This is a genomic window from Tabrizicola sp. TH137, assembly GCF_002855575.1.
Lineage (GTDB): Bacteria > Pseudomonadota > Alphaproteobacteria > Rhodobacterales > Rhodobacteraceae > Paragemmobacter.
In genome coordinates this window covers 325,867-441,209 of the sequence record NZ_PKRQ01000004.1, presented here as the reverse complement: position 1 = coordinate 441,209, position 115,343 = coordinate 325,867, and the positions used below count along the sequence as shown (strand labels likewise).

Below are 115,343 nucleotides of genomic sequence, written 5' to 3'. Positions count from 1 at the left end.
TTGCGTCTCTCGGCGTCACGCGCTTCCTGTCTGCCTCCGCCGCCAACACCGGCTACTTCCGCGCCGTCTATTTCGCCTTCAACGATACCGTGGTCTTCCGCAACAGTTCGACCTTCGCCGGCGTTACCCAGGGCGCCTTCCCCTATACCATCACGCCGGTCCCGGTTCCGGCCGCCATGCCCCTGATGCTGGCGGGCATGGGCCTCTTCGCAGCCGCCGCGCTGCGTCGCAAGCGCGCGACCGCCGCCGCCCTGCGGGCCTGACCATGTCAGCGCAAGGCCAGGCCGCGCCTGTCCCCTGATTCTCTCCCCCGGCGGCGCAGGCCGCGCCCCGGGGTAATCCTTCATTAAGAAATGGAAACGATTCCCCGTCCCCGCCGGGGACTGGTTTCGCCTCGGCTCCTATGACCCCACAGCGGCAAGATCGGGTCACGTTTCTGCCCGATTGGATGGCCAAACCTGTGGCTGCGCGACCGTTGAACCCCGTCTCCGCTCCACGCGGAAAGGCCCAGATGAGCGTGCGCCCTGGTGTCCCTCGGTGGAGTTTGAACGTGCCGACACAAGTCCTCGTTGCCGCGCATTATCCCGATGCGGCAGATGCGCTTTTCGACCGCGCCCGCAGCTTCGCCGATCTGATCGAGGCGACGCGCAAGATCTCCGATTATGAAGGCCTGCCCGAAACCGAAATGGAAGAGGGGGCCACCTACCGCACCAATATCCGCATCTTCGGTCTGGTCCGCTGCAACGACTATCAGATCAAGGTCAACAAGATCTGCCACGCCTCCCGTCGGGTCGAAACCGTCGAATCCAACAATGTCGTGCGCCTCTGGTCGCATCACATGCAGATCAAGCCGATGGAAAACGGCGCGATCTGGATCGACCGGGTCATCCTCGATGCCGGCGCCATGACGCCGATCGTCTCGCGCTATGCCCGCTTCATGTATCAGCACCGCCACCGCAGCCGGAAGGGCCAGGTGATCCACGCCACGCTCAGCAAATCCAGCCGCTCGGTCACCCCGCAGGTGCCGCTCTTCCACCCCGTGGATTGATCTCAGCCTGCCACGGGCCGCGCCGTCAGGATGATCGGCCCACCGGGCCGCATCGTGAAGGTCAGGTTCGGGGCAGGCACCGGATGCTCGGTCAGGGCAAAGCTCGCCCGGCGCAGCGCCGATCCGATCAGCACCATGATCTCCGTCTCGGCATATTGCGCGCCGATGCAGATGCGCGGCCCGTCGCCGAAGGGGATATACTGCCCGCGCGGATAGCGCCGGTTGATGAACCGGTCGGGGCGATAGCGATCCGCATCCTCCCACAGCAATTCGTTGCGATGCAGCGAATAGACCGGGAACATGATCACATCGCCCTTCTTGAAGGTGACGCCCCCCACCTCCGTCGTATCCGTCGCATCCCGTGCAAACAGCGCCCCCGCCGGATAAAGCCGCAGCGTCTCGCGCACATGGGCCTGCAACAGCGGCATCTTCTGCACCGCCTCCAGCGTCAGCGGGCCTTCCCCCGCAACCGCGCGGATCTCGGCCCGCACGCGATCCTGCACCTCCGGATACAGCGCCAGCAGATACAGCGCCCAGGCGATGGTATTGGCCGATGTCTCATATCCCGCCGCCACGAAGGTCAGCAGGTTGTCGATGGTCGTCTCGATATCCTCGCGATCCGTCTCCAGCGCCTCGATCAGCAGGTCCAGAAAATCCTCCGCCGTCTCGTGCCGCTTGGCCTGACGGCTCTGGATCACGTCCCGCGTCAGATTGCGCACATCGGTGATCACCTGCTTGGACCGCAGCCATTTCAGGCGCGGCACCCATTTCGGCAACCCCATCAGATCGAACAGCGACATATAGCTGATGTAATCGGTGAACCGCCGCATCCCTTCCCGGATGTCCCGCTTCGCCACCGCCTCATTGCCGGAAAACATCACGCGCGAGATATTGGTCAGCGTGGCCTCCTGCGCGGAATCCGCCACATCCACCTCGCCATTGGCCGAGGCATAGAAGGCGCCAAGCTCCTCGCCCGTCTGCGCGAAATGGCTGGTCAGCACCGGCAGGTTGCGCGCCGCGAAAAGCGGCGCATAGCGGTGCCGCTGCTCGCGCCATTTCTCGCCTTCCGACAGGATCATCCCGTTGCCCACCGCCGGCCCGATGACGTTCCGCGTGAAGCTCGACTTCGGAAAGGCCCGCCCGACCCCCGCCAGCAATTCCGTGATCATCTCCGGTTCGCAGACGTAATGGATATTGGCCGGGCCGCGCAGGTACTTCTGCGTCCGCGTGGCATCCGGGATGACCGAGAAGATGTTCTTCCCGGCCTTGCGGGCAAAGTCGATCAGGCTGATCTCGCCCACCGCCAGTTCGGCCGCCATCGGTATGCGGTCATCCGACATCGGGCGGAAGTCGCCCTTCACTTGCTCCATATGGCTCACGGTTCTGCCCTCGCGCAGGTTTGACACCTCGCCGTCGGCCTGCGGACCGGCGGCGTCGAATACCTCCAGTGAACTCTTGCCACTCGCAACAGCGGGACCGGACCAGCGGGAAATGGCAGCTTTCCCCGACCGGACCTTCCGGATCCCCTCACACCCCCGGACTCACGGGCTAAACCCTCCAACGATCCTGCGCATCCCGCAAGTATCAACCGCAGGTTAAGTGTCGGACATGGCATTTTCGCCATATTTTTGCCGGATTTTCTGGCGTACGCCCGATTCGGCCGCCCTCACCCCATACGCCGCTGCTGCCAGGCATGATGCATCTGGCGGAACATGATCCGGCGGCTGCGGGCGACGGTGGCATCATCCCCTGTCACCAGCCGCAGGATGATCTGCCCTCCCGCTTCGTTCCGCACCTCGGCAATGGCACCGAACGAAACCCAATGCGACCGGTTCACCTGCACCCCGACCTTGCCATCCTGAAGGTCTTTCAACTCCGAAAGCTTCGCCCGCAGCAGGCTCCGCCCCTTCGCGGTGACGACGTTCAGATAATGGTCCTCGGTCCGGATCCACAGGATTTCATCCAGCGCAAAACTCCGCTCCGCGATCCTGATCTCCCGGCTCGCGGGCCTTGTCGGCACCGTCTCTTCCGGCCCGTCCACGGCCTCCGCATCCCGTTCCGCCATCGGCTCGGGCAGGGCGTCGGGGACCGTCCGCGCCAGGGGATGCAACGGCACGACATACAGCACATGGATCACGTCAAGGATCAGGATGACCACCGCGCTTCGGGCGAAATCCGCCATCACCTCCGGCGTCGTCGGCCAGTCCCCCGCCCCAAGCATCACGACCAGCCCCGCCCGCACCGCCTCTCCCAGCGCGACCAGCGGCAGCAGGATCAGCGGGGTAAAGCGCCGCCGCCCCAGGATCCAGCGCGGCAACACCGACAGCAGTGCCATCATCGCCAGCCCGCCCAGCAATCCCGCCAGCGCCACTACCAGCCAGACCAGCGGCACCTGCCAGCCGACCAGCAGATCGACACCCCCGCCCTGGTCCAGCAAGGCAACCACCGCCAGACACAGCAAGGCGAATTGCAGGAAAACAGGATGCAGCAGGTAATCCGCCGCCGAATCGCCCCCCACCCAGAAGGTGGTTCCAAGGGTCGATCTGTATTCGAAATCGGAAACAGTCGAAAATTCACGCAATTCAGACACTTGTTACCCCATCGTACACAACCCAGGGTTCGCGTTTCCGCCCCAAATCCCCGGTCAGAACATCAAAAGCCCTCGGTCCATTCCCGCCAAGGCCCGTTTCATACACGCAGCCCGACCGTCACGATGAACAGTTCGCGCCACATCACCCTGCTACAGAACCGCAGATTTCGCAACAAAGCGTAAATTACGTATGCCGGAAACAATACTCAGCCGCCAGATACCGTTCGCTCGCGTCGCCATCTGCACTTCCCGCCACATGAACGGCACTTCCCGCAACTGACGACATTTTCGCCAGGTTTCCGCCGCGTTCGGTCCACGGGCGGCACAGAGAGCCGCATTCTTCGCTAATCATTCATTCACAAAGCGCCATCGGGCCATCCTCGACCGCGCAGCGTGTTCCGGCATCGGGGGCAGGTCGCAGCGCGGCCGATCCCGGCGAACCGGATGGGGGCACGCCGCTGCGACGCAAGGGAAGGGTTCCGCCCGGCGTGACAAGAACCGAAACCGGAAGGCTGCCGCCATGTCACCGACCCTGTCCCTAGCAAGGCTTGCCGCCGCGCCCTCGCGCGGTGCGGCCTGCTGCCGGGCCGGTCATGGCCAGGCCCGCCGGTCATCGGCAATTTCCCGTGCCAACCGGCCTTGCGGTGCCCCCGCAGTGTCGGCGGACGGAAATCTCCGGGCGCGTCCGGTGGGGGCTGGGCGCGGTCGGAAAGGCGGGGGCGGACTGCGCGCTCCGGCCTCCTGCGGGTGGGGTCTGCCGGTCCGGCAATGCCTCACGGTTTCGTATCGGTTTCAACGGTTGAGGCACTGCCATGTCCCATCTCAGACCCGCCATCCGGCCTAGCGGTCCACCGCTGCACGGGGCCTCTCCCGGCCCGTTCCGGCACAGCGCGCCTGTCGCCGCAGCGCCCTGACGCAACCCTTTTCCGAAACCACCGCGCGCGCCTCGTCCGGGCCGCGCGCCCTGTTGTTCCGTCCCCCTCCGGCCGGCCCAGCCGCCCCGTGCAAGTAACGAGTTTCCAGATGACCGACCCCCGCCGCGCCCGTTCCGTCCCCCTCGCCTCCCGGCTTCCGTCCAGGCCTCTCCGCGCCCAGACCGCATCCGCCCCCATCACCTTCCCCCAGTGACCTGAATCGCCCGGCTGCGGCCCGCGGCGCGAGATTGGAGTTTTCCCCATGTCCTTCCAGATCAACAACGTGGCGATCCAGCCGGTGGCGGCCCTCATCACGCTGAATTTCTCTTCGGCGACGACCCAGACCATCAACCTTACGCTGAACCTCGGCCAGCTCCTCACCCAGTCCGGCACGCTGACGGCCGACGATCCCAACAACAACGATCTCATCACCCGCGGCGAAACCGTCGATCACAACAATCCCGACGGGATCCTCGGCCTGCTCGACGCCGTGCCCGATCTCAACAACGCCACCGTCCTCGGCGTCGGCCAGATGAGTGCGCTGATCACCGGCGCCTTCGTCACCTATCCCGTGATCCTCGTCGAAAGCGGCGGCAGCCAGTATCTCCTCTATCCCGACGGCGGCCCCGACCTGCTGTCGATCGTCACCGGGACCATCAACACCAACATCACCTTCTTCCGCGACGGCGCCATCGACGGCAACGGCAACGTGGTCATCCCGCCCGATGCGAACCCCGACGGCGTGGTCAATGGCACGAGTGCCGGGCAGGTGATGAACCCCGGTTTCACCGATGCCCAGGGCGACCAGATCGACGGCGACGACGGCAATGACGACGTGATCGACGCCGCCGGTGGCAATGACACGGTCAATGCCGGCCTCGGCAACGACACCGTCGCCGCAGGCGCCGGAAACGACATCGTCGAGGGTGCCGCCGGTGCCGATGCCATCGGCGGCGGTGACGGCGATGACAGCCTGTCGGGCGGGTCAGGCCGCGACACGCTCACCGGCGATGAAGGCAGGGATACCGTCTCCGGCGGCGCCGGCAACGATGTCCTCGAAGGCAGCGGCGGCAACGACTCGCTCATCGGCGGGGCCGGGGCGGATTCCGTCTTCGGCGGCTCTGGCAACGATGTCCTTCTCGGCGACGGCGACGATCAGCAGAACCTGTTGGTGAACGGCAGTTTCGAAATCGGCCGGACCTCCAACAACACCAACAACCTCAACGCCCAGCTCACCGGCTGGAGCAGCAACACCCCCAACAATCTCATCGAATCCTGGGGCCAGGGCTTTGCCGGTACCAGCGCCTCCGATGGCTCCGGCTCTATCGAGCTTGACCGCGACGGTGCACGGGTTGACTCGGTCTTCCAGGACATCACCACCGAACCCGGCACGACCTACACGATCAGCGTCGATGCCCGCTCCCGCCCCTCGACCTCGGACAGCTTCCAGATCGTCATCGACGGCAATGTCGTCGGCACCTACAGCCCCGGCCAGTCCTTCGCCACCTACAGCCTGAACTACACCGCCACGAACAGCACGACCCGGATCGAATTCCGCGAACTCGCCAACCAGAACAATGGCGAAGGCGTCGTGCTCGACAATGTCCACGTGATCGAAGCCGTCCCCGATTTCGACGACACGCTCGACGGCGGCGAAGGCGATGACACCATCGACGGCGGGGCAGGGAACGATTCCCTTCTCGGCGGCTCCGGCAACGACTCGCTCATCGGCAGCATCGGCGATGACACGCTGTTCGGCGGTTCGGGCGATGACGTCCTGCTCGGCGAAGGCAGCGGGTCCCAGAACCTCGTCCAGAATGCCAGCTTCGAAACCAACCGCACCGCCGACGGGTTCAACAATCTCAACGCCACCCTTCCGGGCTGGAGTTCGAACACATCCGGCAACCTGATCGAATCCTGGGGTCAGGGCTTTCTCGGCACCTCCGCCTCGGATGGCCGGGGCTATGTCGAAATCGACCGCGATCCCGCCCGCGTCGATTCCATCTGGCAGGACATCGGCACCGAACCCGGCGGCACCTACACCGTAAGCGTCGATGCCCGCAGCCGCCCCTCCACCGCCGACAGCTTCGAGATCGTGATCGACGGCACCGTCGTCGGCACCTTCAGCCCGTCGCAAAGCTATGCGACCTACTCGATCTCCTTCACCGCAACCAGCAGCTCCACCCGCGTCGAATTCCGTGAACTCGCCAGCCAGAACAGCGGCGAAGGCGTGCTGATCGACAATGTCCGCGTTGTGCTCGGGAACCCGGAATTCGACGATGTCCTCGATGGCGGCGAAGGCAATGACACGCTCGATGGTGCAGGCGGCGACGACTCGCTCGATGGCGGCACCGGCACGGACAGCCTGATCGGCGGTTCCGGCAATGACACGCTCGACGGCGGGGCCGACAGCGACACGCTCGATGGCGGGGCTGGCGCGGATTCGCTCCGCGGCGGCACCGGCAACGATTCCCTCATCGGCGATACCGGCAACGACACCGTCGATGGCGGCGCGGGCAATGACACGCTCTTCGGCGGTCAGGGCAATGACAGCCTGACCGGCGGCACCGGCAATGACCGGATCTTCGGCGATGGCCCCACCGAAGGCAGCGCCACCGTCACGGAAACCCGCAGCGTCACCCCGGTCACCGGCGCAGACCACACGGTCCTCGTCTGGCAGCTCGGCCAGATCACGCTCAACAATGCCGCAGGCAACGACAACCCCTTCGAGAACGACACCGACGGCGACAGCGACGTCGCCGGCTCCACCTTCACCGTCAACCTCGGCGCCTCGCCCGTCTCCATCGGTCTCGACGACAATGACAGCGCCTTCAACGACGGCGACACCAGCCAGGTCCTCAGCCAGGACAGCACGATCAACGGCATCAGCGAAGATGCGGGCAAGCGGCTCACCCCGGAATACGCCTATTCCGTGCAATCCTCCACGGGCGAGGTCATCAACATCTATGCCGTCGAACTGGAGGGCAACCGCACCGTCGGCTTCGTCACCGACAAGCCGCTGACCGTGGGCGAGACCTACACCTTCCTCGGCCGCATCTCGACCGCTCCCTCGGTCAACTACAGCAACCTCGCCACCACCTGGACCACCACCACCACGACGACCGCCCCGATCGGCAATGACACGATCCTCGGCGCCTCCGGCGACACGATCTTCGGCGGTGGCGGCGCCGATACCATCGTGATCGACCCCACGGCCACCAATGCCGCCGGCACCACCCTGTCCGGCATCCAGGTCGATGGCGGCACCACCGGCACCGACAGCGACCGGCTCGATCTCACCGGCTATACCTTCTACCGCAACCTCGTGCAGACGACCGACGCCGATGGCGATTCCACCTCCGGCTCGGTCGTGGTGATCGACGCGAAAGGCCTCGCCCGCACCGTCACCTTCACCGAGATCGAAACCCTCCTCCTCCCGCCGCCCGAACCCACCAACAACGGTATCGTCGAGGGGCTGGAAACCGGCGAAACTATGGATCCCGGCTATACCGATGCCGATGGCGACCAGATCGACGGCACCGACGGGAATGACGACCGGATCGAAGGCCGCGGCGGCAACGACATCATCAATGCAGGCCTCGGCAATGACAGCGTCACCGGCGGCTCGGGCAATGATTCCATCTTCGGCGGTCTGGGCAATGACAGCCTCGATGGCGGCGAAGGGTCCGACAGCCTCGCGGGCGGCATCGGCAACGATTCCCTCTCCGGCGGTCTCGGCGATGACGACATCGCCGTCGGCGGCGCCGATACGGCCACCGGCGGCAGCGGCGATGATGTCTTCGTCATCGACGGCACCGACACCGGGTCTGATGTCAACATCACCCTCGACGGCGGCAGCGACGGCACCTCCGGTGCGCCGGACGATGCGGCCAACGGTGACGCGGGCGATCTTCTCGACCTCTCGGCAGGCACCAGTGGCCTGACCGTCAACCTCGGCGCGAATCCGGAAAACGGCACGGTCAACGGCCTCGATTCCGACGGCGGCATCGACCTGACCTTCACCGAAATCGAACGCCTCCTCACCGGCTCCGGCAATGACACGATCAATGGCGGCTCGTCCACCGGCCCCGTCTCCATCGACACCGGCTCGGGCAATGACACCATCGCCACCGGCTCCGGCAATGACAGCATCACGGGCGGGGCAGGGGATGACACCATTTCCTCCGGCTCCGGCAACGACCGCGTCATCGGCGGCAGCGGCAATGACTCCGTCGATGGCGGCGGCAGCGATGACACGCTGCAAGGCAATGACGGCGACGACACGCTGGCGGGCGGCGACGGCAATGACAGCCTCGACGGCGGCGACAATGACGACAGCCTGACCGGCGGCACCGGCAATGACACCCTCGTCGGCGGCGATGGCAGCGATACGCTGGATGGCGGCGACAACAACGACAGCCTCGAAGGCGGCTCGGGCGAGGATGACCTGACCGGCGGCCGTGGCGATGACACGCTCTCCGGCGACGGCGGCAATGACACGCTGGCCGGCGGCGACGGCGATGACAGCGTCTCGGGCGGGACCGGCAATGACAGCCTGACGGGCGGCGATGGCAATGACACGCTTTCCGGCGGCACCGGCACCGACACGCTGCAAGGCGGGGCCGGCAACGACTCCCTCATCGGCGGCGACGGCGATGACGACATCGTGGTCGGCGCAGGCGACATCGCGCAGGGCGGCGCGGGCGATGACGAATTCACCGTCGATCCCACGCTCTCGGGCAGCGCGCCCATCACCGTCATCGGCGGCGAGACGGTGGAAGAAGCCGTCATCGACCCGACCAACAACCCAGGCGGCCGCATCGGCGACGTGCTGGATCTGCGCGGCCTGTCCGATGTGGTGGTCACCTACACCAATCCCGACCCGATCTCCGGCACCTCCGAGAACGGCACAGCCACCTTCCGCAACACCTCGGGCAACCTCGTCACCCTCACCTTCTCGGAAATCGAGAATGTGCTGACCTCCGCCGATGGCATCGTCGATGGCACCGGCGCGGGCGATCTGATGACCCCCACCAGCGGCCCGGGCGGCACGCCCTTCCGCGATCCGCAGGGCGACCAGATCGACGGCACCGATGGCCTGAACGACCGCGTTGCCGCAGGCGCGGGCAATGACACCGTCGATGCCGGCCTGGGCAATGATACGGTCGATGGCGACATCGGCAATGACAGCATCGCAGGCGGTTCGGGCGATGACAGTCTGATCGGCGGCAGCGGCAACGACACGCTGTCGGGCGACGCTGGCAACGATCTCCTCGATGGCGGTGCCTCGGATGACAGCCTTTCGGGCGGCGCGGACAATGACACGCTCTTTGGCGATGCCGGGCGCGACACGCTCGCAGGTGGCAGCGGCAATGACCAACTCTTCGGTGGCGACGAGGCGGACGATCTTTCCGGCAACGACGGCAATGACACGCTCTCCGGCGATGGCGGCAACGACACGCTGGATGGCGGCGATGGGGCCGACCGGCTCGACGCTGGTCTGGGCGATGACCGCATCATCGGCGGCGAGGGCGCGGATACCATCGACGCCGGTCAGGGCGATGACAGCGTCTCGGCCGATGGCGGAAACGATTTCGTCGGGCTGGGCGACGGCAATGACAGCGCCGAAGGCGGCACCGGCAACGACACGATTGGCGGCGGTGAAGGCAATGACAGCATCTCCGGCGGCGGCGATGCCGACAGCCTGATCGGCGGCGCGGGCAATGACACGCTCGACGGCGGCGATGGGAACGACACTCTCGCGGGCGATGACGGGTCCGATCTGCTCACCGGCGGCGCGGGCAATGACTCGCTCCTCGGCGGGGCCAATGACGATGACCTCATCATCGGCGCAGGCGACCGGGCCGAAGGCGGCGACGGCGATGACGAATTCCGCGTCAACCCCGCCCTCTCGGGCAATGCGGGCATCACCGTCATCGGCGGCGAAACCGGCGAAAACCTGACCGATCCCACCAATGGCGGATCGGGCGACGTGCTCGACCTGCGCGGCCTGACCAATGTCGCCCTTTCCTTCACCGGCGCGGAAAGCGGCACCGCCACCTTCCAGAACAGCGGCGGCCAGACTGTCACCATCACCTTCGCGGAAATCGAACGGGTGCTGGTCGATACCAACGGCATCGTCGATGGCACGGCGGCGGGCGATCTGATGACCCCCACCTCCGGCGTCGCCGGCACGCCCTACACCGATACCCAGGGCGACCAGATCGACGGCAGCGATGGCCTCAACGATGTCGTCGCCGCAGGCCAGGGCAATGACACCGTCGATGCCGGGCTCGGCAATGACACGGTCGATGGCGGCGCGGGCGATGACAGCCTCAGCGGCAATGTCGGCAATGACAGCCTCACGGGCGGCGAAGGCGCCGATACGCTTTCCGGCGATGACGGGGCCGACCTGCTGGATGGCGGCGAAGGTTCCGACAGCCTCTCCGGCGGCGACGGCAATGACAGCCTCTTTGGCGCCGACGGCACCGATACCCTGCTCGGCGGCATCGGCGACGACCGTCTCGATGGTGGCGAAGGCAGCGACAGCCTCGCCGGCGGCACCGGCGCGGATACGCTGATCGGCGGGTCCGGCGCTGACACGCTGGAAGGCGGGGCCGGGGCCGATTCCGTCACCGGCGGCGCGGGCGATGACGACATCATCGTCGGCGGGGCCGATACGGCGGCGGGCGGCAGCGGCGACGACGTCTTCACCGCCGACGCCTCCGACAGCAACGTCAACGCGCAGATCGACGGCGGCAGCGATGCCACCTCGGGCAATGCGGATGACACGGCCAATGGCGATGCGGGCGACCAGCTCGACCTCTCCGCGCAGACCAGCAACATCACCATCGACTTCTCCCCGGCCAATGCCGAAAACGGCACGGTCAACGGGCTGGATGGTGATGGCCAGACCGACCTGACCTTCACCGAGATCGAACGTTTCGCCACCGGTTCCGGCAATGACACGATCGACGGCGCGGGCACCACGGGCGCAATCCTCATCGCGACCAATGCCGGCAACGACTCCATCGCCACCGGCGGCGGCAATGACGTGATCGACGCAGGGTCCGGCAACGACACCATCGCCGCCAACAGCGGCAATGACACTGTCAATGCCGGCTCCGGCGACGATGTGGTCAATGGTGGCGCCAACGACGACGTCCTCGACGGCGGTTCCGGCAATGACGATCTGACCGGCGGCGCGGGCGAAGACCTCCTCATCGGCGGCGACGGCAACGACACGCTCGACGGCGGGTCCGAGGATGACACGCTCACCGGCGGCATCGGCGACGACCGTCTCATCGGCGGCAACGGCGATGACAGCCTCTCGGGCAACGAGGGCCGCGACACGCTTCAGGGCGGGACCGGCAACGACACGCTCGATGGCGGCGACGAGGCCGACAGCCTGCAAGGCGGTTCCGGCAATGACCGGCTCTTCGCCGGGGCCGGGGCCGACATCGCCGAAGGCAACGAGGGCGACGACCTCATCGAAGGCGGCGACGGCGCGGACACGCTCTTCGGCAACGAAGGCAATGACACGCTCGATGGCGGCGACGGGGCCGACAGCCTTGTCGGCGGCGATGGCCGCGACTCGGTCACGGGGGGCGAGGGCGACGATGTCATCAACACCCGCAACACCCAGGCCACCCCGGACGAAGCAGGCGCCCTTTCCGACAGCGATCCGAACGATGACCGCGACACGGTCTTCGGCGGCGCGGGCAATGACACGATCCTGACAGGCGACGACGCCGATCTCATCCAGGGCGAAGGCGGCAACGATTCCATCGACGCCGGTCTCGACGATGACAGCGTCTTCGGCGGCGCGGGCGACGACACCATCATCGGCGAGGAAGGCGACGACCTCATCGAAGGGGCCGAAGGCAACGACCTGCTCTATGGCGGCAGCGCTGCCCTCACGCCCGGCGATCTGCCCAATGACGGCACCGACCCGCTCACCACCAACAACGAAGACACCGTCCTTGGCGGCGAAGGCAACGACACGATCTATGGCTTCGACGACAATGACAGCCTGTCGGGCGATGGCGGCAATGACGTCATCTTCGGCGGTCTGGATGATGACCGGATCGACGGCGGCGCGGGCAATGACTCGCTCTCGGGCGACGAAGGCAACGACTCCCTCACCGGCGGCGAAGGCAATGACACGCTGAATGGCGGGGTTGGCCGCGATACGCTGGTCGGCGGCATCGGGGCGGACCTTCTCGTCGGCGGGGCTGGTGCGGATCTCTTCACCGTGCAGGGCGCCGACACCATCACCGACTTCGACGCCACCACCGGCATCCAGGGCACTCCGGGTGCACCGACGAATGACAACGACTTCGTCGATCTCTCGGCCTTCTACAACGATGCGACCCTGGCCACCTTCCTCCAGAACAACCCCGGCGCGACCTTCTCCAACCCGCTGGCCTGGCTCAAGGCGGATCAGGCCGACGGGGTGCTTCAGGGGGCGGGCGACCTCCGCCTCCAGAATGGCGGCACGGCGGTCGATGGGGCGCTGCTCAACGTCGAAAACACGGCGGTGGTCTGCTTCACCCGTGGCACCCGCATCCTGACGGCCGAAGGCGAACGCGCGATCGAAGACCTCGCCCCCGGCGATCTCGTCTTCACGCTCGACCACGGCTATCAGCCGATCCGCTGGATCGGGTCCAGCACGGTCGCAGGCAAGGGCCGTTTCGCCCCCATCGTGATCGAGGCAGGGGCGCTCGGCAACACCCGCCGCCTCGCGGTCTCGCCCCAGCACCGGATGCTCCTGTCCGGCTGGCAGGCGGAGCTGCTCTTCGACGAACCCGAGGTTCTGGTCGCGGCCAAGCTTCTGGTCAATGACGGCAGCATCCGGGCCGAAGAGTGTGAGAAGGTGGAATATTTCCACATGCTCTTCGATGCGCATGAGGTGGTCATCGCCGAAGGCGCCCCGTCGGAAAGCTTCCATCCCGGCCATGTCGGCTGGGGGGCGCTGGCCGAGGCGGCGCGCGAGGAAATCCTCGCCCTCTTCCCGCAACTCGATGGCATGGACTTCTCCGCCTATGGCCCCAGCGCCCGCCGCAGCCTCACCGCAGCCGAGGCCCGCGTCGTCCGCGACGCGCTGCTGGCCGAAACCCCGATCCGCGCCGCCGAATAGGCCGCGCAGATCGGCTGAACCGGAAAGGGGGGCCGCCTCTGCGGCCCCCCTTCGCCTGATTCTTTCGCCCCTTTCAGACCTTCGTCCAACACTCTGCCGGACCAAGCGTAGGCCACAGCCGCGCCCCTCTCTGCCATCCTCTCCCCAAGCCCCGGCAAGTCGCTCCGGGGGAAGAGGGTCACGCCATGCAATCACCTGAAATCGCAGAGATTGTTTCCCAGCACGGCAAATCCGGCCTCCTTCTCCGCCTCGCCTCGCGCGGCACGCTGGTCTGGCTCTGCACCATCGCGATTCTCGTCCTCCAGGACACGCTCGCCGCGCATGGCGAAGCGGCGGGGACCATGCGCGAAATGACCGCCGCGCCCCGGCCCGTCAGCGTTGAAACCATCCGCCGCGCCGTGGTCGAGGAAAAGACCCATGTCTTCGCCCGAGTCACCGCCCGCGATCCCGTGGCGGTCACCGCTTCCTCTTCCGATGGTGTGCTATCCCATCTCCCCGCCGCCATCGGAGACTGGGTCGAGGCAGGCGAAATCATCGCCCGCCTCGACCCAGGCACGGCTGAACGCGCCCTGCGCGCCGCTGAACTGCGCATCGCCACCGCCCAGAGCACCGCGATCAGCGCCTCCGACAGGCTTCAGCTCGCCGAGGCCGCGCTGTCCCGCAACCGCGCCACCCTCGCCCGCGTGGCACAGCTTGCCGAAACCGGCGCCGCCGCCGAAACCCGGCGCGAAACCTCCGCGCTGGAAGTGGACCGCGCCGAAACCGACTACAGCCTCGCCGCCTCTGCCCTGCAACTGGCGCAGGATGAACTGGCGCTGGCCGAACTCGCCGCCGATCAGGCCCGCATCGCGCTGCAAGAGACCACGCTCACCGCCCCCGTTTCGGGCCGCATCCTCGACCTGCCGCTCGGCATCGGCGCCCGCCCGGCACCGGGAGCGCTGGTCGCCACCATCGCCGCCCATGGCCGCATCGCGCTCGAGGTCGATCTGCCCGTCGCCCATCTTTCCCGCCTGGTCATCGGCCAGGACATGCCGCTGATCCTTGCCGACGGCACCGTCCTGCGGCCCCGGCTTCTCGGCCTGCCCTTCGGCACCGAAGACGGCAGCGGCTTCGCCACGATCCGCCTCGATCTGGACGAAGACCCCACCCTTCGTCCCGGCATGGCCCTTTCCGCCGACCTCGTCCTCCACCGCCGCCTCGCCATCGAAGTGCCGCTCGCCGCCCTCACCCTCCAGGGGGACCGCACCACCGTCATGCGCGTCATCGACGGTCGCGCCGTCGCCACGCCGGTCGCGCTTGCCGCCCCCCGCCCCGATGGCAAGGTCGAGGTCATCTCCGGCCTCTCCGAAGGCGATGTCATCGTCGCCCGCGCCCCTGATCTCGTGCAGGATGGCGAGGCCGTCACCATTCCCGGCGATCCGGGCCGCCGTCGGCTGGCCTCCGCCTCCCTCACCCCGGACCGCCTGCCATGAGCCTTGCCCTCCGGGCGATCCGTCGCCCTGTCCTGCCGATGCTCGCCATCGGTCTCAGCAGCCTGCTCGGCCTCCTCGCGCTGGGCGATCTGCCGCTCCGCCACCTGCCCGATATCGGCGATGATCTTGTCGAAGCCCGGCTTGCCGCCCCCGGCCTGACGCTGGCCGACACCGACCTCCTCCTCGCCCGCCCGGCCGAGGACAGCGCAACCGCCATCTCCGGCATCACCTCTGTCTCCGTCACGGTCGCGCCGGGTGCCGTGACATTGTCCCTGCCGTTGGCCGATCCGTCGCAGGCCGATGCCGTCGCCTCCGACCTGCGCGACCGCCTCTCCGCGCTGAAGGGCAGCACCGACATAGCCTTCGATGTCGCGAGCCTCGGCCCCCGGTCCAGCCGCCAGATGCTGGCGGCCCGCATCGCCCTCTCGGCCCCCGATGCCGCCGGAATGGAGGCGATCCATGACCGCCTTCTTCCCGCCCTGCACCGCCTCCCCGGCGTGGACAGGGTTCAGGCGGATGGCCTTACCCGCCCGGAACTGGTCATCACGCCCCATCCCGAACGCCTGGCCGAACTGGGCCTCACCCAGGCCGACCTTGCCGCCACGCTGCAAGCCCGCCTCGCTCCCTCCACCGGCGGCAGGCTGGATCAGGCCGCGCAAGGTGCCCTCACCCTCTCCCTCGCCGGACCTGTGCCTGAGGCGGATCCCGCCGCCCTGGGCCGCCTGCCCGTCACCCTGCCCTCGGGCGCGACGCTCGCCTTGTCCGATCTGGCCTCGATCCACCTCGCCCATCGCCCCGATACCAGGCGCGCCCGGCTTGACGGTCATGCCGCCGTCCTGATCTCCGTCTATCCGCAACCCGGCGCCGACCTCCCCGACCTGCTCGACCGCATCGACGCCGCCGCCGCCGCCTTCACCCGCGACCATGGCATCGCCACCCGGCTGATCGACCGCCGCGCCGACAGCGTCATCGCCGAAGCCCGCGCCACCCTCTGGGCGCTGCTGGAAGGCGGGCTCCTGGTCCTCGCCGTCGTCTGGCTGACGCTGCGCAACCGGCGCTCCGTCGCGCTGGCCATGCTTGTCCTGCCGCTCTCGCTCCTGCCCACGCTGCTGGCGATGCAGGCGCTGGGCTTCTCCTTCAACATCATCACCCTGATGGCCCTGACGCTTGCCACCGGCATCGTCGTCGATGATGCCATCGTCGAGGTGGAGAACATCCACCGCCATCTCGCCACCGGCCAGAGCGCCTGGCAGGCGACCTTGACCGCCACCCGCCGCATCGGCCGCGCCGTCATCGCCACGACGCTTGCCATCGTGGCCGTCTTCCTGCCCGTCGCGGCCCTGCCCGGCATGGCCGGGCGCTATTTCCTCGAATTCGGTGGCACCATCGCCATTGCCGCCCTCGCCTCGCTCGCCGTCGTCCGCCTGGTCCTGCCGGCCCTAGCCGCGCGCTGGCTTGTTGCCGCCACGCCCCCCGCCACGCGCGCCGCGAACCTCACCACCCCGCCACCTCCGGCCCCGCCGCTCGCCCGGCTCCATGCCCGCGCCCTGACACTCTCCTTCCGCCACCCCCTTCTCATCGGTCTGGCAACCCTCGCCCTGATCGTCCTCTCCGTCATCGCCGTCTTCCGCGCCGAGGGCGATTTCATCCCCGCCGAAGACCGGGGCCGCCTCACCTTCGCGCTCGATCTTCCCCGCGCCGAAGATGCCGCAACCGCCGAAGCCCGCCTCGATGCCCTCACCCGCGATCTGCTGGCGCTTGACGGCATCCGCCACGCCGCCGCCCTCCGCCCCGAGGAAGACCCGACCCGCCTCCGCCTGATCCTCGACCTCGCGCCCCGCGCCGACCGTGACCCCGCCGCCGTGATCGCCGCCCGCGTGCAGGCCCTTCTCGACACGCAGCCCGACCTGCGCGCCCGGCACCTTGGCGAAACCGGCCGCCCGCAGGCCGAACTCCTGCTCACCGGCCCCGATCCCGCCACCCTCGACCGCATCGCCGCCGAAGCCGCCGCCAGCCTGCACCGCAGCGCCGCGCTGCCCAATGCCGCCCTCGACCGCGCCCTGATCCCTGAACAGCGGCTGATCCTCGATCCCCTGGCCGCCGATGCCCTTTCCCTCTCGCGCGACGAGGCGGCCCGCAGCCTCGCCCTCCTCACCCGCAGCGCCGATCCCATCGCCCGCCTGCCGCAGCCGGGCCGTGCCGGCCTGCCCGTGATCCTCGACCCCGGCCCCGCCCGCAGCCTGCTGCTCCAGTCCGGCGATGGCCCGCTCGTCCCGCTCGCCGCCGTCACGCGCCCCGAACTCACCCTCACCCCCGCCCGCCTGGAACGGCAGGATGGCCAGCCGGTCCTCCGCCTGATGGCCGACCGCGCCCCCGGTCAGGGCGCTGCCGAGGCGCGCGCCGCCCTGACCGCCGCCCTCGCCACGACCGAGGCCGCCGCCCTCGGCATCCACCCCCGCGCAACCGGCGATGCCGCGCAGCGCGCCGATCTGATGGCCGCGCTGAAAACCGCGCTCGCCTCCGCCCTCCTCCTTCTCGCCGCCGTGCTCTTCGCGCTCTACCGCTCCGTCGGGCAGGTGCTGGTGATCCTTCTCACCCTCCCGCTCGCGCTGGGCGGCGCGATGATGGGTCTGGCCGCCACCGGGCAGGGCCTCTCGCTTCCTGCGATCCTCGCCATGCTGCTCTTGCTGGGGATCGTCGCCAAGAACGCCATCCTGATCGTGGATGAAGGCCTCTCCCGCATCGCCCGCGGCCAGGACCCGGCTAACGCCCTCCTCACCGCGGCCCGCCTGCGCGCGCGCCCCGTCCTGATGACCTCCGCCGCCATCATCGGCGGCATGCTCCCCTCGCTCGCGGGCTGGGGCGAAGGGGCGGGCTTCCGCCAACCGCTCGCCATCGCGGTGATCTCCGGCACCGCCCTCTCCACCCTGCTCAGCCTGCTGATCGTCCCCGTCCTCTCGCTTCAGGCCCATCGGGCCGGCACGGCCCTCGCCGCCCGCCTGCGCCGCTACGCCCCCGCCTGACCCGCGAACAGCGCCGCCAGCCGCGCCCGGTCGATCCCCGGCACGATCCTGCCCGCAGGCTTCACCGCCACCACATCCTCGCCCGCCACGATGGCATTCACCACCGCCTCCTCCACCGCCTCCACGGCGGCCAGATAGACCGGGTCCAGCCCCTCGTCCCTAACCTCACGCACCGTCCGGAACGGCCCGGCAACCTCCCCCGGATCGGCCACCGAAAAGGCCAGGAACAGATCGCCCGAGGTCATCCCCCCCGGCGTCCCCCCGCGCCCGATCCCCAGCGACACCCGCCGCGCCACATGCCGCAGTGCCAGCGCCGACAGCGGCGTATCCGTCGCCACCACGGCGATGATCGACCCCTGCTCCTTCTCCAGCAGCCGCCCGCCCGGCATCCGTTCCCCCACCGGCACGCCCAGCACCCGCAACCAGGGCCGCAACCCGTGATTGGCCTGCACCAGGACCCCGACGGTAAAGACCTCGCCCCCCACGGCCACCCGTCGCGATGCCGTCCCCGTCCCGGCCTTGAACTCATAGGCAACCATCCCGTTGCCGCCGCCCACCGACCCTTCCGCAACCGGCCCGCCCTTCGCCGCCCGCAAGGCCTCCAGCGCATGGTCGGGCCGCACATGCAGCGCGGTGATGTCGTTCAGCACCCCGTCATAGGTTTCCGCCACCACCGGCATCGCCCAGGCATGGCCCTCGGCGAAATGGCGATCATAGGTCTCCATCATCCAGCGCACCGCGCCCTCATGCACCGCGCCCACGGAATGCGTATTGGTGATGCAGACCGGTCCGATGAAGGCCCCGGAATCCGCAATCCAATGCGTCCCCGTCATCTCGCCATTCCCGTTCAGCGCAAAGAATCCGGCCCGCACCGGCACCGGATGGCCTCTGTCCGCACGCGGCAGCACCGCAGTCACCCCCGTCCGCATCTTCCGCCCCGGATCAGTCAGCGTGCAGAACCCCACCCGCACCCCCGGCACATCGGTGATGGCGTTCAAAGGCCCCGTCACCCCCGGAAACGGCAGCCCAAGGTCTCTGGCGCGCGGCGTTCCCATCATCCCCTCCCCATCGGTCCCTGCCCAAAGGCTAGGCACCCTGCTTCCCCCTGTCCATCATGTCGGTTTCCAAAGGGTCCGTGGCGGAAACAGATGGTGTTTCCCGCGCCGCCCCCGCCATATTTGGCCCAAGAACAAGGCAGGGGAACTGACCATGCGCTATTCCGGCTTCCGCGTGATCGCCGAGGCTCTGACCGGCCACAAAGGGTGGAAACCCGCATGGCGCGACCCCGAACCGCAATCCTCCTATGATTACATCATCGTCGGCGGCGGCGGTCACGGTCTTGCCACGGCCTATTACCTTGCCAAGGAATTCAGACAAGCCCGCATCGCCGTGCTGGAAAAGGGCTATCTCGGCGGCGGCAATGTGGGGCGCAACACCACCATCATCCGCTCCAACTACCTCTTGGACGGCAACGAACCCTTCTACGAATTTTCCCTGAAACTCTGGGAAGGGCTGGAACAGGACTTCAACTACAACGCCATGGTCTCCCAGCGCGGGATCATCAACCTTTACCACACCGATGCCCAGCGTGACGCCTATACAAGGCGCGGCAATGCGATGATCCTGCACGGCGCCGATGCAGAGCTTCTGAACCGCGATCAGGTCCGCGCCATGTATCCTTTCCTCAACTTCGACAATGCCCGCTTCCCCATCAAGGGCGCACTGATGCAGCGGCGCGGCGGCACCGTCCGCCACGACGCCGTCGCCTGGGGCTATGCGCGCGGGGCCGACATGCGCGGTGTGGACCTGATCCAGAATTGCGAGGTGACGGGCATCCGGACTGAGGCCGGCCGCGTGACGGGCGTGGACACGACCCGCGGCTTCATTGGCGCGAAGAAGGTCGGCGTCGCCGTCGCGGGCTCCTCGTCCAAGGTCATGTCCCACGTGAACATGCGCCTGCCCATCGAATCCCACGTCCTTCAGGCCTTCGTCTCCGAAGGTCTGAAACCCCTGATCGACGGCGTCATGACCTATGGCGCAGGCCATTTCTACGTCAGCCAGTCCGACAAGGGTGGTCTCGTCTTCGGCGGCGATATCGACGGCTACAACTCCTACGCCCAGCGCGGCAACATGCCGGTGGTCGAGGATGTGGCCGAAGGCGGCATGTCCCTCATGCCCATGATCGGCCGCGCCCGCCTGCTGCGCTCATGGGGCGGCATCATGGACATGTCGATGGATGGCAGCCCGATCATTGATCGCACTGATATCGACGGCCTCTATTTCAACGGCGGCTGGTGTTATGGCGGCTTCAAGGCCACGCCCGCCTCCGGCTGGTGCTTCGCGCATCTCCTCGCCACCGATCAACCCCATCCCACCGCCACGGCCTATCGCTTCGATCGCTTCCGCAAGGGGCTGATGATCGACGAAAAAGGCCAGGGCGCGCAGCCCAACCTGCATTGAGAGGGCAACATGATCATCAACCACCCCCTCCTCGGCCCCCGCGACGCGCAGGAATTCACCTATCTCGGTGACGCCGCCCTGATCGACCGCCCCGATGGCATGGCCTTCCCGGACGCCACCGCCGCGCAGGACGCCTTCCACGATTACCTCTACCTGCGCGACAACCCCGCAGGCGAACACCGCGAACTCTGGTTCCACGAACAGGGTGACCGGTCCTGGCTCGTCGTCACCCGCAACACGGTGACGCACGAAATCACCAAGGTCGAATTCGCCCGCGATGTGGCCCGCGCAAGGGGGCGCAGCAAATGACGCAAGAGAACCGCATCAAGGGCGGCCAGATCGACCGGACCAGGACCCTCCGCTTCACCTTCGACGGCCACCCCTATACCGGCCATCCGGGTGACACGCTCGCCTCGGCCCTCCTCGCCAATGGCGTCCGCCTCATGGGGCGCAGCTTCAAGTACCACCGCCCGCGCGGCCCCATCTCCGCAGGCAGCGAAGAACCCAACGCCATCGTGGAACTCCGCTCCGGGGCGCGGCAGGAACCCAACACCCGCGCCACGGTGGCCGAGCTTTTCGACGGCCTCACCGCCAACAGCCAGAACCGCTTCCCCTCGCTCAAGTTCGATCTGATGGGGATCAACGACCGCCTCTCCCCCTTCTTCGCCGCAGGCTTCTACTACAAGACCTTCATGTGGCCCGCCGCCTTCTGGGAAAAGCTTTACGAACCCCTCATCCGCCGCGCCGCAGGCCTCGGGTCGCTGACCCGCGAGGAAGACCCCGATGCCTATGATAAGGGCTTCCTCCACTGCGACATCCTCATCATCGGCGCAGGCCCCGCAGGCCTCATGGCCGCCCTGACCGCAGGCCGCGCCGGTGCCCGCGTTATCCTCGCGGATGAAGATTTCCGAATGGGTGGTAGGTTAAACGCCGAAACCCTCACCATCGGCAACCATTCCGGGGCCGACTGGGCCGAAGATACCCTCCGCACCCTTGCCCAGATGCCGAATGTCCGCCTCATGCCCCGCACCACCGTTCTGGGCGCGATGGACCACGGCATCTATTCCGCCGTCGAACGCGTCTCCGACCACCTCCCCATCCCCGCCCCCGGCAAGCCGCGCCAGATCCTCTGGCGCATCTATTCCCGCCACGCGATCCTCGCCGCAGGCGCCACCGAACGCCCCATCGCCTTTGAAAACAATGATCGCCCCGGCATCCTGCTCGCCGGCGCGCTCCGCACCTATGCCAACCGCTATGCCGTGGCCGTCGGCGACCGCGTCGCCGTCTTCACCAACAATGATGACGGCCTCCGCACCGCCACCGATCTTCAGGCAAAGGGCATCGACATCGTAGCCGTCATCGACACGCGGCAGGAAGGCGACCTCCTCCCCGGCATCCGCCACCTGAAGGGCGCGCAAGTCATCGACACGAAGGGCAAACTCGACCTGAAATCCATCACCATCCGAAACGCGAACGGGCGTTCGGAAACCCTGTCGGTGAACGCGCTGGGCGTCTCCGGCGGCTGGAACCCCAACCTCAACATCGCCAGCCACCACCGCGGCCGCCCTGTCTGGAATGACGCCATCCAGGCCTTCACACCCCCCGGCGACGGCCCCAAGAACCTCATCGCCGCCGGGGCCGCCGCTGGCCACCTTTCCACCCATGCCGCCCTTCAGACAGGCGCAGCCCAGGCCAATGCCGCGCTCGAAGCCCTGGGTTTCAAACCCCACTCCCCCGACCTGCCAAAGGCCGAAGACGCCCCCCTCAACCTCACCCCCTTCTGGTATGTCCCCGAAGGCAAGGGGCGGGCCTGGATCGACCAGCAGAACGACGTCACCGTGAAGGACGTCAAACTGGCCAAACAGGAAAACTTCACCTCCGTCGAACACCTGAAACGCTACACCACCCTCGGCATGGCCACCGATCAGGGCAAGACGGGCAATATCCTCGGCCTGGCCATCATGGCCGAACTGACAGGCCGCTCCATCCCGCAGACCGGCACCACCATCTACCGCCCCCCCTATACCCCCGTCGCCTTGGGCGCGCTGGCGGGTCGCTCGCGCGGCCATGACTTCAAACCCACCCGCCTGACGCCCAGCCACAAATGGGCCTCCGAACAAGGCGCGATCTTCGTCGAGGTCGGCATGTGGCTCCGCGCCCAATGGTTCCCCAAACCGGGGGAAACCACATGGCGGCAATCGGTCGATCGCGAGGTCCTGCAAACCCGCGCCTCCGTCGGCATCTGCGACGTCACCACCCTGGGCAAGATCGACATTCAGGGTCGCGACGCCGGCGCCTTCCTCGACAAGGTCTATGCCAACACCTTCTCCACCCTCCCCATCGGCAAGGTCCGCTATGGCCTGATGCTGCGCGAAGACGGCATCGTCATGGATGACGGCACCACCGCCCGCATGGGCGAAAACGAATGGGTGATGACGACGACCACGGCCAATGCCGTCCCCGTCTTCCGCCACCTCGAATTTGTCCGCCAATGCCTCTTCCCCGATATGGACGTGCAGCTCATCTCCACGACGGAAGCCTGGGCCCAATTCTCCGTCGCCGGTCCCAACGCACGGAAACTGCTTCAAAAAATCGTCGATCAGGACATTTCCGATGCGGCCTTCCCCTATATGGCCTGCGGCAACATCACCGTCTGCGGCGGCCTGCGCGCCCGCCTCTTCCGCATCTCCTTCTCTGGCGAACTCGCCTATGAAATCGCCGTCCCCACCCGCTATGGCGATGCCCTGATCCGCGAGCTTATGAAACAGGGCCAGGACTTCGGCGCCGTCGCCTATGGCACGGAATCCCTCGGCGTCATGCGCGTCGAAAAGGGCCATGTCGCGGGCAATGAACTCAACGGCCAGACCACCGCCCTCAACATGGGCCTGGGCAAGATGGTGTCAAGGAAGAAGGACAGCATCGGCATGGTCCTGTCGCAACGCGAAGGGCTCACCGCTGACGATGGCCTCCGTCTCGTCGGCGTCAAACCCGTGGACCCGACAAAACCCCTCACCGCAGGCTCCCACTTCCTCGATATCGGCGCGGCCCCGGTGGCGTCCAATGATGGCGGCTGGCTCACCTCCGTCGTCTATTCGCCCCACCTGAAATCCTCCATCGCGCTCGGCTATCTCAAGAACGGCACCGCCCGCATCGGCCAGCGCATGCGCACCGTGAACCTGCTCGCCAAGACAGAGGTGGAGGTCGAAATCGTCTCGCCCCACTTCTTCGACCCGGAAGGAGACCGCCTCCGTGGCTGACCATCGCCTCAAACCGATCACCCCGCTTGGCCACGACACGCCCCACAGCGTGACCCTCGGCCCGGTGACGATCACCGAAGTCGTGGACACGGCCCTCGCCTCCCTCGCCGCCCGGATGGGCGAGGCAAAGGCCGTGGCTGATATCGCTGATAGCGCAGGCATCCCCCTTCCCGGCCCCGGCAAGGCAGCACAAGGCGCAACCTACGCCGCCTTCTGGCTCTCGCCCGACATGTGGATGATCGAGGCACCCTTCGCCACGCATGAGGATATCCTCGCCCATCTCAAACCTCATTTCGGCGAAACCGCCTCCCTCACCGAACAGACCGACGCATGGGCGCGCTTCGATGTGACGGGCGACGACCTTCCCGCGATGTTCGAACGCCTCTGCGCCTTCGACCTGCGCGCCCAAGCCCCCGGCGCGGCCACCCGCACGGTGATCGAACATCTGGGCTGCTACATCGTCATCCGCGCCTCCGGCCATCTGTCGGTTCTCGGCCCCCGGTCCTCGGCCGCCTCCCTCTTCCACGCGCTGGAAACCGCCGCGCGCTCGGCCTTCTGATCCGCAACCCCGCCCCGGGGCCTCACCATCGCCCTCGAAGTCCCGGGCCACGCCCGGAACAGGGTTTCTTGCTGAACAGTCACCCAACCGCCCGCTCTGTGGCCACAGTTTGCGGCACAATTTGCGGCACAACAGACGGCACAGCCGAGTCTGTCTGGTCCAGCCGACTTGTCCGGTGAAGATTATTCCCTATAGTAAAAAACAATTCGTATATGTTCACTATGGGGGAAATGGATGGACGATCTCGACAGCGCCGCCGACGCCACCGCCGATGCCGCCCTTCCCAAATCCAAACCCGTCTTCAGCCAGGATCCCCACCGCGTCCGCGAACTCGCCGAACGCAATCTGGAAATGGCCATCGGCCGCTCCGTCCGCGCCTTCCGCCGCCAGCAGGGCATGACCGTGGCCGATCTCGCCGCCGTCACCGGCCTCTCCATCGGGATGCTGTCCAAGATCGAGAACGGCATCACCTCGCCCTCGCTCACCACCCTGCAAATCCTCTCGCACGCCTTCTCCACCCCCATCACCTCCTTCTTCCGGGGCTATGAGGAACGCCGCGAATGTCAGCATGTGAAGGCAGGCGAGCATCTGGAAATCGAACGCCGCGGCACCCGCGCCGGGCATCAATACCACCTCCTCGGCCATATCGGATCAAACAGCTCCGGCGTGGTGGTCGAACCCTATGTCATTACCTTAACTGCGGAATCCGACACTTTCCCCGCCTTTCAGCATGACGGGATCGAACTTCTCTACATGCTGGAAGGCGAGGTCACCTATCGCCACGGCGACAGCCTCTATCACCTCGAACCCGGCGACAGCCTCTTCTTCGACGCCGACGCCCCCCACGGCCCCGAGGTGCTGGTGAAACTCCCCGCCCGCTACCTGTCGATCATCAGCTACCCGCAGGCCTGACCCTGTCATCCGCGCCGGTCGCGCCCCCTTGCGGGGCGCTTCCGGCTGCCCGCATCGCCTGCACAGGAATGCGGCACCCGAAAAGAAAACCTTGCCCAGCAGTTAAAAAAGTTTCTTCCCAGTTGAGCCTCGATTTCTTCGGTGCTAGCCTGCTCCCAACGAAGAACAGAGGAGTCGACGCCATGTGCGGAATCGTCGGTCTTTTCCTGAAAGACCCCAAGCTGGAACCGCAACTCGGTGCCCTGCTCACCGACATGCTCATCACCATGACCGACCGCGGCCCCGACAGCGCCGGGATCGCGATCTATGGCCGCCCCGAAAAGGGCAAGGCCAAGCTCACCGTCCAATCCCCCGCCCCCGAGGCCGACTTCGCAACCCTGGCCGAAGACCTCGGCCGCGCAATCGCGGCCAAGGTCACGGGCACCGTCAAGGACACCCACATGGTCCTCGACCTCCCCGAAGACCGGCTGGAGGCCGCGCGCCACGCCATGCGCGACCTGCGCCCCAAGGCGCGCGTCATGTCGGCCGGGGAAGGCATTGAAATATATAAGGAAGTCGGCCTTCCCAAGGACGTCGCCGCGCGCTTCGAAGTGGCCCGCATGTCCGGCACCCATGGCATCGGCCATACCCGCATGGCCACCGAATCCGCCGTCACCACCATGGGCGCCCACCCCTTCTCCACCGGGGCCGACCAGTGCCTTGTCCATAACGGCTCGCTCTCCAACCACAACTCCGTCCGCCGCGTGCTGCGTCAGGCGGGCATGACCTTCGAGACGGAAAACGACACCGAAGTCGCCGCCGCCTTCATCAGCCACAAGCTGCAAGAAGGCGCCAAACTGGGCGAGGCGATGGAGGCCACGCTGACCGACCTCGACGGTTTCTTCACCTTTGTCGTCGGCACCAAGAACGGCTTTGGCGTCGTCCGCGACCCCATCGCCTGCAAACCCGCCGTCATGGCCGAAACCGATCAATACGTCGCCTTCGGCTCCGAATACCGCGCGATGGTCAACCTGCCGGGCATCGACAATGCCCGTGTCTGGGAACCCGAACCCGCCACCGTCTACTTCTGGGAACGCTGATCCATGCAGACTTTCGACCTCGCCGCCCAAGGCCTGCGCGCGCTGAACTCGACGCTCCACGGCCTCAAGGGCCAGACGAACATGACCTCGTGGGAAGTCATCAACCCCAAGGGCGCCCATGCCATTGCCGTGGGCCTTGATGCCCCCGTCGATGTCACCGTGCGCGGCTCCACCGGGTACTATTGCGCCGGCATGAACAAGCAGGCCACCATCCGCGTCAAAGGCTCCGCCGGCCCCGGCGTGGCGGAAAACATGATGTCCGGTACCGTCATCATCGACGGCGACGCCAGCCAATATGCCGGCGCCACCGGGCGCGGCGGCCTTCTCGTCATAAAGGGCAACGCCTCCTCGCGTTGCGGCATCTCGATGAAGGGCATCGACATCGTGGTCCATGGCAATATCGGCCACATGTCCGCCTTCATGGCACAATCCGGCAACCTCGTGGTGCTGGGCGACGCGGGCGAAGCACTGGGCGACTCGCTCTACGAAGCCCGCCTCTTCGTGCGCGGCTCGGTCAAATCCCTCGGGGCCGACTGCATCGAAAAGGAAATGCGCCCCGAACACCTCGCCCTGCTGGCCGATCTGCTGAAGCGTGGCGAGGCTGACCATCTGGCCAAGCCCGAGGAATTCAAGCGCTACGGTTCCGCCCGCAAGCTTTACACCTTCAATATCGACAACGCGTCGTCCTACTGAGGCCGCAAGAAGAATGTCCGATTTCCCCCATACGCCGCCCAAGATGTCGTGGACCTTCTCCAACGACACCAATGCCGAAATCCGCCGCGCCGCCGCGACCGGCATCTATGATATCCGCGGCGGCGGCTCCAAACGCCGCCTGCCGCATTTCGACGACCTCCTGTTCCTCGGGGCCTCCATCTCGCGCTACCCGCTCGAAGGCTATCGCGAGAAATGCGCCACCGATGTCTGGCTCGGCACCCGCTTCGCCAAGAACCCGATCCACCTCGACATTCCCATCACCATCGCGGGCATGTCCTTCGGCGCGCTGTCCGGCCCGGCGAAGGAAGCCTTGGGTCGCGGGGCCTCTGCCGCCGGAACCTCCACCACCACCGGCGATGGCGGCATGACGGAAGAGGAGAGGGGTCATTCGAAAACCCTTGTCTATCAATATCTTCCCTCCCGCTATGGGATGAACCCCGATGACCTGCGCCGCGCCGACGCGATCGAGGTCGTGGTGGGGCAGGGGGCCAAGCCCGGCGGCGGCGGCATGCTGCTGGGGCAAAAGATTTCCGACCGTGTCGCAATGATGCGCAACCTGCCCAAGGGCATCGACCAGCGCTCCGCCTGCCGCCATCCGGATTGGACGGGGCCGGACGATCTGGAAATCAAGATCCTCGAACTGCGCGAAATCACGAACTGGGAAAAGCCGATCTACATCAAGGTCGGCGGCGCGCGCCCCTATTACGACACGGCCCTAGCCGTGAAGGCGGGTGCGGATGTCGTGGTGCTCGATGGCATGCAGGGCGGCACCGCGGCCACGCAGGACGTCTTCATCGAAAACGTCGGCATGCCCATCCTCGCCTGCATCCCGCAGGCGGTGAAGGCGCTGCAAGACCTCGGCATGCACCGCAAGGTGCAACTCATCGTATCGGGCGGCATCCGTTCCGGCGCGGATGTGGCCAAGGCCATGGCGCTCGGCGCAGATGCCGTCGCCATCGGCACGGCGGCCCTCATCGCGCTGGGCGACAATGACCCGGCGCTTGAGGCGGAATACAAGAAACTCGGCACCACCGCAGGCGCCTATGACGACTGGCACGAAGGCAAGGACCCGGCCGGCATCACCACCCAGGACCCCGAGCTTTACAAGCGTTTCGACCCCATCCTCGGCGGTCGCCGCCTGAAGAACTACCTCAAGGTGATGACGCTGGAAGCGCAGACCATCGCCCGCGCCTGCGGCAAGAACCACCTCCACAACCTCGAACCCGAGGATCTCTGCGCCCTCACCATCGAATCCGCCGCCATGGCGGGCGTTCCGCTGGCGGGCACGAACTGGATACCGGGCCGCAACGGCGGTTTCTGAACACACACGGCGCAAAGCCGGAAAACGACAGGACAGGGAGTTAGCAATGGCCAAAGATCTTGCCAAATGGGCCAAGGAAAAGGGCGTCAAATACTTCATGATCTCCTACACCGACCTCTTCGGTGGTCAGCGCGCGAAACTCGTGCCGACACAGGCGATCAACGACATGGCCGAGGAAGGCGCAGGTTTCGCCGGGTTCGCCACCTGGCTTGACCTGACCCCCGCCCATCCCGACCTGATGGCCGTCCCCGATCCCTCCTCCGTCATCCAGCTTCCCTGGAAAAAGGACGTGGCCTGGGTCGCCGCCCGCGCCACGATGGAAGGCGCGCTGGTCGATCAGGCCCCGCGCAACGTGCTGGAAAAGCTGGTGGCCGAAGCGGCAAAGGAAGGTCTGCGCGTCAAGACCGGCGTGGAACCCGAATTCTTCATCCTCAACGCCGAAGGCACCGCCGCCTCCGACATCTACGACACCGCGGAAAAGCCCTGCTATGACCAGCAGGCCGTGATGCGCCGCTACGACGTCATCTCGGAAATCTGCGATTACATGCTGGAAATGGGCTGGGAGCCCTACCAGAACGACCATGAAGACGCGATCGGCCAGTTCGAGATGAACTGGAAATATGACGACGCCCTGCAAACCGCCGACAAACACAGCTTCTTCAAGTTCATGGTAAAGTCGGTCTCGGAAAAGCACGGCTTCCGCGCCACCTTCATGCCCAAACCCTTCAAGGGCCTCACCGGATCGGGCTGCCATGCCCATATCTCGGTCTGGTCGCTGGATGGCAAGAAAAACGCCTTCTCCGACCCGTCGAAAGAGCTTTCGCTTTCGGATCAGGGCCGCAATTTCCTTGGCGGGATCATGAAACACGCCTCGGCGCTGGCGGCGATCTGCAACCCGACGGTGAACAGCTACAAGCGCATCAACGCGCCCCGCACCTCGTCAGGCGCGACCTGGGCACCCAACACGGTGACATGGACGGGCAACAACCGCACCCATATGGTCCGCGTCCCCGGCCCCGGCCGGTTCGAACTGCGCCTCCCCGATGGCGCGGCCAATCCCTACCTCCTGCAAGCCGTCATCATCGCCGCCGGCCTTGATGGCCTGCGCACAGAGGCCGATCCGGGCCGCCGCTACGACATCGACATGTATCAGCAGGGCCATACCGTGAAGGGCGCGCCGAAACTGCCGCTCAACCTGCTCGATGCGCTGCGCGAATACGACAAGGACAAGACGCTGAAATCCATGATGGGCGAGGAATTCTCCGCCGCCTACCTGAAGCTCAAGCATCAGGAATGGAACAGCTACGTCTCCCATTTCTCGCGCTGGGAGCATGAGAACACGCTCGACATCTGATCCGCCTTCCCCCTGAGGGCGCAACTCCACCCGCCGGGGCCTCCCGGCGGGTTTTCTGTTGCAGGGGGCGGGATGAAGCTTTAATTATACAACGTATAAATATTGCGGTGCCCGATCGAAGCGACACATTCCATCCCGAACGGAATGGTCCGGAACCGCACCACCCCACCGGTTCCAAACCGAACCGCAAAGCTACGGAACCGAACCATGACCCGCGGCCATGTCTTCATCGCCACCAGCCTTGACGGCTTCATCGCCCGCCCGGACGGCAGTCTCGATTGGCTGCTGTCCCGCGACACCCCGGATGAAGACCACGGCTACGACGCCTTCATCGCCGGGATGGACTGCATCATCATGGGCCGCGGCAGCTATGACGCCGTCCGCACCTTCCCCGACTGGCCATATACCCTGCCCGTTCTGGTGCTCTCCGCGCAACTTGCCCCGCACCCCGTGCCGCCAGACCTGATGGGCAAGGTCACCTTCGCCGCCCACGACCCCGAAACGGCGATGCAGCACCTCGCCGCCCAAGGCCACCGCAACGCCTATGTCGATGGTGGCCGGATCGTGCAGTCCTTCCTGCGCGCAGGCCTGATCGACAGCCTCACCATCACCACCGCCCCGGTCCTCATCGGCGCGGGCCGCCCCCTCTTCGGCGCGCTGCCGCAGGATATCGCACTGCGGCATCAGGCAACCCGCGCCTTCCCCTCCGGTCTCGTCCAATCCACCTGGCAGGTCGCATGACGCGCGGCCGCCCCAGCCAGCCCCGCCTGACCCGCGACTCCATCGTGACCACGGCCCTCGCCCTCGCCGCCGACCCTGACGAACCGCTCAGCCTCCGCCACCTCGCCAGACGGATGCAGGTCACGCCCATGGCCATCCTGCACCATCTGGGCAGCCATGACGGCCTGATCCACGCCCTGACCGATACCTTGCTCGCCCCGATAGCCGAAACCGGGGCAGGGGACCCGCAACAGCGCCTCGCCACGCTTCTTCTGGCCTATGCCGATGCCATCCACCGCCATCCCGCGCTGACGCTGGCGCTTTTCCGCATCCCCGGCCCGCTGCCCCAACAGGCGCAACGCCTCACCGATGCGGTGGAAACCCTGCTCCACGAAACCGGCCTCCCGCCACAGGATGCCCGCCTGCGCCGCGACATCCTCATCGACTGGGTGCATGGCCGGGCGCTCGCCCGCTCGCCGGATGATCCCGCCCCTGCCTTGCTTGCCCTGCTTCAGGCCCTCACGCCCGCACGTAGTGCAGCCCCGTGAACCGCGCCCGCATCTCGCGCACCCGCGCCGCCACTGCGCCCGGATCGTTCCCCCGCAGCCCCTCGGCGATCAACGCGGCCAGCGCGGGCGCATCCGCCACCGTCACGCCCCGCCGCACCAGTTCCGGCGTCCCGATCCGCAGCCCGTTCAGGTCGCCCTCCACCGCCGCAATCGGCAGACCGATCCCGCAGGCAAGGAACCCCGCCTTCCGCAGCGTCTTCGACGCCGCCTGTCCCCCGCCAAAGCCCGCCGCCTCCACCGCGAACTGATGGCTTTCCGTCATGCCCCGCCCGGCCGCAAAGACCGGCAGGCCCAGCCCGAGCAACTCCCGCGCCAGCGCCTGCGACAGGTCCACCATCGCCTGCGCATAGGCCCGCCCCTCTGCCCGCCAATCCAGAAGCGTGATCGCCAGCGCCGCCGATTTCGCCGCATCGAAATTCGCCGTCATGCCGGGAAAAGCGATATGATCCAATCGCTTGGCAATCTCCGCCTCGCGCGTGACGATCAACCCGCCCGCCGGCCCGCCCAGCGATTTGTAGGTGCTCATCGTCATCAGATGCGCCCCCTCGTCCAACGGGTTCGCCCAGACACCCCCCGCGATGATCCCGCATTGATGCGCCGCATCGAACAGGACGAAGGCCCCCACCTCATCGGCAATCGCCCGCACCTCGCGCACCGGATGCGCGAACAGGTTCAACGACCCCCCTATGGTGATCACCTTCGGCCTCACCCGATGCGCCAGCGCCCTCAGACCCTCAAGATCCACCGTATAGCCATCCGCATTCACCGGTGCGTCATGCGTGACCAGCCCGTAAAGCCCCGCACAGCCCGCCTTGTGATGCGTCACATGCCCGCCCACCGCAGGCGGCGGCGCGATGATCGCATCGCCCGGCCGGGCCAGCGCCATGAACCCATAAAGGTTCGCCATCGCGCCGGATGCACAGCGGATCTCGGCATAGGATGCATCGAACACCTCCGCCGCCAGTTCCGCCGCGATGACCTCGATCTCCTCGATCGCCTCCAGCCCCATCTCGTACTTGTCGCCCGGATAGCCCAGCGACGGCCGCGACCCCAGACCCCGCGCCAGTGCCGCCTCCGCCCGTGGGTTCATCACATTCGTCGCCGGATTCAGGTTGAAACACTCCCGGTCATGGATCTCGCCGTTCCAGACCATCAGCGCCTCCAGCCGCGCCTCCACCTCGGCATCGCGTCCTGTCGCGGCGCGGGCGGCCAGGGTCATCACATGGTCCTCGCAGGCGGCAGGCACCCAGTCGCGGCGGTCAAGGCGGGTCATCTCAGGTCACTCCGTGTTTCCGTTTCCCCAAGCAAACCACTCGCGCCCCCTTGCCCGCAAATCAGTTTTGCGGAAATCTAGGGTCAGAAAAATTAAGGCTGCCATGCCCGTCGCCCCACCCCGCCCCAAGGACCTGCCGCTCACCGCCCTCCGCGCCTTCGAGGCGGCGGCGCGTCTTGGCGGCTTTGCTGCCGCCGCGCAGGAACTCGGCGTTACCCCCGGCGCGATCACCGCCCATATCAAGCAGCTCGAACACTCGCTCGGCGCGCCGCTCTTCGCCCGCACCCCGCGCGGCGTCCGGCTCACGACCCTCGGCCAGCAGGCGCTTCCCAACTTCACCCATGCCTTCGACGCGCTCGGCACCGCCATCGGCGACCTGCGCGCCGCCGCCGCCCCCCGCACCGTCCATATCGCCACGCTTCCGGCCATCGCCCAGCTCTGGCTGTCCCCCCGCCTCCCCGCCCTCCGGGTTGCCGCGCCAGACATCACCATCTCCATCACCGCGCTGGAACAGCCCCCGAACCTCAAGCGCAGCCCCTATGATCTGTCGCTCTTCTTCGACGACACTCCGCAGGGGCGCCTAGCCCCCGACGTCATCTTTCCCGTCTGCGCCCCCGCCCTCGCCGCCCGGCTGAACGGGCCGCAGGACATCTCCCGTTTCCCCTGCCTCTCCGATGCCACATGGTCCGAAGATTGGGCGCTCTGGGCGCAAAGCCTGCCCGACCCGCCCGCCATAGCCCGTGGCCCAACCTTCTCGCTCTACGCGCTGGCGGTCGAGGAAACGGTGAACGGAGCAGGCCTCCTGATCGGCCATGAAAGCCTCGTCTCCGGCCACCTCGCCGATGGCCGCCTCGTCGCCCCCTTCGCATCGCGGGTGACCCTGCCGCGCGGCCTTCGCCTCTGGTCGGACCGCCCGCTCCGCCCCGGCAGCGCGGCCCGCCTCATCGCCGACTGGCTCCGCCGCGCCCCCTTGGCTTCCCCGTCCCCGCCCGTTACCCAAGGCGCATGCAAGCCGCCGCCCCCCACCGCCCCCGCCCCCTGATCGGCGTGGCCCTCATGCTGGGCGCGATGGCGGTCCTGCCCTTCCTCGATGTGGTGGCCAAGTTCCTCGGCAATCAGGGGATGCCCATCCTCCAGATCGTCTGGGCCCGCATGGCCTTCGGCGCGCTGCTTACCCTGCCTTTCACCCTGCGGCACGGCGGTGTGGCGGCGATCCGGCCCGACCGCCCCGCCTATCACGCCCTGCGCGCAGCGCTGCTGATCGCCGCGACCTTCCTCTTCTTCTCGGCGCTGCAATACCTTCCCATCGCCGATGCGCTGGCCATCTTCTTCGTCCAGCCCCTGATCCTGACGGCCATTTCGCCCTTCCTTCTGAACGAGCGTGTCGGCCCCCGCCGCTGGGCCGCCGTCGCCATCGGCTTCATCGGCACGCTCATCATCATCCGCCCCGGCTTCGCCGAACTGAACCCCGGCACCTTTCTCGCCTTGGGGGCAGGGGCCTCGCTCGCCGTCTATTTCGCCATGTCCCGCCGCATCGCCGGTCAGTCCCCGGCCATGGTCACGACCTTCCACACCAGCCTGATCGGCGCCGCACTCCTCTCCCTCGCGATGATCCCGCTCTGGCAGGCACCCACGCCCGCGCAATGGGGGCTGCTCTTCCTCATCGGCCTCATCGCCACGGTCGGCCACTATCTCATCCTGCGCGCCTATGACCATGCCGAGGCATCGCTCCTCGCGCCGCTCGCCTATACGGAAATGGTAATGGCCACCGCCGTCGGCTGGTGGTTCTTCGGGGATTTCCCCGATGGCTGGACCTTCCTCGGCACCGCCATCCTCATCGCCTGCGCGACCTACATCTCGCTGCGTGAACGGAAAGCGGCACAACAGGCAACCCCGCCCCGGGCCTGACCCGTGGCCTCGTCGCCCCCCATCAGGTCCCGGGTCAAGCCCGGGACAGGGTCACGCCAGGGCTCAGATCAACCCCAGATCCCGCGCCACGATCACCGCCTGCGTCCGGTTCGACGCCGCCAGCTTCTTGCAGATGCTGGTCACATGCATCTTGATCGTCGGCTCCGCCAGCTTCAGGTCGTTGGCGATTTCCTTGTTCTGCTTGCCCTCGGCCAGATAGGACAGGACCATCATCTCCTTGTCCGAAAGCCGCCCGTTCTTGGTCTGCCGCCCGGCATTGTGCCGCTCGCGCACCAGTTCCAGCGGCATGTAATGCTCGCCCGCATGCATGAAGCGGATGGCATTGGCCAGCGACCGCACCCCCGTCGTCTTCAGAACGATCCCCGAAGACCCGGCATTCATGATCTCGTCCAGCATGCGCGGCGTCGGGTTCCCGGTGATGATCGCCACGGGCTTGCCGCCATTCGACTTGATCGCCTTGCGCAGCCCCGCCACGCCGTTCATCCCCGGCATGTTCAAATCCAGCAGCACCACGTCATAGGGACCGTCCGAATTGATATAGTCCACGGCCTCGTCCAGCGTCTTCGCCGTCGTCACCTCCATGTCGGGGGCCGAAGACAGATACATCGCGAACACATCCAGCACCATTTCGTGATCGTCCGCTATCAGGATGCGGACCTTCCCGCTTCCTGCACCGCCAAGCATAGCCATCTGCCTCTGCCCTCCAATTCCTTCTGTGCGCCTATGGGCGACATTCGGGCGTATCCAACCCCCGCTGCCCGCCTTCCGCAGCGGCACATACCTGCAAGAATACGTCCTACACGTTTTAAAACAAATAGATCGGCTACCAATCCCGACTAAGTTGAAAGATTACCATACTTTTGTATGGGAAGGCATCCGGAATTGGAATGGAGAAAACCCCCTGTTTTGCTATCGTCCGCGCCGACCGACCCTCTAGCGGAGCTTCCGATGCCCCAGATTTCCGTCCTTGCCGGCCGCCTCGCGGCGGCTTTCGCATTCGTGCTTGCCGGCCTTGGCGCCAGCCAGGCCGAAATTGCCGCCCCCACCGGCGAAGTGATCCTCACGATTGACGGCAACATCGCCAACACCAATGCCGATGGCAGCGCCCAGTTCGATCTCGACATGCTGATGGCCATGCCCGCCGCCGGCTTCGAAACCAGCACCACCTGGACCGATGGGATGCACCGCTTCGACGGCGTGCCGCTCAAGGCCCTGCTGGATGCCGTCGGCGCCGAGGGTGGCAAGATCACCGCCACCGCGCTGAACAACTATGCCGTGGACATCCCGATTGATGCCATCGAAGACGCCGCGCCCATCGTCGCCTATCATATCGACGGCGAAACCTTCTCGCGCCGCGACAAGGGCCCGCTCTGGATCCTCTTTCCCTATGATTCCGACACGAAGTACCAAACCGAACTGGTTTATGGCTGGAGCATCTGGCAATTATCCAAGCTGACGATCGCCGAATAATCCCGGCCCCGGCATCCTGCCCGGGTGCCGGACGCCACCACCCGGGCCCGAGCCATGACGAAGTTCTTCGACGAAGCGCTAGAGGAAGGCCGCCTGCACCGCGCCGCGGTGCGGGTTCGGCATCTCACCCTCGCCTTCACCTTCGTCGTGACGCTGGCCGCCATGGGCTATGTCTTCCTCCAGATCGACGGCGAGCTTGACCGCTCCTCCTCGGTCAATTCCGACAATGTCACCTGGACCATGGCCCAGGTCGAGGTGGACACGCTAAAGCTTCAGCGCGCCGTGATCCTTGCGGCCCAGCGACCCGAGGACCCAAAGGCGCTGGATGACCTCCGCCTCGCCTTCGACATCTTCTACAGCCGCTTCAGCGTTCTTGCGAAATCCGACCAGCTCAACCACCTCCCGATCAACGAAACCCTGCGCGAGTCGCTCTGGACGCAGGGCGCCTTCTTCGACCGCGTGACCCCGATCATCGACGCCGATGATGCCACGCTCGCCGCGGCCATTCCCGCGCTTCAGGAAGAAATGGTCACGGTGGCCGAAACCGTGCGCGCCCAGGTCGTCTCTTCGCTCCAGACGCTCATGGCCAACGGCGATGCGCGGCGCAACGAACTGCGCCGCTCGCTCCAGGTCTTTGCCGCCGCCGCGCTGGGCCTGCTCGGCCTCATGGCGGCGCTCTCTCTGGTCATCATCCTCCAGAACCGCGCCCAAAGTCGCCGCTCGGAAACCACGGAACGCGCCGTCCACAACCTCCGCGCGGTGATCGAAAGCTCGCTCGACGCGCTCATCATCGCCGATGCCCAGGGCGCCGTGACCGATTGCAACGGCGCCGCCGAACAGCTTTTCGGCATCTCGCGCGATGACCTGCGCGGCGTCCCCGTCGATCGGCTCCTGCATCACGCCGGCACCGACGACCCGCTCACCCTCCTGCGCAGCCTCTACCGGTCCGGATCGCCGGAACTTCAGGATGGCCGCCTCCTGATGCAAGGCCGCCGTGCCGATGCAAGCGAAACCCCCGTCGAAGTCGCCTTGGCCGAGGCGCAGGGTGCCGGTGGCGAACCCATGTTCATCGCCTTCATCCGCGACGTCTCGGAACGCATCGAACGCGAGGAAAGCCTCCGCAAGGCCCGAAACGACGCGCTCAAGGGCGAAGAGGCGAAGTCCCGCTTCCTCGCCGTCATGTCGCACGAGATGCGCACCCCCCTCAACGGCCTCATTGCCGCGACGGAACTGCTGCAAACCTCCACCGACCTTGACCAGCGGCAAAGCTGGCTGTCGGAAATTGTCCTCTCCTGCGGCTGGGCGGCGCTCGATCAGGTCAACAACGTTCTGGAACTCACCCGCCTCGGCTCCGATCAGTCGGCCAGCTATCAGGTCTCCGACTTCTCGCCGGTGCAGGTGGTGCGCGACCTCATGCTCCAGAACCAGCCGCAGGCGGGCAAGCGCGGCAACCTGCTGCATTTCGAGGAACCGGCCGAACCGCTGCCCCGCGTCTCGGCCCCGCGCCAGCTTTTCCTGCGCGTCCTCTACAACCTCATCGGCAACGCCATCAAGTTCACCGATGCAGGCTCCGTCACCGTCCGCATCAACCCCCGTCTGGAAGAGGATGGCCGCCGCCTCGCGCTCTCGATCTCGGTCATCGACACCGGCATCGGCATCGCCGAACAAGATCTCGAACGGATATTCCACAATTTCGAAACCCTGGATGCCTCCTACGCCCGGATGCGCGAAGGCACAGGTCTCGGCCTCGGCATCGCCAAACTGTCGGCCGAGGCGATGGGGGGCACCATCCACGTCGCCTCCGAACTCGGCAAGGGCAGCACCTTCACCTTCGACGTCACCCTTCCCGTCGCCGCCGAAACCCGCGCCGGCGCCACCGCCGAAGAGACGACCCCCGAGGAAGAGCAACCCGCCCTCAACATCCTCGTGGTCGAGGACAACCCGATCAACAGCCTGCTGCTTACGGAAATGCTGCGCCTGCGCGGCCACACCGTCACCACCGCCATGGACGGGATCGAGGCCGTCGAAAAGGCCACCACAACCGCCTTCGACATGATCCTGACCGATATTTCCATGCCCCGCATGGACGGGCTGGAAGCCACGCGCCTCATCCGCCGCGACGGTGCCTCGCGCAATGTGCCCATCATCGGCGTCACCGCCAATGCCAGCCCCGACAAGATGCCCGAATTCCTCGGCGCGGGCATGACCGACGTGCTGGTGAAGCCCATCACCCGCGCCGCCCTCATGGGCATCCTCACCACCTATTCCCGCGGTATTTCGCGCAACCGCCTGCGCAGCACCCTTCCAGCCGTGGCGACCCCCGCCGATCCCCCCGTCCTGAACGGCGAGGTCTTCCGCGAAACGCTGGATGAAATGGGCCGCGATTTTGTCGAACGCCTTGCAGACAAGCTGATCGGCGAAACCGAAACCGTCGCCGCCCAGCTTTCCGACCTCTCCGCCGCCGGCCGGCATGACGAGGCCGCGAAGGTCGCCCACAAGACGGCAGGTGCCGCTGCCGCCATCGGCCTCTCCGGCCTGCATGGCGCGCTGGTGGCCTTTGAACGGGCAGCCCAGGCCGCCGATGCGGCAGGCGAGGCTGCCGCCCTTGTCACCCTGCGCGGCGTCATCCCCCGCACCGTCAGCGCCCTGCGCGACAACGGCCTCTCGCTTTCCGTGCCCCGCGCCGCGGCGGAATAGGCCTAACCCGCCTTTTTCCCGTCCTCATTCCCCGACATGGCGGCAAATTGCGCCGACAGGTCGATGGCCAGAGGCTTGGGCTTGCCTGCCACCGGTGCCGCCGCCCGCGCATCCGCGTCCTCTGCCGCCTCCAGCGCCGCAAAGGCCGCTGCCGGGTCTGCCATCATCCCCTTGCCGGGTGCCTTGGCCGCAGGCGGTGCCGGGCTCTCGGCGGCATCCATCGCAGCAAAGGCCGCGCCGGGGTCCACCATCTGCGCCATCGCCGCCTTCACCGGGGGCGGCTCCTCCGCCTCCATCGCCGCAAAGGCCGCTGCCGGATCGGCCATCATCCCCTTGCCGGGGGTCTTGGCCGCAGGCGGTGCCGGGCTTTCGGCGGCATCCATCGCGGCAAAGGCCGCGCCGGGGTCCACCATCTGCGCCACTGCCGCCTTTGCGGGGGGCGGCTCCTTCGCCTCCATCTCGGCAAAAGCCGCCGCCGGGTCGATGCTCAGGATCGGCGTCACGGGCTCCAGAACCGGCTCGAACCCTTCAAGGGCGCGCAGCTCTTCATCCAGTTCGGCGGGCAATGCATCCGCCTTCGGCCCGGTCGGCAGGTTGGTCAGCGCCTCCAGCCCGTCACCCGACATGGCCGCGAACTGCGCCGAAAGGTCGGGTATCGCCGCCTTGGCCGCTGTCCCGCCCTTCTTCTTCGCCTTGGCAGGGGTCTCCCCCTCCGGATCGGACGTCGGCCCGCCCTGCGCCGTCGCGTCATCCGTCTGCCCGGCAACCGGCGCGGCGGCCGGGGCCACCATCAGGATCGGCAGGTCCGCCACCGCAACCTCCGCCTCCTCCGGCAGGTCCAGCGCTGCCAGCCCCGCTGCCGCCGCCGCCCAATCCATCGGCTGGAATTCCGGGCTGGCCTCCGCCGCCTCGGGTTCCGCCTGCTCCGCTTCCGCCGGGGCAGGGGCGGGCGCCGCCGCCACTTCGGGCTCCGGCGCAATCATCAACAGCTTTGCCGCCTCTTCGAGGTTCATCGAAAGCAGCTTCCCCTTCGGTGCAGGCTTCGGCGGCGGCGGCGGTTCCGTCGCCACCTCCGGCACCGGTTCCGGCTCCACCACCGGCTCGGGCAGGCTCACCACCGGCGGCGGGGCGTCCAGCGCCTTGCGCATCAGGCTGATCCGCACCGCCCGGATCGCGCGCCGCCGCGTCGCGTTCCGCTCCCGCGCATAGAACGGGGCCAGCGCCTCCAGCGCCGCATCCGGATGCAGGTCCGCCACCGCCTTCAACAGCGCCTTGGCCACCACCTGATGCGCCCTTTTCTTCCGCGCCGCCGCCATCTCCCGCTCCTGCACAGCCCCGCGCGCCGCCACTTGGCACGCCCCTTGCACATCTCTCCCCGATCAAGGGGCCAGTCCGTCCAGAAAACCGGATCGGCACCCATCGCCGGAGGACAGACTCTAATGACGGTTGGATTCGCTGAATCGATAGGCCTGCACGCCCAAGCCCTCGTCCTGCGCGAAAAGCGGGGCGAAATCCTCGCCTCCAACATCGCCAATGCCGCGACCCCCAACTTCAAGGCACGCGATTTCGACTTCGAGGCCGAACTTGCCCGCGCCCGCGGCACCACCGGCCCGGCCCGCACCGCGCCCGGCCACCTCGCCGGCACGCTGGCCGATGGCAATCTCGGCTACCGCGTCCCGGTCACCGCCTCGCTCGATGGCAACACGGTCGAACTGGGCGTCGAACAGATGGAATTCGCGGAAAACACCGTCCGCTACCAGTCCAGCCTCACCTTCCTCAATCGCCGCATTTCCGGCCTGATGTCCGCCATCAAGGGAGAATAAGGATGACCGAGATCCGCAACGTCTTCGACGTCGGCGCCCGCGCCCTTTCGGCGCAGATGGTCCGCATGAATACCGTGGCCTCCAACCTCGCCAATGCGGGCTCCGTTGCCGCCACCCCCGAAGATGCCTACAAGGCGATGCGCCCGGTCTTCGAAACGGAATATGCCCGCGCCGAAGAGGGCCTTTCCACCGCGACCGTGGCCGATGTGGTGATGCTCGACCGCGAACCGCAAAAGATCTTCCGCCCCGATCACCCCGACGCCGATCCCGAAGGGTTTGTCTATGCCGCCGCGGTGAACACGGAAGAAGAGATGGTCGAAATGGTCGAAGCCAGCCGCCAGTACCAGAACACGCTTGAAACCATGTCCACGCTGCGCGCCCTGATGGCACGAACCATGCAGATGGGCCAGTGACACATCCCCCAGTGACACGTCCCCCCATGACCCACCGACCCGTGACCCCGTAGCCCGTGCCCGGACCCCGAAAGGATCACCATGATCAGCATCGACGCCACCACCGGTAACGTCAATCTCAACGGCTCGGCCCGCACCACGGCCACGGGGGCCACCACGGCAACCGCCTCCAGCCTCGCCGGAACGGATTTCAGCGGCGCGCTGGGCCAGCAGGACTTCCTCACCCTTATGCTCGCCCAGCTCCGCAACCAGGACCCGCTGCAACCGATGGAGAATGGCGAATTCCTCGCCCAGCTCGCGCAATTCTCCACCGTCTCGGGGATCGAGAAGGTCAACGAAACCCTCTCCGGCTTTACCGAAGGGATGGGCGACTTCCGCATCGCCACCGCCGCCAACCTTCTGGGGCATGAGGTGCTGGTCCCCGGCAACATCGCCCGCCCCGGCCCCGATGGCAGCGTGAACGGCGTGGTGGACCTTCCCGCCGATGCAAGCTCTGTGGTCGTCAGCTATTCCGACGCCACGACCGGCGCGCTCCTGCATACCCAGACCTATGCCGATCAACCCGCCGGGCTGATGGGCTTCTCCTGGTCCGACCTGCCGCCCGGCATGGCCGAGGCGCGCAGCCCCCTGCGCGTCTCCGTCTCCGCAACCACTTCCGAGGGTACCGCCCAGGTCGGTCCCTCCGTCTTCGCCCGCGTGCTCTCCGCCACCACCGGAAGCAGCGGCGCAGACATGACCCTACAGGTCGAAGACTACGGCGCGCTCAACGCGCTGGAAGTCGAGGCCGTCCGTTAAGGCAGCAAAAAACACGAAACGTAAGGATACCCCCCATGTCCATGAGCACCGCCCTCTCCGGCCTGATGGCCGCGCAAAGCGACATCTCCGCCACCTCGCACAACATCGCCAACGTCGGCACCATGGGCTTCCGCTCCAGCCGGGTGGAATTCGCGGATGTCTTCTCCTCCTCGCCCTTCGCCAACCAGCGCACCGCCATCGGCTCCGGCGTGCAGGTGCAGCGCGTCGCGCAGGATTTCACCCAGGGCAACGTGGTGACGACCGGCAACCTGCTCGACATCGCCATCGAAGGGCAGGGCTTCTTCGCCATCCAGTCCTTCGGCGACCCGAACACCGCCGCGGGCGAGATGCGCTACACCCGCGCCGGGGCCTTCACCATGGATGTGGACGGGAATGTCGTGAACTCGGCCGGCAGTGCGCTGCTTTCCTGGCCCGTCGGCCTTGACGGCCGCCCGCTGACCTTCGACATGGCGCAGGCCCGCCCGCTGACCATTCCGCTGGAAATGGGCACGCCCGTCGCCTCGACCGAGATCAACCTCGAACTCAACTTCCCCTCCGACAACGCCATGCTGGGCCAGCAGGCCGCCGTCCCGCCCACCGTCGCCTTCAACCCGGCCGATCCCACCACCTACGCCACCCGCACGCCCATCCCGCTCTTCGGCCCCTCCGGCACGCCGGTCGAGGCAGAGGCCTATCTCATCAAGATCGCCTCGCCCGATGCCGTCTCCACCGACACGATCTTCGAAGTGCGCCTCCTCGTGCAGGGAACCGAGGTCGCCCCCACCGCCCCGGCCACGCAGAACCGCATCACCTTCGACGCCAATGGTGACATCACCGCCGGCCAGACCCTGCCCTTCGGCACCGACGGCCTCATCATCGACCTCGGTGGGTCCAGCCTCTCGGACGATCCCTTCGCCGTGCAGACCGCCACGCATAACGGCGCCTCGGCTGGCCGTCTGACCAACCTCGAACTCGATGGAACCGGCGGCGTCTGGGCCACCTATGGCAACAACGGCCGGATGCCGATGGGCCAGATCGTGCTGGCCAACTTCACCAATCCCGGCGGGCTCAAGATCAACGGCAACGCCACCTATTCCGCAACCGCCGAATCCGGCCTTCCCATCACCGGCACGCCCGGCACCTCGGGCTTCGGCCTGCTGCGCTCGGGCGCGCTCGAACGCTCCAATGTCGAACTGACCGAGGAACTGGTGAACCTGATCTCGGCGCAGCGCAACTATCAGGCCTCTGCCAAGGCGATGGAAACCTCCACCTCGCTGATGCAGACGATCATGAACATCCGGACCTGAGGCCGCTGAATGGATCGCCTGATCTACACGGCGCTGAACAGCCTTGCCAATCTGCGCGGCGCGCATATCGCCACCGCGCAGAACCTTGCCAACCAGAACGTCCCGGGTTTCCGCCGCGACTATCTGCCGGAAGGGCAGGCCTTCGTGCTGGAAGAAGAGGGCGATCTCCAGGCCCGCGCCTTCCAGGTGCCGGAAGAGAATGCAGCCTTCTCGCGGCAATCGGGCTTTCTCAACCAGACCGACCAGCCCCTCGACATCGCGCTTGCCGATAAGGGCTGGTTCTACATCCGCCCCGAAACCGGCGGCGCCCCCGCCCTCACCCGGCGCGGCGACCTTCAGGTCGCCTCCGATGGCATCCTGCGCACCGGCGCAGGCGATGCGATCCTCGATCAGGCGCTGCAACCCATCGCCGTGCCGCCCTTCCGCAGCCTCACGGTCAACGAGATCGGCACCATCTCCATCGAACCGCTCGACGGAGCGCCCGGCGAAAGGGTGGATATCGCGACCATCGCCACCACCCTTGCCACCGGGGCGAACCTGACAAAGGGCCTTGACGGCCAGATCCGCCCCGCCAATGGCGGCCCTGTGCCCGCCCCCGATCAGGGCGGCAAGGTGCTGCAAGGCGTCCTCGAAGGATCGAACGTGAATTCGACCGAGGAACTCATCACCTCCATCGACATCCAGCGCAGCTTCGAACTCAACCTGCGCCTCATCACCTCGGCCAAGGAACTGGACGAGGCCGGAACCCGCCTCCTGCGGATGCCGGAGTCCTGATCCCGGCCAAGGCCCTGATTTCGCGCGCATCGCAACCGGGGATGGCACGACCCTTGCACCAGATCGGATGACGAACACATCCCGAGGTGCCCCCGATGACAACCGATGCGATGCACGTGGCCAAGACCGGGCTGGATGCCCAGCAGACCCGGATGCAGGTCATCGCCAACAACCTGGCGAACGTGAACACCACGGGTTTCAAGCGCGACCGCGCCAATTTCGAAACCCTTCTCTACCAGAACATCCGCCCGGCCGGCGCCCCCACCTCTGAAGGCACGCAGCTCACCACGCCGCTCGCCGTCGGCACCGGGGTCCGCGTCGTGAACACGGAAAAGCTCTACACCCAGGGCAGCCTCGTCACCACCGACAACGCCTTCGACGTGGCGATCGACGGTCAGGGCTTCTTCCAGGTCCTGCTCCCCGACGGCCGCATCGGCTATACCCGCGACGGCACCCTCTCGCGCGATGCCGACGGCACGCTCACCACCGCCTCGGGCTATGTCGTGCAGCCCGAAATCCAGATCCCCGACGGCGCCGCCGCCGTCTCCATCTCTGGCGATGGCATCGTGACTGTGCAGCTTCCGGGCGACGTGGAACCGCAGGAGATCGGGCAGATCACGCTGGCCACCTTCTCCAACCCGCGCGGCCTCGAACCCATCGGCGAGAACTTCCTCGTCGAAACCGCCGCCTCCGGCCCCGCCATCGTCGGCAACCCCTATGCCGACGGCATGGGCAAGCTGGTGCAGGGCGCGCTCGAATCCTCCAACGTCAATGTCGTTCAGGAACTGGTCGACATGATCGAGACGCAGCGCGCCTACGAGGTGAACTCCAAGACCATTTCCGCATCGGACGAAATGATGCGCTTCCTGTCCAACAATCTCTGAGGCTGACCGATGAAATCTGCCAACCGCGCCCCGCTCGCCTTCGCCCTGATCCTCGCCACGGCGGCCTGCACGCCGACCTATATCGAGGAGAAGGAAAGCGAGGCCTACGCCCCGATCTTCCCGGAAACCGCCTATATGGACAGCGATGCCGTGCCGACGGGCGGCATCTACACCGCCTCCTCCGCAGGCCTCTTCGCATCGGACCGCCGCGCCGCCCGGGTGGGCGACATCCTCACCGTCCAGTTCGTGGAACGCTTCCAGGCCTCCAAGACGCAATCCGCCTCGGGTTCGCGCTCCAACGACTATTCGCTCGACATGCCCGATGCCCTGACCCTCGGCCTTGATGACGGCCTCCTCGACAACGGCACCGACCAGTCCTTCGCCGGTCGCGGCCAGGCGCAGCAGTCGAACTCGCTCACCGGCCGCCTCTCGGTGCAGGTCGTCCGCGTCCTGCCCGGCGGCCAGCTCGAAGTGATGGGGCAAAAGCGCCTCACCCTGAACAACGGCAACGAATATGTCCGCCTGACCGGCGTCGTCCGGCCCGAAGACATCAACGCGCAGAACGTCGTCCCCTCCGACCGCATCGCCCATGCCTCGATCAAATATGTCGGCGCAGGCACGGTGCATGATACCTCGCGCCCCGGCTGGCTGCGGCGCGGTCTCGACGTGGTGTCGCCGCTGTGATCCGCACCCTGTTCCTGACCCTCCTCCTCGCCGTCGCGCTGGCCCCTCCGGCCAGCGCCGACCGGCTGAAGGACATCGCCTCGGTGGCCGGGGTCCGGTCCAACCCGCTGGTGGGCTATGGCGTCGTCGTGGGCCTTTCCGGCACCGGCGACGGCAATTCCGGCCTCACCCTGCAATCCCTGCAATCCCTGATCTCCCGCCTCGGCCTCACGGTCGAAGCCTCCGATCTGAACGCCCGCAACGCCGCCGCCGTCATGGTCACCGCCGAACTCCCCCCCTTCATGAAAGAGGGGCAGGTGCTTGACGTCACCGTCTCCACCGTCGGCTCGGCCAAGTCGCTCAAGGGCGGCACCCTGCTGATGACGCCGCTCATGGGCGCGGATGGCGAGATCTACGCCATCGCCCAGGGCAATCTCATCGTCGGCGGCCTCGGCGTCGAAGGGCAGGACGGTTCCTCCCTCACCGTCAACGTCCCGACCGTGGGCCGCATCCCGCGCGGCGGCACCGTCGAACGCATCGTCGAAGCCCCCTTCCTCGATACCGAATCCCTCGTCCTGAACCTCAACCGCCCCGATTTCTCCACCGCCGCCGCCGTGGCCAAGGCGATAAACGAGGTGTTCGGCCCCGACATCGCCACCGCCCTGGACGGCACCTCCGTCGCGGTCCGCGCCCCCTATGACGCCAACCAGCGCGTCACCTTCATGGGGATGCTGGAAAACATCGAAGTCACCCCCGACGCCCCCGCCGCCAAGGTCGTGGTCAATTCCCGCACCGGCACCGTCGTCATCGGCGGCCATGTCCGCGTGACCCCGGCCGCCGTCACCCATGGCTCGCTCACCGTCTCCATCTCCGAAGACCCGCAGGTGAACCAGAGCGCGACAGTCGTCAACGGCGACGGCACCGTCGTCGTGCCGGGCGAAACCACCGTCACCCCCGACAGCACCATCACCGCCACCGAAGAGGCCAACCGCGCCTTCGTCTTCGATCCCGGCGTGTCCCTTGCCTCGCTGGTCGATGCGATCAACGCCGTCGGCGCCTCGCCCTCCGACCTTGTCGCCATCCTCGAAGCCCTGCGCGAGGCAGGTGCCCTTCGGGCCGAACTCGTGGTGATTTGACATGGATTTCAAGGCCATCTCCCCTCCCGTTTCGCTGACCCCGCCGCTGCGCGACCAGCAGGCCGAACTGCGCAAGGCCGCCGAAGGGTTCGAGGAACTCTTCCTCGGCCTCTTCCTCAAATCCGCCCGCGCGGGCTCCCTCGGCGAAGATATCCTCGGCAGCAGCGCGGTGGACAAGACGCGCGACCTCTTCGATGCCGAGATCGCCCGCGCCTCCGCCGGCCGCACCGGCTTCGGCATCGCCGACGCCGTCGAACGGCAATTCTCGCGCTTCGTCCCTCCCTCGGCCGCAACGAACGCTTACAAGGCTGACTGATGTCGAACATCATGGACATCGCGCGCTCGGCGATCGGTGCCTATCGCACCGCGCTGGGAGTCACGGGCGAAAACATCGCCAACGTGAACACCGAAGGCTACCGCCGTCGCGATGTCACCACCGAACAGATCGGCGGGGCGCGCACCACCGTCACCACCCTCGCCACCGGCGGCCAGGGGGTGGAGATCGACCAGATCCGCCGCGCCTTCGACGAACTCCTCGCACAGCGCCTCCGCACCGCCTCTGCCGATCTCTCCTCCGCCGAAGTCCACCATGACGCGGCCCTCGCGGTGGAAACCGTCCTCCTCCCCCGCACGGGCGGCATTGACGCCGCGCTCGAGGATTTCTTCGCCGCCATCGGCAGCCTCGCCGCCTCGCCCGCCGACACATCCCTCCGCCGCGTCACGCTCGAGGCGGGCAACACCCTCGCCTCCGCCTTCCAGGGCATCGCCGCAGGGCTGATCCGCCTGCGCGAAGACACGTTCAACGCCGCCGAGGCCGCCGCCGCCCAGGCCAGCCGCGACCTGGCCGACCTGCATGAACTGCAACTCCGCTTCACCTCGAACACCGGCAATGTCGGGGCGCTGAACCCGCTGCATGACGAACGCGACCGGCTGCTCGGCAGCCTCGCCGAAAACATCGGCATCTCCGTCGCGCTCGATCCCGAGGGCCGCGCCACCGTCACGCTCGGGGTGGATGGCGGCGGGCCCCTCCTGCTTGGTCCCGGCGGCCCGGCCACCCTCTCCGTCTCCGGCACCACCGACCTCACCCTCACCATCGACCGGGAAGGCACCACCCGCGACACGCGCATGATCGGGACGGGCGCGCTCGGCGGCTATGTCACCGCGCTGGGCGCCATCGAAACCGCCCTGCAAGAGGTGAACGCCCTCGCCCGCAAGATGGCCGGAGAGATGAACGCCGTCCATTCCATCGGCCTCGATCTGACCGGCGCGCCGGGCGGCGACATGTTCTCGCTCGAAGGCTGGGAAATGACCCGCGCGGCGGGCAACCAGGGCTATGCCCGTGCTGAAATCACCCCCACCGGCCCGAACACCACCGGTCCCATCACCCTCATCCGCGACCAGACCCTGGGCGTCTGGCGCGCCGAAGATGCGCTGGGCAATGTCCTGGGCAGCGCCGACCGCCTCCTCGTTCTGCCCGGCGTCACGATCGAGATCGACGGCGAACCCGCCGAAGGCGACCGCCTCACCTTCACGCCCACCACCGGCCTCGCCATCAACATGCGCTTCCTGCCCGAAGTGCCCGAACGCCTTGCCGCCGCCGTCGCAACCCTCGTTGCGCCCGCTGCGGGCAATACCGGCTCCGGCGCCGTCGCGATGGCGGCGACGACCGTCGCCCCTCCGACCGTGCCGCAACTCTCCACCATCCTCGCCGGGGCAAACACCGCGGCAGGGGCCGTCACGCTCCTCTCCTCCGGCGTCGTGGGCTACATCCCCGCCGGCACCACCGCCGCCAGCTTTGCCAGCCTCGGCGCGCAATCCACCGCCGATTTCGCCCTTGCCGATGCCGCCGTCGATGGCACGGGCAGCCTGACCGTCACGCTGGACGGCACGCCCCATACCTTCAACCTCACCACCCTTGCCGGGGGCGGCCCCCGTCCCGCAGGCTGGACGGTCGCGCAGCTTGCCGCCGCCCTCACCTCGGGCCAGTTCGAAACCGCCGCGGGCGAAACCTTCGCCTCGCTCGGCCTTGCCGCCGCAGGCACCGACGGCGCGCTGACCCTGTCGCGCAACACCGGCAACATCACCTCTGCCACGCTCGACGCGCAGGGGGCCACCGTCACCCCCGGCGCGGCCCAGGGCGGCACGCTGCAAATCTTCACCCGCGAAGGCCGCCAGATCGCGGGCACCCCGATGTCCGCCGCCGATATCGCGCTCCTCTTCACCGAAGCGAACGGCTTCCTCCCCGGCGCCGAATACGTCACCGATTATCTCGAAGCGCCGGGCGGCGTCGGCTATCGCGGCCTGACCCTCGACAGCGATCAGGCCTCCGGCCTGCAATCCGTCACGCTCTCGCCCCATGCCCCCGTCACCTGGTCCGGCACGGTCGAGGCCGTAGCCTCGCCTGCCCGCAACATCCTGCTCGAAGAACCCGGCGCCTCGCCCATCGCCCTGACCCTGCCGCCCGGCAGCAGCGCGCAGCGCCTCGCGCAGATGATGAACGACGTCTATCCGGGTCTGGAGGCGACCGCCTCCACCTCCGCCCTGCTCACCGTCGCAGGCGACGGGCGCGTCGCCTTCCAGATCGAAGGGACGAATGGCACACCGCTGGTTGTCGGCGGCGATGTGGCGGGCGGTCGGCTTGACTCGCTCCTTCTGTCCGTCAACGCGCTCACCGGTTCCACCGGCATCAGCGCGCAGCTTTCCCCCGATGGCACCCGCCTTCTGCTCACCCACCCCAGCGGGGCCGATCTCCGCATCACCAACCTCTCCCATGATGGTGGCGGCACCGTCAGCCTGACGCCCGCCACCGACCAGGGGCAGGTCGCCGGGGCGTCTGTCACGCTCGGGGCCGGGGCCTCGGCCGCCCGCATCTCCGGCCAGGTCCGGCTGACGCAATCGCAGGGCTTCACCGTGACACTCGATGCCACCCGCATCGATTCCACTGCCGACGCGCTGCAAGGCGGGCTCGTCACCTCCACCTCCTCGGCGGCTGGGGCCAGCCGCACCCTGACCTTCGACTTCGATCCCGCCATCGACGGCTCCACCGCCGCCGCCACAGGCGCGCTTGCAGGCCCCACGAATTACGGCCTCACCCTGGGCGGGCGCAGCGTCACGCTCAACACCGCCACTGCTGCCGCCGCCTCCTCCGCCGATGTCGCTGCGGGCCTCGCCGCCCTCCTGCGCGAAGACATGCCGCAGTCCGGGCTCACCGGCGCGGCCGTCGGCACGCTGCCGGCCAACGGCACCTCCACTGTCGTCCGCCTCGACGGGCAGGATTACGTCCTGCGCATGCAGGGCGGCACGGTGCAGGTCAGCGGCCCGGAAACCGGCCGCCTCTCGGCCAGCTTCGATGCGTCCAACCGCCTGCAACTCACCGTCAACGGCGGCAGCACCGAGGCGGGGTTCCTCTCCATCCCCAACACCTCCTCCGCCGCCGCCTTCGGCCTCGCCCCCGCGCAGCTCCCGCAATCGCGCCTGACGGGCCAGCCCGCCACCGGCCCCTTCCCCGTCCCGATGCAGGTCGAGGTGGGCAGCACCCTCTACACCCTCACCGTGAATGGCGGCCCCACCGTCACCCTTCCCCCCGGTTTCCCCGGCACGGCCTCTGTCGATGGCACCGGCGCGATCACCCTGTCCCTGCCGGCCACCTCGGCCAGCGCCCGCATCCTGCCGGGGGCCCAGGCGGCGGGCTTCGCCTCCCTCGGCGCCGCCATCTCGGTCAATGGCGGCAGCCTCACCGCGCTTTCCGCCAATGGCAGCGCGCTCGACATCCCGGTCACCACCTCCTCCCTCGCCGGTCAGCGGCTGAACCTCACCAACCTGCCGCCCGAAGACCTCATCGTCGTGATGACCGGCGCCAGCAACCTGCGCCTTGCCGGGTCCATCACCGCAGGCCCGCCGCCCAGCCTCCTGCCATCGGTCGAACTCCGCGTGCTCGATGCCGAAACCAACCGCGTCGGCCTCTTCGACATCGCCACCGGCCATTCCATCGGCACCCGCGTCCTCGATTCCACCGGCGGCACCGTCATCGACGGCCTCTCCATCTCCGTCACCGGCAATCCGGCCACGGGCGACAGTTTCCGCCTCACCCCCAACACCGATGGCCGCAACGATGGCCGCGCGCTGGACGCGATCCTCGGCCTGCGCTTCGCCGATGTCACCACCGGCAGGGGCGGCTTCGCTTCGATCCTGTCCAACCTGCAATCCGAAGTCGGCACCCGCGCCGCCGCCGCCGAACAGCGCGTTTCGGCCCGCACCGCCGTCCACGACACCATCCGCCGCGCCGATGCCGAACAGGGGGCCGTCGATCTGGATGCCGAAGCGGCCCGCCTTCTGGAACTGCAACAGAACTACAACGCCGCCGCCCAGATCATGCGGGTGGCGCAGGAACTCTTCGACACGCTCCTGTCCTCGCTCTGACCCAAGACTGAAAGGCCCCGCCCATGACCGCCAGCATCGGCAACGCCCTGTTCGGCAAGATCACGATGGAGAATTTCAACCGCCTCTCGGGCGAAATCTCCGATCTTCAGGCGCAGATATCGTCCGGCAAGAACGATCCCCGCCCCTCGGCCGATCCGATGCGCGCGGCCAAGCTTTCCGCCGTCACCGAACAGCGCGGCGCCATCGAACGCTTCACCGACAATGCCGAACTCGCCGCCGACCGGCTCGACCAGGCCGATCTCCAGATGGCAGAGCTTGGCAACATCGTCCGCGCCTTCCAGCAGATCTCGCTTCAGGCCGCCAATGACACGCTGACGGAGGCAGGCTTCGCCGGCCTAAGGGCCGAAGCGGTGTCGCTCCGCACCTCGCTCCTCACTGTCGCCAATGCGCGCGATACCTTCGGCCTGCCGCTCTTCGCAGGTTTCGGCAGTGGCGAACCCTTCGCGGATGGCCCGGATGGCGTCGAATATCGGGGCGATGGCGGCCGCCCGACGCTGCGGCTGACGGAAACCGCCACCCTCGCCACCGGCCTGAACGGGTCCGAGGTCTTCATGTCCGTCCCCACCGATGACGGCGGCGCGAAAAGCCTCTTCGCCATGGTCGATGATCTCATCGCCTCGCTCACCATTCCGCTCCAGACCGCCCGCCCCTTCAGCGAGGTCAACGAACGCGGCCTGTTCACCCCGATGACCACCCGCACCCCGGCCAACATGGCCTTCGATCTCACCGGCCCCACCGGAACCGCCCGCATCTCCGCCGAGGTGATGACCGGCGCCCCTGACGAGATGCTCGCCGCGATCAACGCCGCCACCCCCACCACAGGCGTCACCGCCACCCTCTCCGCCGACGGGCGCGGCTTCGTGCTCACCGGCCTGGGCGACATCCGCATCGGCAATTTCGATCAGCCCGGCAATCCTCGCACCCCGGTCGCCAGCTTCGTCGCGCTGGATGAAAGCCTGCAACCGCGCGGCACCGGCACGCTCCTGCGCAACGATGCCATCTCTGCCACCCGCCTTGTGGGGCTCTTCGGCGATGCCATCACCCATGCCGCCGCCCAGCGGGCCGAAGTGGGCGCCCTCGGCCGCCTTGCCGAAGACCACGCCGCCGTCCTGGCCGATCGCAAGCTCCGCATCGACAAGGCCGTCGCAGGGCTCGAGGATCTCGACGTCGCCGCCGCCATCACGCGGGTCCAGCAGCTTCTGCTCACCGAACAGGCGTCGCAGCAGACCTTCGTCAAGATCAACGGTTCCTCCCTCTTCGACTATATCCGCTGATCCCGCGCATCTGGCCCGCCCCTTGCAACAGGGCGGGCATGATCCGCCGCGCCCTCCTTCTGTCCCTCGCGCTCCTTGCCCCCGGCCTTGCCGCCGCGCAGGATTGCGCCCGCCTTGCGCATGAGGCCGGGGTCGAGGCGGGTCTTCCCGACGGTCTCCTCCCCGCCATCTCGCTGGTCGAGGCCGGGCGCGGCACCGGCAATGGCGGCATCGCCCCCTGGCCTTGGACGCTGAACGAAGGCGGCAAGGGCATGTATTTCGACACCCGCGAAGAGGCGCTCGCCTATCTGGCCGAAGCCCTCGCCCGCGGCGTCACCAATATCGACATCGGCTGCATGCAGTTGAACTGGAAATGGCACTCCGCCGGCTTCGCCTCGCCGGAAGAGATGATCGACCCTGTCCGCAACACCCGCTACGCCGCCCGCTTCATGACGGAACTGCACGCCCGCCTCGGCTCCTGGGAAGTGGCGGCCTCCGCCTATCATTCCACCGATCCCGAACGTGGCCGCCGCTATCTGGAAAAGGTCATCGCGGCCCGCTCCTCCTTCCGCTTCACCCCCGAAGAGGGCGGCGGTGCGTTGCCCGAAGGCGGCACCCTCCTGACCGCCATCCCGACCGAACTCGACGGCATCCTCGCCCATGCCGGATCGCCGCTCATCGCGCTCGCCTCCGCCCCGCCTGCCGATGGCTGGGAAGGCGAAACCCCCTTCGACAGCCTGGAGGCCGATGCCCCCGCCGATGCGCCCCCGCCCGAAGCGCTGGCCGAGGCACCGCCGCCCCCGTCCGATCTGCCCGAACCCCGTGCCGATCGCGCCCCGCCGCCCCGCCCGGATCGCGCGCCCGCCATCCCGCCCCGCCGCGCCGCGCCCGATCTGCCGCAGGTCGTCGCCGCCGCCACCGTGACGCTCGCCTTGCCCGAGAACCTGCCCCCGCGCCTGCGTCACCGCTGGTCCGAAGTGTCAGCGATGCGTGAACTGCTGGCAGATACGCCGTAAACCATTGGTGTAGTCCGGGTTAACGCATTGTAGTTTATACAGAAATTTTGCATCCGAAAGTATGGGGCGCACCTGTCCGACCGTCCGCCCCCCATCCCTTTCCAAATCCGCCTTCCCCCGCGGCGTCATTGAATCGTCCCAATTGCCGCTATGAATCCATCCTCGTGAACCGTAGGGGATTTCTTATGACGACGCACTGGATTGACCGTGATGTTTCCGCCCAAGCACTGCCCGTTCCCGTGACCATGGTCGATCGCATCATCGTCGGCGAAACCGCCCCGATGCGTCAGTTGAAGCGGATGATCGCCGCCGTCGCCGTGTCCGACGCCGCCGTCCTCGTCCGGGGTCCCACCGGGGCCGGCAAGGAACTGGTGGCCGAAGCGCTGCATCGCGCCTCCGGCCGCAAGGGCGCGCTGATCGCCGTCAACTGCGCCGCCATCCCGGCCGAGCTTCTGGAAAGCGAACTCTTCGGCCATGAGAAGGGCGCCTTCACCGGCGCCGAACGCGCCCGCCCGGGCCGCATCGAACAGGCCGCCGGCGGCACCCTCTTTCTCGACGAAATCGGCGACATGCCCCTCGCCCTCCAGGCCAAACTCCTGCGTGTCCTCGAAACCCGCCGCATCCAGCGCCTGGGGGCTACCGGCGAACAGACCGTCGATTTCCGCCTCGTCACCGCCACGCATCGCGACCTGAACGCCGCCGTGGCCGCAGGCACCTTCCGTGCCGACCTCTTCTTCCGCATCTCGGTCTTCCCGCTGACCGTCCCCAGCCTTGCGGAACGCACCGCCGACATCCCCCTCATCCTCGCCCGCCTGATCGAGGAATACAGCGCCGCCAACCCGGCCGCCGAACCCCCGCATTTCGATCTGGGCGCGATCCGCGCGCTGGCGGCCCATGCCTGGCCCGGCAATATCCGCGAATTGAAGAACGTCCTGATGCGCGCCTTCGTGATGCTTCCGGGCCGCATGGTCACCGCGCGCCATGTCCGCGACAACCTCCTCGGCATGGAAATGCCCGATCCCGAAACCGCCGATATCGCGATGCCCGAACCGCCCGCCCCGCAGGCCAAGGGCGACCTGCCCGATCCCTCGCAATTCCACGATGCGCTTCAGCGTCTGGGTGACATCGACCTGCGCGGCTACATCCGCGACATCGAGGTCGCGCTGATCGAGGCCGCGCTGGACAAGCGGCAAGGCAATGTCGCCCAGGCCGCCGATGCGCTGCGCCTGCGCCGCACCACCCTGATCGAAAAGATGAAGAAATTCGGCATCCGCCGCGGCCTCGCCGCCTGACAGACCTTCCTTTTCCCGCGTCTTCCCCTGCGCGACGGAAAAGGACTCGGGCCGCCCTCAGAGTTTTCTCTGACGGCGGCCCTTCTTCAATCCGACTTGTTCCACTGCGCCACGAGGTTATCCAGATAGCTGCCCGTGCTGCGCAGCCCGGCAATCGCCGTCTCCATCGCCGTGAAGCGTGACAGATACCGCTTCTCCAGCAGCTCCGCCCGCGCATCCAGAAACTCCAGCCGCTCGGTCGCCTCGGTCACCCGGCTGGTCAACTGGGTCTCCCGCTCGGTGATGCTGTTGGCCCCCGAAGACAGCGCCGTGTCCAGCATCGTCTCCAGCGCGGTCAGGAAGCTCTTGCCATAGCGCACATCGGTCTCCGTCAGATCCGATGGCACCGTGATGTTCAGCCCCGCCAGCCGGCCGCCGAACATGAAGTACTGATCCTGCCCGTCGGCCTGCGGCACCCGGAACAACTGCTCGTCATTCAGCGTGGCCACCCCCGTCACTGCATCGCGGCGGAAGGCAAAGGTCCCCCCCTGCGTGGCGGATCCCAGAACCCCGCCCACCGTCACCCGCGCATCCGACGCCGAGAACCGGTCGGTAAAGATCATGTCAAAGGCTGCCGGATCGGCCGCGAAGGCCTCCTCGAACCGCAGATTGTCCAGCCGCAGCGACCCGTCCCGGTTCGTCACCACCCCGAAATCCGACAACTGCTTCGCGCTGCTGCCAAACCCTGCAATCGGCGCCGAGATCAGCGATGCCAGATCGGCCTTCAGCTTCTCGATCAGCCGGTCCCCGGCCAGCGCCCCCGCCTCCACATCCCCCACGGACTTGGCCGAAAGGTCGTTCAGCAGCTTGCGCGTATTGTTCACCTGCTCGACCAGCGCCTGCATGTTCAGCTTGGCCGTCTCTTCATCGCGGGCGAATTCCACCGTGGTCGTGGTGCCGGCCGGGGCCGTGATGTCCAGCGTCGCGCCAGGGATCAGGTCGTCGATCAGGTTCGTCCGCCGCGACACGGCAATCCCGTCCACCGAAATCACCGCATCCTGCGCCGACTGGATCTGCACCGTCTCGATCGTGGTATTGGTGTCAAAGGCGGCCAGCCCGGCCGCCGTCTCCGTCACCGAGAAATTCAACGAAGACGCCGCGCCCGTCTCGGACACGACACCCAGCGAGAAGGTGCCATCCCCCTTGTCCAGCACCCGCGCCGACAGCCCCGGCAGCACATCTAGCGTCTCGGCCAGCATGGACAGCGTCGCACCCGCCGGAATGTTCAGCGTCCTCACCGTCGTTGACGGGTCCACCGCGAAGGCCGGGTCGCCATTGTCATCCTCGAACCAGACCCCGATGGCCACCTGCAACGCCCCGGCCCCCACCGTCTGGTCGGGCGAGGTAAAGCCCTTGAATTCCAGCACCTGCCGCCGCGCCACCTGCTCCACGCCGATCGACATGGTCTGGTTGGAAATCTTCGACGGATCGGTGATCGTCACCCCCACGCCGCTATTGCCCGACGTCGCCCGCAGCACCGGGTTTTCCCGCAGCACCGAAACCGCACTGTTCAAGGCGGCGAATTGCGACCGGATCTGTCCAAAGGCCGAGATCTGCGTATTCGCCGTCTCGACACGCGCCGTCTGCCGCGCCTTCAGCGGATCAATCTCCGCCGACACAAGCGAAGCCGTCAGCTCCCGCAGGTTCAACCCCGAGCCGTTCTTGTTCAGCGACGAAAGGATATCCACCGTCATGGGTCAGACCTCTCCTTGCGCATCCATCAACGGCACAACCGCCGCCTGTGTTAGTGTCCCGCCCGACGGGCAGGGATCACTCCGCCGCCGTGCCGTCATAATCAATCTCGATCTCGACCCGTCGGTTCTTCGCCCGGCCCTCTTCCGTCGCGTTGTCGGCCACCGGTTCCGTCTCGCCCTTCGACACCACGCTGATCTGATCGGGCTGCACCAGCCCGCTGCGCACCATCTCCTGCGCCACGGCAGAGGCCCGCGCTGCGCCCAGGCCGAAATTGTCGCCGAAGGGCGAATTGCCAAGCGGCACATTGTCGGTATGGCCCGTCACCGTGATCCGCGCGCCGGGCGCCAGCCCGTTCTGCGTGATCTGGTCCAGAATCTCCCGCGCCTCTTCGGTCAGCTCTGCCGATCCGGGCGTGAAGGACCCGCCCGCTCCCACCGTGACAAAGACCGATCCGTCCCGCCGCTCCACCTCGACAAGGCCCTGCGCATTCTGGTCGCGCAGCGCCACGCCCAGCTTCGCCTCGGCAAAGCCGGGGCTGGTGCCGCGCCCGGCCTCGCCCGTGCCGCCCGCGCCACCGGTTCCGGGCGCAGCCTCGCCCGTGCCTTCCTCGGCGGGCTGATCCGGCGGGGTCGTGGCTTCGGCCACCTGCTCGGCACTGTCATTCGTGGCGCCCGATGTCGGTTCCTCGACAGGCTGGGGGTCGGTCTTCGCCAGACGTGCCAGCGCATCCGCCACCTCTTCGGCGCTCGGCTGGTTCTCGCCCTCCGGCAGGCGGATCGTCACCTGCGACTTGCCCTGCTCCACCTTCACCTCGCCGGATGCCAGCGCATCCATCAATGCCTTCGCGGCGGCCTGCGCCACCTTCTCCTGCAACTGCTCCGCCGGGCTGCGGCTGTCGCTCTCGCCGTCCCGGTCCTGCCACGGCCCCTCATCCCCTTTCGGCGGCTCCTCGCCCTGCACGGAATCCGGCGGCAGGCCCTGCGGCTGAAAGCTCATTTCAAGGACCGTGCCACCTTCCGGATTCTCCAGCAGCGGCGCGACAAGTTCGGTGCCAAAGGTCTCGCGCATCGACCCGGCCATCTTCTTGAAACTCACTTCGTCGAATTTCGCAAAGCCAAGGATCAGCACGAAGAAGGCCATCAGGTTCGTCGCGATATCGGCAAAAGTGGCAAGCCAGGCCGGTGCGCCGACCGGCGGGCAGGCCTTCTGCTCTTCATCCTCCTCCTCGGGGACGACGGGCACGGCCTTCAGGGCGACGATCTTCGCGGCTGCCATGATCCTGTCCTCAGGCGGCCATCAGCCGCGCCTGCTCCTTGGGCGGCAGGGCCGTCACCATCTGGTCCTGCACGCTGCGCGGGCTGTCGCCCCGGGCGATGCCGCGCAGCCCCTCGATCACCAGTTCCCGATAGGCCACCTCATCAGCGGTATAGCCTTCCAGCTTGGAAAGGATCGGCCCATAGATGACGTTGGCGATCAGCGCGCCGTAAAGCGTCGTCAGCAGCGCCACCGCCATGGCCGGGCCGATGGATTTCGGGTCCGACATGTTCCCCAGCATCAGCACAAGGCCGATCAGCGTTCCCACCATCCCCATCGCCGGGCCATAGTCGATCCAGGCCTTCAGCGCGCTGTGATTGCCCTCATGGCGCGACTTCATCGCCTTGATCTCCTGCTTCATCGCCTTGACGAGCTTCGCCTCGTCCGCCCCGTCGATCAGCATCTGCAACCCGCGCTCAAAGAACCGGTCCGGCACCTGCTGGCCTTCCAGCGCCATCATCCCGTCCTTGCGCGCCACGGTGGCCAGTTCCACCATCCGCTCCACCACGGCCGGCATGTCAAAGGTCGAAGGCTTGAACGCCTTCCCCATCGCCTTGAAATGCCCGATGAACACGCCCATCGGCATCTTCATCATCACGATGAAGAAGGTCCCGCCGAACACGATGACGACCGAAGCGATATCGACAAAGGGCGAAACACCGCCCGCATAGATCATCGACCCGATGATCATGGCGACCGCGCCCAGAAGGCCGACAAGGGTAGCGATATCCATCGCGCCGCTCCAGTGACTGTGGTTCAGCCCCTAGGAACGGCAGCCAGCGCGGCACCTATATATGCCGCAGTGCAAAAACTCCGGCATCGCGCGAATTCCTGCCCATCACCCGCATCTGTTCGCCCGCCCCCCGCCCACGGACTCCGCGCGCGACCCGCGCGCCCGCGTGCGTATCAGCACCGGGATGCCAGGCCCCCGCCCGCCCCCCCAAAACTCCGGAAAAACTGGCCTTCCCGTCGAATTTTTTACCTGTCGCTAAACATCTGCGTAACAGGCCGTTGTCATTGCCGAGCGCAATTGGGGCGCGAAAGGGTATCAGGAGGCTGAAACCATGACGACGATCAATACGAATATCGGTGCCATCTCGGCACAGGCCAACATGAACAAGGTCAACAACGACTTCAACACGGCGATGACCCGCCTGTCTTCCGGTCTGCGCATCAACGGCGCCAAGGACGACGCGGCCGGCATGGCCATCGCGGAAAAGATGACCTCGCAGGTCATGGGCATCAACCAGGCCATCCGCAACGCCGCTGACGGCAAGAACCTGCTGGACACCACGGAAAGCGCGCATGTCGAAGTCTCGAACATGCTCCAGCGCGTTCGGGAACTGGCCGTGCAGTCCGCTTCGGACACCAACACCGGCTCTGACCGCGGCAACATCACGGCAGAAGCCCGCCAGCTCGTCGCGGAAATCAACCGCGTCGCCGAAAACACCACCTTCAACGGCATGAAGGTCATGGATGGCTCCTTCCAGGGCAAGCAGTTCCAGATCGGTGCCGATGCCGGCCAGACGCTGAACATCTCCATCGACTCCACCGCCGCCACCGAAATCGGCGCCTTCAAGATGAAGTCGGACGTCTCCATCGCTTCCGGTACGACCGGCGTGCGTGGTGCGCAGACCCTCGCCATCTCGGGCTTCGCAGGCTCCGCGACGGTCAGCGCGACGGCCACCGACTCGGCACGTCAGCTTGCGGCCAAGGTCAACGCGGAATCGGCGGCCACCGGCGTCGAAGCCACCGCTGTCACCAAGGCCAAGCTGTCGAACATGAGCGCCGAAGGCATGGTCTCCTTCGCCGTGAACGGCACCAACATCGGCACCGTCGCCATCGGCGATGTGGATGACCTCCGCTCGCTGCGTGACGCGATCAACTCCAAGACCAGCGCCACCGGCGTGACGGCGTCGATGGGCGAGGACAACTCCGAGATCATCCTCACCAACTCCACCGGCGAAAACATCGAGATCACGGCCTACGACGCCAGCAACTCGACCACGCCGGCCAACGAACCCAACCTCGAAGTGATCGCCCTCGACGGCTCGGGTGCCGAAGTCGGGACCGCGACCACGCTGACCGACGACAACACCCCGGTCACCGCGGCGACGATCACCGGTGAAGTGACCTTCACCTCGACGCAGGCCTTCTCGGTCAACTCGTCGGATCCGGGCGCCCCGGGCGGCACCGAAGTTGGCTTCTTCGCCAACCGTGCCGAAAACGCCGAACTCTCTGCGGTGGCCGATATCGACCTGTCCACCGCCGAGTCCGCCGCCGAAGCCATCGGCGTCCTGGACGTCGCGCTGCAAAAGATCAGCCAGGCGCGCGGTAACCTCGGTGCGCAGTCGAACCGCCTCGACTCGACGATCTCGAACCTGACCAACATCTCGGTCTCGGTTCAGACCGCCCGCTCGCAGGTCACGGATGCGGACTTCGCCAAGGAATCGACGAACCTCGCCCGCGGCCAGATCCTCTCGCAGGCCGCCACCGCGATGCTCGCCCAGGCGAACTCGTCCAAGCAGAACGTGCTGAGTCTCCTCCGCGGCTGACGAAAGCCCGACAGACGAAAGGATGCCCCCGGTCCATACGGACCGGGGGTTTCTTTTATTTTCAATGTCTTAAGGCGTCAGAAACCCGCATAAACCTGCGGTATAAGGCCATTTTAGGGGTGTCAAACCAAAATTTTGCAGCCCCCCGCGGACCCGAGTCATCTTCGCTGCAAGGAGACATTGACCATGCAGCTTTTCACGTCCCAGTCCATCGGCCAGCGCCAGTCCGTCGTCGTGACCGCCCAGCTTCAGCAGGCGATCCAGCTTCTTCAGATGGGCAATACCGACCTCGCCTCCTTCATCGAATCCCAGGCCGAGGAAAATCCCTTCCTCGAACTCGGCGCCCGCGCCGCCCAACCCAAGGGCGCCAGCACGGCCCGCGACCTGACCCTTCCCTCCCAGCTCCGCTCCGGCGAAGATGACTGGGACAAGCTCGGTCAACTCGCCGCCGATCCCGGCCCTTCGCTCTATGCCCATGCCGCCGCCGAAGTGGCCCGTCTCGGCCTCTCCCCGCGGGAATCGATGATGGCCGAGGCCTTCCTCGACGCGCTGGAACCCTCGGGCTGGCTCGGCCAATCCCTCTCCGCCATCGCCGACCGCCTGCTGGTGGACGAGTCCGAGGTGGAAGCGCTCCTTCACCGCCTGCATCAGGTGGAACCCGCCGGTCTCTTCGCCCGCAACCTCGCCGAATGCCTGCGCCTTCAGGCCCGCGACCAGGGCCTTCTGACCCCGGCCTTCGCAACGCTCCTCGACAATCTGCCGATGCTGGCCCAGGCCGATCTGCGCGGTCTCTGCCGCGTCTGCGGCGTCTCGATGGATGACCTCAAGGCGATGCTCCGCCACCTGCGCAGCTTCAACCCCAAACCCGGCGCCACCTTCGACGCCGCGCCGATGCCGCAGCGCGCCCCCGATCTTCTGGTCACCCGCGGCCCCGATGGCTGGCGCGTGGACCTCAACCGCTCCACCCTGCCCACCGTCGTCGTCCGCGAAGGCGAGGCGCGCCGCCTCTCCCTCCGCCGGATCGAGGCAAACGCCTATGTCTCCGAACGCCTCTCGGTCGCCCGCTGGCTCTCGCGTGCGGTGGAACACCGCAACCAGACCACGCTGAAGGTCGGCGCCGAAGTCGTCCGCCGCCAGACCGAATTCCTGGAACACGGCCCCTCGCGCCTGCGCCCCATGGTCCTGCGCGAAGTGGCCGAGGCGATCGGCGTGCACGAAAGCACCGTCTCCCGCGTCTGCTCGGGCATCCTCATCGCCACGCCGCAGGGCACCTTCCCGCTGAAAAGCTTTTTCAGCGCCGCCCTCGCCGCCCGCGAAGGCGAAGGTGGCGAGGCAGGCTCCGCCGCCGCGATCCGCCACCGCATCCAGAAGCTCATCGCCGCCGAGAACCCCGAAGAGCCCCTGTCGGATGATATCATTGCCCGCGTCATCGGGCAGGAGGATGGCATCCAGCTTGCAAGACGGACGGTGGCAAAGTATCGCGACCAGCTTCGCATCGCCTCCTCGGTCGATCGCCGCCGCCGCGCCATGATGACCAAGGTCTGAACGGGCCTCCAAGGGCAACTTCCGCCATGGCGGCCTAACATTCCGGCCGGTTCCGGTCGATATCGTCAAAGACTCCAGTGAAAGGGAAGTCAGGTCTCCCGCTCACAACAGGAAAAGGCCCGCCGGTCAGGCGGGCCTTTTTCATGCGCCCATTGGGGCCAGCCATTCAGGCCGTCTGTGCCACCCCTTCCCGTGCCGGGCAGAAGATGCAGCGCGCGCCCGGCGACCGGGCCTGATGCGTCGCATGGGCCTCCGCCTCGTTCCGCGCCGCCACCACACCCGCAAAGGACAGGCCCCGCGCCATCCGGTCCGCCCGCAACAAGGGCAAGGCCGCCCGCCGGATCCAGAGCGAGGCCGACAGCCACACCGCCAGCGAAAGCCAGGGCGTCACGATGGCCGCCGCCGCCAGCGCCGCCAGCAGCGTCGCCCCCGCCGACCAGACGCGCATCTGGAACAGCCACAGGGGCGGCGCTATCATCGCAAGCACCGGGACGGTGACGCCATAAAGGTCATATTGCCCCGCCGCATCGCGCATCACCTCGAAATTCCGCAATCCGTCCGGGTCGATGCGCGCCGCCTCGCCCTCGGGCCCAGGCACCGCCGGCACCGCCTCCCAGCGACCCAGCGCCGTCGTCGTCGCAAGAACCAGCAGCGTGCCGCCCTCGCGCCCGAAGGTCAGCGCCAGCGGTTTGCCCCGCCGCATCGCCAGCCGCGCGGCCAGCGCCGTCTCCTTGCCCTCGAAGGCCAGGCCATTCACCGCCAGCAGAACCTCGCCCCCGACAAGGCCCAGCCGCCGCCCCTCGGGCGAAACCGATCCCTCGCGCAGGCGCAGGGTCATCGGGCCGGTCGGCGCCTCCGTCGGCCCGGTCGCTGCATCAAGGCCCGTCTGGCTCATGGCCCGGTCACGGATAGACGAAGGGGTTGGGTTCCGGCGCGCTTGCCGCCCGCGCCGCCGGGCGCGTGTTGCGCGCCGCGCCCGTCTGTGCCGCAGGGGCAGGGGCCGCCGCCGGTCGCGCCGTGGCACCGGCTGCCTCGGCCGCCGCTGCCGTGCCGCGCGCCTTCATCTCGGCGATCAGCGCGCGCAACTCGTCCATGTTGGCGCCGATCCCGTCCACCTTGATCTCGGCCAGCGCCTCCATCACCTCGGCATGGCGCGTGTCCAGTTCCGTCTTGAGGCCCGCCTGCACCGTTTCGGCAATCGCGGCCGGGTCCACAGGCTCTGTCTCGGGCAGTTTCAACGCCTCGGCCCCGGCGATGCGGATCTCGTCCTTCACCTGCTCCAGCAGGGCCAGAAGGTCGCCTGCCATCTTCGCCTGCTGTTCGTCCACCCGGTCGCCGATCCCGTCGATCTGCTTGACCTCTTCCACCAGCAGCGCCGCCGCCTCCGACTGCACCGCCGCCGCCAGCCGCAGATCGGCGACCGACCGGAAATAGACCAGCCCGCCCAGCGCCACCGCAATCACAGACCCGGCCAGCGCCCCCGACGCGATCATCGTGTTGCGCCGCTGGCCCGCGATCACGGCTTCCGCAAACTTGCGATGCGCCGCCGAAAGGTCAGACAGATCCTGCGCCGCATCATTGGCCACCGCCGCGGCCTCCAGCGCACGGCGGATGCCGTCGCTCACATCATCGCCGGCGGCTTTCCCGGCTTCCGTCTCCGGCGTCTCGGTGCTGCTCATGGCCATCTCCTTCTTCTTGCCTGGCATCACAGCAAGTCCCGTGCCATCACCGCCACCGCGCCCAGAGCGCGGCGATCAGGAACCGCCCCGCCGCCGCGAACCCGCCCAGCGCGCCAAAGCCAAGCGCCAGCCGCTCGCCCACCGTCAGGCTTTCGTCCAGCGCGCCCAGCATCAGGAAGAACCCCGCCCCGGCAAAGACGATCGTCGAAATCATCTCCCCGGTCGTCTTCTGGCTGCGTTTCGTCATCCATACCTCCGTGCCTCGGGCTGCCCGAATTCGCTGAACCGCAGCTCGGGCGGCAGCTCGATGTCGGGCAGCACCGACCCTTCGCCGCGATCAAGCCGATAGACATGCGCCAGCACCGCCGCCACCGCGGCGTAAAGCTGCTCGTTGATCTCCATCCCGATATCCCCGGTGAAATACAAAGCCCGCGCCAGCACCGGGATCTGCACCGGTGCCAGCCCCGCCTTCCGCCCCCGCTCCATGATCTCAAGCGCCATCGGCCCCTTGCCCATGGCCAGGATCAGCGGCGCCCGCGTCTCGCCCGGCACATAGCGGATCGCCACGGCAAAGTGGGTGGGGTTCGTCACGATCGCCGTCGCCCGCGGCACGTCATCCAGCGCCTTCCTGCGGCGCGAGGCATTGCGGCTCACCTCCATCTGCAACTGCCGCAGACGGCCCTTCACCTCGGGCGACCCGTTCTGCTCCTTGTTCTCGTCCTTCACCTCCTGCAAGGACATCATCATCTGCTGACGCCGATGATACCATTGCCAGGCCACGTCCAGCACCGCCACCGCCGCCAGGCCCAGCACCAGCCCCCACATCATCCGCAGCGTCACATCGCCCAGGATCGCCGCCGCCGCCGCAGGCCCCACCTGCCACAGCCGCTCCAGCACCGGCAGCGCCGCCGACAGCATCGCCCAGCCCACCGTGCCCAGCACCACCACCTTGGCCACCGCCTTGCCCAGTTCCGCCAGCGCCGTCGAAGACACCATCCGCTTGATCCCCGCCATCGGGTCGATCCGGCTCCACTTCATCCCCGCCGCCTTCGACGACCAGTGCATCCCCCCCATCGCCACCTGCACCGCGATCACCGCCAGCACGACAGGCACCGCCACCACCACCGCCAGGCCCAGGATCTGCCAGAAGGCCGTCGCGATCCGCGCCGCAACCACCCCGTCCAGATCGGCCCCGACCTCCAGCAGGAAATAGGACTGGAACTTCGGCAGCAGCGCCGGCATCGCCTGCACCGACATCGCCAGAACCCCGGTCCCCACCGCCATCCCGGCAAAGACCATCGCCTCTTTCGAGGTCAGGACATTCCCTTCCTCCTTCGCGTCATCCAGCCGTTTCTGCGTCGGCTCATGTGACTTTTCGGCGCCGTCATTCTCCTCAGCCACCGCCACCTCCCAGAAGAAGGTCGCTGATCATCGACAGCCCCGCCCGAACCACCTCTTCCATCGAGGCGGCCGTCCCCGGCGCCGTCAGGTAAAGCAGAAGCAAGGTCACCGTCATCGTCAGCGGAAAGCCGAAGGAAAAGATGTTCAGCGTGGGCGCAGACCGCGTCACCACCCCCACCGCGATGTTCAGCAGCAGCAGCACCGCGATCACCGGCATCATCACCGCAAGGCCCAGAGCGAACATCTGCGACCCCGCCGTAAGCCCCGCCAGAACCATCCGGTCAAACCCGATGGGCGTTCCGGGCGGCACGGCCTGATAGCTTTCCAGAACGATCCGGATCGCCACCAGATGGCCGTCCACCGAAAAGAAGATCACCGTCATGAACAGCCCGAAAAGCTGCGCCACCACCGGCGTCTGCCCGCCTGCCGCCGCATCGAACTGCGCCGCGAAGCCAAGCCCCGCCGTCGCCGCGATCCGGTCCCCCGCCAGCGCCGCCGCGCTGAAGAGGATGGTCAGCACAAGCCCCGCCACCAGCCCCAGCGCCAATTCGTTCAGGATCATTGGCACCGCCGACAGCCCCGCCAGATCGGCGGGCGCGGGCAGCGCCACACCCCCCGCCATCACCGGCAGGGCCAGCACCGCCGTCGCCATGATCCGCACCGGCAGCGGCACGAAGCGCCCGCCGAAAAAGGGCGCCGCCAGAAGGAAGGCCCCGATCCGCAGCATGGCAAAGACATATTGCGCCAGCCATCCCGTGATGGCCGAAAGCCCCATGCCCGGCAGCGGAAACTCGCCCCCCATCAGCGCGCCCTCACCGGATCGCCCGGATGGTTTCGAAGACATAGTTGAAATAGTCGGTCATCACCGTCAGCATGAACCCCGACGCCAGCGCCATGGTCAGCATGGAAATCGCCAGCTTCGGCACAAAGCTCAGGGTCTGTTCGTTGATCGACGTCGCCGCCTGCACGATCCCGATCACCAGGCCGGTGATCAGCGCCACCGTCAGCACCGGCCCCGCCACCAGCAGGATGTTCCAGTAGGCCAGCCGAAGCTGTTCGATATTGCTGTCGAAATCCATCTATCCCCCCACGCCATAGGTCGCGGCCAGCGACCCCACGGTCAAAGCCCAGCCATCCACCAGCACGAACAGCAAAAGCTTGATCGGCAGCGACACCAGCATCGGCGACAGCATCATCATCCCCAGCGCCATCAGGATCGACGCCACCACCATGTCGATCACCAGAAAGGGCAGAAAGATCAGGAACCCGATCTGGAACGCGGTCTTGAGTTCCGAGGTGATGAAGGCCGGCAGCAGCACCGACATCGGCACATCGTCCTGCGTGGCATAGGGGCCATCTCCCGCCAGTTGCTGGAACATCAAAAGATCGTTCTGCCGCGTGTTCTCGATCAGGAAGGCGCGCAGGATGCCGCTGCCGATCTCGATCGCCTGGTCGGCGGGCATCTGCCCGTCCAGATAGGGCGACAGCGCCTGTTCATAGAAGGCGGTCATCGTCGGCTGCATCACGAAGAATGTCAGGAACAGCGCCAGCGCGATCAGCACCTGGTTCGGCGGCGTCTGCTGCGTGCCCAGCGCCTGCCGCAGGATCGACAGCACGATGATGATCCGCGTGAAGGCGGTCATCCCCAGCACGATCGACGGCAGCACCGTCAGCGCCGTCATCAGCGCCACGATCTGCAAGGACAGCGAATAGGTCGTCCCGCCCTCTGTCTCGGTCATGGTCAGCGCGGGCAGGCCCTGCGCCAGCGCGCCCTCGGGCAGCGACACCAGAATGAGGGGCAGAAGAAAGGGCAGAAGCCGCATCATGCCGCGCCCTCCGTCCCGGCCGCAGGGGCTGCCACAGGGGTCGCCGTGGCGGCGGGCTCCAGCGCCGTCACCACCGGCGCCTCGCCCCGGCAGCGCAGGATCAGGAATTCGCGCGCATCCACCTTCAGGATCATCGCCCGGTCCGTGGGCGACAGCGCCGCCACCTCCACCAGCCGCATCCGCCGGTCCCCCGCAAGCCGCCGCGCAAGGCCGCCGCGATTCATCTTCACCGCCAGCCAGCCAAGGCAAAGCACGGCCATGAACAGCACAAGGGTCAGGATCTGGTCAGGTCGGATCACGTCCAAGGCGGGGCTCCGTCAGAAGGGCGACACATGCCCATTCCCTGCAAAGCCCGTGCCGCGCCCGGCCCGGATGGAACGAAATCGCACCATTTTTCGCGCAGCAGGGGAATGCCGGGCCGCCGCCCATCCCGACGTCAGCCGCAGCCAGACCTTCGTCTGTCTGATCCCCGCGCCGCGCGGCGGCTAGGCTTGCCCCGCGTCACCCGCTTCCTCCCCGAGGGTCAATTGTCCGACACCTTCCGCGACTGGATCGCCTCCCACCGCATCGACGGCCTGCCCAGCAGCCGCGCCCTCGAACATCCCTTCTTCGACCTGGCCCTCTCAGAGGCCCGCGCCATGCCGCGCCGCCACTTGATCCGCGAATTGCGCCTCTTGCCCAAGATCGGCGACAAGTCCTCGCGCATCATCCTCGATGCGCTCGGCCCTGCCTGATCCTTTCCGGGCCCTCAAACCCCCGCCCGCTCCGTGGCCACAGTTTGCTGCACAGAATGCGGCACAAGATACGGCACAGCCGTTACAGGCTTTCCGCCCGCTTTTCCGGGTCGATGATCTGGCCAAAGCGAATGCCGAACCGTTCGCCCACCATCACCACCTCGCCCTTGGCGATCAGGGTGCCATTCACCAGAACATCCAGCGGATCGCCCGCCAGCCGGTCCAGTTCGATCACCGAACCCTCTGAAAGTCTTAGAAGATCCCGGATGGTCAGCTCTGCCCGGCCAACCTCGACCGTCAGCTTCACCCCGATATTCTCCAGCAGGCGCAACCCGTCGCCGCCCGCCGCTGCCGCCGCTTCGCTCATCTTTTCTTATCCTCTCACACGTTTGCTGATGCTCAATGCCGACTTCCCCCCCAACTCCCCCGGCACCGCCTCGAAAAAGATCTTCCCGTCGATCAGAACCTGCACCACATCCGTCACCTTGGCGGGGACGATGTCCCCCTCCTTCAGCGACGCCAGCTTCTTCAGCGGGATCTCCGGCTCGCAAAGCCGCGTCCGCACCTCCAGCGGAATGGACATGACTGCCCGTTCCAGCCGCTCGCGCCAGCTTGCATCATCCTCAAGCGAGTCCGACTGGGTCCGCGAACGCAACTGGCTGGAGATCGGCTTAAGTGTCTGAAGCGGATAGAGAATATCAAAACTGGCCGGCTCCGCATCGGGCAGCTGAACCATGAAGGAACAGTTAACGATCATGTCATCGCCGTCCACGAAGGCGGCGAATTGCATGTTCTCTTCCCGGGTCTGGACGGTGAAGGTCAATTGCATCAGGTCGCGCCAGGCCAGTTGCAGCGCGCTGTTCAGCCGGTCGGTGACAATCTCGATCACCCGCTGCTCGGTCGCCGTGAACTCGTTCCGCCCGTTCTTCACATAGCGGATCGCCCCCCCGTAATAGGCATCCGTCAGCAGGCTGATGAAGGGCGGCGGGATCACGATCAGATGGCTTCCCCGCAACTCCTCGATCCGCGTATTCGTCAGCGAAACGAAATTGTCCTGGCTGTTGCGATAGTCGTCGAAACTCCGCATCTCGGCCGGAAAGGCCGAAATCCGCGGCTGGATGCGCAGCATCGGCAGAAAGACCGACCGCGCGATCCGGCAAAACCTTTCGTTGATCATCCGCAGGGCGTGGTAATCGCCCATCAGGGAAAGATCATTGGAACCAAAGGTATAAGGCCGAACCTCGACGCCATCCGCCGACTGGCCGAAGCTCGTCGTGTCCATCAGGCCGCCGACAAGGGCGGCCACCTCATTGGCGGAAAGCTTGCGCGGGGTCATCGCCATCGCGCGTCCCCTTACTGCATCATGAAGGACGGAAAGAACACGTCCTCGATACCGCCAAAGCCTTCCATCCGCTCCAGCCGCGCATTCACCGCATCCTTCAGCGCATCCGCCAGCCGCGCCCGCCCGTTCGGCCCCGCGATATCCTCTTCCGTGAAAGTCGCGATCACCGCCAGCATGTCGGATTGCAGGGCAAGCTTGTGGGTCTCCACATTCTTGATGACCTGCTCGTCATATTGCGTCGAAACCCCGATCTGCACCTGGAGAAAAGACCGCGAGTCCTTGAGGTTGGACGTGATCGGCTCCGGGAAGGTGAAATACAGCGTCGCGAACAGCGTCTCGTCCGGCGTTTCTTTCGGCACCTTCTCGCGCCCCTCCGCCTCCGCCTCGGCCTGGGCCGCCGCTTCCGGCTCGATCAGGCGCAGCATATCCTGCGTGGGCGAAAAGGGATTGGCGAAATAGACATAGCCGCCGCCAAACCCCGCCCCCAGCAGGATGACCGCCCCGAAAAGCTTTCCCAGAAGGCCCAGGATGCGCCCCTTCTTGCGCGGCGCGACGACATCTACGGTTTCGCTGCTCATGGTTCAGTTCCCTCAGGCAATCAGATTAACCAGCCCGCGCGGCGTGCGCCCGGCCAGTTCGGCCAAGGCACCCGTGCCCTGACGGTCGAAATGCATCTCCATGCCGCGCGGACGGCCGCCCCGGTCAGCCGGGCCCTGGCCCTGGCCGTTCTGGCCCTGCGCGTTGCCGCTCTGCGCGTCCCGGCTCATCGTGTCCTGCCCGCCAAGGCTCAGCCCCGCCCGCGACAGGTTTTCCGACAGCCGGTGTTCGTTCTGCTGGAACAGCCGCGCCGCTTCCGGCGTTTCCGTCACGATGCGCACCTGCGCCAGCCCATCCACCACTTCCAGCCGGATCTTCAGATGGCCCAGCTTTTCTGGAGCCAGTTCCAGCTCGATCTCCTTGCCATCCCCCGAAAGCTCCGCCGCGATCCGGTCGGCCAGCGCCGCTTCCCAGCCCGGGCGTCCGGTCTGGATCGGCCCGCCCGCGACCAGCGGCATCGTCTGGGCTCCCGCCTGCGTCGTCGCAGTCGTGCTGGTCGAGGTCGTGCTTCCCGAAACCTCCGCCGTCTCGCCGCTCACTGCAGCGACGATCTCCGTCACCGCCTCGCGCCGCGCCTCGGCAGGGCTGCGCGCATCCGCCGCCACCGGGGTCGGCGTCACCGGGGCAGGGCGCAGGTCATTGGACGCCGGGGCCTTGGTCGGCACCACCTCCGCCTCTTCGGCGGTCTCCGTCGGCGCCTCGCTGAAGGGCTCCGGCATCTCCGGCGCCTCCAGCGGCCCTTTCGCCGGCTTGTCCAGCCTGGCCAGACCCGGCAGGGCGATCGCTGCGGCCATCGCGCGCTGCGCGGCCTCCACGGCTGCATCCTGCGTGGCCACCGGCGGCGCCTCACCCGTCGTATCCGACCCGGGCGGCAAGGCAACGGCAAGCAGCGTCGCCAGGGACAGGTCGATCGGCACCTCCTCCGGCGGGGGCGTCTCACCATCCGGCGTCCCGTCCTCCTCCCCGCTCGGCGGGGTCTCGCCGGGCAGGTCAAAGATGGGAAGGTCCGGCGTCGCCGCCTCTTCCGCCACGACATCCTCGGTGACCAGCGGCCCCGGAATCGTTTCCGACGTCGGCACTACAGCCGCGCCCTCCAGGGCCGGTTCCGGCGATGGAACAAGGGTCGCGGCCTCCGGGGCCATCTCGGTCGGCGTCACAACGGCTTCGGCCGGAACAGCCGCAACCGATGCCTCTGCGCTGACCGCCATCCCGGCCCCCGGCAGCAACGGGCTCAGCGTCGCACCCTTGCCTTCCACCGCAATCGCGCGCTGGCCCAGATCGGCAAGCATCGCCTCGGCATCCGGCGCAACAACCGCAGGCGCGGCCTCGCTTCCCACCGCCTTGCTCGGCGCCACCGCACCGGCTGCGGCAGGCCCCATCGCCCCGGCAAGCGTCTCGGCAAAGGCGGTGCCGCCCTCGCTGGTGCCAGGGGCCACGGTCGCGGTCTCCGCCACACGGGGCAGGGCAGGGGTCTCGGCAAGGCTGACAGGCAGGGTCATCGCGCTCTCGATCCTGAAAGGGGCCATCTGCGCCCCGCTTGCAAAAGCAATGCCAACCTCAGCGGCGGCGCGGCGGTTGCGTCGCCTCGCGCAGCGCCAGCCGCTCCTCGGCCTCGCTGCGCTTCGCGGCCTTGGCCTTGTCGGCAAGGGTCTGGTGGCGATGTTCCTGCCGGGCCAGCTTCGCCTGTTCCTCGGCCATACGGGCGGCAAAGGCCTCCTGACGCGCCCGATGCCGCTCTGTCTCCGTCAGGATCTGCGCCGCCATGGCCCGCTCGGCCATCACCTCGGCGGCCAGCCGCACGCCTTCGCCCTTGCCCTGCCGTGCCAGCGCCTCCTGCAAGCGGGCCACCATCCGCTCCGCCTCGTCCTTCTGCCGCGCCGCCTCGCGCAAGTCCGAAAGGGTGCCCGCGATCTTCGCCTTTTCCTGCAAGGCCATCAGGCCCAGAACCCGGCTCTTCCCGCTCATGCGCCACCCGTCCCGGCCAGCGCGATCAGCGCCTCACGGCTCGCCGCGAAATCCGAAGGCTCATGCGGCTTCTGCCGCACAAGGTCGAGGATACGCGGCCACAGCCGGATCGCCTCGTCCAGATCGGGGTCCTGCCCGGGCACATAGCCGCCCATCAGCATCAGGTCGCGGTTGTCCATATAGAGCGTGATCATCCGCCGCAGCTTCTGCGCGGCGGCCTGATGCGCGGCATCGGTGATGTCCATCATCACCCGGCTGGCCGATTGCGGCAGGTCCACCGCCGGATAGATGCCCATCTGCGTCTGCCGCCGCGACAGCACGATATGCCCGTCCAGAATGGCCCGCGCCGTATCCACCACGGGGTCATTCGTCGTATCGTCGCCATCGGCCAGAACGGTATAGATCGCCGTGATCGCGCCTTCCCCCGGCAGCCCCGGCCCCGTCCGCTCGATCAGCCCGGGGATCAGCGACACGACAGATGGCGGATAGCCCTTCGCCGTCGGCTGCTCGCCCAGTGCCAGCCCGATCTCGCGCTGGGCATGGGCCACCCGCGTCAGGCTGTCCATGATCAGCAGCACCTGCTTGCCCTGTGCCCGGAAATGTTCGGCAATCGCCGTTGCCCGCCGCGCCGCCCGCAGCCGCAGCAGCGGGGACCGGTCCGCAGGCACCGCCACCATCGCGATGCGCTTGGCCGCCTCGCCCTGCATCACGCTCCGCGCAAAGGCCCCCACCTCCCGCGCCCGCTCGCCGATCAGGCCCACCACGATGACATCGGCCTCGGTATAGCGCGCCATCATCTCCATCAGCACCGATTTCCCGACGCCCGATCCCGCGATGATGCCCACGCGCTGCCCCCGCCCCACCGTCAGCGCGGCGTTCAGGATGCGCACGCCCACATCCAGCGGCCGGTCCACCCCCGTCCGCGCCAGCGGGTTCATCAACCGCCCCGCCAAGGGCCAGACCGCATCGCAGCGGGGCGCGGGCAACCCGTCCAGCGGATGCCCCTCGGCATCCACCACCCGACCCAGCAGCGCCTCGCCCACCTCGGCCATCTGGCCGCCGTCGATCACCTTCACCCGCGCGCCCGCCATGATCGCCGCGCCCGGCTGGTTGAGGAACATCAGAACATGCCCGCGGGCAAAGCCGATCACCTCCCCCTGCACCGGATCGCCGGTTTCCGTGGCGATTTCGCACAGGCTGCCCGGGCTGGCGGGGAACCCCGTCGCCTCCAGGATCAGCCCGTCATAGCGCAGCACCCGCCCTTCGACCTGCGGTGCCAGCGATACCGTCTGCCGCGCCACTTCTGCGCCGATCCGCGCCAGCAGGCTCATCCCCGCACCTCCAGCAGATCGGCCAGGCGGATGCCCTCGGCCCGCACCTCCACATCCCCCCGCGCCAGCCGCGCATCGGCGGCCAGCATCGCGCCGTCCAGCACCTCGCAGCCTGCCAGATGCGGGCGGATCGCCTCCAGATCATCCGGGTTCAGCCGCACGGAGACCGCCCGCACCCCCTGCGCCACGCGGTCGGCCATCGCCTCCACCCGCGCGGCAAAAGCTTCGGGAAGCGCCTCGATCATCTGCCCCGCCCGTTCCGCCGCCAGCTTGCGCACCGCCGCACCCAGCAGGTCGGCCAGACCGTCGGCCAGCTCCGTGCCCTCTTCCAGCCGCGCCACGGCGGCAAGGAAGGCCGTCCGCGCCGGGGCAATCGCCGCCTCCGTTTCGGCCCGCCCGGCCGCCAACCCTTCGGCATGTCCTGCCGCATGGCCCGCCTCGGCCCCGTCCGCGCGGCCCTGCGCATATCCCTCGGCCCGCGCCTCGGCCAGGCGCTGCGCCATCTCCTCCACCGAAACCGCGGCAGGGACGGGCGACTGGCGCGCGGGCGACATCACCTCGCCCGCCGCGACGGTGATCCCGCCATCCTCCGTCGCCACCACCGCCTCGACCATGGCCGAGGCCTCGGGTTCGATCCGCCGCACCGCGTCCATGCGCGCCGGGCGAAACACGGCATCCGCCTCCCCACTCGGAAGCTTTGCCGCAAATCCCCTCTGGGCCGAGGCGCGGATCATCGCCATCACCTCGGCATGTCCCATGCGCGGGCTTTCTCCCTCGGCCATGGCTTACACCATCTGCTCGCCGCCGCGCCCGGCAAGCACGATGGCCCCTTCGTCCGACAGCTTCCGCGCCGTCGCCACGATGCCCTTCTGCGCCTCCTGCACGTCGGTCAGCCGGACCGGACCCAGCGCTTCCATCTCGTCGCGCAGGTTCGCCGCCGCCCGCGTGGACATGCAGCCCAGCAGCTTGTCGCGCAACGGCTCGCTCGCCCCCTTCAGCGCAAGCACCAGTTGCTCGTTGTCCACGCTGCGCAGCAGGGTCTGCAACGACCGCTCGTCGGACTGCTCCAGATTGTCGAAGACGAACATGTTATCCATGATGGCCTGCATCAGATCGCGATCCTCCTTCTTCACTTCGCGCAGGATGCGCTGTTCCATCGCCGTCCGGGTGAAGTTCATGATCCGCGCCGCCGCCTTCACGCCGCCGATCTGGCTGGCTCGCGAGGTGGACGAGGCCTTGAATTTCCGCTGCATCACCTGTTCCAGATCGCGCAGCGCCTCCGGCTGGATCGACGACAGATCCGCGATCCGGCGGATGATGTCCGGCTGCGCGTCTTCCGGCAGCAGCATCAGGACATCGGCCGCCAGGCTGTAGTCGAGGCAGGCGATCACCAGCGCGATGATCTGCGGATGCTCGTCGATGATCAGCTCCGCGATGGATCGCGCATCCATCCAGTCCAGGATCTCGATCGGCCGCTCGGCCGATGACGGGTTGATCCGGCTGATGATCGACTGCGCCTTGTCCTCGCCCAGCGCCTCGGTCATCACCGAACGGATATAGACCGGCGCGCCATGGTTCAGCCCCGTCTCGCGGTTCAGCCCGATCAGGAACTCTTCCACCACATGCTCCAGCGTAAGCTGGTCCACGTCGCTCACCGAATACATCGCCGCCCCAAGGTTCTGCACCTCGCCCGGGCTCAGGTTGCGCAGCACGGCCGCGGCGGCGCGCTCGCCGAACAGCATCATCAGCACGGCCGCGCGCTGCAACGGGGTCAGCCGTTCAAGCGGCGCGGTATTGCTCTGGACGGGGGCAGGGCGGGGGGCGGGCATGGCGCGTCTCCTTTCCTCAGGCTTTCGGGGTGGACGGATCGTCCTTCATCATCTTCTGGAGAACCGAGGCGATGCGGGCCGGGTCCTCGGCCACGATCTGGCGCAGCACCGCGAACTTCTCCTCGCGGCTGACATTCGCGCCCAGGGCCGCATTGGTCAGCTTCGCCCGCCGCGCCTCAAGCCGCGCCTGCACATCGTCCAGACTGTCGCCAGCGGCCACTTCCACCCCGGCCACGCCGCCGATCTGCATCCCGCCACCGCCCGCCGATCCGTCGCCCGCCAGCGCGGCCCGCGTCAGCAGCGGCCGGATGATCCCCAGCGCCACGATGGCCACCAGCGCGATCATCCCCAACTGGCGCAGCACTTCGGGAAGCCAGGACAGGTCGGTCGGGGTTTCCAGCACCATCTCGTCCATGAAGGGCTGCGCCGCGATGGTGATGGTGTCGCCGCGCTCGGCATCAAAGCCGATGGCCGTCTGCGCCAGCCGCTCCAGATCGGCCTTCAACGCCTCGGGCAGCAGCGGGGGCGGCTCCGCCCCTTCTTCCGCCGGGGCCTGCGGCGTGGCGCGCAGCAGGATCGCCGCGCTGATCTTCATCACCCGCGCGCTGGCCGGCTGCGTGGTCTCCACCGTGCGGCTCACCTCGTAATTCTTCGTCGTCCCGGTGGACCGGTTGGTGATCGCCCCCGCCAGAGGCTGCAACCCGCCCTGTGCGGGCACCTGACCCGCCTCCTCCAGTTCCGCCTGGTTCGGCGGCTGGTTCGCCACCGCCCCCGGCACGCCCCGCGCGGGCGGCTCGCTCGACTCCACCAGTTCCGACTGTTCCGACCGCAGCGCCGTGCCGTTGGGATCGACCCGCTCCTCGGTGATCTGGCTCTGGGTGAAATCCATGTCCACCGTCACCTGCACCGACAGGTTGCCCGGCCCCGCGATGGGCGTCAGCAGCGCCTCGATCCGCTCGCGGTACAACTGCTCCACCTCAAGACGGTGCTGCAACTGCCGGTCCGACACCACCGCCGCCGGATCATCCGACCCGCGCGACAAGAGCCGCCCCATCTGATCCACCACCGTCACATCGCCCCGTGCCATGCCCGGAACCGAAGTGGAGACAAGGTTCACGATCGCCTCCACCTGCGAGGCTTCCAGCATCCGCCCCGGCGCAAGCTGAAGGAAGACCGACGCCCGCGGCGGCTGCGTGTCGCGCAGGAAGGCCGATTTCTCCGGCAGCGCCAGATGCACCCGCGCCTGCGACACGGCCGAGATTTCGGTGATCGACCGCGCCAGTTCCAACTCCTGCGCCTGCCGCAGCCGCGCCCCTTCCACCGACCGGCTCGCCCCCATCGGCAGATCGGTCAGCACGGCATTGGCATCCGGCATCGACGTCGGCAGCCCCTGCGAGGCAAGCTGCATCCGCGCGCGGTGATAGTCCGCCGTCGGCACCTCGATCTGGCCCGTCAGGCTGTCCACGGCCGCATTGATCCCCGCCGCGTTCAGCGCCTCCATCACCTGCGCCTTGTCCGCCTCTGCCATGCCGGGGAACAGAACCATCCGCGACGGTTCCCGCAGCATCATCCAGCCGCCCACCGCCAGCACCGCCACCGACAGGATCAGGATCGCAGGCATGGCCCGGCGCAGCGCAGGCTGGTTGCCCATGCGCATCACATTGCTGACCGCGCCCTTCACCTGCGCCACGATCGGGTTGCCGCTGCCGACCGGAATGGGGGTCATCGCCATCTTGCGTCAATCCTCTCGCCGGGTCAGACCGGCATGTTGATGATGTCGCGGTAGGCGCCCAGCGCCTTGTTCCGCACGTTCAACGCGAACTGGAACCCGAGGGACGAGATCTGCTGGTCGATCATCACCGAGGCGAGGTCCGTCTCCAGCCCCATCTCGAAATCCCGCGCCCGCTGCGATGCCGTGTTCTGCGCCTGGGCCAGGTCGTTCACCGCGCCGGAAACCCGGTCACCGAAACTCGGCCCGCCGCTGTCACCGATTCCCGGCGCGCCCTGCGGCGCAAAGGGCGTCTGGATGCCCCCGGTCTGCTGGCTTGCCTGCTGGCCGCCCTGCGGCCCTTCCGGCCGGATCAATCCGGCTCCGAAGGGCGAAAACCCGTTCACCGATCCGATGCTCATCGCGCCTGCCTCAGACCGCGCGTGCCATCAGCCGCGTCACCGTCGGCGTCGCCGCCTGGATCAGCAGATCATTGGGCGTGATCCGCCCGCCCTCCTGCATCACCAGCGCGCGCTGGATGACATTCTCCAACTCGCGCACATTGCCCGGCCAGTCATGCGCCACCAGCGCCGCAATCGCATCCGGCGTCAGCATCGGCAGCGGCTGCCCCGCAGCCGCATGCCGCCGCACCATCGCGCAGGCCAGAACCGGAATGTCCTCCGGCCGCTCGCACAGCGCGCGGGTGGCCAGCGGGAAGACGTTCAGGCGATAGAACAGATCCTCGCGGAAGCGGCGCTCGCGCACTTCCTCTTCCATGTCGCGGTTCGACGTGGCGATCACGCGGATATCCACCGCCACCTCGGCCTGCGCCCCGATCGGGGTCAGCGCCCGCTCCTGCAACACCCGCAAAAGCTTCGATTGCAGGCCCATCGGCATTTCCGAAATCTCGTCCAGCATCAGCGTGCCGCCCTCGGCCGCCCGGATGATGCCCTTGTTGGCATTCGACGCACCGGTGAAGGCGCCCTTCTCATGGCCGAAGAGAATGGCCTCCAGCATGTTTTCCGGGATCGCCGCGCAGTTGATCGCCACGAAAGGCGCCGCCGCCCGGCGGCTTGCCGCATGCACCGTCCGCGCCAGCACTTCCTTGCCCGAACCCGTCGGCCCGTTGATGAACACCGTCACATCCGTCCGCGCCACCCGATGCGCCAGGTCGATCAACTCGCCCGTCGCCGCATCGGCGGCCACCATCCCCTGCACCTGCCCGCCGATCATGTCCACCAGCGTCATCAGCCCGGCATCGCGCAGCGCGGGCTGGCCGCTGCGGGGCAGGGCCACGCGCAGCATCCGCCCGCCCATCTCTTCCGCCACCGCAAAGGACGCCGCCCCTTCCGACACCACCACGATCGACTTCGCACCCGCGCCCCGCGCCAGATCGGTCAGACCGCGCGCCCCGCCCAGCCCCGCCTCCGCCGCAGCCGAGGCGACAAGGACCTGCGTCCCCGCCGCGGGCTTCGCACCCCGCTCCGCCGCGATCCGGCGGCGGGACAGAAGCTGCGCCACGGCGGCACCGGCTTCGAAAGCGTCGTCAAGGATGTGGATCAGGGCCATGGTCTTGCTCCGGGTGATGGAAAACACACTCGGGAAAGGAAGAGGCAGGAACCGTGCCACCTGCCCCCGCCTGACGGAAATTCTTCGCAAGCCCCCGCTAAAACGCCTCTGCACCCCGTCGTTTCCGATGCTGTGGCGCGGCATTGTCGGCGCTTCCGACACCCTGCCGCGCCCGGCGCATCGGGGCTTCGGAATCCCGACACGACCATCGCCGGGGTCCGACCCATCCGAAAGGTCGGGGTCCATCCGGCAGGGTGTTTTCCCGGCCCCCGGACAGCGTTTTTCCCGCCGGAAAAGCCGCCAAAGCCCGAACCCATCCGAAAGTATGTATCACATTCTGCGCCAAAGGGTCGTTCCAGTTCCCGCAAGACCGACCAACCCGGGGCAGAGTCCATGCTATCAAAGACTTATCATCTGAAGTTTCCCAGCCTTGACGCCGCGCAGATTGCTGCGCCCTTCGTGATCGAGGCGCTGGGCAACGCAATCCCAAGTTGCAACCTGACAGGCCTCAACGTCCTGATTTCCAAGGAAGGCGACGTGTCCATCAACGTCTTCTTCCCCGCCGTCAGCGAGCTGAAGAACTTCGAGAAGAACCACGGCGGGTTCCTCGACACGATGAAGAAGACCTTCCTCTTCAAGTCCACCGGATTTGACGGGGTTTGCATCTTCAACTTCGACCGCAACTCCGAGGCGGCCTGATCTGGCCCTGCTCCCGCAGGCGCCGGATGTGGCCCACCACTTGCAGATGATAGCGGCGATCTCGCCGACAGACGCTGAAGAAAAGGACGAACACATGATGTCTCGGCTTCGGGACAGCGCGGGATGCGCCCTTGCCAGGGCAGGGGGCAAGCCATGAGCGGCGCCGTGGAAACCACGCCCGCCGATGGCGGCTTGATGCGCGTCTCGTCTGACAAGATCAGCCGCCTCATGGATCTGGTGGGCGAACTCTCGCTCTCCGTCTCCGAAACCGTGCAGTCGCCCGATCTTTCGGGTCTGCAACTCACCAATTTCGACGCAGCGGTCCATCGCCTCAACATGATCGTCCGCGAGGTGCAGGATGCCGCGACCGAGCTTCGCCTCGTCCCGGTGGATGATGTGTTCCGCCGCCTGCGCCGCATGGTCCGCGAACTGGAACGCCAGACCGGCAAGCAGATCGAGATGGATATCGAAGGCGGCGACACTGCCATCGACAAGCTCGTCGCCGACCGTCTCTATGACCCGCTACTCCACGTGGTCCGCAACTCCGCCGACCATGGCCTCGAAGGCCCCGATGACCGCCGCGCCGCGGGCAAGCCCGAACAGGGCCGCATCGTCCTCTCCGCCGCTCAGGTGGGATCCGAAGTCCGCATCACCGTCGCCGATGACGGGCGCGGCCTGTCGCGCGAAAAGATCCTCAAGAAGGCGCGCGAAAAGGGCTTCTTCGGCCCGGACGAGGAACCGGAACCCTCCGCCCTCTGGAAGGTCATCTTCGAACCCGGCTTCTCCACCGCCGAAGTCGTGTCGAACCTGTCGGGGCGCGGCGTCGGCATGGATGTTCTCAATGCCACGATGAAGGCGCTGCGCGGCCGCATCGCGGTGGAAAGCACGGCAGGGCAGGGCACCCGCGTCGCGCTGCACATCCCCGTCTCGCTCGCCTTCCTCGACTGCATCATCCTGCGCCTGCGCCATCAGCTTTTCGCCGTCCCGATCGACGTCGTCTCGGAAATCGCCAAGCCGAAATCCGAAGATCTGGTCGGCATCTCCGCCGATACCGGGTCCGAGATGTTCCGCCTGCGCGGTGCCTTCATCCCGGTCTGCCGTCTGGATCAGTTCTACGGGATGCCGCTCGACCGCGCCGACGATCCGCCGACGCAGGTTCTGGTGGTCTTCAACACCTCCTCCGGCCCCATCGCCGTGCCCGTCGATGAAATCCTCGACCGCCAGCAGGTGGTGATGAAGCCCCTCGTCGGCCGCCTCGCGCAGGTCCGCGCCTCCTGGGGCTGCGCGCTCCTCGGCACGGGCGAGGTGGCGCTGGTGCTGGATTGCGAACGCCTCGCCGCAGGCCCTGCCGGAGGTCCGCAATGACCACGACAGACCGTCAGGGTGCCGAGGCGATCCGCGGCTGGCTGTCCCAGCGCTGCGGCATCCACTTCCCCGAACACAAGATCGAACAGCTCCGCCAGCGTCTGGCCCGCGTCCAGCGCGACTTCGCCATGCGCGACCTGTCCGATATTGCGGGGCGGTTGAACTCCGGCACCTCGATGGAACTGCAACTGGCCGTGATGCATGCGGCCTCGACCAACCACACCTATTTCTTCCGCGAAGTCGATGTCCTCGACAGCTTCCGCACCCGCATCCTGCCGCAGCTTGCCCAGCGCGATGAAATCCGCATCTGGTCCGCCGCCTGCGCCGCCGGGGACGAAGCCTATACACTTGCCATCCTTATCGCCGAAACGCTCGGTCCTGCCGCGCTGCGCCGCACCGCGATCCTCGGCACCGACATTTCCGCCCCGGTGATCGCCGAGGCAGAGGCCGCCACCTATCCGGAAAACCGTCTCGACCGCGTGCCGCCCGACCACCTCGCCCGCTGGTTCGAACCCGCCGAGGGTGGCCGCCTGCGCGTGCGCAAGGAGCTGCGCGATGTCTGCACCTTCCGGCAGATGAACCTCAAGACGCAGCCCTATCCCTTCCGCAAGACGTTCCAGGCCGTCTTCTGCCGCAACGTCCTCTACTATTTCGAACGCGACGACCAGATCGCCACCCTCCGCGCCCTGCATGAGGTGACGGAACCCGGCGGCTGGCTGATCACCTCCGTCACCGAAAACGTGCGCGAAGTCTGCGCCCCCTGGACGCCCCATGCCAATGGCATCTTCCGCAAGGAGGGCGCGTGATGCAGACCCGCAGCACCCGCGTCCTGATCGTGGATGACAGCGCGATGATCCGTCGCGTCCTCTCCCTCGGCCTCGCCGCAGATCCCCAGATCGAGGTGATCGGCACCGCCAGCAGCGCCGAAGCAGCCTGGGAAGTCATGCATCGCGACCGCCCCGATGTCGTCACGCTGGATGTCGAAATGCCGGGCGTCGATGGCCTCACCTTCCTGCGCCATTACCTGCCCTCCATGCCCATCCCCACGGTGATGATCTCCTCGCTCACCCGCGACGGGGCGGAGATCAGCATGAAGGCGCTCGAAGCCGGGGCCGTTGACGTGATCTCCAAGCCCAGCCTCGGCGTTGCCGCGGGCCTGCCCGCCATCATGGCCGATATCTGCGCCCGCGTCCGCGCCGCCGCCGGCGCCCGTGTCGCCACCGGCCGCACGCGCCACGCCCTGCCCGTGACCCCGGCCAGCCTTTCCGCCGATCCGCCCGCCGCGGCCCCCGCCCCCCATGTGTCGCGCCACGCCCGGCCAGGCGCCCGCGCCGCCAGCACCGGCGAAACCGCACCCAAGGTTCCCCCGCTCGCCGCACCCGCGCCCCGCCGCGGCAGCGGCCCGACGCTGCTCTGCATCGGCTCCTCCACCGGGGGTGTCCAGGCGCTGACCACGATCCTGCCCTGTTTCCCGACCGAAACCCCGCCCATCCTCATCGTCCAGCACATGCCCGAAGGCTTCACCGGCCCCTTCGCCAATCGACTGGACGCGATCTGCCCAATGTCCGTGCGCGAGGCGCAGGATGGCGATGTCCTCCAGCCGGGCCAGATCCTCGTGGCACCGGGCGGCGCCCGCCACATGGTCGTGCAACGCCATGGCCGCGGCTATAGCGTCTCCCTGCGCGATGGCGATCCGGTCTGCTTTTCCCGCCCCTCCGTCGATGTCCTCTTTCAAAGCGTCGCCGAAGTCGCGGGAACCCAGGCCGTGGGCGCGATCCTCACCGGCATGGGGCGCGACGGTGCGACGGGCCTGCTTGCCATCCGCAACGCGGGCGGCGCGACCCTCGCTCAAGATGAAGAAAGTTCGGTCGTTTATGGAATGCCGATGGCAGCACGCGAACTGGGCGCCGCCCAGTCGATCCTGCCGCTTGAACAGATCCCGGCCCGGATGTTGCAGGCCGTGTCCGCCCCCCACGCGGCACGAGTCTGAACCGGACCAAGAAACGAGATACGGAAGGAGAGAGCGTCATGGCCCAAGAGACTGCCGAAGCCACCAAGACCCGCCCGGACGGGCTCCCGCTGCGCGAGGCTGACAACATCGACGAGATGTATCTGACCTTCGCCCTCGGGTCCGAAGAATATGGCGTCGGCATCGCCGGCGTGACCGAGATCGTCGGGATGCAGCGCATCATGTCCGTGCCGGACGTGCCGCATTACATCAAGGGCGTGATCAACCTGCGCGGCAAGGTCATCCCGCTGATGGATGTCCGCCTCCGCTTCGGGATGCCGGAACGCGCCTATGACGAACGCACCGTCGTCATCGTCATGGATGTGGGCGAGGCCCCCATCGGCCTGATCGTCGATGGCGTGTCGGAAGTGCTGGAGATCCCGCCCTCGCAGGTGGACCGCCACACCCAGTTCGGCCGCGCCGCCAGCCGTCCCGTCATCGCGGGCATCGGCCGCATCGGCGAACGCGTCGCCGTGCTGCTGGATACCGAGGTGCTGGTCGCAGATGGCGATATCGCCCTTCCCGCCGAATTGGCGGCCTGATCCGGAGTAGGACGATGCCCGATCCCGTCAATCGCAAGCGACCGGCCCGCGCAGCCTCTGGCCGCGCCGCTGCGCGGCCGGACCCGCGTCCCGATCCGCTCGACCTGATCGACGACGGGCCCGAACTGACCTCGCCCGACCCGGCCCTGCCCGAACCCATCCTTGCCGAGACCGACCTGCCCGCGGCCACCAACGCCGCCCCAGAACCCGAGAGGACCGAACCCATGACCGCCGCGCCAGCGCAACAGCCGAAGCCCCTGCTCTGGGACTCGCCGTCCTGTCTGGCCGCCTATGACGAACTGGCCACGCCCATCGTCATCTCGGATGCCGACATGACGATCCGCTTCGTCAACAAGGCCGCCTATGCGATGTTCCGCCCCTACGAGGCCGACATCCGCCGCGACCTGCCCGCCTTCACGCTCGACGACCTGATCGGCAAGTCGGTCGATCTCTTCCACCGCAACCCGTCGCATCAGCGCGCGATCGTGGCCGGAATGTCCGACCGGATGCATGGCAACCTCACCACCGGGGGCCGCAACTACGCCTTCTCCGCCTCGCCGCTCTTCTCGGTGGAAGGCGCGCTGAACGGCGCGATCATCGAATGGCGCGATGAAACCATCGAATACCGCGCGCGGGCCGAGGCTGACCGCTTCATCGCCGCCGTCTCGGAAATGGCCGCCGCCCATCAGAAAGGCGACATCGACCATTTCGTCGATGCCCATGGCTATGCTGCGGGCAATGCTGACGTGCTCAACAACGTCAACCGCATGGTCCAGGGCCATATCGACACCAAGCGCAAGATCATCGCCTGCATCGCCGAATTCGCGGCAGGCAATTTCGATGCGCCGCTCGAAACCTTCCCCGGCAAGTCCGCCTTCATCAACGAGGCGATGGAAGGCGTCCGCGCCAACTTCAAATCCGTCTTCCGCGACATCGAAGCCATGTCCGAGGCCCTCGTCGAAGGCCGCTTCGACGGCAAGGTCGATATGTCCGGCTATCGCGGCCAGTTCCATCACCTGATGACCACGCTCGACCGTATCCGCGGCAACTTCCGCGACGTGACGTCGGAAATCGAACGCCTCTCCAACGCCATCGTCTCGGGCGAATTGGACACCTCGATCGACTCCTCGCGTCACAACGGGGCCTACCGCCGGATCATCGAGGCTTTTGAGGCCGCCTTCGAAAGCCTGAACGGTGCCTTCTCCGCCCTCGACACGCAGGTCCAGCAGGTCTCCGTCTCGGTCCGCCAGATGGCGCAATCCTCGCAGTCGCTGGCCTCCAACGCCCAGGTGCAGTCCTCTTCCGTGGACGAGGTTTCGGCCACCGCCGAGGAAACCGACATCCAGGTGAAGTCGAACGCCGCAGCCGCCACCTCGGCCAGCCAGCTTGTCACCGGCGCCTCCGAAGTGGCCGAAAGCGGCAAGGAAAAGATCGCCGAGATGGTCTCCTCGATGGAAGGCATCCGCGCCTCCAGCCAGGACATCGCCAAGATCATCAAGGTCATCGACGAGATCGCCTTCCAGACCAACCTCCTCGCCCTCAACGCGGCGGTCGAGGCGGCGCGCGCCGGCCAGCATGGCCGCGGTTTCGCGGTGGTCGCGCAGGAAGTCCGCAACCTCGCCGGCCGCTCCGCCCGCGCGGCGCGCGAAACCTCGGACCTGATCGAGGACGCCGCCACCCGCGTTCAGGCCGGGGTCCGCATCGCCGATGAAACCAGCCGCGCCTTCGTCTCCATCGCCGATGACATCGCCAAGGTGAAATCGCTGGTGCGCGACATCGCCTCTGCGTCCGACGAACAGTCGCGCGGCGTGGCCCAGATCAACGGCTCCATCGGCGAGATCGCGAAATCCGCCCTCTCGACCTCGCAGCAGGCCGAAGAACTCGCCTCTGCCGTGGCCGAGATGCAATCCGCGACCGAAGGCATGCGGGGCGAACTGGCCCGCTTCCGCCTCCGCCGCGTGGCGCAGCTCAAGGGCAGCGCCATCAATCTCGACCAGATCCCCGCCGATCTCATGGCGCAGATCCAGTCGATGATCGCCCAGACCTCGCGCGGGGCGGCCCCGGCCCGCGTGCAACTCAACAGCGACCGCGATCAGCGGGGCTATGCAAATTTCTGACGGCGGGACCACACCCCCGCCCCATTTTCGACCGGAGAGAACCTGATGCCCTACAATGTCATGATCGTCGATGACGCCGCCATGATGCGGCTCTACATCGCCTCCTTCATCAAGACCCTGCCCGACTTCAAGGTCGTGGCGCAGGCCGCCAACGGACAGGAGGCGCTGGACAAGCTCTCCACCGTCCAGGACGTGGATCTGATCCTGCTCGATATCGAGATGCCGGTGATGGACGGGCTGGAATTCCTGCGCCATGCCAAGCTCAAGACCCGGGCAAAGATCTGCATGCTGTCCTCGGTCGCCGTCTCGGGCTCCGCCCATGCGGCCAAGGCGCGTGAACTCGGCGCCGATGGTGTGGTGGCCAAGCCTTCCGGCACGGTCTCCCACGATCTGGAGGAAAAGACCGGCGACGAACTGGCGCGCACGATGCGCTCGCTCTGCGCCGCCTGATCCGCACCGGTCTATCCGCGACGACCTTCCCTGACGGCGGGGCCTGCCCCGCCCGGTACAGCACGAGGCTGACATGTCTGATGAAATGGACGAAATCTGGGCCCTTTACGCCGATGACGGCGCACAGTCCCTGGATGCGATGGAATCCGCCCTGATCGCGCTGGGCAACGGCGGCTCCGCCGATGCCGATGCGCATGTCTCGGCGCTCTTCCGCGCTGTTCATACCTTCAAGGGCAATTCCCGCGTGCTGGGTCTCGCCGTGGTGGAAAGCCGCGCGCATTATGCCGAAGACCTGATCGGTCTGGTCCGCGATCAGGGCGTCCCGTGGGATGCCGAGATCAAGGATATCCTCCTCCTTGGCGCCGATACCCTGCGCGGCATGCTGGAAGAGACGGCCTCTTCGCGCGCCGACGTGGACCCCGGCCCCTCCGAGGATCTGCTCCACCGCCTGAAGGACAAGATCGCCCGCGCCAGCGGCACCCCCGCCCCTGCGGACCCCGTCGAACAGGCCCCGGCCCAGGCAGCGGACCCGGTCTCCGCCGCCCCCGACCCTGTCGCCGAACCGGAACCGGCCCCCTCGCCGGAACCGGAACCCGAGGCCGCCCCCGAACCGCCTGCCGCCGCGCCCGTGGCGGCAGAGCCCGAAACGCAGCCGGAACCGCAGCCGGAACCCGCGCCGAAGAAACGCGCCCGCAAGGCCGCCGATCCCGCGCCCGAACCGGCCCCCGAACCGGCCGTCACGCCCGAACCGGTTGCCGCCGCGCCCGAACCGGTGCCCGAACAGCCCGCGCCCGAACCGGCCCGCGCGCCCAAATCCTCTGCCCCCGCGCGCCCGGAAAAGCGCCTCGCCGACGATCCCGCCTACCGCGAGATCTTCCGCGGCATGGCCGCCGACGCGACCCGCAAGCTCACCGACCATCTCGCCAATTTCGCAAGCGATCCTGACGAGATTCGCCCCCGCGCCCGGCGCGAGGCCGACAACCTCGCCCATGCGGCAGGCCAGATGGGGCTGGACGACTGGTCCGATGTGCTCAAGGCCTATCTCGCGGCGCCGGAACAGGGCTCCGAACCCCTTGCCGCCCTCCTTCTCGCGCTTTCGGAACTGACCGAGGCCACCTTCGGCGCCCCGCCCGCGGCGGAAGTCGCGCCCGAGATCGGCTTCTTCGACCAGATCCGCGAAGCACTCTCCGACATCGCCGCCTATGGCACCGGCTTCTTCTGCGGCGAAACGCCCGATCCCGCCGCCATCGCCGACCGCGTCTCGACCATCCGCAGCGCGGCCCAGGGCTCCGGCTATGTCCGCGTGGACGAAGCCGCCGCCCGCATCCCCGCCGCGACCAACGCGCAGGATTTCCACGCCGCCGAACTGCGCCTCTACGAGGAACTGGCCGGGGTCGAGGCCGTCATGCCCGAAGCCGCCCGCGCCTCGGGCGTCAGCCCGCGCGAGATGCTGCAAAGCTGGTGCGCCGAACATGTCTTCTCCACGCTCAGCGAACTCGAAGCCGTGCTCGAACGGCTGAAGGACGCCGTCGACCTCGATTCCGACTATATCCGCCTCGACCGGCTGATGCGCCTCGTGCATCACGCCTGCGGCCATCACCGGATCGAAACCGCCGGTCAGCTTGCCATGTCGCTGATCGACCTCTTCTCGCGTCTGCACACCCGCGGCGTGATCCCCGATCCCATCCTGTCGCATGTCGCCCGCGGCTTTATCGACACGGTCGAACTCGTCTTCGACGCCATCACCCAGGGCCAGACGCCCGACACCGCCTCGCTCGAAAAACTCTTCGAAGAGGCCTCCAACCTCTGCTTCGTGCAGGATGGCGTGATGACGGCCTCCGCCGTGGAACGCCGCCTTGGCCTGCCAAAGGAATTCCACCGCGTCCTCTCGCCCGAAAGCGTCCGCTCCGCCTCCGAGGCGATCGAACAGGGCCTGCGCTTCTTCATCGTCCGCGCCGACATCAACAACGACGAGAAACTCGCCGAGGCCTTCATCGGCTGGCTGTCGTCGGATTCCGTGCGCTCCATCACCAACGTCACCATCTTCGACGGCGACAACACCCTCTTCGACTTCCTCCTCGCCTCCGCGCTCGATGAGGCGGGGATGGGCGAGGCGCTCGCCTCCATCGACAGCACCGCCCGCTATCTGAAACTCACCCGGATGCTGGTGCCCACCACCGCCGATGTGCCGGAAACGGCGCCAGCCGATCCCGAAGCGGCCCTCGCGCAGATCCCCCAGGCGGGCATCAGCGCCGAGATGGTGGAACAGATCGGCGAAATCGCGGCCAGCCAGTCGATGATCAGCCACATGCTCACCGAACTGTCCGAAGATGATCTCTTCGATAGCGTCGAAGCCGTGATGCGCAGCATGGGCAATGACTGGCGCCGCGCCCGCACCCCGCTGCGCGCGCTGCTGACCGGCTTCACCACCCGGCTTCAGGAACTGGCCCAACTGGAAACCCAGCTTGTCGGCCAGATCACCCGCCTTCAGGAGGAAACCGTCGAAATCCGCTCGCGGCGGATCGAAACGATCTTCCGCCCGCTCGAGGCATTCGTGCAGACCTATTCCCGCCGCAACCGCCGCGAGGCGACCACCTCCTTCGCGGGCGGCGAACTCACGCTTGATCTGACCATCCTCGAAAACCTCCGCCGCATCCTGCGCAACCTTGCCGTGGCGCGGCTGGAACTGGGCGCCGACGCCCCGCGCAGCCTGCACATCTCCTTCCACCGGGATGAGGAACGGGTGCTCGCTATCTTCCAGGATGACGGTGCCGCCGCCGAAGTCTCTCCTGCGCTCGAAGACCTGCGCGCCACGGTCACCCGCCTGGGCGGCGACCTCCGCGAGGTGGCGCTGCCCGGCATGGGGATGCGCTTCCACATCTCGCTGCCGCTCGCCATGGTCGTGCTGGAAGGCATGGTCGTGGGGGTGGAAGGCGTCCGCTATGTCGTCCCGGTCGATTCGATCCGCATGATCCTTCAGCCCGAGGCCGACCGCCGCCTGCGCGTCTCTGCCGCCGAAGGCCGCGAGATGCTGCGCATCGGCGAGGATGAGATCGTCGCCGTCCACTCGCTCCCCGGCCCGCGCGGCGGGGCGCCCAGCAAGGGCAGCCGCCGCAACGTCTATGTCGTGGTGGGTGCCCAGGGCCGCTCCGTGGCCGTCCCCGTGGACGAGCTGATCGGTCAGCAACTGGTCCTACTGCGGCCGCTCAAGGGCGTGCTTTCCGGCCTCCAGAACATGACGGGAATCGCCCTTCTCGCGGGTGGCGATGTCGGCATGGTCGTCTCTGCCAACATGCTCTGCGCCGCCCAGGCGCCCACGCATGCGGTTTCCACATCCCTTCGGATGTAAGCCCGACATACCCGGATGCCGCACCTCGCGGCATCCGTATCGGACCCCCGGTCCAGCGTTGAAAACCCAAGAAAACAAGGCAATTCTAGCATCAAGACGAAAACCTGAGTCGCTCGCCAACGAAAGGCGCAAGGCTCCCAACTCTTAGTCGTACCGGGGTACTCCCATGATGATGCATCGCGCCGTTCTTCCTGCTGAAACCGCTCCCCTCCTGCCCGAGGCCGCCGTCTGGCGCCGCCCGGTCCACGCCGCGATCCTCTCGCCCCGCGCGCCCCGCATCATGGCCGCCCTCGCTGCCCGCGAAATCTCCTCCGTCGATGCCACCGACTGCGATCTGGCCCTGCTGCGCCGCGACGCACCGGACATGCTGATCCTCGACCTGGAACCCGGCACCTTCTCCCCCCGCCGCATCGCCCTTCTGGTGGCGCAGCTCGGCTGGGCGCGCCGCGACATGGTCATCGCCGCCTCGCGCGGCTCGGCCGCCCTCGCGCAGGGCTTCGCCGTGGACCTGATCTTCGACGCCGATGCCGATGCCGAAACCCTGGCCGAAACGCTGGCCGAAGGCCGCCAGGTCCTCGCCCATTCGCGCCTGCGCCACGTCGCACCGGAACCGGCCCGCACCGCGCTCCTGCGCCGCCCCGATGCCCCCCGCCGGGCCTCGCTCTTCAACTGACCTCTGCGCCCTTCCGCGCCCTTGGGGCGGGCCTGCTGAAACATGCGGCCCGCCCCTTCCATTTGTTGCCCCGACCGGTGCCTCGACAGCTAAATATCTGGGAAAAAAGGTCGTTTCTCTTTTCAACAACAGGCAGTTCCAAGCAGCCCAGAAAGGATGCACGCAATGACCTTCCTCGATGCCCGTGCCCAGTATCGTCGCACCGACACCGGCGAGGCGCTCTCCGTCGAAAGCCCCCATGGCATCATCCTCGTCACCCTGCGCGAACTGGAACGCTCGCTGCGCGTCCTCGCCGCCGCCGAACCGGATCGCAGCTATCCGACGCCCCATATCAACCGCGCCTTCACCGCCATCTACATCCTGCAATCCAGCCTGGATTTCGAAAAGGGCGGCGAGATTTCCGAACATCTGTTCCGCGTCTATGAATACTGCCGCCTCCGCGTGGCCGAAACCTTCCGCCGCGAACCCTCGCCCCGACTGTCGGAATGCGCCGACCATATCGGCAGCCTGCTCGCCGCCTGGCAGCAGATCGGCAACCGCGTGACGGGCAACGCGGCATGACCGCCCTTCCGCGCATCCCCTTCGCCGATGCCACCGAGGTGGAATTCGCCCTGATCGCCGGCCGCGTCGAAGATGCCGCCCGGCGCGAGGATATTGTGCAGACCCTGATCTCCACCGCCGATCTCGATCGCATGGCCCGCAATCTCGGCCCGCAGCACGCCGCGGCTGCCCGCCATGCCCAGGATGTCGTCGCCCGCGCCATCGCTGCGCTGGAACAGGCCATCGCGCGGGGCGAAGCCGGGATCCGCCGCGACGACCATCTCCGCGCCGCCTATGCCGTCACCGGCGATCGGTCGCGCTAGGGGCAGGGGGCGACCGATGGCCTGCCGCCGCTGCCTGAACATCCGCTGGTTTCTGCTTTCGGCCGCGCCGCTTCTGGGCATGGGCCTGCTGGACCCGGTCCTGACCGACCGTCTCCTGTCGAACCTGCCGGACCTGCGCCAGCTTGTCCTGTGGTTCCCGGCGGTGATCGCCGGGACCTTCCTCTACCGCTATCTCAACTGGCGTCGCGCAGACCGTCGCGAAGGGCAGGGCTGACCAGCCCTCCCAGCGGCGCCAGCAGCCCCGCCAGCGGCATCAGCCGCCGCCCCGCAGGCCGCTCCGCCCCGTCGAAATGCACGCATTCCACGGCCACGGATTGCAAGGCCACGGCCAGAGCCGTTTCACTGCTCTCGGTCATGCTGCGGTCTGTCATCGTCATTCCTGCCTCCTCGGGCGTTTTCTCGCCCGGATGCTGCAAGAACCGTGCCGCCTCAGCCCTGCATCGCCAGGCCCAGGATCAGCACTTCCGTCACCGGGGCGGGAAAGGCCTCGCTCCCCAGCATGCCGTTGATCGTCGCCCTTGCCCGGTCCGGCAGGGCGGCATGAACCTGCCTGCTGTCCGCCCCCTCCATCACCAGACCCTGCGCCTCGCTCACGATCGCCGCCTTCACGCGGGAAAGCTCGTTATCCACCGTGGCGTTCAGTTCCAGAAGCTGCGCGCTGGTTCCCTCAACCGAAACGGCCAGATCCAGCTTCATCTTCGGACCCTCGCCCAGCGAGATGAAGATCGGCTCGCGGATCGTGATGTAAAGCTGGGCCACACCGGGCGGCCGCGCGTCCTCCACCGGGGATTCGGGCAGCGGCGGATAGGCCAGGAACAAGGTCGCCGCCACGGCAAAGGCCAGACCCGCCGGAACGGCGAACCCCAGTATGGCAGGTGTCTGGCCTGGCAAGGCCACGATCATGGCAATCCCCGTTCTCTCCGCATATAGCCAGAACGGCAGGTCAGACCTCCATTTGAGGGCATCCCCCTAAACAAATCGCGAAACCTGCCGTTTTCACCCTAGGATTGAACAGACTTCGAAGGGCTGCCCCGCGATGAAAGAGAGGATGTCCAGGGCGCTTGTGCCCGTCATCTCTCGTCTGCCCACGCTGACGCGCCTGCGCGATGCCGTGCGCCATGCCTATGGCGTGCCCGCCGCCGCCGAACCGGGCAGCCAGCCGCGCGCCCGCGACTATGACCTCGTCCGCCATCAGACCCGCCTGCGCAACCGCGAACAGGTGGAACGCTATCTGCCCGATATCCTTGGCCGCGCCCTCGCCCGCATCTGGATCGACCCCGGCTTCCGCGACCGCTTCGCCGCCGATCCCGTGGCGGTGCTCGAATACTACGACGTCTTCCTTCCCGAAACGATCGAGATCGAATTCGTGGCTGAGGCGAACAGCCGCCCGCAGGTCGTGGTCTATGAACGGCCCATCCGTCACATGCCGCGCCGCCGCCTGCTCTACCTGCAACTCGTGCTTACGGCGGCCCGATGATCGCCCGCGCGCTTCTCCTTCTTCCGGCCTGGCTGCTGCCCCTTCCGGCGCTTGCCGCGCCCGATCTCGCCTCGGCCATCGCCACGCTGCGCGATGGCCGCGCGCCCGAAGCGGCGCAGATGCTGCTCGATCTCGCCCGCGCGGGCGGGGCCGAGGCGCAGTTCAATCTCGGCCTCCTCTATGCCGAAGGCATCGGCGTCCCGCAGAACGACCGCGAGGCGCTTTACTGGGGATGGCGCGCCCGCCTCGCGGGCCTGCCCGCCGCCCGCGCCCTGATCGACAAGCTCGCCGAAAAGGCCACGCCTGACCTGCGCGAAGAACTGGTCGCCCGGATCGAGGCCGATCTCGCCCCCCGCATCCAGGCGGGCGACGGGCGGGCCATGCTGGAACGCTCGGTGCTTCTGCTGGATCTTGCGCCCAAGCCCGATCTGACCGGCGGCTATGTCTGGCAGGCCCTCTCCGCCGCACTGGCCACGCCCAATGCGGCCGCCGCCCGCGATTCCACGCTCGCCCTGATCGACCCGAAGGACCGGCTCGCCGCGCAGGATGCCGCCCTGGCCGCCCTGCGCGATCTCTGCGCCGGCGGCATGGCAGGCCATGCCCTCTGCGCCACGCTCCCCTGATCCGCTGCCCTGATCCGCTGCCCGGCCAAAACGAACGGGGCCGGACGCTCCCGTCCGGCCCCGCAACCCATCCCTCACGCCGATCAGTGACGCCGGAACATCCGGATCGTCTCGGCCGTCTCGCGGGTCAGACCCAGCTCGCGCCCGATCTCATCCGCCTCCAGCCCCGTCTGCGCCAGGGTGATCGCCTGCTCGATCATCCGTTCGCCCGCCAGCCATTCCACATCCGATTTCAGATGCTGGATATCCGATTTCAGCCCCGCCAGCGCATCGCTCAGCGCCTCCGACTGCCGCTGCGTCTGCTCGGCCAGAATAGCCTCCAGCCGCGCCGCGAAGGCCCCGCTCATGTCCGCGGTCAGCTCGGGCATCTGCGCCCCTTCAAGGAAACCCGTCTGCGGCCCCTCTTCCACGGCGCGCGCGCGGTTGCGCATCAGACCGAAGGTGACAAGGGAAACCCCTGCCAGAAGGATAGCCACAAGAAGGGCAGACGTGCCGAGTGTCATGTCGGAAGGCTCCGGGTCGTCGTTAGGTCAGGAAGATCGGGCGTGGGATCACTGGGTCAGTTCGAGATAGTTCTCGAACAGACTGTCGGTGATCTTCTCCAGATCAATGGGATATCTCCCTTCCGCGATCGCTTCCTTGATCTTGGCCACGATGGTCAGATCAATGGGGGGTCCACCCTTGAGCTCCGCAGGCAGGGATTGCGCCGCAGGGCTCAGCGAGACGCTGTCCCCTGCGGCCGGTCCGACAGCCGTTGCAGAGCCGTTCGCGGTGGAACCCTGAACCGGCCCAGCGACATCTTCGCCCGGACGGGCGATCCGAGGACGCGCAGCTGATGTTGAAATTGGGTCTACCATGAGAGCCTCCGTTTAGCTGTCATTACGGACGGATTTCAGCGCATGTTAGTCTGCGCCATCACGGAATTTCTTCCGGTGACGACAGCCTTCACCTCGCGCCCGCTCGACTTGTTCAGGACACGGATCACATCGCCCAGTGCCCCGTCATCCAGCGCCTCCGCCGGGGCCGAGACGGCAAGCCCCCCGGCCGAGGCCGCAAGAACCACGGGATTGCCCCGCGCCACCATCCAGACCGGCTCCAATTGGCGCAGCAGGACGGGCTTGCCCAGCCCCAGCGCCGTCTTGGTGCGCCGCCCGATCACCTCTGCGGGATCGGTGAAGATGCCGTCGGGGCCGCGTGTGCCCACCGGGGCCAGCGTGACATCCTCTGCCGTCAGCACCGCCCCCCGCGCCACGCTGCGCGCCAGGACCACGGCCATCGGCCCTTCGCCCGCATCATCCGTCGGCTCGGCCATCGCCGCCCCACCGGTCACCGCCCCTGTCCGCACCGCGCGGCTCCAGACCGGCCCATCACAGCGCACCTCGGCGGTGGACCAGCTTCCCTGTCGCGGCAGAACCTCCGGCACGCTGCCGCAGGGCGGGAAGGCCCGCGCGGGATCGGCGAAATCCGGCACCGCCTGGCCCGCCTCCTCCATCGCCGCGCGGATCAACCGCCCGACCTCATCGCCCGGCACGCCGGCGCCGTAGTCCATCGCCGCTGCCGGTGTTGCGGCCATCATCAGCGCCATCACGATCCGCCTCACAGCCCTGCCTCCACGAAACGCACCGGGCGTCCGGCAAAGGCCTTCGCCCCCCGGCCGGGGTCCAGCGGCCGCAGCACGGCCCGGTTCGCCGCCAGTTCCACCACTTCCAGCATCTCGGTCGAAAAATCGGCATCGGCGGTAAAGGCGATGCTGCCCCGCGTCAGCCCCTGCTGGCGACCCACCGGCGCCACGATCTTGCCGCCCGCCACATCCAGCCGCGCCGTCACCGGCTTGCAGGTCTCGATGTCCAGCAGCCGGTCCATCTCCCGCTCCAGCCCCTCGGTCAGTTGCGCGGCCAGTTGCCGCCGGTCGGGCTCGATGGCGATGGCCAGCCGTCCCAGGGGCGATACGCCGGGCAGCTTCACGCTGCGCTCCGCCGCCTGCCGCGATTCCTCGCCCGACCCGGCGATCAGCACCATCTCGATCCGCATCCGCAGATCGGGCTTCATGCCCATGCCGCCGACCTCCACCTCCACCACCGGGATGAAGGCATGTTCCCCTTCGCCCAGCCGCACCGACCCGCGCGTCAGCGTCTCGTAATCCGTGGCCTCGCGCTTCTTCGACAGGCGGGGGAAGGCGCGGTCCGTCACCCGCACCAGCTCCGTCGCCGGATGCGCCTCCAGCCGCCGCACCATCTGCTTGGCCACTTCCATGGCCAGCGGCTCGGTCCAGGCCGGGGCCTGCGGCTCCACCGCCACCACCGGCGCATAGACGATCAGCGACAGGTTCCGCCGCCGCGTGCATTCGCCCGAAACCCCGGCGCCCACCACCGCCTCGATCGTCGCGCTCCAGGTCGCGCCGTTCTGCGAAAGCTCCACGATCTGATGCCGCAACACCCGCCCCACGGGCCGCACGATCAACAGGTCGCTGGTGATCACGCTCTTGTCCATCACCGTGTGCCCGGTGACCGAGGCCCCGCCCGACAGCGCCGCCTGCAACAGCGCATCCGCCACCGCGCGCCGCTTGGCACTGGCCGCATCCTCGGCACCCGACTGGATGGCAAAGCCCGTCGCCCGCACCACCAGCCCCTCCGCCGCCCGCAGAGGCAGCGCCGCCAGCATCAGGCCCAGGACCAGAAGCGTCAGCCGCATCACACCCGCCCCTTCAGAGCGCGCACGATATAGGCGACCGTCTCGCGGTCCAGCACCATCTCCACCTCATAGCTGTCGGTCCCCTTCGGCGTCACCCGCACCGTCCGCGCGCCGCGCAACGTGCCCTGCACCACCGCCGACAGGCTGTCATCCCGCACCACGGCCTGGCTGATCGTGGTCTGGGCATTGATCCGGATGCCATGCACCTGCTCGGTCAGATCCCGCAGCGCATCCATCCGCGCCGCCCGGATCGCCATCAGGCGCTTTTCATTCGTCGTCTTGCCCGGCTGCCCGGCGATCTGGGCAAAGCCCATCCCCTTCAACGGCTGCACGCCCGAAGCCACCGCCGCAGCCGCAGGCGGGGGCGGCGCGTTCATCCGGTCGGCGGCATCCAGATTGTCCTTCACCTCCGCAAGCTGCCGCGTCGTCTCCGTCGCGCTCAGGGGCAGGGCCTGCGTCGCCGTCTGCGGCGTGGACACGCAGCCCGCAAGAAGCGGCACGATCAGGAAAAGGGCAGGGGCGGCGCGGTGCATCGCAGGGCTCCAGTCAAGGGTCCGTCAGTCGGCCCTTTCCCTGCAATCCCCATGCCACCCGTCCAGCCGATCACGCCCCCGTTAACACCCCCGCCACCACCCGGCCCCTCGCGCGCGCGTGCCTCTTCCCGCCATCGCCCCTTCCGCCAACCCATCCGCAGGTCTGCCCCCCTCTGGCACAGGCTTTGCAAGTCTCGCCCCGAAGACAGGAACGACCACCGGGGATGACGGACCTATGACACCCGCCGCCACCACCAGAACAGGGAAGCAGACTGCATGAGCAGCGCCGCCGCAAAAACCGGCTTCGCCACCGCGATGGGCGGCATCGCCCTGCCGCTCGGCATCCTCGCCATCATCGCGATGATGGTGCTGCCGCTGCCCGTCGTCCTCCTGGACATCTTTTTCGTCGCCAATATCCTTCTGTCGCTCGTGATCCTGATGGTGGCGCTCTATTGCTACCGCCCGCTGGATTTCTCCAGCTTTCCCAACCTCTTGCTTATCGCCACCATCTTCCGCCTCGCGCTGAACGTGGCCTCCACCCGCGTCGTGCTCGCCGAAGGCCATACCGGCCACGATGCCGCCGGCAAGGTGATCCAGGCCTTCGGGGAATTCGTCATCGCGGGCAACCTGATCGTCGGCATCCTCGTCTTCACCATCCTCGTCATCATCAACCTCGTCGTCATCACCAAGGGTGCAAGCCGCGTGTCCGAGGTCTCGGCCCGCTTCACCCTCGATGCCATGCCGGGCAAGCAGATGGCGATCGACGCCGACCTGAATGCCGGACTTCTGACACCTGATCAGGCCCGCGCCCGCCGGGCCGAGGTCGCCGCCGAGGCCGATTTCTACGGGTCCATGGACGGTGCCGGGAAATTCGTGAAGGGCGATGCCATGGCGGGCATCCTGATCCTCGCCATCAACATCATCGGCGGCATCCTGATCGGCACGCTCCAGCACGGGCTGTCGCTGTCGGATGCCTCGCATACCTATGTCCTGCTCTCCATCGGCGACGGTCTCGTCGCGCAGATCCCGGCGCTGCTCCTTTCCATCGCCACCGCGATCATCGTCACCCGCGTCTCCTCCTCGCATGACATGTCGGGCCTCATCGCCAAGCAGATCCACCTGCGCCAGGCCTGGCTTCCGGTGGCGGGCGTCATGGCCATCATCGGCCTCGTCCCCGGCATGCCGAATGTCATGTTCCTCGTCGGTGCCGCCGCCGCCGGCGTCCTCGCCTGGTTCGGCCGCCCCGACAGCGCCCCGGATGCCGAGGAAGAGGCATCCCCCGCAGGCGGCGCCGCCGCGCCGGGGGCCGAGGCCGCCCGTCCCGGTACCGAGGCGATCACCGCCGAAGATGTCACCGATCACGCCCCCGTCTCGCTCCAGATCGGCTATGCGCTGATCCCGCTGGCGGGCGAAGGCGGCGGCGCGCTGGTCCAGCGCATCACCGCCATCCGCCGCGAAGTGTCCAAGGCGATGGGCTTCGTCGTCCCCGGTGTCCGCATCCGCGATGACCTGACGCTGACCCCGAACCAGTATCGCATCCGCATCGGCCAGGTCATCCGGGGCGAGGACGTGGTCTATCCCGACCGCAAGCTCGCCATCCCCGGCGCCTCCTCCACCCGCAAGCTCAAGGGGATCGACGTCAAGGATCCCTCCTTCGGCCTCGATGCCGTCTGGATCCTGCCCCATCAGCTCCCCGAGGCAGAGGCCGACGATCACGTGGTGGTGGAACCCGAATCCGTCATCGCCACGCACCTCTCGCAACTCCTTTACAAACACGCTGCCGACCTGATCGGTCCCGATGACGTGCAGACGCTCCTCGACACGCTCGCCCGCGTCTCGCCCACCCTCGTCAATGCCGTGGTGCCCAAGGTCGTGCCGCTGCACACCGTGACCGCCGTGCTGCGCGGGCTGCTGGCCGAACGTATCCCGATCGGCGACCTGCGCCGCATCCTCGAAGGCGTGGCCGATCTCGCCCCCCGCAACCTTTCCGCCGCCGACATGGCCGAAGCGCTGCGCCCGGTGCTGATCCCGCTCCTGCTGCAACAGATGGTGCCGATCAACACGCCGCTCCCGCTGGTCACGCTCGATCCGGAACTGGAACAGCTTCTGATCCGCGCCCGCCGCCAGGGCGAAGAGGGGCTCGTCCTCGACAACGGCCTCGCCGCCACCCTGGTCAAGTCGATCTCCGAGGCGCTCGACAATGCCCAGGGGCAGGGCAAGCAGGCCGTGCTCATCGTCGCAGGCCAGTTGCGCCGCAGCTTCGCGCAATTCCTGCGCCCGCACCTGCCCGATGCCATCGTCATGGGCATCAACGAACTGCCCGACAACCGCCGCGTGGAAGTCGTGGCCGCCATCGGCGGACAGCAGCAACTGCCCCGCATGGCCACCCCTCAACCGCAACCTCAGATGACTCCGATGGGGGCTGACAGATGACCGCAATCACCGTCCGCGCCACAGACAGCCAAAAGGCGATGGAGGAACTCCTCCGCCGTCTCGGCCCCGATGCGCTGATCCTTTCCACCACACGCGTCGGCGGCATGGTCGAAGTCACGGCCATCGCGCCCGATGCCGAGATCGGCACCGCGCCGCCCGCGCCCCAGCCCGCCGCGCCCGCCGCTTGGGCCCCCGCTTCGGCGCCCGACGCGACCCCGGCCATGCCTCCCGTCATGCCGGCGACCCCGGCCCCCGGAACGGCCCCTGCAATGGCCCCCGCAACGGCTCCCTCCGTGGCCGCCACCCCGCCCGCCACCCCGGCCCCCCGGATGGACGCCGTCTTCCGCCCCGTCCTCCACCGCTCCATCGCGGCGGATGCCGTGCCGCGCCCGCAACCCACCCCGCCGGACCCGCCGCCCTACGATTTCGCCCAGGCCCTCCGGGCCGAGGCCGCGCGGGCCGTCCCGAACGATCCCTTCACCCGCCTGACCCGCAGCCTGCTGCCGCCCGAAGGCCTGGCCGAAGAGATCCCGTCCCGGCTTCTCATCGTCGGCCCCCCCGGCGCGGGCAAATCCATGCTGGCCGCCCGCCTTGCCGCCCATTGGATGCTGGCGCTTCCCGACCTGCGCCCGCAGCTCATCGCCCCCGTCCCCGGCAATCTGCTGGTCGAGGATCGGCTGCGCGGCTGGGCCCGCCTGATGGGCCTGACGCTGGACCGCCCCACCATCGCCGGTGCCATGGCGCTGCCCGATCCGCAGCCCCATGCGCCGCAGATCATCGACCTCTCCGACACCCCGGCCGAGGCCCCGGCCCTCGTCGCCCGGCTCATCGAAATCGACGGGGCAGAGCTGGTGCTCTGCCTCCCTGCGGGCCTTCACCCGGCCCGCATCTCGCGGCTCTGCTACGACTGGCAGGCCTTCGCCCCCACGGTCACCCTCACCGGGCTCGATCAGTGGTGGCCCGAACAGGGTGAACTGGCCGCCATCGCCGATGTCGGCCTCAGGCTCACGCGGACCGCCGCAGGCACCGGGCTTGTCAACGCCCTCTCCCGCCCCGGTCTCGCCGACCTGCGCAACTGGGCCGACGGATGGTCCCCCGCCTATGCCGGAGCCGCCGAATGACCCGTTTTCCCGAACCCTCACCGAAAGGGCGCGAATGATGCTCGCCAAACGCTATGCCGAACAGGACGGCCCCTCGCCCGAAAAGCTGGTCCGCTCGCACATGGACCTTGTCCGCAAGATCGCCTGGCACATGCATGGCCGCGTCGGCCGCATGGCCGAGGTGGAAGACATGCTCCAGGTCGGCTACATGGGTCTCGTCGATGCCGCCCAGCGCTATACCCCGCGCCAGGGTGCGAGTTTCGCCGCCTATGCCGCCATCCGCATCCGCGGCTCCATCATCGACTATCTCCGCGCCTCCTCTTCGCTCTGCCGCGCCACCATCGTGATGCAGCAGCGCATGCGCGCATCGACGCAAAAGCTGGAACAGACCCTTCTCCGCACCCCCGAAAAGCACGAGATCGCCGCCGACATGGGCATCACCGTGGGCGAGCTTGAGGATTGGGAAGCCCAGTTCGGCGCCTCCCAGATCAAGTCGCTGGACGAGGTCTATACCGATCACTCCATGCTCTTCTCCGACGCGGGCCGGTCCGTCGAAGACAAGATGCAGCACGATCAGATGCGCCAGATGCTGCGCCGCGCCCTGGGCGACCTGCCGGAACGCGAGGCGCTGGTCCTGCAACTCTATTTCGTCGAAGAACTGAACGTCTATGAAATCGCCGAAATCCTCGGCGTCACCACGGGCCGCGTCAGCCAGATCAAGAAGGCCGCCGTCGGCCGCCTGCGCGAAAGCATCGTCAAAATGGAAGGGGACGCGGCCTGACCCGCGCCCCCCGGATGGCCGTCCCCGCGGCCCTCCCCATTCCGTCCGGCGTCTCAGTTGAAGACGGGCGTGATCTCCGATCCGGCGGCAATCCGCTTGGACCATTCATGCACATCCCCCCCGATCCTGGCCTCAAGGTCGGGGATCGCCGCAAAGGCCGCCAGCGCCGAAAAGTCGCGCGGATTGTCCGGCGAGGCGCTGCTCGCATCGAAGGACCGCCAGGTCCCGTCCTCACCGCGTGCCTCCGCCGCCTCCGGCGTGCCGCGCACCGCCCATTCGATGCCATAAAGATCGTAGAGATATTCCCCCGACGGCATCGGCGCATCGCGGCGATGGATCATGTGCATCCGCACATAGTCAAAGGTCGCGTTCCGCGTCCGCTTGATGATCTCGGCCGCCATTTCCGGCCAGCCCTGCTCCAGCCCGTTGTCCAGCAGCACCCAGTCGGCACCGCTTCCGGTGATGCGGAAGGCGAACTTGTCGGTCTCATCGTCGCGGGCGATGTCGTGATGGACTTCCCCGATCCGCAGCCGCGCCATCGCCTGGAATTCCTTCGATGCCTGGACTTCGGCCACCTCTTCCGCCTCGGGCGCATCCTCCAGCACATCCGATGTCGCCAGCCGGAAGCCATGGGTGAACAGGATCGACGTCGCCGTCTCCGTCAGCAGCAGATGCCCGTCCGACATTTCGGCCAGCCCGGCGATCCGCATTGCCATCGCCTCGGCATTGCTGGGCATCCGCCCCGCCGCATAGCGCATCAGCCCGGTCAGGGCCGGCGAGGCCGCACCCTCCTCGACCTCGGCCACATCCTCGATCACGCCCAGCGTCTGCCGCGCCAGAACCCGGATCACCGATGCGGCCATCCCGATCCCCAGCGACAGGATGCCCGACAACTGCACCAGTTGCTGCATCGTCGCATCGCTCATCTCGCGCGGCGCGCTGTCCATCAGGCCCAGCACCCCCAGCACGCGCCCGCCCTGCGATTTCAGCGCAAAACCCGCCCAGAAGCCCAGGTCCGGCAGGCCGGCCGCCGCAATGTCACGGCCCATCGGCGCCGGGTCCAGCACCGCCAGCCCCCGCCCGTTCGGCATCAGCGCCGCAGGCAGATCCGTCACCCCCGGCAACTCGGGAAAGAAGGCCAGACGCATTTCGCCCGTCTCGTCATCCTCCAGCCGGATGCAGGCGCGTTCGCATCCTGAAATCGCCCGCGCCAGTTCTGCCACCGCAGCGAAATCCGCCGGTTCGACGAACATGCGCGGTGCCCGCGGGGCTTCCCGCTCGACCGGTTTCAGACCGTAGAGATGGGCCACTGCCATTCCTGCCTCCTGCACGAAAATCCTCAGACCTCAACGGCCCGACCCGACAAGGGTTTAGCCATCCCTCAGAAGAACAGCGCCTTGAACAGGAACACCCATCCCGTCACACCGCCAAGGAAGGCAGGCAAAAGCCACCACCCCCGCGAAATGGTCATCTGCGGAACGGCATCGCCTTGCCGCCCATAGCTCCGCCCGAATTCCGGATCGGGGCGATGGATCGGCAGGCCGTGGCTTGCATCGCTCATGGTGGTCTGGCCTTCATGGATCGCATGGGCACGGACATCGTGCCCTCAGATGCCCAAACGGCTTGGCCCGGCTGCGATTTAGGGCAGGATCAGAAGAAGATGGCCCGCATCAGCACGGCCCAGCCCGCCACGCCGCCCGCCAGCATCGGCAGCAGCCACCAGCCGCGCCCCAATTGCACCTCGGGCAGCACGTCGGCCGGATGCCTGTACATGCGCCCGAAATCGGGGTCGGGCCTATGGATCGGCAAGCCGCGGGTCGCGTCGCTCATGGTTTCGGGCCTTCTTGCGGTGCCGCGCGGGATCGGCGGCACGACGTCAGATTATGCCGCCCGCCGCGCCCCTGCATTCTCTCCTCCGATCAGCCCGCCGGATGCTTCGGTCGGCCCTGCATCCGAAAGGATGGCGCATCGCACCGCTTCCCACAGGCCGCCGCGCGTTGTATACAACGGTATGCGGCAAACCCTGACCGAACTCTACGAGGCCCGCGTCGCCGATGGCCAGCTCCGCGCCGATCCGGCGCAACATGCCGTGCTGCCCCGGCTCGAAGCGATCCGCCTCTGGCTCGAAACCCATGCCGACCGCCGCGTTGGCCTCTTCGCCGGTCTCTTCGCCAAACCGCTCACCCCGCCCAAGGGGCTCTACCTCTGGGGCGGTGTCGGGCGCGGCAAATCCATGCTGATGGACCTGTTCCACGAAGCGACCGACATCCGCCAGAAGCGCCGCGTCCATTTCCACGCCTTCATGCAGGACACCCACAAGGCCATGCACGAGGCGCGCAAGAAAGGCGTCGAAGATCCCATCGCCCCGGTGGCCGAGGCGATCCTCAAGGACACCCGCCTCCTTGCCTTCGATGAAATGCAGATCACCGACATCACCGATGCCATGGTCGTGGGCAGGCTCTTCGAAAAGCTCCTCGCCGGCGGCGCGGTCATCGTCACCACCTCCAACCGCCCGCCCGAGGATCTCTATCTCAACGGTCTCAACCGCGCGCTCTTCCTGCCCTTCATCGACCTGCTCCGCGCCCGGCTCGACGTGGTGGAACTGCAAAGCCCGACCGATTACCGCCAACACCGCCTGCAAGGCGCGCAGGTCTATTTCCACCCCGCCGGGCGGGCGCGCGGCGAAATCAACGCCATCTGGTCCGATCTCACCGGCGGCGCGGCGGGCGAAGCCTTGCAGCTTCCCGTCAATGGCCGCACGGTCGAAGTGCCCCGCTTCGCCAACGGCATCGCCCGCGCCACCTTCTGGGACCTCTGCGCCCGTCCCCTCGGCCCCGGCGATTTCCTCTCCATCGCACAGGCGGTGCGTGTCCTCATCCTCGAAGACATCCCCCAGCTTTCCGCCTCGAACTACAACGAGGCGAAACGCTTCGTCACCCTCATCGACGCGCTCTACGAGGCGCGGGTCCGCCTGATCTGCTCTGCCGCCGACGAACCCGAACGGCTCTACATCGAAGGCACCGGCGCCTTCGAATTCGAACGCACCGCCTCCCGCCTGCGCGAGATGCAGGCGGCGGATTGGGGTGGGTGACCGGGCCTGCGTTCCCGCCCGCCCCCCGTTGCGCCAGGGCCCGTTCCGGCGTTCGCAGCGTGGCCACAGTTTGCTGCACAGTTTGCGGCACAGGTTACGGCACAGCCGTTTCCGGCCAACACCATGCGGCGAAAGCCGAAATCACCCGGCGAAGGCCTGCCACAACAACCGCCCCGCCATCCCCGTGGACACCACCACCAGTAGCGGTTTGATCAGCCGCGCGCCCACCCGCATCGCCAGCCTTGCCCCCAGCGCCGCCCCCAGAACCTGCGCCGCCGCCATGCAGGACCCCACCGCCCACCACATCGCCCCCGACGGGATGAATACGGCCAAACTCCCGATATTGCTGGCAAAATTCAACAGCTTCGTATGCGCCGTCGCCTTCAGCACGCCGAACCCCGCCAACATCACGAAAGCCAGCATGAAGAACGACCCCGTCCCCGGCCCAAAGAACCCGTCATAGGCCGCGATCAGAGGCACCGCCGTCACCGCAAAGACACCGGGCCGCATCCGCGCCACCCGATCCGCATCGCTCAGCCCCGGTTTCAACGCGAAGAACAGCGCCACCGCCACCAGCACGACGGGCATCACCACCCGAAGCACCTCCACCGGAACCAGATGCGCCACCAGCGCCCCCAACCCCCCGCCAATCGCGGAAATCACAGCCATTCCAAGCTGTTCGCGCAGCTGCACATGCCCCGCCCGCGCATAGGTGGCCGTCGCCGTCGCCGCCCCGAAGGTGCCCTGCAACTTGTTGGTGGCCAAGGCTTCGATCGGCGACGCCCCGGCCAGAAGCAGGGCCGGAACCGAGATCAGCCCCCCGCCCCCCGCGATGGAATCGACGAACCCCGCCAGAAAGGCCGCAAGGATCAGAAGAAGGGCAAGATGGGTGGCAACCTCGAAGATCATCCCGCCTTCTTCCGCCGCCCCCCGCGCATTGTAAACCCCTGTCCCCACAGCCCCTTTGCAGCCCGCGCCCCGCAGGTTACGCTACCCCCGAAACCACCGTTCCGACCGCGAGGATACCCGTGACCCTGCCCGCCGTGCTTGCCCTCCTGCTCCTCGCCGCCACGCCCGCACTTGCCGACACGCGCTTCACCCTCGATGCCAACAGATTGATCTACAACACGGAATTTCCCGTCGATGCGACGCTGATCGACCCCGATTCCGGCCTCTCCCCCGACGATACCGTGGGCGACATCGCCTATGAGGATATCGACGCCCTCCGCGCCCTTCTCGCGCAGCATGGCGACCGGATCGACACGCTCCGCCTCACCTCTGACGGCGGCTATATCGAAGCCGCCTATGAGATGGCCGCCATCATCGCCGATTACGGCCTCAAGACCGAGGTGGAAGGCGAATGCGCCTCTGCCTGCGCCATTCTCTTCGTGGCCGGCACCGACCGGCGGATGAACCGGGGCGGCCGCATCGGCCTGCACCCCTCCGGCTGGGGCGTGGAGTCGATGCGCAGCTACTATCAGGACTGGCGCGAGGATAGCGGCTGGAAAGACGAATTCGCTTTCGCGGAATGGGTTTACGACGAAGGCCAGCGCGACGCGAACAAGCTCATCGCGCATTTCCTCGCCCATGGCGTCAGCGCCGATTTCGCGGTGAATGTCGTCTCCCGCGGCATGGGAACGATGTGGTATCCCACCCGGAAAGAGATGGAGGAAGCCGGTTTCCTCACCCCCGACGCCCCGGCCAACTGAGCGCCGCGCTTACCTCCGGTTAAGGGTCAACCGCCATCCTGCATGGGTCGCCCCTTGTATCAAAGATCGAACCGCCGATGCACACGCCCCACGCATTGCCCGTCCAGAAGGCGGAACTCGGGCTCCTGCCCGTAGTCGCGGAACCCCTGCCGCGCATAGAAGGCCAGCCCCGGCGCATTGTCGGCCCTGATCGTGGCGTTGATCGTTTCCAGCCCCGCCGCCCGCGCTGCGGCACAGGTCGCCGCGAACAGCGCGCGCCCCGTTCCCTTCGCCTGCACCTCAGGCTCAACAAAAGTGCCGATATCGCCCCATCCCTCCGGCAATCCCGGCCAGACGCCCAGCGCCTGAAACCCGATCAGCCGCCCCTCTGCCTCTGCCACGAAACAGCAGATCGCCCCCGCGCCGTCTATGTAATCCCGCACCGCCTCGACACTCCGCTCGGTCTGATAGGCGGTCGTCCCGCCGATCCGGATGATCTTGTTCTGCAAGTCGGCCATCGCGGCGGCATCTTCCGGCCGTGCCGGACGGATGATCACGCCACAAACTCCTCGCGCCGATACCCCTGGAGGAACAGCAGCGCCGTCAGGTCCCCGTGGTTGATGCGGATGTCGCATTCCGCAGCCACCACCGGCTTGGCATGCAGCGCCACCCCCGCTCCGGCGCGTTTCAGCATCCCCAGATCATTCGCCCCATCCCCCACGGCCAGGACTTCGCGCTCCGACAGGCTTAACCTTTTGGTAATGTCCTCCAGCGCATCCACCTTGGCCTGACGGCCCAGGATCGGTTCTGCCACCGTCCCATCCAGAAGATCACCAATAGAATTCAATGTGTTGGCCCGGTTCTCATCGAACCCCAGCACCGCCGCGATTTTCGCCGTGAACGCCGTGAACCCCCCCGACACCAGCGCCGCATAGGCCCCGTTCGCCCTCATCGTGGCCACCAGCGCAGGCCCCCCCGGCATCAGCGTGATCCGGTCCCGGATCACCCGGTCGATCACCGCCACCGGCAGGCCCTTCAACAACCCCACCCGCTCCTTCAGCGCCGCCTCGAAATCCAGCTCCCCGTTCATCGCCCGGCGCGTGATCTCGGCCACCCGCGCCCCGACCCCGGCCTCATCCGCCAACTCGTCGATGCATTCCTGCTCGATCATCGTGGAATCCATGTCGGCCAGCAGCACCCGCTTGCGCCGCCCCTCCGCCGCCTGCACCACCAGATCGACGCGCAGGGATTGCAACCCCTCCCACACCTCCCAGTGGTTCAACGGCATGGTTTCCAAAGGAAATTCCGCCGCCACTCCGGGTTCCAGCCAGATCGCATCGCCTCCCCCCCAGGCATTCCGCACCGCCTCTACCGTGGCGCGTTCAAGGATCGGGGTTTGCGGGTTGGTCAGCAGGGTCGCGATGAACATGAAGTTTCCGATAGTGGACAAACCCGTCGCTTTCGCGCGACGTTGCGCCGCTTTAGGGCAATTTTCCCGCTTGTGCCAGCCCGCTCGCCCCGCTATCCCCGGCGGCGGGACACCCTTCCCCAACGAAGGGCTTTTAGCTGGAAGGCTACCATGACAGACCTGACCCCGCCGGCCAAGCGCCCGGCCAATCCGCGCTTCTCCTCTGGCCCCTGCGCCAAGATCCCCGGCTTCACCCTGAACCACCTCGCCGACGCGCCCCTCGGCCGCTCGCACCGCGCCGCAGTCGGCAAGGCGAAGTTGCAGGAAGCCATCGACCTCACCCGCGAAATCCTCGGCGTCCCCGCCGATTACCGCATCGGCATCGTCCCCGGCTCCGACACCGGCGCCGTCGAAATGGCGATGTGGACGATGCTCGGTGCCCGCCCCGTGGAAATGCTGGCCTGGGAATCCTTCGGCGAAGGCTGGGTCACCGACGCGGTGAAACAGCTCAAGCTCGACGCCACCGTGAAAAAGGCCCCCTATGGCCAGATCGTGGACCTTGCCACCGTCGATTTCGACGCCGATGTCGTCTTCACCTGGAACGGCACCACCTCCGGCGTCCGCGTCCCGAATGGCGACGCAATTCCCGCGAACCGCCAAGGGCTTACCATCTGCGACGCCACCTCCGCCGCCTTCGCGATGGACCTGCCCTGGGACAAGCTCGACGTCACCACCTTCTCCTGGCAAAAGGTGCTGGGCGGCGAAGGGGCGCATGGCATGCTCATCCTGTCGCCCCGCGCGGTGGAACGTCTGGAAACCTACACCCCCGCCTGGCCGCTGCCGAAAATCTTCCGCCTGACATCGAAGGGCAAGCTGATCGACGGCATCTTCCTGGGCGAGACGATCAACACGCCGTCCATGCTGGCGGTGGAAGATTACCTCGTCGCGCTGAAATGGGCGAAATCCGTGGGCGGCCTCAAGGGCCTCATCGCGCGGGCCGAGGCAAACGCCCGCACCGTCTGGGATTTCTGCGCCGCCAACCCGTGGATCGCGAACCTTGCGGAAGACCCCGCCACGGCCTCGACCACCAGCGTTTGCCTCAAATTCACCGATCCCCGCATCACCGATGGCGCGGCCTTTGCCAAGGCCGTGGCCAAGCGGCTGGAAAAGGCAGGCGTGGCCTATGACGTGGGCGCTTATCGCGACGCCCCCCCCGGCCTGCGCATCTGGTGCGGATCGACGGTCGAAACCGCCGATGTCGCAGCCCTAATGCCCTGGATCGCCCATGCCTTCGAGGCCGAGATCGCCGCACTGGCGCAGGCTGCCTGACCGGGACGGCGGGGTGAACCCCGCCCTACCTTTCCCCCGACAACTCATTGAAATGGAGCCCAAAATGGCCCCCCGCGTTCTCGTCTCCGACGAACTCTCCGAAACCGCCGTCCAGATCTTCCGCGACCGCGGTGTCGAAGTGGACTACATGCCGAAACTCGGCAAGGACAAGGAAAAGCTGGCCGAACTGATCGGCCAATATGATGGCCTCGCCATCCGCTCGGCCACCAAGGTCACCGAAAAACTGCTTGAGCAGGCCACGAACCTGAAAGTCGTGGGCCGCGCCGGCATCGGCGTGGACAATGTGGATATCCCGGCGGCGTCCAAGAAGGGCGTCATCGTGATGAACACGCCCTTCGGCAACTCGATCACCACCGCCGAACATGCCATCGCCATGATGTTCTCCATCGCCCGCCAGATCCCCGAGGCCAACGCCTCCACCCACGCGGGCAAATGGGAAAAGTCGAAATTCATGGGGGTGGAGCTGTTCAACAAGACCCTCGGCGTCATTGGCGCGGGCAATATCGGCGGCATCGTCTGCGACCGTGCCGTGGGCCTGAAGATGAAGGTCGTGGCCTATGATCCCTTCCTGTCGGAAGAACGCGCCAAGCAACTCGGCGTCACGAAGGTCGAGCTTGATGACCTCCTCGCCCGCGCCGATTTCATTACCCTGCACGTCCCGCTGACGGACAAGACCCGCAACATCCTGTCGCGCGAGAATCTCGCGAAAACCAAGAAGGGCGTCCGCATCATCAACTGCGCCCGCGGCGGGTTGATCGACGAGGCCGCGCTGAAGGACGCGCTGGATGCAGGCCATGTCGCCGCCGCCGCGCTGGACGTGTTCGAGGTGGAACCCGCCACCGAAAACGTCCTCTTCAACCACCCCAATGTCGTCTGCACCCCCCATCTCGGCGCCTCCACGACCGAGGCGCAGGAAAACGTCGCCCTGCAAGTGGCCGAACAGATGTCCGACTACTTGCTGACCGGCGCGGTGCAGAACGCGCTGAACATGCCGAATGTCACCGCGGAAGAGGCCGCCGTCATGGGGCCATGGGTGAAACTCGCCCTGCATCTGGGGGCCTTCATCGGCCAGATGACGGATGAACCGATCAAGGCCATCAACATCCTCTATGATGGCGCGGTGGCCGAGATGAACCTCGCCGCGCTGAACCAGTCGGTCATCGCGGGCGTCCTCAAGGCGCACAATCCCGACGTCAACCTCGTCTCCGCCCCCGTGGTGGCCAAGGAACGCGGCATCCAGATCTCCACCACCCGTCAGGAAAAGACCGGCGTTTTCGACGCCTATATCAAGGTGACCATGGTCACCGACAAACGCGAACGCTCCGTCGCCGGCACCTGCTTCTCGGATGGCAAGCCGCGCTTCATCCAGATCAAGGGCATCAACATCGACGCCGAAATCGGCCGCCACATGCTCTACACCACGAACGAAGACGTGCCGGGCATCATCGGTCTTCTCGGCATGACCATGGGCAAGAACAACGTCAACATCGCGAACTTTACCCTGGGCCGCTCCGGCGTCGGGCAGGATGCCATCGCCATCCTCTACCTCGACCAGCCGATCGACCCCAAGGTCGTGGAAACGCTGGAATCCACCGGCATGTTCCAGCAGGTCAAGCCGCTGGAATTCGACGTGGCCTGACGGCGCAGGGCCGGGACGGGCAGGGCCTCCCTTGCCTATCCCCGGCCCGTCCCCTATCCCAAGGTCCGGGCCTCACGGCCCGGACCCGTTCCACAACCCCGGACAGGCACGATGCGCAGCTACGCCATAGGCGACATTCACGGCCATCTCGACCTGCTCCTGCATGCCCATGACCTGATCGCCGAAGACCGCCGCCAGACCGGCGACCATGACGCGCCTGTCATCCATCTGGGCGATTACGTGGATCGCGGCCCCGATTGCCGCGGCGTCGTCGATTACCTCGCCAAGGGGACCGAACGGGGCGAGAACTGGGTCACCCTCAAGGGCAACCATGACCGCATGTTCACCCGTTTCCTGCGCGACCCGTTCGAACCGGAAGAGGGTCTGCGCGCCGAACTCTCCTGGCTCCATCCCCGCCTTGGCGGGGCGGCCACCCTTGCCTCATATGGCGTCAGAAGTGCCGCCGACCGCCCCCTCGTCCCTGTCCATTCCGAGGCGGTAGAAGCCGTCCCCGAAGCCCACCGCATCTTCCTCGACAGCCGCCCGACCTGGCACCAGCGCGGCGAATGTGTCTTCGTCCATGCGGGCATCCGCCCCGGCATCCCGATGCCCGCCCAGACCGAAACCGATCTCGTCTGGATACGCGGCGGCTTCCTCGAAGACACCCGCGATCACGGCTTCCTTGTGGTCCACGGCCATACCGCGCTCGACCATCCCACCCATTACGGCAACCGCCTGAACATCGACAGTTCCGCCGCCTATGGTGGCCCCCTGACCGCTGTGGTGATCGAAGGTCGTGATGTCTGGCTGCTCACCGACTGGGGCCGCGAACCGCTTCAGCCCTGATCCCGGCGCAACAGGGCCCTTGCCGACAGCACCGCCGTCCCGGCAAAGAACGCCCCGGCGATCCCCACCACCTCCACCAGCCCCGGCCCCTTCGGCACGCCGCGCACGGCAAACAGGACGCCGATGCAGCCCAGCCCGAAGATCGAAAAGACAAGGCGGAACAGATGTTCGCCGCGCGTGGGTCCATACTTGCTCATGCACCAGACCTAACCCGCCTCGCGCGCATGACCAGTGGTGACAGCCCCCGCCATTTCGGCTTTTCTGCACAGAACCGACAGGGTGCCCCATGACCGACAGCCGCCTTCCCCATGTCCTGACCCTCGCCATCATCGCCTTGGCGGCCTTCTGGCTCTGGCAGGTCGGGCGCGTGCCGATCTGCGCCTGCGGCTATGTCAAACTCTGGCACGGCGAAACCGTCAGTTCCGAGAATTCGCAGCACCTGACGGATTGGTACACCCCCTCGCATCTGATCCACGGCCTGCTCTTCTACGGCCTGCTCCACCTGACCGCCCGCCGCCTCTCCTTTGCCTGGCGGCTCACCCTCGCCACCCTGATCGAAGCGGCGTGGGAGATCGTGGAGAACTCCGAAACCGTGATCGAACGCTACCGGTCCGTCACCATCGCGCTGGATTACTACGGCGACAGCGTCCTCAATTCCGTGGCCGACATCCTCGCCATGATCGCAGGCTTCTTCCTCGCCCGCATCCTGCCGGTCTGGGCCTCCGCCGCCCTCGTGATCTTCTTCGAGGCCGTGACCACATGGCTCATCCGTGACGGCCTCGCCCTCAACATCCTCATGCTGCTCTGGCCGCTCGATGCGGTAAAGGCCTGGCAGGCGGGATGATTACCCCTGCGCCTCGGCATTCACCCGCCGCAGCAGTGCCAACGCCACCAGCGCCGTCGCCAGCGTCAGCCCGGCTATGATCTGGAAGAACCCGCGCTCCCCCATCCCCTCGACCAGCCAGCCCAGGATGACGGGCGAAGAGATGCCCCCCACCAATCCCGCCGCAATGATCGTCGGCGTCACCCGTGGGTCATCCCCCATCACCCGCGACGCGGTCACGAAAAAGCCGGGGAAGAACAACCCCGCAAAGGCCCCCATCGCCATGAAGAAGGGAACGGGCGGCAACAGGACCGCCCCGATGGCGCAGAGCGCCGCCCCGACCATCGCCCCCGCATAGATGGCGAAGGGCGGCACCAGATGCGCCACAAAGACCAGCGCCGTCCGCGCGATCAGGAAGGCCACGAAGAACCCCGAAAGCGCCCGCGCCGCCGTCTCCTCGCTCGCCCCCGCCGTGATCAGCGCAGTGGGGCCAAGCCCGATCAGACAGGCCTCCACCCCGATGCAGACCACCCCGAAACACAGCAATCCCGCGCGGAAACGATAGGGTTTCGACGCGACCCGCCCCGCCTCTTCCTCGTCCCGCCCGGTGGTTCCGGCCGCCAGCCAGATCACCCCGGCGATCACCGCCACTGCCGCAAAGGCCAGATGCGGGTTCGATCCGATGGCGACAAAGGCCAGGGGTGCCGCAATCGCCCCCACCGCGAACATCGCGTTCAAGAGGCTCACCATAGACGGCCCCTTCGCCCCGAAGGCGCGCAGTACGCGCGGATTGAACACCACCGTCGAAATCCCATACCCCATGCCGAAGATCACCGATCCCGCCAGCGTCGGCCACCAGCCGATCCCGCTGGCAATGATCGCCGATCCGACGACCATCACCCCCAGCGCATGGCGCGGCGTCACATGCCGCCCCCGGAAGAACATCAGTGCCACGCCCAGGGCCGACCCGATCCACAACGCCGAGATCAGCCATCCCGCCTGCGCCACGCTCAGCCCGAATTCCCGCGCGAAGGCGGGCAAGGCCGGACCATAGAGCGACTGCCCCGCCCCCATCAGCGCGAAGGTAGCGATCCCTGCAAACAGCAGCGCGGCATGGGTGCGAAGAAGCGAAGCCAATTCAATCTCTCGGAAGGAGGGTCGCGGCACATGTCTCCCGCCAGTCCGGAACTGTCAATTGCCGCGGCACGGGGGCGTCGCAACGCGACGTCACCCATGCATCCCCGCCCAAGCCATGCCATCCTGCGCCTCAAGACAGGGCAGGGGGCGAACATGACCGACATCCACATCCTTTCCGGCGCGCGCACCGCCATCGGCACCTTTGGCGGGTCTCTGGCAGGCCTGTCCCCCATCGACCTTGCCACCACCGCCGCCCGCGCCGCCATCTCCCGCGCGGGCATCGACCCTGCCGCCATCGGCACCACCGTCTTCGGCCATGTCATCAACACCGAACCGCGCGACATGTATCTCTCCCGTGTCGCCGCCATGCAGGCGGGCCTCCCCGAAGGAACCCCTGCGATGAACGTCAACCGCCTCTGCGGCTCCGGGCTTCAGGCCATCGTCTCCGGCGCGCAGGCGCTGATGCTCGGCGATGCCGACCTCGCCCTCGTCGGCGGGTCGGAATGCATGTCCCGCTCCCCCCACACCCTGCCCGCCGCGCGCTTCGGCACCAGGATGGGCGACACCCGCGCCGTGGACATGATGACCGGCGCGCTGACCTGTCCCTTCGGCACGGGTCACATGGGCGTCACGGCGGAAAACGTCGCCGCCCAGCACGGGATCACCCGCGCCGATCAGGATGCCTTCGCCCTGGAAAGCCAGACCCGCGCCGCCCGCGCCCTGGCAGAAGGCTGGTTCACCGCCGAAATCACCCCGGTCGAGGTTCCGTCCCGCAAGGGCCCCGTCATCTTCGACCGCGACGAACACCCCAAGGCCACCTCGCTTGACGCACTCGCCGCCTTGAAACCCGTCTTCCAGAAGGATGGCACCGTGACCGCAGGCAATGCCTCCGGCATCAATGACGGGGCCGCCGCCCTGATCCTGTCCAAAGGCAAGCGCGACGGCGCCCGTGCCCGCATCATGGGCTATGCCATCGCAGGCGTGGACCCGCGCGTGATGGGCCTTGGCCCCATCCCCGCCACGCAGGCCCTCTGCGCCAAACTCGGCATGCGCCCGCAGGATTTCGACCTTGTCGAAAGCAACGAAGCCTTCGCCGCCCAGGCCCTCGCCGTCTCCCGCGCCCTGAACCTCGACCCCGCGAAGGTGAACCCGTCAGGCGGGGCCATCGCACTGGGCCATCCCGTCGGGGCCACCGGGGCCATCCTCGCCGTCAAGGCGCTGCACGCGCTGGAACGCACGGGGCAGGGGACTGCGCTCCTCACCATGTGCATCGGCGGCGGGCAGGGCATTTCCATAGCCATCGAAAGGGTCTAGCGCAGCCGCACCCGCGCCCGTGCCGACCGCCCCTCGGCGTCGATCACCGACAGGGTGGTGAACCCCGCCCCCAGCAGGGGCAGCACCACCTCGCGCGACCGCTCGCCCGTCACCATCGGCATGCCATCGGCCAGCCATGTGAACGGGGCCTTGCCCCCCTCCACCCGCACCATCACGCCTTCCGGCAACCGCTCCACCTCGGCACCGTCGGGCGGAAAGGCGACTGCGGGCGCATCGCGGGCCACGTCGAACGCCGCCCCGCGCGGGCGAAACCGCTGCAAGGGCTGCGGCAGTTGCGCATTGGCCACCAGCAGGGTCTCCGGCGGGGCAGGGGGCTGCGCCTCCAGCGCGGGCTTCAGCCGGGCAAAGGCCTGAAACAGAACCGGCGCTGCAAGGTCAGCGCCGAACACCCCCGGCACCGGCGTCCCATCTGCCCGCCCCAGCCAGACCCCCACCACATGCCGCCCGTCAAACCCGATGGCCCAGGCATCGCGATGCCCATAGCTCGTCCCCGTCTTGTAGGCGAGGCGGTTCTCCGGCGATCCCGGCGGTGGTGCCAGCCCCGCCAGAATGTCCCCCACCTGCCAGGCCGAGGTCCGGCTCACCACCCGCGCCCCCTCTGCCCCGTCTTCTTCCATCCGCCAGCGCAGGGGCAGCGCCACACCGCCCCGTGCCAGCGCGGCGTAAAGCTGCACCATGTCCTGCAAACTCACCCCGATCCCGCCGAGCGAGATGGCAAGCCCCGCCTCCCCCGGCGGCAACCGATAGCCCACCCCCGCCCGATCCAGCGCCACCAGAACCCGCGCCGGCCCCATCGCCTCGGTCAACGCCACCACAGGGATGTTCAGCGACAACTGCAACGCCTCCCGCACCCGCACCGTGCCACGATAGACCCGGTCGAAATTCTGCGGCGCATAGGTGCCAAAGCGGACGGGCCGGTCCTCCATCATCGTCTCGGGATGGGCCAGCCCCTCATCGAAGGCCAAGGCATAGACCAAGGGCTTCAGCGTCGATCCCGGCGACCGCAGCGCCTGCGTCATGTCCACGAACCCCTGCCGCGCATCCGCCCGGAACGCCGCCGACCCGACCGAGGCAAGGATTTCCCCCGTCGCATGATCCGCCACCACCATCGCGACCTGCAACCGCTCGCCCTGATGCTGCACCGTCTCGGCGGCCAGTTGCTCCAGCGCGACTTGCAGCCCCCGGTCGATGGTCAGCCGATGCACCGCCGCCAGCGGCGCATCGCGCAGCGCCCGATCCGCCAGATGCGGCGCGATAGCGGGCACCGCCCGCCGCGCCACCGGCACGACCTCGCGCTCTGCCGCCTCGGCGTGATCCGCCGTCACGATCCCCTTCGCCACGGCCCGCGCCAGCACTCGCGCCCGCGCCTCTGCCGCCACCTCCGGATGCCGGTCCGGCCTGCGGCTTTCCGGGCTTTGCGGAATGGCCACCAGCAGCGCCGCCTCGGCCGGGGTCAGCCGCCAGGGCTCCTTCCCGAAATAGGCCAGCGTCGCCGCCCGCACCCCTTCGATATTCCCGCCATAGGGGGCCAGCAGCAGGTAAAGCCCCAGGATTTCCTCCTTCGTCAGCCGCCGCTCCAGCGCCAGCGCCACCCGCATCTGCCGCAGCTTGCCCTCGATCCGGCCCGTCCCGCTTTCCTCCAGCAGCCGCGCGACCTGCATCGTCAGCGTCGATCCGCCCGACACCACCCCGCCATGCCAAACCGCCTGCGCCACTGCCCGCGCCATCGCGCGCAGGTCCACCCCCCCGTGATCGCGGAACCGCCCATCCTCATAGGCGATCAGCATCTCGACAAAGACAGGGTCCACCGCATCGGGCGAGACCTCAAGCCGCCACCGCCCATCCGCCACCGTATAGGCGCGCAACAGCGCGCCCTCCCGATCCTCCACCAAGACCGAAGTCTCCGGCACCAGCGGCGGCAGCACCGTCGCCGCCACCCATCCGTCAAACCCATCCCGCGCCACGGCGGAAAGCCAAAGCCCCGCCGCCAGCGCAAAGATATGCCGCGCCCGGATCACTCCGTCACGCTCACCCGGCCCGTCTCACCCACCGCCCGGAAATCGGGGCGATACATGTCCTCGACCGATGCCGCCGGATGCCGGAACACCCCCGGCGACACCGCCCGCACCACATAGGCCAGCCGGAAGGGCGCATTGTCCATCCGGTCCACGGCGGCAAGGAACCGGTCCTGCCGATATTCGGCATGGGTCACGAAATCCAACAGCCCCAGCCCCGAAAGCGCAGGCACAGACCCCGCCGTCATCAGATTGGGATTGTCGATCTCGAACCCGGCCGGCAGCGGATCCGCCACCATCAGCCGCGCCTCGCCACGGCCAAAGGGCGTGATCTCCAGCACCGCGATCATCCGCGTCCCGACCGCCACGGAAGAGGCATCCATCGGCGTCCCGTCCAGCGCAAAATAGCTGCGGGAAATCGCATAGCCATTGCCCGACGCCGCCTCATCCCCCTCCGGCACGCCAAAACTGGTCACGGTCAGCGTGGTATCCCCCCCGCCATTCGCCACCGCCACAGGTGCGGCCCCCAAGGCCCGCATCTGCACCAAAGGCCCCTCGGCAGGCTGACCGTCGATTGTCACCCCCGAAACCTCGGGTCCGTCGATCAGAGCATTGGCCGCCAGCAGCGCCCAGGTGCTTTCCTGCGTGGACAAGACGCCGGATGTGGCAATCCGGTCCGTCAATGCCTCGCGGTCCACCGCATTCGACCCCGCCTCCACCGCCAGCGTCAGCACCGCCGCCGCATCGCGATAGGTCGTCCCGTAGTCGGCGCGGAACAGTTGCTCCACATCCTGCGCCGCTGCATCCAGTGCCGCCCCGGCCCGCGCGAACATCGCATCCGCCCGCGCCTGTTCGCCATAG

105 protein-coding genes (2 of these 105 only partly in view) are annotated in these 115,343 nt (G+C 67.4%); 60 read left to right on the top strand and 45 right to left on the bottom strand.

The features are described from left to right. Window positions 1-263 carry the 3' portion of a hypothetical protein gene (locus C0V75_RS14825; RefSeq protein WP_101921717.1) on the top strand. The gene continues 325 nt to the left of window position 1, outside the view, so 263 of the gene's 588 nt are visible here — the last part of the coding sequence; the start codon falls outside the window, past its left edge; its stop codon occupies window positions 261-263. Between the two features lie 287 nt (window positions 264-550). Further along, a complete protein-coding gene (locus C0V75_RS14820; protein WP_143710432.1) occupies window positions 551-1,048 on the top strand; it encodes a hypothetical protein in 498 nt (165 codons plus the stop codon). Between the two features lie 2 nt (window positions 1,049-1,050). Here the strand turns inward: C0V75_RS14820 and C0V75_RS14815 are convergent, their stop codons facing one another. Further along, complete coding sequence (locus tag C0V75_RS14815) at window positions 1,051-2,418, bottom strand: cytochrome P450 (RefSeq protein WP_101921715.1); 1,368 nt, start codon at window positions 2,416-2,418, stop codon at window positions 1,051-1,053. 296 nt (window positions 2,419-2,714) lie between these two features. Next, window positions 2,715-3,638, bottom strand: coding sequence for a LytTR family DNA-binding domain-containing protein (locus C0V75_RS24135; RefSeq protein ID WP_101921714.1), 924 nt, complete (start codon window positions 3,636-3,638; stop codon window positions 2,715-2,717). A 1,176-nt stretch (window positions 3,639-4,814) separates the two neighbouring features. Between C0V75_RS24135 and C0V75_RS23705 the strand changes: the two genes are divergently transcribed. From C0V75_RS23705 to C0V75_RS14795, 3 genes are all read left to right on the top strand, one after another. After that, window positions 4,815-13,691, top strand: coding sequence for a Hint domain-containing protein (locus C0V75_RS23705; protein ID WP_101921713.1), 8,877 nt, complete (start codon window positions 4,815-4,817; stop codon window positions 13,689-13,691). A 185-nt stretch (window positions 13,692-13,876) separates the two neighbouring features. Next, complete coding sequence (locus C0V75_RS14800) at window positions 13,877-15,163, top strand: efflux RND transporter periplasmic adaptor subunit (protein WP_101921712.1); 1,287 nt, start codon at window positions 13,877-13,879, stop codon at window positions 15,161-15,163. Beyond that, the gene (locus C0V75_RS14795) at window positions 15,160-18,186 is read left to right on the top strand and encodes an efflux RND transporter permease subunit (protein ID WP_101921711.1); all 3,027 of its coding nucleotides are present in this window, start codon (window positions 15,160-15,162) and stop codon (window positions 18,184-18,186) included. Before C0V75_RS14800 ends, C0V75_RS14795 begins: the two co-directional genes overlap by 4 nt. On the opposite strand, the gene C0V75_RS14790 is transcribed toward C0V75_RS14795, so the two are convergent. After that, entirely contained in the window at window positions 18,171-19,241 is a 1,071-nt protein-coding gene (locus C0V75_RS14790; RefSeq protein ID WP_101921794.1) for a P1 family peptidase, read from the bottom strand. The two genes, C0V75_RS14795 and C0V75_RS14790, sit on opposite strands and share 16 nt — an antisense overlap. Window positions 19,242-19,395: 154 nt before the next feature. On the opposite strand from C0V75_RS14790, the gene C0V75_RS14785 reads away from it, so the two are divergent. From C0V75_RS14785 to C0V75_RS14735, 11 genes are all read left to right on the top strand, one after another. Continuing rightward, the gene (locus C0V75_RS14785; RefSeq protein WP_101921710.1) at window positions 19,396-20,646 is read left to right on the top strand and encodes a sarcosine oxidase subunit beta family protein; all 1,251 of its coding nucleotides are present in this window, start codon (window positions 19,396-19,398) and stop codon (window positions 20,644-20,646) included. A gap of 9 nt (window positions 20,647-20,655) precedes the next feature. Then, window positions 20,656-20,955 (top strand): sarcosine oxidase subunit delta, encoded by a 300-nt coding sequence (locus C0V75_RS14780; RefSeq protein WP_101921709.1) that lies wholly within the window; start codon window positions 20,656-20,658, stop codon window positions 20,953-20,955. Further along, the gene (locus C0V75_RS14775) at window positions 20,952-23,903 is read left to right on the top strand and encodes a sarcosine oxidase subunit alpha family protein (protein WP_101921708.1); all 2,952 of its coding nucleotides are present in this window, start codon (window positions 20,952-20,954) and stop codon (window positions 23,901-23,903) included. The genes C0V75_RS14780 and C0V75_RS14775 overlap by 4 nt, the downstream gene beginning before the upstream one ends. After that, window positions 23,896-24,462, top strand: coding sequence for a sarcosine oxidase subunit gamma (locus C0V75_RS14770; RefSeq protein ID WP_101921707.1), 567 nt, complete (start codon window positions 23,896-23,898; stop codon window positions 24,460-24,462). The genes C0V75_RS14775 and C0V75_RS14770 overlap by 8 nt, the downstream gene beginning before the upstream one ends. A 351-nt stretch (window positions 24,463-24,813) precedes the next feature. Then, on the top strand, window positions 24,814-25,374 hold the full coding sequence (locus tag C0V75_RS14765; protein WP_254216495.1) for a helix-turn-helix domain-containing protein: 561 nt from the start codon (window positions 24,814-24,816) through the stop codon (window positions 25,372-25,374). Window positions 25,375-25,556: 182 nt separating this feature from the next. After that, window positions 25,557-26,453 carry a glutamine amidotransferase family protein gene (locus C0V75_RS14760; RefSeq protein ID WP_101921705.1) on the top strand — a complete coding sequence of 299 codons (897 nt, stop codon included), beginning with the start codon at window positions 25,557-25,559 and terminating at the stop codon, window positions 26,451-26,453. A 3-nt stretch (window positions 26,454-26,456) separates the two neighbouring features. Then, entirely contained in the window at window positions 26,457-27,146 is a 690-nt protein-coding gene (locus C0V75_RS14755; protein WP_101921704.1) for a GXGXG domain-containing protein, read from the top strand. A 13-nt stretch (window positions 27,147-27,159) separates the two neighbouring features. Continuing rightward, entirely contained in the window at window positions 27,160-28,488 is a 1,329-nt protein-coding gene (locus C0V75_RS14750; protein ID WP_101921703.1) for an FMN-binding glutamate synthase family protein, read from the top strand. A gap of 46 nt (window positions 28,489-28,534) precedes the next feature. Further along, window positions 28,535-29,842: a type III glutamate--ammonia ligase gene (glnT, locus tag C0V75_RS14745; RefSeq protein ID WP_101921702.1), complete on the top strand. Its 1,308-nt coding sequence runs from the start codon at window positions 28,535-28,537 to the stop codon at window positions 29,840-29,842. A 207-nt stretch (window positions 29,843-30,049) separates the two neighbouring features. Then, window positions 30,050-30,583, top strand: coding sequence for a dihydrofolate reductase family protein (locus C0V75_RS14740; RefSeq protein WP_101921701.1), 534 nt, complete (start codon window positions 30,050-30,052; stop codon window positions 30,581-30,583). After that, on the top strand, window positions 30,580-31,110 hold the full coding sequence (locus tag C0V75_RS14735) for a TetR/AcrR family transcriptional regulator (RefSeq protein WP_101921700.1): 531 nt from the start codon (window positions 30,580-30,582) through the stop codon (window positions 31,108-31,110). Before C0V75_RS14740 ends, C0V75_RS14735 begins: the two co-directional genes overlap by 4 nt. Here the strand turns inward: C0V75_RS14735 and glyA are convergent. Continuing rightward, window positions 31,082-32,404, bottom strand: coding sequence for a serine hydroxymethyltransferase (glyA, locus tag C0V75_RS14730; protein ID WP_101921699.1), 1,323 nt, complete (start codon window positions 32,402-32,404; stop codon window positions 31,082-31,084). The genes C0V75_RS14735 and glyA overlap by 29 nt on opposite strands. A 103-nt stretch (window positions 32,405-32,507) precedes the next feature. Between glyA and C0V75_RS14725 the strand changes: the two genes are divergently transcribed. Together C0V75_RS14725 and C0V75_RS14720 are read left to right on the top strand one after the other, a co-directional pair. After that, on the top strand, window positions 32,508-33,446 hold the full coding sequence (locus C0V75_RS14725; RefSeq protein WP_101921698.1) for a LysR family transcriptional regulator: 939 nt from the start codon (window positions 32,508-32,510) through the stop codon (window positions 33,444-33,446). Next, window positions 33,410-34,312 (top strand): DMT family transporter, encoded by a 903-nt coding sequence (locus tag C0V75_RS14720; protein ID WP_101921697.1) that lies wholly within the window; start codon window positions 33,410-33,412, stop codon window positions 34,310-34,312. Before C0V75_RS14725 ends, C0V75_RS14720 begins: the two co-directional genes overlap by 37 nt. 63 nt (window positions 34,313-34,375) lie before the next feature. Here C0V75_RS14720 and C0V75_RS14715 read toward each other — a convergent pair whose 3' ends face one another. Further along, window positions 34,376-35,023, bottom strand: coding sequence for a response regulator (locus C0V75_RS14715; RefSeq protein WP_254216483.1), 648 nt, complete (start codon window positions 35,021-35,023; stop codon window positions 34,376-34,378). Window positions 35,024-35,281: 258 nt separating this feature from the next. Between C0V75_RS14715 and C0V75_RS14710 the strand changes: the two genes are divergently transcribed. Together C0V75_RS14710 and C0V75_RS24130 are read left to right on the top strand one after the other, a co-directional pair. Next, window positions 35,282-35,803 carry a molybdopterin-dependent oxidoreductase gene (locus C0V75_RS14710; protein ID WP_254216482.1) on the top strand — a complete coding sequence of 174 codons (522 nt, stop codon included), beginning with the start codon at window positions 35,282-35,284 and terminating at the stop codon, window positions 35,801-35,803. Window positions 35,804-35,857: 54 nt separating this feature from the next. Then, the gene (locus tag C0V75_RS24130) at window positions 35,858-38,500 is read left to right on the top strand and encodes an ATP-binding protein (protein ID WP_101921695.1); all 2,643 of its coding nucleotides are present in this window, start codon (window positions 35,858-35,860) and stop codon (window positions 38,498-38,500) included. A 2-nt stretch (window positions 38,501-38,502) separates the two neighbouring features. Here the strand turns inward: C0V75_RS24130 and C0V75_RS24125 are convergent, their stop codons facing one another. Beyond that, on the bottom strand, window positions 38,503-39,849 hold the full coding sequence (locus tag C0V75_RS24125) for a hypothetical protein (RefSeq protein WP_173861079.1): 1,347 nt from the start codon (window positions 39,847-39,849) through the stop codon (window positions 38,503-38,505). 90 nt (window positions 39,850-39,939) lie between these two features. On the opposite strand from C0V75_RS24125, the gene flgB reads away from it, so the two are divergent. From flgB to C0V75_RS14635, 13 genes are all read left to right on the top strand, one after another. Beyond that, a complete protein-coding gene (gene flgB / locus C0V75_RS14695) occupies window positions 39,940-40,323 on the top strand; it encodes a flagellar basal body rod protein FlgB (protein WP_101921694.1) in 384 nt (127 codons plus the stop codon). A 2-nt stretch (window positions 40,324-40,325) separates the two neighbouring features. Beyond that, window positions 40,326-40,736, top strand: a complete 411-nt coding sequence (flgC, locus tag C0V75_RS14690) for a flagellar basal body rod protein FlgC (protein ID WP_101921693.1) — start codon at window positions 40,326-40,328, stop codon at window positions 40,734-40,736. A gap of 81 nt (window positions 40,737-40,817) precedes the next feature. After that, window positions 40,818-41,531 carry a flagellar hook assembly protein FlgD gene (locus C0V75_RS14685; protein ID WP_101921692.1) on the top strand — a complete coding sequence of 238 codons (714 nt, stop codon included), beginning with the start codon at window positions 40,818-40,820 and terminating at the stop codon, window positions 41,529-41,531. A 35-nt stretch (window positions 41,532-41,566) separates the two neighbouring features. Beyond that, on the top strand, window positions 41,567-42,838 hold the full coding sequence (locus C0V75_RS14680) for a flagellar hook protein FlgE (protein WP_101921691.1): 1,272 nt from the start codon (window positions 41,567-41,569) through the stop codon (window positions 42,836-42,838). 9 nt (window positions 42,839-42,847) lie between these two features. Then, a complete protein-coding gene (locus C0V75_RS14675) occupies window positions 42,848-43,612 on the top strand; it encodes a flagellar basal body rod protein FlgF (protein ID WP_101921690.1) in 765 nt (254 codons plus the stop codon). Window positions 43,613-43,707: 95 nt separating this feature from the next. Further along, window positions 43,708-44,496, top strand: a complete 789-nt coding sequence (gene flgG, locus C0V75_RS14670) for a flagellar basal-body rod protein FlgG (RefSeq protein ID WP_101921689.1) — start codon at window positions 43,708-43,710, stop codon at window positions 44,494-44,496. 9 nt (window positions 44,497-44,505) lie between these two features. Then, window positions 44,506-45,180, top strand: coding sequence for a flagellar basal body L-ring protein FlgH (locus C0V75_RS14665; RefSeq protein ID WP_101921688.1), 675 nt, complete (start codon window positions 44,506-44,508; stop codon window positions 45,178-45,180). Further along, window positions 45,177-46,295, top strand: coding sequence for a flagellar basal body P-ring protein FlgI (locus C0V75_RS14660; protein WP_254216481.1), 1,119 nt, complete (start codon window positions 45,177-45,179; stop codon window positions 46,293-46,295). The genes C0V75_RS14665 and C0V75_RS14660 overlap by 4 nt, the downstream gene beginning before the upstream one ends. Window position 46,296: 1 nt before the next feature. Beyond that, complete coding sequence (locus C0V75_RS14655) at window positions 46,297-46,611, top strand: rod-binding protein (RefSeq protein WP_101921687.1); 315 nt, start codon at window positions 46,297-46,299, stop codon at window positions 46,609-46,611. Further along, window positions 46,611-50,714 carry a flagellar basal body protein gene (locus C0V75_RS14650; RefSeq protein ID WP_101921686.1) on the top strand — a complete coding sequence of 1,368 codons (4,104 nt, stop codon included), beginning with the start codon at window positions 46,611-46,613 and terminating at the stop codon, window positions 50,712-50,714. Before C0V75_RS14655 ends, C0V75_RS14650 begins: the two co-directional genes overlap by 1 nt. A gap of 23 nt (window positions 50,715-50,737) precedes the next feature. Then, the gene (flgL, locus tag C0V75_RS14645) at window positions 50,738-52,009 is read left to right on the top strand and encodes a flagellar hook-associated protein FlgL (RefSeq protein ID WP_101921685.1); all 1,272 of its coding nucleotides are present in this window, start codon (window positions 50,738-50,740) and stop codon (window positions 52,007-52,009) included. A 38-nt stretch (window positions 52,010-52,047) separates the two neighbouring features. After that, window positions 52,048-53,004, top strand: coding sequence for a transglycosylase SLT domain-containing protein (locus C0V75_RS14640; RefSeq protein WP_101921684.1), 957 nt, complete (start codon window positions 52,048-52,050; stop codon window positions 53,002-53,004). A gap of 245 nt (window positions 53,005-53,249) precedes the next feature. Continuing rightward, window positions 53,250-54,296 carry a sigma-54-dependent Fis family transcriptional regulator gene (locus C0V75_RS14635; RefSeq protein ID WP_254216493.1) on the top strand — a complete coding sequence of 349 codons (1,047 nt, stop codon included), beginning with the start codon at window positions 53,250-53,252 and terminating at the stop codon, window positions 54,294-54,296. 86 nt (window positions 54,297-54,382) lie between these two features. Here the strand turns inward: C0V75_RS14635 and fliD are convergent, their stop codons facing one another. The 3 genes from fliD to C0V75_RS14620 all read right to left on the bottom strand — a co-directional run bounded on the left by fliD (window position 54,383) and on the right by C0V75_RS14620 (window position 58,077). Continuing rightward, window positions 54,383-56,029 (bottom strand): flagellar filament capping protein FliD, encoded by a 1,647-nt coding sequence (fliD, locus tag C0V75_RS14630; protein ID WP_101921682.1) that lies wholly within the window; start codon window positions 56,027-56,029, stop codon window positions 54,383-54,385. Window positions 56,030-56,105: 76 nt separating this feature from the next. Beyond that, window positions 56,106-57,305, bottom strand: coding sequence for an OmpA family protein (locus tag C0V75_RS14625; RefSeq protein WP_254216480.1), 1,200 nt, complete (start codon window positions 57,303-57,305; stop codon window positions 56,106-56,108). Between the two features lie 10 nt (window positions 57,306-57,315). After that, entirely contained in the window at window positions 57,316-58,077 is a 762-nt protein-coding gene (locus tag C0V75_RS14620; RefSeq protein ID WP_101921680.1) for a motility protein A, read from the bottom strand. A gap of 331 nt (window positions 58,078-58,408) precedes the next feature. On the opposite strand from C0V75_RS14620, the gene C0V75_RS14615 reads away from it, so the two are divergent. Both C0V75_RS14615 and rpoN read left to right on the top strand, forming a co-directional pair. After that, window positions 58,409-59,899 carry a flagellin gene (locus C0V75_RS14615; RefSeq protein WP_101921679.1) on the top strand — a complete coding sequence of 497 codons (1,491 nt, stop codon included), beginning with the start codon at window positions 58,409-58,411 and terminating at the stop codon, window positions 59,897-59,899. A gap of 186 nt (window positions 59,900-60,085) precedes the next feature. Beyond that, window positions 60,086-61,444, top strand: a complete 1,359-nt coding sequence (gene rpoN / locus C0V75_RS14610; protein ID WP_101921678.1) for an RNA polymerase factor sigma-54 — start codon at window positions 60,086-60,088, stop codon at window positions 61,442-61,444. A 166-nt stretch (window positions 61,445-61,610) separates the two neighbouring features. Here rpoN and C0V75_RS14605 read toward each other — a convergent pair whose 3' ends face one another. Genes C0V75_RS14605 through C0V75_RS14570 form a run of 8 tightly spaced genes read right to left on the bottom strand, consistent with a single transcriptional unit; the run spans window position 61,611 to window position 66,655 of the window. Beyond that, a complete protein-coding gene (locus C0V75_RS14605; RefSeq protein WP_101921677.1) occupies window positions 61,611-62,339 on the bottom strand; it encodes a hypothetical protein in 729 nt (242 codons plus the stop codon). A gap of 7 nt (window positions 62,340-62,346) precedes the next feature. Beyond that, window positions 62,347-63,123: a hypothetical protein gene (locus C0V75_RS14600; protein WP_143710431.1), complete on the bottom strand. Its 777-nt coding sequence runs from the start codon at window positions 63,121-63,123 to the stop codon at window positions 62,347-62,349. A gap of 46 nt (window positions 63,124-63,169) precedes the next feature. Beyond that, window positions 63,170-63,370, bottom strand: coding sequence for a hypothetical protein (locus tag C0V75_RS14595; RefSeq protein WP_101921675.1), 201 nt, complete (start codon window positions 63,368-63,370; stop codon window positions 63,170-63,172). Further along, on the bottom strand, window positions 63,367-64,524 hold the full coding sequence (locus C0V75_RS14590) for a flagellar biosynthesis protein FlhB (protein WP_101921791.1): 1,158 nt from the start codon (window positions 64,522-64,524) through the stop codon (window positions 63,367-63,369). The genes C0V75_RS14595 and C0V75_RS14590 overlap by 4 nt, the downstream gene beginning before the upstream one ends. Then, a complete protein-coding gene (fliR, locus tag C0V75_RS14585) occupies window positions 64,517-65,368 on the bottom strand; it encodes a flagellar biosynthetic protein FliR (protein ID WP_254216479.1) in 852 nt (283 codons plus the stop codon). The genes C0V75_RS14590 and fliR overlap by 8 nt, the downstream gene beginning before the upstream one ends. Beyond that, on the bottom strand, window positions 65,337-65,603 hold the full coding sequence (gene fliQ, locus C0V75_RS14580; RefSeq protein WP_101921673.1) for a flagellar biosynthesis protein FliQ: 267 nt from the start codon (window positions 65,601-65,603) through the stop codon (window positions 65,337-65,339). The genes fliR and fliQ overlap by 32 nt, the downstream gene beginning before the upstream one ends. Then, complete coding sequence (fliP, locus tag C0V75_RS14575) at window positions 65,604-66,350, bottom strand: flagellar type III secretion system pore protein FliP (RefSeq protein WP_101921672.1); 747 nt, start codon at window positions 66,348-66,350, stop codon at window positions 65,604-65,606. Continuing rightward, a complete protein-coding gene (locus C0V75_RS14570) occupies window positions 66,347-66,655 on the bottom strand; it encodes a flagellar assembly protein FliO (protein WP_101921671.1) in 309 nt (102 codons plus the stop codon). Before C0V75_RS14570 ends, fliP begins: the two co-directional genes overlap by 4 nt. Before the next feature lie 222 nt (window positions 66,656-66,877). Here C0V75_RS14570 and C0V75_RS14565 point away from each other — a divergent pair, with 222 nt between their 5' ends. Beyond that, complete coding sequence (locus C0V75_RS14565; RefSeq protein ID WP_101921670.1) at window positions 66,878-67,084, top strand: hypothetical protein; 207 nt, start codon at window positions 66,878-66,880, stop codon at window positions 67,082-67,084. Between the two features lie 82 nt (window positions 67,085-67,166). Here the strand turns inward: C0V75_RS14565 and fliN are convergent, their stop codons facing one another. The 11 genes from fliN to C0V75_RS14510 are packed head-to-tail and all read right to left on the bottom strand — an operon-like array spanning window position 67,167 to window position 77,425. Further along, window positions 67,167-67,451 carry a flagellar motor switch protein FliN gene (fliN, locus tag C0V75_RS14560; protein WP_101921669.1) on the bottom strand — a complete coding sequence of 95 codons (285 nt, stop codon included), beginning with the start codon at window positions 67,449-67,451 and terminating at the stop codon, window positions 67,167-67,169. A 6-nt stretch (window positions 67,452-67,457) separates the two neighbouring features. Beyond that, complete coding sequence (fliM, locus tag C0V75_RS14555) at window positions 67,458-68,426, bottom strand: flagellar motor switch protein FliM (protein ID WP_101921668.1); 969 nt, start codon at window positions 68,424-68,426, stop codon at window positions 67,458-67,460. 11 nt (window positions 68,427-68,437) lie between these two features. Further along, complete coding sequence (fliL, locus tag C0V75_RS14550; protein WP_101921667.1) at window positions 68,438-69,004, bottom strand: flagellar basal body-associated protein FliL; 567 nt, start codon at window positions 69,002-69,004, stop codon at window positions 68,438-68,440. A 12-nt stretch (window positions 69,005-69,016) separates the two neighbouring features. Beyond that, a complete protein-coding gene (locus C0V75_RS23685) occupies window positions 69,017-70,549 on the bottom strand; it encodes a flagellar hook-length control protein FliK (RefSeq protein WP_254216478.1) in 1,533 nt (510 codons plus the stop codon). 31 nt (window positions 70,550-70,580) lie between these two features. Next, window positions 70,581-70,988: a hypothetical protein gene (locus tag C0V75_RS14540; protein WP_101921666.1), complete on the bottom strand. Its 408-nt coding sequence runs from the start codon at window positions 70,986-70,988 to the stop codon at window positions 70,581-70,583. Beyond that, entirely contained in the window at window positions 70,985-72,319 is a 1,335-nt protein-coding gene (locus C0V75_RS14535; protein WP_101921665.1) for a FliI/YscN family ATPase, read from the bottom strand. The genes C0V75_RS14540 and C0V75_RS14535 overlap by 4 nt, the downstream gene beginning before the upstream one ends. Then, entirely contained in the window at window positions 72,316-73,101 is a 786-nt protein-coding gene (locus C0V75_RS14530) for a FliH/SctL family protein (RefSeq protein ID WP_101921664.1), read from the bottom strand. The genes C0V75_RS14535 and C0V75_RS14530 overlap by 4 nt, the downstream gene beginning before the upstream one ends. 3 nt (window positions 73,102-73,104) lie before the next feature. Beyond that, window positions 73,105-74,148, bottom strand: coding sequence for a flagellar motor switch protein FliG (gene fliG / locus C0V75_RS14525; RefSeq protein ID WP_101921663.1), 1,044 nt, complete (start codon window positions 74,146-74,148; stop codon window positions 73,105-73,107). A 16-nt stretch (window positions 74,149-74,164) separates the two neighbouring features. Then, entirely contained in the window at window positions 74,165-75,880 is a 1,716-nt protein-coding gene (fliF, locus tag C0V75_RS14520) for a flagellar basal-body MS-ring/collar protein FliF (protein WP_101921662.1), read from the bottom strand. 23 nt (window positions 75,881-75,903) lie between these two features. After that, entirely contained in the window at window positions 75,904-76,278 is a 375-nt protein-coding gene (locus C0V75_RS14515) for a flagellar hook-basal body complex protein FliE (protein ID WP_101921661.1), read from the bottom strand. A gap of 10 nt (window positions 76,279-76,288) precedes the next feature. Next, entirely contained in the window at window positions 76,289-77,425 is a 1,137-nt protein-coding gene (locus tag C0V75_RS14510) for a sigma 54-interacting transcriptional regulator (RefSeq protein WP_101921660.1), read from the bottom strand. 393 nt (window positions 77,426-77,818) lie between these two features. Here C0V75_RS14510 and C0V75_RS14505 point away from each other — a divergent pair, with 393 nt between their 5' ends. The 12 genes from C0V75_RS14505 to C0V75_RS14450 all read left to right on the top strand — a co-directional run bounded on the left by C0V75_RS14505 (window position 77,819) and on the right by C0V75_RS14450 (window position 89,726). Beyond that, a complete protein-coding gene (locus tag C0V75_RS14505; protein WP_101921659.1) occupies window positions 77,819-78,124 on the top strand; it encodes a hypothetical protein in 306 nt (101 codons plus the stop codon). A 153-nt stretch (window positions 78,125-78,277) separates the two neighbouring features. Then, complete coding sequence (locus tag C0V75_RS14500; RefSeq protein ID WP_101921658.1) at window positions 78,278-79,489, top strand: chemotaxis protein CheA; 1,212 nt, start codon at window positions 78,278-78,280, stop codon at window positions 79,487-79,489. Continuing rightward, on the top strand, window positions 79,486-80,295 hold the full coding sequence (locus C0V75_RS14495) for a protein-glutamate O-methyltransferase CheR (protein WP_101921657.1): 810 nt from the start codon (window positions 79,486-79,488) through the stop codon (window positions 80,293-80,295). Before C0V75_RS14500 ends, C0V75_RS14495 begins: the two co-directional genes overlap by 4 nt. Next, complete coding sequence (locus C0V75_RS14490; protein ID WP_101921656.1) at window positions 80,295-81,479, top strand: chemotaxis response regulator protein-glutamate methylesterase; 1,185 nt, start codon at window positions 80,295-80,297, stop codon at window positions 81,477-81,479. The genes C0V75_RS14495 and C0V75_RS14490 overlap by 1 nt, the downstream gene beginning before the upstream one ends. 38 nt (window positions 81,480-81,517) lie before the next feature. Next, window positions 81,518-82,039, top strand: coding sequence for a chemotaxis protein CheW (locus C0V75_RS14485; RefSeq protein ID WP_101921655.1), 522 nt, complete (start codon window positions 81,518-81,520; stop codon window positions 82,037-82,039). A 14-nt stretch (window positions 82,040-82,053) separates the two neighbouring features. After that, complete coding sequence (locus C0V75_RS14480; protein WP_254216477.1) at window positions 82,054-84,156, top strand: methyl-accepting chemotaxis protein; 2,103 nt, start codon at window positions 82,054-82,056, stop codon at window positions 84,154-84,156. A gap of 45 nt (window positions 84,157-84,201) precedes the next feature. Beyond that, window positions 84,202-84,606, top strand: a complete 405-nt coding sequence (locus tag C0V75_RS14475; protein ID WP_101921654.1) for a response regulator — start codon at window positions 84,202-84,204, stop codon at window positions 84,604-84,606. A 73-nt stretch (window positions 84,607-84,679) separates the two neighbouring features. Further along, window positions 84,680-87,955 (top strand): Hpt domain-containing protein, encoded by a 3,276-nt coding sequence (locus tag C0V75_RS14470; protein WP_101921653.1) that lies wholly within the window; start codon window positions 84,680-84,682, stop codon window positions 87,953-87,955. Between the two features lie 166 nt (window positions 87,956-88,121). Then, window positions 88,122-88,628: a hypothetical protein gene (locus C0V75_RS14465; RefSeq protein ID WP_101921652.1), complete on the top strand. Its 507-nt coding sequence runs from the start codon at window positions 88,122-88,124 to the stop codon at window positions 88,626-88,628. Between the two features lie 165 nt (window positions 88,629-88,793). Beyond that, window positions 88,794-89,189: a flagellar export chaperone FliS gene (gene fliS, locus C0V75_RS14460; RefSeq protein WP_101921651.1), complete on the top strand. Its 396-nt coding sequence runs from the start codon at window positions 88,794-88,796 to the stop codon at window positions 89,187-89,189. Beyond that, window positions 89,186-89,491 carry a hypothetical protein gene (locus tag C0V75_RS14455; RefSeq protein WP_101921650.1) on the top strand — a complete coding sequence of 102 codons (306 nt, stop codon included), beginning with the start codon at window positions 89,186-89,188 and terminating at the stop codon, window positions 89,489-89,491. The genes fliS and C0V75_RS14455 overlap by 4 nt, the downstream gene beginning before the upstream one ends. 16 nt (window positions 89,492-89,507) lie before the next feature. Continuing rightward, window positions 89,508-89,726, top strand: coding sequence for a hypothetical protein (locus tag C0V75_RS14450; RefSeq protein WP_101921649.1), 219 nt, complete (start codon window positions 89,508-89,510; stop codon window positions 89,724-89,726). Here the strand turns inward: C0V75_RS14450 and C0V75_RS14445 are convergent. Together C0V75_RS14445 and C0V75_RS14440 are read right to left on the bottom strand one after the other, a co-directional pair. Next, window positions 89,686-89,889 carry a hypothetical protein gene (locus C0V75_RS14445; protein ID WP_101921648.1) on the bottom strand — a complete coding sequence of 68 codons (204 nt, stop codon included), beginning with the start codon at window positions 89,887-89,889 and terminating at the stop codon, window positions 89,686-89,688. The two genes, C0V75_RS14450 and C0V75_RS14445, sit on opposite strands and share 41 nt — an antisense overlap. A gap of 52 nt (window positions 89,890-89,941) precedes the next feature. Continuing rightward, window positions 89,942-90,415 (bottom strand): hypothetical protein, encoded by a 474-nt coding sequence (locus C0V75_RS14440; RefSeq protein WP_101921647.1) that lies wholly within the window; start codon window positions 90,413-90,415, stop codon window positions 89,942-89,944. 145 nt (window positions 90,416-90,560) lie between these two features. Here C0V75_RS14440 and C0V75_RS14435 point away from each other — a divergent pair, with 145 nt between their 5' ends. Continuing rightward, window positions 90,561-90,989 carry a hypothetical protein gene (locus C0V75_RS14435; protein ID WP_254216476.1) on the top strand — a complete coding sequence of 143 codons (429 nt, stop codon included), beginning with the start codon at window positions 90,561-90,563 and terminating at the stop codon, window positions 90,987-90,989. Continuing rightward, window positions 90,986-91,612 carry an SEL1-like repeat protein gene (locus C0V75_RS24120; protein WP_101921645.1) on the top strand — a complete coding sequence of 209 codons (627 nt, stop codon included), beginning with the start codon at window positions 90,986-90,988 and terminating at the stop codon, window positions 91,610-91,612. The genes C0V75_RS14435 and C0V75_RS24120 overlap by 4 nt, the downstream gene beginning before the upstream one ends. A gap of 83 nt (window positions 91,613-91,695) precedes the next feature. Here C0V75_RS24120 and C0V75_RS14425 read toward each other — a convergent pair whose 3' ends face one another. From C0V75_RS14425 to C0V75_RS14405, 5 genes are read right to left on the bottom strand one after another with little or no spacing between them, the layout of a single operon-like run. Further along, window positions 91,696-92,115, bottom strand: a complete 420-nt coding sequence (locus tag C0V75_RS14425) for a hypothetical protein (RefSeq protein ID WP_101921644.1) — start codon at window positions 92,113-92,115, stop codon at window positions 91,696-91,698. 48 nt (window positions 92,116-92,163) lie between these two features. Beyond that, window positions 92,164-92,469, bottom strand: a complete 306-nt coding sequence (flgM, locus tag C0V75_RS14420; RefSeq protein ID WP_101921643.1) for a flagellar biosynthesis anti-sigma factor FlgM — start codon at window positions 92,467-92,469, stop codon at window positions 92,164-92,166. 35 nt (window positions 92,470-92,504) lie between these two features. Further along, on the bottom strand, window positions 92,505-93,212 hold the full coding sequence (gene flgA / locus C0V75_RS14415; protein WP_254216475.1) for a flagellar basal body P-ring formation chaperone FlgA: 708 nt from the start codon (window positions 93,210-93,212) through the stop codon (window positions 92,505-92,507). Further along, complete coding sequence (locus tag C0V75_RS14410; protein WP_101921641.1) at window positions 93,209-94,303, bottom strand: hypothetical protein; 1,095 nt, start codon at window positions 94,301-94,303, stop codon at window positions 93,209-93,211. Before C0V75_RS14410 ends, flgA begins: the two co-directional genes overlap by 4 nt. Then, entirely contained in the window at window positions 94,303-94,836 is a 534-nt protein-coding gene (locus tag C0V75_RS14405) for an LPP20 family lipoprotein (protein WP_101921640.1), read from the bottom strand. Before C0V75_RS14405 ends, C0V75_RS14410 begins: the two co-directional genes overlap by 1 nt. Before the next feature lie 276 nt (window positions 94,837-95,112). Here C0V75_RS14405 and flhA point away from each other — a divergent pair, with 276 nt between their 5' ends. Genes flhA through C0V75_RS14390 form a run of 3 tightly spaced genes read left to right on the top strand, consistent with a single transcriptional unit; the run spans window position 95,113 to window position 99,150 of the window. Beyond that, window positions 95,113-97,269, top strand: coding sequence for a flagellar biosynthesis protein FlhA (flhA, locus tag C0V75_RS14400; protein WP_101921639.1), 2,157 nt, complete (start codon window positions 95,113-95,115; stop codon window positions 97,267-97,269). Then, entirely contained in the window at window positions 97,266-98,390 is a 1,125-nt protein-coding gene (locus C0V75_RS14395) for a hypothetical protein (protein ID WP_101921638.1), read from the top strand. The genes flhA and C0V75_RS14395 overlap by 4 nt, the downstream gene beginning before the upstream one ends. 34 nt (window positions 98,391-98,424) lie before the next feature. Beyond that, window positions 98,425-99,150: a sigma-70 family RNA polymerase sigma factor gene (locus C0V75_RS14390; protein ID WP_101921637.1), complete on the top strand. Its 726-nt coding sequence runs from the start codon at window positions 98,425-98,427 to the stop codon at window positions 99,148-99,150. A 53-nt stretch (window positions 99,151-99,203) separates the two neighbouring features. Here C0V75_RS14390 and C0V75_RS14385 read toward each other — a convergent pair whose 3' ends face one another. The 3 genes from C0V75_RS14385 to C0V75_RS14375 all read right to left on the bottom strand — a co-directional run bounded on the left by C0V75_RS14385 (window position 99,204) and on the right by C0V75_RS14375 (window position 100,980). Next, window positions 99,204-100,466 (bottom strand): hypothetical protein, encoded by a 1,263-nt coding sequence (locus C0V75_RS14385; RefSeq protein ID WP_101921636.1) that lies wholly within the window; start codon window positions 100,464-100,466, stop codon window positions 99,204-99,206. Window positions 100,467-100,531: 65 nt separating this feature from the next. Further along, a complete protein-coding gene (locus C0V75_RS14380; RefSeq protein WP_101921635.1) occupies window positions 100,532-100,711 on the bottom strand; it encodes a hypothetical protein in 180 nt (59 codons plus the stop codon). 89 nt (window positions 100,712-100,800) lie between these two features. Next, the gene (locus tag C0V75_RS14375; protein ID WP_101921634.1) at window positions 100,801-100,980 is read right to left on the bottom strand and encodes a hypothetical protein; all 180 of its coding nucleotides are present in this window, start codon (window positions 100,978-100,980) and stop codon (window positions 100,801-100,803) included. Between the two features lie 181 nt (window positions 100,981-101,161). On the opposite strand from C0V75_RS14375, the gene zapE reads away from it, so the two are divergent. After that, window positions 101,162-102,241 carry a cell division protein ZapE gene (gene zapE, locus C0V75_RS14370; protein ID WP_101921633.1) on the top strand — a complete coding sequence of 360 codons (1,080 nt, stop codon included), beginning with the start codon at window positions 101,162-101,164 and terminating at the stop codon, window positions 102,239-102,241. Window positions 102,242-102,382: 141 nt separating this feature from the next. Here zapE and C0V75_RS14365 read toward each other — a convergent pair whose 3' ends face one another. Next, window positions 102,383-103,147, bottom strand: a complete 765-nt coding sequence (locus tag C0V75_RS14365) for a TSUP family transporter (RefSeq protein WP_101921788.1) — start codon at window positions 103,145-103,147, stop codon at window positions 102,383-102,385. Between the two features lie 122 nt (window positions 103,148-103,269). Here C0V75_RS14365 and C0V75_RS14360 point away from each other — a divergent pair, with 122 nt between their 5' ends. Then, entirely contained in the window at window positions 103,270-103,950 is a 681-nt protein-coding gene (locus tag C0V75_RS14360; protein WP_101921632.1) for a hypothetical protein, read from the top strand. Between the two features lie 59 nt (window positions 103,951-104,009). Here the strand turns inward: C0V75_RS14360 and C0V75_RS14355 are convergent, their stop codons facing one another. Together C0V75_RS14355 and serB are read right to left on the bottom strand one after the other, a co-directional pair. Next, a complete protein-coding gene (locus tag C0V75_RS14355) occupies window positions 104,010-104,486 on the bottom strand; it encodes a GNAT family N-acetyltransferase (protein ID WP_216821462.1) in 477 nt (158 codons plus the stop codon). Continuing rightward, on the bottom strand, window positions 104,483-105,358 hold the full coding sequence (gene serB, locus C0V75_RS14350; protein WP_101921630.1) for a phosphoserine phosphatase SerB: 876 nt from the start codon (window positions 105,356-105,358) through the stop codon (window positions 104,483-104,485). Before serB ends, C0V75_RS14355 begins: the two co-directional genes overlap by 4 nt. A 150-nt stretch (window positions 105,359-105,508) precedes the next feature. Between serB and C0V75_RS14345 the strand changes: the two genes are divergently transcribed. The 3 genes from C0V75_RS14345 (at window position 105,509) to C0V75_RS14335 (ending at window position 109,172) form a co-directional block, all read left to right on the top strand. Then, on the top strand, window positions 105,509-106,666 hold the full coding sequence (locus C0V75_RS14345; RefSeq protein ID WP_101921629.1) for a phosphoserine transaminase: 1,158 nt from the start codon (window positions 105,509-105,511) through the stop codon (window positions 106,664-106,666). Between the two features lie 64 nt (window positions 106,667-106,730). Continuing rightward, window positions 106,731-108,326: a phosphoglycerate dehydrogenase gene (gene serA, locus C0V75_RS14340; protein WP_101921628.1), complete on the top strand. Its 1,596-nt coding sequence runs from the start codon at window positions 106,731-106,733 to the stop codon at window positions 108,324-108,326. Window positions 108,327-108,437: 111 nt separating this feature from the next. After that, a complete protein-coding gene (locus C0V75_RS14335) occupies window positions 108,438-109,172 on the top strand; it encodes a metallophosphoesterase (RefSeq protein ID WP_101921627.1) in 735 nt (244 codons plus the stop codon). Here C0V75_RS14335 and C0V75_RS14330 read toward each other — a convergent pair. Beyond that, on the bottom strand, window positions 109,163-109,369 hold the full coding sequence (locus tag C0V75_RS14330) for a hypothetical protein (protein WP_101921626.1): 207 nt from the start codon (window positions 109,367-109,369) through the stop codon (window positions 109,163-109,165). The two genes, C0V75_RS14335 and C0V75_RS14330, sit on opposite strands and share 10 nt — an antisense overlap. Before the next feature lie 89 nt (window positions 109,370-109,458). Here C0V75_RS14330 and C0V75_RS14325 point away from each other — a divergent pair, with 89 nt between their 5' ends. After that, window positions 109,459-110,016: a DUF2585 domain-containing protein gene (locus tag C0V75_RS14325; RefSeq protein ID WP_101921625.1), complete on the top strand. Its 558-nt coding sequence runs from the start codon at window positions 109,459-109,461 to the stop codon at window positions 110,014-110,016. On the opposite strand, the gene C0V75_RS14320 is transcribed toward C0V75_RS14325, so the two are convergent. Further along, window positions 110,017-111,132, bottom strand: coding sequence for a sugar MFS transporter (locus C0V75_RS14320; protein ID WP_101921624.1), 1,116 nt, complete (start codon window positions 111,130-111,132; stop codon window positions 110,017-110,019). 153 nt (window positions 111,133-111,285) lie between these two features. On the opposite strand from C0V75_RS14320, the gene bktB reads away from it, so the two are divergent. After that, window positions 111,286-112,446: a beta-ketothiolase BktB gene (gene bktB, locus C0V75_RS14315; RefSeq protein ID WP_101921787.1), complete on the top strand. Its 1,161-nt coding sequence runs from the start codon at window positions 111,286-111,288 to the stop codon at window positions 112,444-112,446. Here the strand turns inward: bktB and pbpC are convergent. Further along, the gene (gene pbpC / locus C0V75_RS14310) at window positions 112,443-114,485 is read right to left on the bottom strand and encodes a penicillin-binding protein 1C (protein ID WP_101921623.1); all 2,043 of its coding nucleotides are present in this window, start codon (window positions 114,483-114,485) and stop codon (window positions 112,443-112,445) included. The genes bktB and pbpC overlap by 4 nt on opposite strands. After that, window positions 114,482-115,343, bottom strand: partial view of an alpha-2-macroglobulin family protein gene (locus C0V75_RS14305; protein WP_101921786.1) — the 3' portion only. It continues 4,544 nt past the right edge of the window; only the last 862 of its 5,406 coding nucleotides appear in the window; the start codon falls outside the window, past its right edge; it ends in the stop codon at window positions 114,482-114,484. Before C0V75_RS14305 ends, pbpC begins: the two co-directional genes overlap by 4 nt.

Bases quoted from the DNA above. Each gene is read 5' to 3' on its own strand.
- C0V75_RS14330 (WP_101921626.1), bottom strand. From the start codon at position 109,369: ATGAGCAAGTATGGACCCACGCGCGGCGAACATCTGTTCCGCCTTGTC.
- C0V75_RS14615 (WP_101921679.1), top strand. From the start codon at position 58,409: ATGACGACGATCAATACGAATATCGGTGCCATCTCGGCACAGGCCAAC.
- C0V75_RS14385 (WP_101921636.1), bottom strand. From the start codon at position 100,466: ATGGCAGTGGCCCATCTCTACGGTCTGAAACCGGTCGAGCGGGAAGCC.
- C0V75_RS14680 (WP_101921691.1), top strand. From the start codon at position 41,567: ATGTCCATGAGCACCGCCCTCTCCGGCCTGATGGCCGCGCAAAGCGAC.
- C0V75_RS14775 (WP_101921708.1), top strand. From the start codon at position 20,952: ATGACGCAAGAGAACCGCATCAAGGGCGGCCAGATCGACCGGACCAGG.
- C0V75_RS14620 (WP_101921680.1), bottom strand. From the start codon at position 58,077: ATGGATATCGCTACCCTTGTCGGCCTTCTGGGCGCGGTCGCCATGATC.
- bktB (WP_101921787.1), top strand. From the start codon at position 111,286: ATGACCGACATCCACATCCTTTCCGGCGCGCGCACCGCCATCGGCACC.
- C0V75_RS14375 (WP_101921634.1), bottom strand. From the start codon at position 100,980: ATGAGCGACGCGACCCGCGGCTTGCCGATCCATAGGCCCGACCCCGAT.
- C0V75_RS14480 (WP_254216477.1), top strand. From the start codon at position 82,054: ATGCCCGATCCCGTCAATCGCAAGCGACCGGCCCGCGCAGCCTCTGGC.
- C0V75_RS14470 (WP_101921653.1), top strand. From the start codon at position 84,680: ATGTCTGATGAAATGGACGAAATCTGGGCCCTTTACGCCGATGACGGC.
- C0V75_RS14445 (WP_101921648.1), bottom strand. From the start codon at position 89,889: ATGACGATGACAGACCGCAGCATGACCGAGAGCAGTGAAACGGCTCTG.
- C0V75_RS14740 (WP_101921701.1), top strand. From the start codon at position 30,050: ATGACCCGCGGCCATGTCTTCATCGCCACCAGCCTTGACGGCTTCATC.
- C0V75_RS14505 (WP_101921659.1), top strand. From the start codon at position 77,819: ATGCTATCAAAGACTTATCATCTGAAGTTTCCCAGCCTTGACGCCGCG.
- C0V75_RS14685 (WP_101921692.1), top strand. From the start codon at position 40,818: ATGATCAGCATCGACGCCACCACCGGTAACGTCAATCTCAACGGCTCG.
- flhA (WP_101921639.1), top strand. From the start codon at position 95,113: ATGAGCAGCGCCGCCGCAAAAACCGGCTTCGCCACCGCGATGGGCGGC.
- C0V75_RS14465 (WP_101921652.1), top strand. From the start codon at position 88,122: ATGATGATGCATCGCGCCGTTCTTCCTGCTGAAACCGCTCCCCTCCTG.
- C0V75_RS14725 (WP_101921698.1), top strand. From the start codon at position 32,508: ATGCCCGTCGCCCCACCCCGCCCCAAGGACCTGCCGCTCACCGCCCTC.
- C0V75_RS14605 (WP_101921677.1), bottom strand. From the start codon at position 62,339: ATGAGCCAGACGGGCCTTGATGCAGCGACCGGGCCGACGGAGGCGCCG.
- C0V75_RS14405 (WP_101921640.1), bottom strand. From the start codon at position 94,836: ATGCACCGCGCCGCCCCTGCCCTTTTCCTGATCGTGCCGCTTCTTGCG.
- flgB (WP_101921694.1), top strand. From the start codon at position 39,940: ATGACGGTTGGATTCGCTGAATCGATAGGCCTGCACGCCCAAGCCCTC.
- C0V75_RS14530 (WP_101921664.1), bottom strand. From the start codon at position 73,101: ATGGCCGAGGGAGAAAGCCCGCGCATGGGACATGCCGAGGTGATGGCG.
- C0V75_RS14675 (WP_101921690.1), top strand. From the start codon at position 42,848: ATGGATCGCCTGATCTACACGGCGCTGAACAGCCTTGCCAATCTGCGC.
- C0V75_RS14665 (WP_101921688.1), top strand. From the start codon at position 44,506: ATGAAATCTGCCAACCGCGCCCCGCTCGCCTTCGCCCTGATCCTCGCC.
- C0V75_RS14495 (WP_101921657.1), top strand. From the start codon at position 79,486: ATGACCACGACAGACCGTCAGGGTGCCGAGGCGATCCGCGGCTGGCTG.
- flgC (WP_101921693.1), top strand. From the start codon at position 40,326: ATGACCGAGATCCGCAACGTCTTCGACGTCGGCGCCCGCGCCCTTTCG.
- C0V75_RS14395 (WP_101921638.1), top strand. From the start codon at position 97,266: ATGACCGCAATCACCGTCCGCGCCACAGACAGCCAAAAGGCGATGGAG.
- C0V75_RS14490 (WP_101921656.1), top strand. From the start codon at position 80,295: ATGCAGACCCGCAGCACCCGCGTCCTGATCGTGGATGACAGCGCGATG.
- C0V75_RS14380 (WP_101921635.1), bottom strand. From the start codon at position 100,711: ATGAGCGATGCAAGCCACGGCCTGCCGATCCATCGCCCCGATCCGGAA.
- C0V75_RS24130 (WP_101921695.1), top strand. From the start codon at position 35,858: ATGACGAAGTTCTTCGACGAAGCGCTAGAGGAAGGCCGCCTGCACCGC.
- C0V75_RS14390 (WP_101921637.1), top strand. From the start codon at position 98,425: ATGATGCTCGCCAAACGCTATGCCGAACAGGACGGCCCCTCGCCCGAA.
- fliN (WP_101921669.1), bottom strand. From the start codon at position 67,451: ATGAGCGAAGCGGCGGCAGCGGCGGGCGGCGACGGGTTGCGCCTGCTG.
- C0V75_RS14515 (WP_101921661.1), bottom strand. From the start codon at position 76,278: ATGAGCATCGGATCGGTGAACGGGTTTTCGCCCTTCGGAGCCGGATTG.
- flgL (WP_101921685.1), top strand. From the start codon at position 50,738: ATGACCGCCAGCATCGGCAACGCCCTGTTCGGCAAGATCACGATGGAG.
- fliD (WP_101921682.1), bottom strand. From the start codon at position 56,029: ATGACGGTGGATATCCTTTCGTCGCTGAACAAGAACGGCTCGGGGTTG.
- C0V75_RS14485 (WP_101921655.1), top strand. From the start codon at position 81,518: ATGGCCCAAGAGACTGCCGAAGCCACCAAGACCCGCCCGGACGGGCTC.
- C0V75_RS14510 (WP_101921660.1), bottom strand. From the start codon at position 77,425: ATGGCCCTGATCCACATCCTTGACGACGCTTTCGAAGCCGGTGCCGCC.
- fliL (WP_101921667.1), bottom strand. From the start codon at position 69,004: ATGAGCAGCGAAACCGTAGATGTCGTCGCGCCGCGCAAGAAGGGGCGC.
- serA (WP_101921628.1), top strand. From the start codon at position 106,731: ATGGCCCCCCGCGTTCTCGTCTCCGACGAACTCTCCGAAACCGCCGTC.
- C0V75_RS14450 (WP_101921649.1), top strand. From the start codon at position 89,508: ATGGCCTGCCGCCGCTGCCTGAACATCCGCTGGTTTCTGCTTTCGGCC.
- C0V75_RS14815 (WP_101921715.1), bottom strand. From the start codon at position 2,418: ATGGAGCAAGTGAAGGGCGACTTCCGCCCGATGTCGGATGACCGCATA.
- C0V75_RS14715 (WP_254216483.1), bottom strand. From the start codon at position 35,023: ATGGCTATGCTTGGCGGTGCAGGAAGCGGGAAGGTCCGCATCCTGATA.
- C0V75_RS14790 (WP_101921794.1), bottom strand. From the start codon at position 19,241: ATGGGAACGCCGCGCGCCAGAGACCTTGGGCTGCCGTTTCCGGGGGTG.
- C0V75_RS14625 (WP_254216480.1), bottom strand. From the start codon at position 57,305: ATGGCAGCCGCGAAGATCGTCGCCCTGAAGGCCGTGCCCGTCGTCCCC.
- C0V75_RS14600 (WP_143710431.1), bottom strand. From the start codon at position 63,123: ATGAGCAGCACCGAGACGCCGGAGACGGAAGCCGGGAAAGCCGCCGGC.
- fliF (WP_101921662.1), bottom strand. From the start codon at position 75,880: ATGGCGATGACCCCCATTCCGGTCGGCAGCGGCAACCCGATCGTGGCG.
- fliG (WP_101921663.1), bottom strand. From the start codon at position 74,148: ATGCCCGCCCCCCGCCCTGCCCCCGTCCAGAGCAATACCGCGCCGCTT.
- glnT (WP_101921702.1), top strand. From the start codon at position 28,535: ATGGCCAAAGATCTTGCCAAATGGGCCAAGGAAAAGGGCGTCAAATAC.
- fliP (WP_101921672.1), bottom strand. From the start codon at position 66,350: ATGATGCGGCTTCTGCCCTTTCTTCTGCCCCTCATTCTGGTGTCGCTG.
- serB (WP_101921630.1), bottom strand. From the start codon at position 105,358: ATGTTCATCGCGACCCTGCTGACCAACCCGCAAACCCCGATCCTTGAA.
- flgM (WP_101921643.1), bottom strand. From the start codon at position 92,469: ATGGTAGACCCAATTTCAACATCAGCTGCGCGTCCTCGGATCGCCCGT.
- C0V75_RS14500 (WP_101921658.1), top strand. From the start codon at position 78,278: ATGAGCGGCGCCGTGGAAACCACGCCCGCCGATGGCGGCTTGATGCGC.
- C0V75_RS14410 (WP_101921641.1), bottom strand. From the start codon at position 94,303: ATGCGGCTGACGCTTCTGGTCCTGGGCCTGATGCTGGCGGCGCTGCCT.
- C0V75_RS14785 (WP_101921710.1), top strand. From the start codon at position 19,396: ATGCGCTATTCCGGCTTCCGCGTGATCGCCGAGGCTCTGACCGGCCAC.
- fliR (WP_254216479.1), bottom strand. From the start codon at position 65,368: ATGTCTTCGAAACCATCCGGGCGATCCGGTGAGGGCGCGCTGATGGGG.
- flgG (WP_101921689.1), top strand. From the start codon at position 43,708: ATGACAACCGATGCGATGCACGTGGCCAAGACCGGGCTGGATGCCCAG.
- C0V75_RS14795 (WP_101921711.1), top strand. From the start codon at position 15,160: ATGAGCCTTGCCCTCCGGGCGATCCGTCGCCCTGTCCTGCCGATGCTC.
- glyA (WP_101921699.1), bottom strand. From the start codon at position 32,404: ATGACCCGCCTTGACCGCCGCGACTGGGTGCCTGCCGCCTGCGAGGAC.
- C0V75_RS14720 (WP_101921697.1), top strand. From the start codon at position 33,410: ATGCAAGCCGCCGCCCCCCACCGCCCCCGCCCCCTGATCGGCGTGGCC.
- fliM (WP_101921668.1), bottom strand. From the start codon at position 68,426: ATGGCGATGACCCCGCGCAAGCTTTCCGCCAATGAGGTGGCCGCCCTT.
- C0V75_RS14535 (WP_101921665.1), bottom strand. From the start codon at position 72,319: ATGAGCCTGCTGGCGCGGATCGGCGCAGAAGTGGCGCGGCAGACGGTA.
- fliS (WP_101921651.1), top strand. From the start codon at position 88,794: ATGACCTTCCTCGATGCCCGTGCCCAGTATCGTCGCACCGACACCGGC.
- C0V75_RS14325 (WP_101921625.1), top strand. From the start codon at position 109,459: ATGACCGACAGCCGCCTTCCCCATGTCCTGACCCTCGCCATCATCGCC.
- fliQ (WP_101921673.1), bottom strand. From the start codon at position 65,603: ATGGATTTCGACAGCAATATCGAACAGCTTCGGCTGGCCTACTGGAAC.
- C0V75_RS14345 (WP_101921629.1), top strand. From the start codon at position 105,509: ATGACAGACCTGACCCCGCCGGCCAAGCGCCCGGCCAATCCGCGCTTC.
- C0V75_RS14455 (WP_101921650.1), top strand. From the start codon at position 89,186: ATGACCGCCCTTCCGCGCATCCCCTTCGCCGATGCCACCGAGGTGGAA.
- C0V75_RS14425 (WP_101921644.1), bottom strand. From the start codon at position 92,115: ATGACACTCGGCACGTCTGCCCTTCTTGTGGCTATCCTTCTGGCAGGG.
- C0V75_RS14595 (WP_101921675.1), bottom strand. From the start codon at position 63,370: ATGACGAAACGCAGCCAGAAGACGACCGGGGAGATGATTTCGACGATC.
- C0V75_RS14780 (WP_101921709.1), top strand. From the start codon at position 20,656: ATGATCATCAACCACCCCCTCCTCGGCCCCCGCGACGCGCAGGAATTC.
- C0V75_RS14475 (WP_101921654.1), top strand. From the start codon at position 84,202: ATGCCCTACAATGTCATGATCGTCGATGACGCCGCCATGATGCGGCTC.
- rpoN (WP_101921678.1), top strand. From the start codon at position 60,086: ATGCAGCTTTTCACGTCCCAGTCCATCGGCCAGCGCCAGTCCGTCGTC.
- C0V75_RS14750 (WP_101921703.1), top strand. From the start codon at position 27,160: ATGTCCGATTTCCCCCATACGCCGCCCAAGATGTCGTGGACCTTCTCC.
- C0V75_RS14655 (WP_101921687.1), top strand. From the start codon at position 46,297: ATGGATTTCAAGGCCATCTCCCCTCCCGTTTCGCTGACCCCGCCGCTG.
- C0V75_RS24120 (WP_101921645.1), top strand. From the start codon at position 90,986: ATGATCGCCCGCGCGCTTCTCCTTCTTCCGGCCTGGCTGCTGCCCCTT.
- C0V75_RS23705 (WP_101921713.1), top strand. From the start codon at position 4,815: ATGTCCTTCCAGATCAACAACGTGGCGATCCAGCCGGTGGCGGCCCTC.
- C0V75_RS14800 (WP_101921712.1), top strand. From the start codon at position 13,877: ATGCAATCACCTGAAATCGCAGAGATTGTTTCCCAGCACGGCAAATCC.
- zapE (WP_101921633.1), top strand. From the start codon at position 101,162: ATGCGGCAAACCCTGACCGAACTCTACGAGGCCCGCGTCGCCGATGGC.
- C0V75_RS23685 (WP_254216478.1), bottom strand. From the start codon at position 70,549: ATGGCCCCTTTCAGGATCGAGAGCGCGATGACCCTGCCTGTCAGCCTT.
- C0V75_RS14710 (WP_254216482.1), top strand. From the start codon at position 35,282: ATGCCCCAGATTTCCGTCCTTGCCGGCCGCCTCGCGGCGGCTTTCGCA.
- C0V75_RS14765 (WP_254216495.1), top strand. From the start codon at position 24,814: ATGGCCATCGGCCGCTCCGTCCGCGCCTTCCGCCGCCAGCAGGGCATG.
- C0V75_RS14540 (WP_101921666.1), bottom strand. From the start codon at position 70,988: ATGAGCGGGAAGAGCCGGGTTCTGGGCCTGATGGCCTTGCAGGAAAAG.
- C0V75_RS14335 (WP_101921627.1), top strand. From the start codon at position 108,438: ATGCGCAGCTACGCCATAGGCGACATTCACGGCCATCTCGACCTGCTC.
- C0V75_RS14440 (WP_101921647.1), bottom strand. From the start codon at position 90,415: ATGATCGTGGCCTTGCCAGGCCAGACACCTGCCATACTGGGGTTCGCC.
- C0V75_RS14635 (WP_254216493.1), top strand. From the start codon at position 53,250: ATGGTCGATCGCATCATCGTCGGCGAAACCGCCCCGATGCGTCAGTTG.
- C0V75_RS14650 (WP_101921686.1), top strand. From the start codon at position 46,611: ATGTCGAACATCATGGACATCGCGCGCTCGGCGATCGGTGCCTATCGC.
- C0V75_RS14435 (WP_254216476.1), top strand. From the start codon at position 90,561: ATGTCCAGGGCGCTTGTGCCCGTCATCTCTCGTCTGCCCACGCTGACG.
- C0V75_RS14755 (WP_101921704.1), top strand. From the start codon at position 26,457: ATGCAGACTTTCGACCTCGCCGCCCAAGGCCTGCGCGCGCTGAACTCG.
- C0V75_RS14760 (WP_101921705.1), top strand. From the start codon at position 25,557: ATGTGCGGAATCGTCGGTCTTTTCCTGAAAGACCCCAAGCTGGAACCG.
- C0V75_RS14735 (WP_101921700.1), top strand. From the start codon at position 30,580: ATGACGCGCGGCCGCCCCAGCCAGCCCCGCCTGACCCGCGACTCCATC.
- C0V75_RS14640 (WP_101921684.1), top strand. From the start codon at position 52,048: ATGATCCGCCGCGCCCTCCTTCTGTCCCTCGCGCTCCTTGCCCCCGGC.